General features: G+C 65.1%; 105 protein-coding genes, 2 tRNA genes and 1 pseudogene (1 of these 108 running past the window's edge). 42 read left to right on the plus strand and 66 right to left on the minus strand.

Annotation, left to right across the window (positions count from 1 at the left end; translation table 11 throughout):
* Positions 1-87: 87 nt before the first annotated feature.
* Complete coding sequence (locus tag AC6CH3_RS08025; protein ID WP_498131935.1) at positions 88-1,119, minus strand: FAD-dependent monooxygenase; 1,032 nt, start codon at positions 1,117-1,119, stop codon at positions 88-90.
* A gap of 70 nt (positions 1,120-1,189) precedes the next feature.
* On the minus strand, positions 1,190-2,152 hold the full coding sequence (locus AC6CH3_RS08030; RefSeq protein ID WP_498131936.1) for an SMP-30/gluconolactonase/LRE family protein: 963 nt from the start codon (positions 2,150-2,152) through the stop codon (positions 1,190-1,192).
* A 204-nt stretch (positions 2,153-2,356) separates the two neighbouring features.
* On the opposite strand from AC6CH3_RS08030, the gene AC6CH3_RS08035 reads away from it, so the two are divergent.
* From AC6CH3_RS08035 to AC6CH3_RS08060, 6 genes are all read left to right on the plus strand, one after another.
* Positions 2,357-3,235, plus strand: a complete 879-nt coding sequence (locus tag AC6CH3_RS08035; protein ID WP_498131937.1) for an amino acid-binding protein — start codon at positions 2,357-2,359, stop codon at positions 3,233-3,235.
* A 251-nt stretch (positions 3,236-3,486) separates the two neighbouring features.
* Positions 3,487-4,851 carry an MFS transporter gene (locus AC6CH3_RS08040; protein ID WP_498131938.1) on the plus strand — a complete coding sequence of 455 codons (1,365 nt, stop codon included), beginning with the start codon at positions 3,487-3,489 and terminating at the stop codon, positions 4,849-4,851.
* An 81-nt stretch (positions 4,852-4,932) separates the two neighbouring features.
* Complete coding sequence (locus AC6CH3_RS08045; RefSeq protein WP_498131939.1) at positions 4,933-5,616, plus strand: GntR family transcriptional regulator; 684 nt, start codon at positions 4,933-4,935, stop codon at positions 5,614-5,616.
* A complete protein-coding gene (locus tag AC6CH3_RS08050) occupies positions 5,613-6,440 on the plus strand; it encodes an aspartate/glutamate racemase family protein (protein WP_498131940.1) in 828 nt (275 codons plus the stop codon). The genes AC6CH3_RS08045 and AC6CH3_RS08050 overlap by 4 nt, the downstream gene beginning before the upstream one ends.
* A gap of 48 nt (positions 6,441-6,488) precedes the next feature.
* Positions 6,489-7,922 (plus strand): amidohydrolase family protein, encoded by a 1,434-nt coding sequence (locus AC6CH3_RS08055; RefSeq protein ID WP_498131941.1) that lies wholly within the window; start codon positions 6,489-6,491, stop codon positions 7,920-7,922.
* 8 nt (positions 7,923-7,930) lie between these two features.
* Positions 7,931-8,659, plus strand: a complete 729-nt coding sequence (locus tag AC6CH3_RS08060; protein WP_498131942.1) for a maleate cis-trans isomerase family protein — start codon at positions 7,931-7,933, stop codon at positions 8,657-8,659.
* 94 nt (positions 8,660-8,753) lie between these two features.
* Here AC6CH3_RS08060 and AC6CH3_RS08065 read toward each other — a convergent pair whose 3' ends face one another.
* The 4 genes from AC6CH3_RS08065 to AC6CH3_RS08080 form a co-directional block, all read right to left on the minus strand.
* Positions 8,754-9,674, minus strand: a complete 921-nt coding sequence (locus AC6CH3_RS08065) for a diacylglycerol/lipid kinase family protein (RefSeq protein WP_498131943.1) — start codon at positions 9,672-9,674, stop codon at positions 8,754-8,756.
* A gap of 159 nt (positions 9,675-9,833) precedes the next feature.
* Positions 9,834-11,207: an NAD(P)(+) transhydrogenase (Re/Si-specific) subunit beta gene (locus AC6CH3_RS08070; RefSeq protein WP_498131944.1), complete on the minus strand. Its 1,374-nt coding sequence runs from the start codon at positions 11,205-11,207 to the stop codon at positions 9,834-9,836.
* Complete coding sequence (locus AC6CH3_RS08075; protein ID WP_498131945.1) at positions 11,204-11,551, minus strand: NAD(P) transhydrogenase subunit alpha part 2; 348 nt, start codon at positions 11,549-11,551, stop codon at positions 11,204-11,206. Before AC6CH3_RS08075 ends, AC6CH3_RS08070 begins: the two co-directional genes overlap by 4 nt.
* Complete coding sequence (locus AC6CH3_RS08080) at positions 11,551-12,735, minus strand: Re/Si-specific NAD(P)(+) transhydrogenase subunit alpha (protein ID WP_498131946.1); 1,185 nt, start codon at positions 12,733-12,735, stop codon at positions 11,551-11,553. Before AC6CH3_RS08080 ends, AC6CH3_RS08075 begins: the two co-directional genes overlap by 1 nt.
* 280 nt (positions 12,736-13,015) lie before the next feature.
* On the opposite strand from AC6CH3_RS08080, the gene AC6CH3_RS08085 reads away from it, so the two are divergent.
* The gene (locus AC6CH3_RS08085; RefSeq protein ID WP_498131947.1) at positions 13,016-15,082 is read left to right on the plus strand and encodes an acyltransferase family protein; all 2,067 of its coding nucleotides are present in this window, start codon (positions 13,016-13,018) and stop codon (positions 15,080-15,082) included.
* Between the two features lie 48 nt (positions 15,083-15,130).
* Here AC6CH3_RS08085 and AC6CH3_RS08090 read toward each other — a convergent pair whose 3' ends face one another.
* The 12 genes from AC6CH3_RS08090 to AC6CH3_RS08145 form a co-directional block, all read right to left on the minus strand.
* Positions 15,131-15,970, minus strand: a complete 840-nt coding sequence (locus tag AC6CH3_RS08090) for an IclR family transcriptional regulator domain-containing protein (RefSeq protein ID WP_498131948.1) — start codon at positions 15,968-15,970, stop codon at positions 15,131-15,133.
* Positions 15,971-16,106: 136 nt separating this feature from the next.
* Positions 16,107-16,790 (minus strand): 3-oxoacid CoA-transferase subunit B, encoded by a 684-nt coding sequence (locus tag AC6CH3_RS08095; RefSeq protein WP_498131949.1) that lies wholly within the window; start codon positions 16,788-16,790, stop codon positions 16,107-16,109.
* Between the two features lies 1 nt (position 16,791).
* Positions 16,792-17,451 carry a 3-oxoacid CoA-transferase subunit A gene (locus AC6CH3_RS08100; protein WP_498131950.1) on the minus strand — a complete coding sequence of 220 codons (660 nt, stop codon included), beginning with the start codon at positions 17,449-17,451 and terminating at the stop codon, positions 16,792-16,794.
* Between the two features lie 3 nt (positions 17,452-17,454).
* Positions 17,455-18,684, minus strand: a complete 1,230-nt coding sequence (locus AC6CH3_RS08105; RefSeq protein ID WP_498131951.1) for a thiolase family protein — start codon at positions 18,682-18,684, stop codon at positions 17,455-17,457.
* Positions 18,681-19,151, minus strand: a complete 471-nt coding sequence (gene pcaC, locus AC6CH3_RS08110; RefSeq protein ID WP_498131952.1) for a 4-carboxymuconolactone decarboxylase — start codon at positions 19,149-19,151, stop codon at positions 18,681-18,683. Before pcaC ends, AC6CH3_RS08105 begins: the two co-directional genes overlap by 4 nt.
* Complete coding sequence (locus tag AC6CH3_RS08115; RefSeq protein WP_498131953.1) at positions 19,148-19,966, minus strand: alpha/beta fold hydrolase; 819 nt, start codon at positions 19,964-19,966, stop codon at positions 19,148-19,150. The genes pcaC and AC6CH3_RS08115 overlap by 4 nt, the downstream gene beginning before the upstream one ends.
* Positions 19,959-21,458 carry a lyase family protein gene (locus AC6CH3_RS08120; RefSeq protein ID WP_498131954.1) on the minus strand — a complete coding sequence of 500 codons (1,500 nt, stop codon included), beginning with the start codon at positions 21,456-21,458 and terminating at the stop codon, positions 19,959-19,961. The genes AC6CH3_RS08115 and AC6CH3_RS08120 overlap by 8 nt, the downstream gene beginning before the upstream one ends.
* Positions 21,455-22,036: a protocatechuate 3,4-dioxygenase subunit alpha gene (gene pcaG / locus AC6CH3_RS08125; protein ID WP_498131955.1), complete on the minus strand. Its 582-nt coding sequence runs from the start codon at positions 22,034-22,036 to the stop codon at positions 21,455-21,457. The genes AC6CH3_RS08120 and pcaG overlap by 4 nt, the downstream gene beginning before the upstream one ends.
* Complete coding sequence (pcaH, locus tag AC6CH3_RS08130) at positions 22,029-22,931, minus strand: protocatechuate 3,4-dioxygenase subunit beta (protein WP_498131956.1); 903 nt, start codon at positions 22,929-22,931, stop codon at positions 22,029-22,031. The genes pcaG and pcaH overlap by 8 nt, the downstream gene beginning before the upstream one ends.
* A gap of 12 nt (positions 22,932-22,943) precedes the next feature.
* On the minus strand, positions 22,944-24,926 hold the full coding sequence (locus AC6CH3_RS08135) for a bifunctional sugar phosphate isomerase/epimerase/4-hydroxyphenylpyruvate dioxygenase family protein (protein WP_498131957.1): 1,983 nt from the start codon (positions 24,924-24,926) through the stop codon (positions 22,944-22,946).
* The gene (locus AC6CH3_RS08140) at positions 24,926-25,807 is read right to left on the minus strand and encodes a shikimate dehydrogenase (protein WP_498131958.1); all 882 of its coding nucleotides are present in this window, start codon (positions 25,805-25,807) and stop codon (positions 24,926-24,928) included. Before AC6CH3_RS08140 ends, AC6CH3_RS08135 begins: the two co-directional genes overlap by 1 nt.
* Positions 25,808-25,943: 136 nt before the next feature.
* Positions 25,944-26,807 (minus strand): IclR family transcriptional regulator, encoded by an 864-nt coding sequence (locus AC6CH3_RS08145; protein WP_498131959.1) that lies wholly within the window; start codon positions 26,805-26,807, stop codon positions 25,944-25,946.
* 224 nt (positions 26,808-27,031) lie between these two features.
* Here AC6CH3_RS08145 and AC6CH3_RS08150 point away from each other — a divergent pair, with 224 nt between their 5' ends.
* A complete protein-coding gene (locus AC6CH3_RS08150) occupies positions 27,032-28,351 on the plus strand; it encodes an MFS transporter (RefSeq protein WP_498131960.1) in 1,320 nt (439 codons plus the stop codon).
* A gap of 107 nt (positions 28,352-28,458) precedes the next feature.
* On the opposite strand, the gene AC6CH3_RS08155 is transcribed toward AC6CH3_RS08150, so the two are convergent.
* Together AC6CH3_RS08155 and AC6CH3_RS08160 are read right to left on the minus strand one after the other, a co-directional pair.
* Positions 28,459-29,535: an ATP-dependent DNA ligase gene (locus AC6CH3_RS08155; RefSeq protein ID WP_498131961.1), complete on the minus strand. Its 1,077-nt coding sequence runs from the start codon at positions 29,533-29,535 to the stop codon at positions 28,459-28,461.
* 100 nt (positions 29,536-29,635) lie between these two features.
* Entirely contained in the window at positions 29,636-30,151 is a 516-nt protein-coding gene (locus AC6CH3_RS08160; protein WP_498131962.1) for an OsmC family protein, read from the minus strand.
* Positions 30,152-30,299: 148 nt separating this feature from the next.
* Between AC6CH3_RS08160 and AC6CH3_RS08165 the strand changes: the two genes are divergently transcribed.
* A complete protein-coding gene (locus AC6CH3_RS08165; RefSeq protein WP_498131963.1) occupies positions 30,300-31,271 on the plus strand; it encodes a TIGR03885 family FMN-dependent LLM class oxidoreductase in 972 nt (323 codons plus the stop codon).
* Positions 31,268-32,962: an alpha-amylase family protein gene (locus AC6CH3_RS08170; RefSeq protein ID WP_498131964.1), complete on the plus strand. Its 1,695-nt coding sequence runs from the start codon at positions 31,268-31,270 to the stop codon at positions 32,960-32,962. The genes AC6CH3_RS08165 and AC6CH3_RS08170 overlap by 4 nt, the downstream gene beginning before the upstream one ends.
* A 20-nt stretch (positions 32,963-32,982) precedes the next feature.
* Here AC6CH3_RS08170 and AC6CH3_RS08175 read toward each other — a convergent pair whose 3' ends face one another.
* Positions 32,983-34,737, minus strand: a complete 1,755-nt coding sequence (locus AC6CH3_RS08175; RefSeq protein ID WP_498131965.1) for a glycoside hydrolase family 13 protein — start codon at positions 34,735-34,737, stop codon at positions 32,983-32,985.
* Positions 34,738-34,873: 136 nt separating this feature from the next.
* The gene (locus AC6CH3_RS08180; RefSeq protein ID WP_498131966.1) at positions 34,874-36,190 is read right to left on the minus strand and encodes a YjiH family protein; all 1,317 of its coding nucleotides are present in this window, start codon (positions 36,188-36,190) and stop codon (positions 34,874-34,876) included.
* A 146-nt stretch (positions 36,191-36,336) separates the two neighbouring features.
* Between AC6CH3_RS08180 and AC6CH3_RS08185 the strand changes: the two genes are divergently transcribed.
* Both AC6CH3_RS08185 and AC6CH3_RS08190 read left to right on the plus strand, forming a co-directional pair.
* Positions 36,337-37,215 carry an IclR family transcriptional regulator gene (locus tag AC6CH3_RS08185; protein ID WP_498131967.1) on the plus strand — a complete coding sequence of 293 codons (879 nt, stop codon included), beginning with the start codon at positions 36,337-36,339 and terminating at the stop codon, positions 37,213-37,215.
* Between the two features lie 105 nt (positions 37,216-37,320).
* Positions 37,321-37,557 carry a hypothetical protein gene (locus AC6CH3_RS08190; RefSeq protein ID WP_498131968.1) on the plus strand — a complete coding sequence of 79 codons (237 nt, stop codon included), beginning with the start codon at positions 37,321-37,323 and terminating at the stop codon, positions 37,555-37,557.
* A gap of 5 nt (positions 37,558-37,562) precedes the next feature.
* Here AC6CH3_RS08190 and AC6CH3_RS08195 read toward each other — a convergent pair whose 3' ends face one another.
* The 3 genes from AC6CH3_RS08195 to AC6CH3_RS08205 form a co-directional block, all read right to left on the minus strand.
* Positions 37,563-37,850 carry a MoaD/ThiS family protein gene (locus tag AC6CH3_RS08195; protein WP_309994074.1) on the minus strand — a complete coding sequence of 96 codons (288 nt, stop codon included), beginning with the start codon at positions 37,848-37,850 and terminating at the stop codon, positions 37,563-37,565.
* Positions 37,851-37,859: 9 nt separating this feature from the next.
* Positions 37,860-38,984 carry a WD40/YVTN/BNR-like repeat-containing protein gene (locus AC6CH3_RS08200; protein WP_498131969.1) on the minus strand — a complete coding sequence of 375 codons (1,125 nt, stop codon included), beginning with the start codon at positions 38,982-38,984 and terminating at the stop codon, positions 37,860-37,862.
* Between the two features lie 75 nt (positions 38,985-39,059).
* Positions 39,060-39,353: a hypothetical protein gene (locus tag AC6CH3_RS08205; RefSeq protein WP_498131970.1), complete on the minus strand. Its 294-nt coding sequence runs from the start codon at positions 39,351-39,353 to the stop codon at positions 39,060-39,062.
* Between the two features lie 242 nt (positions 39,354-39,595).
* Here AC6CH3_RS08205 and AC6CH3_RS08210 point away from each other — a divergent pair, with 242 nt between their 5' ends.
* Entirely contained in the window at positions 39,596-40,495 is a 900-nt protein-coding gene (locus tag AC6CH3_RS08210; RefSeq protein ID WP_498131971.1) for a helix-turn-helix transcriptional regulator, read from the plus strand.
* A gap of 136 nt (positions 40,496-40,631) precedes the next feature.
* Here the strand turns inward: AC6CH3_RS08210 and AC6CH3_RS08215 are convergent, their stop codons facing one another.
* Positions 40,632-40,832, minus strand: a complete 201-nt coding sequence (locus tag AC6CH3_RS08215; RefSeq protein WP_498131972.1) for a hypothetical protein — start codon at positions 40,830-40,832, stop codon at positions 40,632-40,634.
* Between the two features lie 165 nt (positions 40,833-40,997).
* Here AC6CH3_RS08215 and AC6CH3_RS08220 point away from each other — a divergent pair, with 165 nt between their 5' ends.
* From AC6CH3_RS08220 to AC6CH3_RS08235, 4 genes are all read left to right on the plus strand, one after another.
* Positions 40,998-41,507: a universal stress protein gene (locus AC6CH3_RS08220; RefSeq protein WP_498131973.1), complete on the plus strand. Its 510-nt coding sequence runs from the start codon at positions 40,998-41,000 to the stop codon at positions 41,505-41,507.
* A gap of 273 nt (positions 41,508-41,780) precedes the next feature.
* Entirely contained in the window at positions 41,781-42,140 is a 360-nt protein-coding gene (locus AC6CH3_RS08225) for a metal-sensitive transcriptional regulator (RefSeq protein WP_498131974.1), read from the plus strand.
* Between the two features lie 60 nt (positions 42,141-42,200).
* A complete protein-coding gene (locus AC6CH3_RS08230; protein ID WP_494033730.1) occupies positions 42,201-42,431 on the plus strand; it encodes a cation transporter in 231 nt (76 codons plus the stop codon).
* Positions 42,432-42,503: 72 nt separating this feature from the next.
* A complete protein-coding gene (locus tag AC6CH3_RS08235; protein ID WP_498131975.1) occupies positions 42,504-44,837 on the plus strand; it encodes a heavy metal translocating P-type ATPase in 2,334 nt (777 codons plus the stop codon).
* 29 nt (positions 44,838-44,866) lie between these two features.
* On the opposite strand, the gene AC6CH3_RS08240 is transcribed toward AC6CH3_RS08235, so the two are convergent.
* On the minus strand, positions 44,867-45,139 hold the full coding sequence (locus tag AC6CH3_RS08240) for a DUF2277 domain-containing protein (RefSeq protein ID WP_400576819.1): 273 nt from the start codon (positions 45,137-45,139) through the stop codon (positions 44,867-44,869).
* Between the two features lie 196 nt (positions 45,140-45,335).
* On the opposite strand from AC6CH3_RS08240, the gene AC6CH3_RS08245 reads away from it, so the two are divergent.
* Positions 45,336-45,599, plus strand: a complete 264-nt coding sequence (locus AC6CH3_RS08245; protein WP_498131976.1) for a hypothetical protein — start codon at positions 45,336-45,338, stop codon at positions 45,597-45,599.
* An 87-nt stretch (positions 45,600-45,686) separates the two neighbouring features.
* On the opposite strand, the gene AC6CH3_RS08250 is transcribed toward AC6CH3_RS08245, so the two are convergent.
* Positions 45,687-46,724 carry an EamA family transporter gene (locus AC6CH3_RS08250; protein ID WP_498132102.1) on the minus strand — a complete coding sequence of 346 codons (1,038 nt, stop codon included), beginning with the start codon at positions 46,722-46,724 and terminating at the stop codon, positions 45,687-45,689.
* A 97-nt stretch (positions 46,725-46,821) separates the two neighbouring features.
* Here AC6CH3_RS08250 and AC6CH3_RS08255 point away from each other — a divergent pair, with 97 nt between their 5' ends.
* On the plus strand, positions 46,822-47,367 hold the full coding sequence (locus AC6CH3_RS08255; RefSeq protein WP_498131977.1) for a CGNR zinc finger domain-containing protein: 546 nt from the start codon (positions 46,822-46,824) through the stop codon (positions 47,365-47,367).
* A gap of 66 nt (positions 47,368-47,433) precedes the next feature.
* Here AC6CH3_RS08255 and AC6CH3_RS08260 read toward each other — a convergent pair whose 3' ends face one another.
* From AC6CH3_RS08260 to AC6CH3_RS08270, 3 genes are all read right to left on the minus strand, one after another.
* Positions 47,434-47,805, minus strand: coding sequence for a hypothetical protein (locus AC6CH3_RS08260; protein WP_498131978.1), 372 nt, complete (start codon positions 47,803-47,805; stop codon positions 47,434-47,436).
* Between the two features lie 85 nt (positions 47,806-47,890).
* Positions 47,891-48,487: a hypothetical protein gene (locus AC6CH3_RS08265; RefSeq protein ID WP_498131979.1), complete on the minus strand. Its 597-nt coding sequence runs from the start codon at positions 48,485-48,487 to the stop codon at positions 47,891-47,893.
* 68 nt (positions 48,488-48,555) lie between these two features.
* Positions 48,556-49,908: an MATE family efflux transporter gene (locus AC6CH3_RS08270; RefSeq protein WP_498131980.1), complete on the minus strand. Its 1,353-nt coding sequence runs from the start codon at positions 49,906-49,908 to the stop codon at positions 48,556-48,558.
* Positions 49,909-50,116: 208 nt separating this feature from the next.
* On the opposite strand from AC6CH3_RS08270, the gene AC6CH3_RS08275 reads away from it, so the two are divergent.
* Positions 50,117-50,551: a DoxX family protein gene (locus tag AC6CH3_RS08275; protein WP_498131981.1), complete on the plus strand. Its 435-nt coding sequence runs from the start codon at positions 50,117-50,119 to the stop codon at positions 50,549-50,551.
* Positions 50,552-50,665: 114 nt separating this feature from the next.
* Positions 50,666-51,649, plus strand: a complete 984-nt coding sequence (locus AC6CH3_RS08280; RefSeq protein ID WP_498131982.1) for an acyl-CoA thioesterase — start codon at positions 50,666-50,668, stop codon at positions 51,647-51,649.
* Between the two features lie 11 nt (positions 51,650-51,660).
* Here AC6CH3_RS08280 and dnaB read toward each other — a convergent pair whose 3' ends face one another.
* Positions 51,661-53,040: a replicative DNA helicase gene (gene dnaB / locus AC6CH3_RS08285; protein ID WP_400576841.1), complete on the minus strand. Its 1,380-nt coding sequence runs from the start codon at positions 53,038-53,040 to the stop codon at positions 51,661-51,663.
* 696 nt (positions 53,041-53,736) lie between these two features.
* Between dnaB and AC6CH3_RS08290 the strand changes: the two genes are divergently transcribed.
* Both AC6CH3_RS08290 and AC6CH3_RS08295 read left to right on the plus strand, forming a co-directional pair.
* Positions 53,737-54,174 carry a hypothetical protein gene (locus AC6CH3_RS08290; protein WP_498131983.1) on the plus strand — a complete coding sequence of 146 codons (438 nt, stop codon included), beginning with the start codon at positions 53,737-53,739 and terminating at the stop codon, positions 54,172-54,174.
* Positions 54,175-54,178: 4 nt separating this feature from the next.
* Positions 54,179-54,745, plus strand: a complete 567-nt coding sequence (locus AC6CH3_RS08295; protein WP_498131984.1) for a hypothetical protein — start codon at positions 54,179-54,181, stop codon at positions 54,743-54,745.
* A 48-nt stretch (positions 54,746-54,793) separates the two neighbouring features.
* On the opposite strand, the gene AC6CH3_RS08300 is transcribed toward AC6CH3_RS08295, so the two are convergent.
* The 3 genes from AC6CH3_RS08300 to AC6CH3_RS08310 form a co-directional block, all read right to left on the minus strand.
* Positions 54,794-55,126, minus strand: a complete 333-nt coding sequence (locus AC6CH3_RS08300; RefSeq protein ID WP_498131985.1) for a TFIIB-type zinc ribbon-containing protein — start codon at positions 55,124-55,126, stop codon at positions 54,794-54,796.
* A 58-nt stretch (positions 55,127-55,184) separates the two neighbouring features.
* Entirely contained in the window at positions 55,185-55,811 is a 627-nt protein-coding gene (locus AC6CH3_RS08305) for an FMN reductase (RefSeq protein WP_498132103.1), read from the minus strand.
* A gap of 87 nt (positions 55,812-55,898) precedes the next feature.
* Entirely contained in the window at positions 55,899-56,762 is an 864-nt protein-coding gene (locus AC6CH3_RS08310; RefSeq protein ID WP_498131986.1) for a PhzF family phenazine biosynthesis protein, read from the minus strand.
* A 25-nt stretch (positions 56,763-56,787) separates the two neighbouring features.
* On the opposite strand from AC6CH3_RS08310, the gene AC6CH3_RS08315 reads away from it, so the two are divergent.
* Positions 56,788-57,045 carry a DUF1801 domain-containing protein gene (locus AC6CH3_RS08315; protein ID WP_498131987.1) on the plus strand — a complete coding sequence of 86 codons (258 nt, stop codon included), beginning with the start codon at positions 56,788-56,790 and terminating at the stop codon, positions 57,043-57,045.
* A gap of 145 nt (positions 57,046-57,190) precedes the next feature.
* On the opposite strand, the gene rplI is transcribed toward AC6CH3_RS08315, so the two are convergent.
* From rplI to AC6CH3_RS08340, 5 genes are all read right to left on the minus strand, one after another.
* Positions 57,191-57,643: a 50S ribosomal protein L9 gene (rplI, locus tag AC6CH3_RS08320; RefSeq protein WP_400576855.1), complete on the minus strand. Its 453-nt coding sequence runs from the start codon at positions 57,641-57,643 to the stop codon at positions 57,191-57,193.
* A 17-nt stretch (positions 57,644-57,660) separates the two neighbouring features.
* Positions 57,661-57,900, minus strand: a complete 240-nt coding sequence (gene rpsR, locus AC6CH3_RS08325; protein ID WP_003800144.1) for a 30S ribosomal protein S18 — start codon at positions 57,898-57,900, stop codon at positions 57,661-57,663.
* A 127-nt stretch (positions 57,901-58,027) separates the two neighbouring features.
* Entirely contained in the window at positions 58,028-58,615 is a 588-nt protein-coding gene (locus tag AC6CH3_RS08330; RefSeq protein WP_494033716.1) for a single-stranded DNA-binding protein, read from the minus strand.
* 55 nt (positions 58,616-58,670) lie between these two features.
* Positions 58,671-58,976 carry a 30S ribosomal protein S6 gene (gene rpsF, locus AC6CH3_RS08335; RefSeq protein ID WP_050683795.1) on the minus strand — a complete coding sequence of 102 codons (306 nt, stop codon included), beginning with the start codon at positions 58,974-58,976 and terminating at the stop codon, positions 58,671-58,673.
* A 273-nt stretch (positions 58,977-59,249) separates the two neighbouring features.
* A complete protein-coding gene (locus tag AC6CH3_RS08340; RefSeq protein WP_498131988.1) occupies positions 59,250-61,826 on the minus strand; it encodes a hypothetical protein in 2,577 nt (858 codons plus the stop codon).
* Positions 61,827-61,945: 119 nt separating this feature from the next.
* Here AC6CH3_RS08340 and AC6CH3_RS08345 point away from each other — a divergent pair, with 119 nt between their 5' ends.
* A complete protein-coding gene (locus AC6CH3_RS08345; RefSeq protein WP_498131989.1) occupies positions 61,946-62,281 on the plus strand; it encodes a YnfA family protein in 336 nt (111 codons plus the stop codon).
* A gap of 113 nt (positions 62,282-62,394) precedes the next feature.
* Here the strand turns inward: AC6CH3_RS08345 and AC6CH3_RS08350 are convergent.
* From AC6CH3_RS08350 to AC6CH3_RS08425, 16 genes and pseudogenes are all read right to left on the minus strand, one after another.
* Positions 62,395-62,574 (minus strand): annotated as a pseudogene (locus AC6CH3_RS08350) (amino acid transporter); the annotation flags it as partial.
* A gap of 41 nt (positions 62,575-62,615) precedes the next feature.
* Positions 62,616-63,944, minus strand: coding sequence for a M18 family aminopeptidase (locus tag AC6CH3_RS08355; RefSeq protein WP_498131990.1), 1,329 nt, complete (start codon positions 63,942-63,944; stop codon positions 62,616-62,618).
* A 21-nt stretch (positions 63,945-63,965) separates the two neighbouring features.
* Positions 63,966-64,877, minus strand: a complete 912-nt coding sequence (locus AC6CH3_RS08360) for an intradiol ring-cleavage dioxygenase (protein ID WP_498131991.1) — start codon at positions 64,875-64,877, stop codon at positions 63,966-63,968.
* A 91-nt stretch (positions 64,878-64,968) separates the two neighbouring features.
* Entirely contained in the window at positions 64,969-65,673 is a 705-nt protein-coding gene (locus AC6CH3_RS08365) for a response regulator (protein ID WP_498131992.1), read from the minus strand.
* Positions 65,670-66,992 carry a sensor histidine kinase gene (locus AC6CH3_RS08370; protein ID WP_498131993.1) on the minus strand — a complete coding sequence of 441 codons (1,323 nt, stop codon included), beginning with the start codon at positions 66,990-66,992 and terminating at the stop codon, positions 65,670-65,672. Before AC6CH3_RS08370 ends, AC6CH3_RS08365 begins: the two co-directional genes overlap by 4 nt.
* Before the next feature lie 21 nt (positions 66,993-67,013).
* Entirely contained in the window at positions 67,014-67,889 is an 876-nt protein-coding gene (locus tag AC6CH3_RS08375) for an ABC-2 transporter permease (RefSeq protein WP_498131994.1), read from the minus strand.
* A 4-nt stretch (positions 67,890-67,893) separates the two neighbouring features.
* Positions 67,894-68,838 (minus strand): ABC transporter ATP-binding protein, encoded by a 945-nt coding sequence (locus AC6CH3_RS08380; protein WP_498131995.1) that lies wholly within the window; start codon positions 68,836-68,838, stop codon positions 67,894-67,896.
* 140 nt (positions 68,839-68,978) lie between these two features.
* Positions 68,979-70,481 (minus strand): bifunctional phosphatase PAP2/diacylglycerol kinase family protein, encoded by a 1,503-nt coding sequence (locus AC6CH3_RS08385; protein WP_498131996.1) that lies wholly within the window; start codon positions 70,479-70,481, stop codon positions 68,979-68,981.
* 54 nt (positions 70,482-70,535) lie between these two features.
* Positions 70,536-71,735, minus strand: a complete 1,200-nt coding sequence (locus tag AC6CH3_RS08390) for an MFS transporter (RefSeq protein ID WP_498131997.1) — start codon at positions 71,733-71,735, stop codon at positions 70,536-70,538.
* A gap of 49 nt (positions 71,736-71,784) precedes the next feature.
* Positions 71,785-73,467, minus strand: a complete 1,683-nt coding sequence (locus tag AC6CH3_RS08395; RefSeq protein WP_498132104.1) for an ABC-F family ATP-binding cassette domain-containing protein — start codon at positions 73,465-73,467, stop codon at positions 71,785-71,787.
* 71 nt (positions 73,468-73,538) lie between these two features.
* On the minus strand, positions 73,539-75,542 hold the full coding sequence (locus AC6CH3_RS08400; RefSeq protein WP_498131998.1) for a penicillin-binding transpeptidase domain-containing protein: 2,004 nt from the start codon (positions 75,540-75,542) through the stop codon (positions 73,539-73,541).
* A 45-nt stretch (positions 75,543-75,587) separates the two neighbouring features.
* Positions 75,588-77,027, minus strand: a complete 1,440-nt coding sequence (locus tag AC6CH3_RS08405; RefSeq protein ID WP_498131999.1) for a phytoene desaturase family protein — start codon at positions 77,025-77,027, stop codon at positions 75,588-75,590.
* Complete coding sequence (locus AC6CH3_RS08410; RefSeq protein WP_498132000.1) at positions 77,020-78,489, minus strand: glycosyltransferase family 87 protein; 1,470 nt, start codon at positions 78,487-78,489, stop codon at positions 77,020-77,022. The genes AC6CH3_RS08405 and AC6CH3_RS08410 overlap by 8 nt, the downstream gene beginning before the upstream one ends.
* 144 nt (positions 78,490-78,633) lie before the next feature.
* The gene (locus AC6CH3_RS08415) at positions 78,634-78,774 is read right to left on the minus strand and encodes a hypothetical protein (protein WP_494033700.1); all 141 of its coding nucleotides are present in this window, start codon (positions 78,772-78,774) and stop codon (positions 78,634-78,636) included.
* Positions 78,775-79,357: 583 nt separating this feature from the next.
* Positions 79,358-79,939: a histidine phosphatase family protein gene (locus AC6CH3_RS08420; protein ID WP_498132001.1), complete on the minus strand. Its 582-nt coding sequence runs from the start codon at positions 79,937-79,939 to the stop codon at positions 79,358-79,360.
* Positions 79,940-81,460, minus strand: a complete 1,521-nt coding sequence (locus tag AC6CH3_RS08425; RefSeq protein ID WP_498132002.1) for a CCA tRNA nucleotidyltransferase — start codon at positions 81,458-81,460, stop codon at positions 79,940-79,942.
* Between the two features lie 195 nt (positions 81,461-81,655).
* Between AC6CH3_RS08425 and AC6CH3_RS08430 the strand changes: the two genes are divergently transcribed.
* The 5 genes from AC6CH3_RS08430 (at position 81,656) to trxA (ending at position 87,821) form a co-directional block, all read left to right on the plus strand.
* The gene (locus AC6CH3_RS08430; protein ID WP_400577695.1) at positions 81,656-82,156 is read left to right on the plus strand and encodes an NUDIX hydrolase; all 501 of its coding nucleotides are present in this window, start codon (positions 81,656-81,658) and stop codon (positions 82,154-82,156) included.
* An 84-nt stretch (positions 82,157-82,240) separates the two neighbouring features.
* Entirely contained in the window at positions 82,241-84,379 is a 2,139-nt protein-coding gene (murJ, locus tag AC6CH3_RS08435) for a murein biosynthesis integral membrane protein MurJ (RefSeq protein WP_498132003.1), read from the plus strand.
* Positions 84,380-84,552: 173 nt separating this feature from the next.
* Positions 84,553-86,250, plus strand: coding sequence for an ABC transporter substrate-binding protein (locus AC6CH3_RS08440; RefSeq protein ID WP_498132004.1), 1,698 nt, complete (start codon positions 84,553-84,555; stop codon positions 86,248-86,250).
* Between the two features lie 251 nt (positions 86,251-86,501).
* A complete protein-coding gene (gene trxB / locus AC6CH3_RS08445; protein ID WP_498132005.1) occupies positions 86,502-87,458 on the plus strand; it encodes a thioredoxin-disulfide reductase in 957 nt (318 codons plus the stop codon).
* A gap of 36 nt (positions 87,459-87,494) precedes the next feature.
* The gene (trxA, locus tag AC6CH3_RS08450; protein WP_400478385.1) at positions 87,495-87,821 is read left to right on the plus strand and encodes a thioredoxin; all 327 of its coding nucleotides are present in this window, start codon (positions 87,495-87,497) and stop codon (positions 87,819-87,821) included.
* A 6,750-nt stretch (positions 87,822-94,571) separates the two neighbouring features.
* On the opposite strand, the gene AC6CH3_RS08455 is transcribed toward trxA, so the two are convergent.
* From AC6CH3_RS08455 to rpmH, 8 genes are all read right to left on the minus strand, one after another.
* Positions 94,572-95,870 (minus strand): ParB/RepB/Spo0J family partition protein, encoded by a 1,299-nt coding sequence (locus AC6CH3_RS08455; RefSeq protein WP_498132006.1) that lies wholly within the window; start codon positions 95,868-95,870, stop codon positions 94,572-94,574.
* A gap of 67 nt (positions 95,871-95,937) precedes the next feature.
* Complete coding sequence (locus AC6CH3_RS08460) at positions 95,938-96,993, minus strand: ParA family protein (RefSeq protein WP_498132007.1); 1,056 nt, start codon at positions 96,991-96,993, stop codon at positions 95,938-95,940.
* A gap of 87 nt (positions 96,994-97,080) precedes the next feature.
* Positions 97,081-97,731 carry a 16S rRNA (guanine(527)-N(7))-methyltransferase RsmG gene (gene rsmG / locus AC6CH3_RS08465; RefSeq protein WP_498132008.1) on the minus strand — a complete coding sequence of 217 codons (651 nt, stop codon included), beginning with the start codon at positions 97,729-97,731 and terminating at the stop codon, positions 97,081-97,083.
* A 19-nt stretch (positions 97,732-97,750) separates the two neighbouring features.
* Positions 97,751-98,314, minus strand: coding sequence for a Jag family protein (locus AC6CH3_RS08470; protein WP_498132009.1), 564 nt, complete (start codon positions 98,312-98,314; stop codon positions 97,751-97,753).
* On the minus strand, positions 98,314-99,288 hold the full coding sequence (yidC, locus tag AC6CH3_RS08475; protein ID WP_498132010.1) for a membrane protein insertase YidC: 975 nt from the start codon (positions 99,286-99,288) through the stop codon (positions 98,314-98,316). The genes AC6CH3_RS08470 and yidC overlap by 1 nt, the downstream gene beginning before the upstream one ends.
* Positions 99,289-99,304: 16 nt before the next feature.
* A complete protein-coding gene (yidD, locus tag AC6CH3_RS08480) occupies positions 99,305-99,700 on the minus strand; it encodes a membrane protein insertion efficiency factor YidD (RefSeq protein WP_498132011.1) in 396 nt (131 codons plus the stop codon).
* The gene (gene rnpA, locus AC6CH3_RS08485; protein ID WP_498132012.1) at positions 99,693-100,118 is read right to left on the minus strand and encodes a ribonuclease P protein component; all 426 of its coding nucleotides are present in this window, start codon (positions 100,116-100,118) and stop codon (positions 99,693-99,695) included. Before rnpA ends, yidD begins: the two co-directional genes overlap by 8 nt.
* 40 nt (positions 100,119-100,158) lie before the next feature.
* A complete protein-coding gene (gene rpmH, locus AC6CH3_RS08490; RefSeq protein WP_011776797.1) occupies positions 100,159-100,296 on the minus strand; it encodes a 50S ribosomal protein L34 in 138 nt (45 codons plus the stop codon).
* 453 nt (positions 100,297-100,749) lie between these two features.
* Between rpmH and dnaA the strand changes: the two genes are divergently transcribed.
* The 12 genes from dnaA to AC6CH3_RS08550 all read left to right on the plus strand — a co-directional run bounded on the left by dnaA (position 100,750) and on the right by AC6CH3_RS08550 (position 113,984).
* The gene (gene dnaA, locus AC6CH3_RS08495) at positions 100,750-102,171 is read left to right on the plus strand and encodes a chromosomal replication initiator protein DnaA (protein ID WP_400576921.1); all 1,422 of its coding nucleotides are present in this window, start codon (positions 100,750-100,752) and stop codon (positions 102,169-102,171) included.
* A gap of 525 nt (positions 102,172-102,696) precedes the next feature.
* On the plus strand, positions 102,697-103,821 hold the full coding sequence (dnaN, locus tag AC6CH3_RS08500) for a DNA polymerase III subunit beta (RefSeq protein WP_498132013.1): 1,125 nt from the start codon (positions 102,697-102,699) through the stop codon (positions 103,819-103,821).
* Between the two features lie 46 nt (positions 103,822-103,867).
* Positions 103,868-104,752 carry a phosphogluconate dehydrogenase (NAD(+)-dependent, decarboxylating) gene (gene gnd, locus AC6CH3_RS08505; RefSeq protein WP_498132014.1) on the plus strand — a complete coding sequence of 295 codons (885 nt, stop codon included), beginning with the start codon at positions 103,868-103,870 and terminating at the stop codon, positions 104,750-104,752.
* Between the two features lie 57 nt (positions 104,753-104,809).
* Complete coding sequence (gene recF / locus AC6CH3_RS08510) at positions 104,810-106,018, plus strand: DNA replication/repair protein RecF (RefSeq protein ID WP_498132015.1); 1,209 nt, start codon at positions 104,810-104,812, stop codon at positions 106,016-106,018.
* On the plus strand, positions 106,015-106,569 hold the full coding sequence (locus AC6CH3_RS08515) for a DciA family protein (protein WP_498132016.1): 555 nt from the start codon (positions 106,015-106,017) through the stop codon (positions 106,567-106,569). Before recF ends, AC6CH3_RS08515 begins: the two co-directional genes overlap by 4 nt.
* Before the next feature lie 406 nt (positions 106,570-106,975).
* Positions 106,976-109,072, plus strand: coding sequence for a DNA topoisomerase (ATP-hydrolyzing) subunit B (gyrB, locus tag AC6CH3_RS08520; protein ID WP_498132017.1), 2,097 nt, complete (start codon positions 106,976-106,978; stop codon positions 109,070-109,072).
* 58 nt (positions 109,073-109,130) lie between these two features.
* Complete coding sequence (gene gyrA / locus AC6CH3_RS08525; RefSeq protein ID WP_498132018.1) at positions 109,131-111,812, plus strand: DNA gyrase subunit A; 2,682 nt, start codon at positions 109,131-109,133, stop codon at positions 111,810-111,812.
* Positions 111,809-112,453, plus strand: a complete 645-nt coding sequence (locus tag AC6CH3_RS08530) for a DUF3566 domain-containing protein (protein ID WP_498132019.1) — start codon at positions 111,809-111,811, stop codon at positions 112,451-112,453. The genes gyrA and AC6CH3_RS08530 overlap by 4 nt, the downstream gene beginning before the upstream one ends.
* Positions 112,454-112,553: 100 nt before the next feature.
* Positions 112,554-112,627: transfer RNA gene (locus AC6CH3_RS08535), tRNA-Ile, on the plus strand.
* 58 nt (positions 112,628-112,685) lie between these two features.
* Positions 112,686-112,802 carry a DLW-39 family protein gene (locus AC6CH3_RS08540; RefSeq protein ID WP_498132020.1) on the plus strand — a complete coding sequence of 39 codons (117 nt, stop codon included), beginning with the start codon at positions 112,686-112,688 and terminating at the stop codon, positions 112,800-112,802.
* 71 nt (positions 112,803-112,873) lie between these two features.
* Positions 112,874-112,949: transfer RNA gene (locus AC6CH3_RS08545), tRNA-Ala, on the plus strand.
* Between the two features lie 111 nt (positions 112,950-113,060).
* A complete protein-coding gene (locus tag AC6CH3_RS08550; RefSeq protein WP_498132021.1) occupies positions 113,061-113,984 on the plus strand; it encodes a DMT family transporter in 924 nt (307 codons plus the stop codon).
* Positions 113,985-114,017: 33 nt separating this feature from the next.
* Here the strand turns inward: AC6CH3_RS08550 and AC6CH3_RS08555 are convergent, their stop codons facing one another.
* Both AC6CH3_RS08555 and AC6CH3_RS08560 read right to left on the minus strand, forming a co-directional pair.
* Positions 114,018-114,893, minus strand: a complete 876-nt coding sequence (locus tag AC6CH3_RS08555) for a glycosyltransferase family 2 protein (protein ID WP_498132022.1) — start codon at positions 114,891-114,893, stop codon at positions 114,018-114,020.
* 159 nt (positions 114,894-115,052) lie between these two features.
* Positions 115,053-115,343 carry the 3' portion of a hypothetical protein gene (locus tag AC6CH3_RS08560; RefSeq protein ID WP_498132023.1) on the minus strand. The gene runs 648 nt beyond the window's last position, so only the last 291 of its 939 coding nucleotides appear in the window; the start codon falls outside the window, past its right edge — the gene reads right to left on this strand; the stop codon is at positions 115,053-115,055.

Below are 115,343 nucleotides of genomic sequence, written 5' to 3' on the forward strand. Positions count from 1 at the left end.
ACCGCCGTCGTCCGCCTCCCCGCTGACCGCCTGTCCCGCTGGGGCGGGCCCGCCTGCTTTTCGTGCCGGTTTGCTGTGCCGGCGCGCCTACCGGGCCGCGAGCCGGAGCAGCCGGTCGCGCAGCGGCTGTGCCCGTTCGGCGAGAGCCAGACGCGTCATCGCGGAGGAGGCCACCCGCAGCAGCCGGGTCCGGAGCAGCCTCTGTCTGTTGTATTCCCTAAGGGCCTCGCCCACCGGCCTGGTGTTGAGGAGTTCGGCCAGCGTCACGGCGTCGACGAGGGCTTCGCACGCCCCGCGGCCCAGGTTGGGCGTCATCCCGTGCGCCGCGTCGCCAACGAGGACAGCGCCAGGCCGCGTGAAGCTGCCGAGGTCCGGAGCTGTCCAGATCCGCTGCGCGAGCGTTGATTCCGGCGTGGCCTGCTCCAGCACGTTCCTGACGGCCGGAGCGCCGTCGGCGAACCGTTCCCGTGCACGCGCCAGCGCTTCAGCCGCCCCGACACCTGCCGGTCCGAGTTCCGAGCGGAAGGAGGCATACCAGTACGTCCTGCCGCTGGAGGCCGGGGTGATGCCAAAGAGCTGCCCGCGCCCCCAATACTCACCGCCGGCCTTCGCCTCAACGGGCACGGGAAGAACACCGCGCAGCGCCACGTAGGGCGTCGGTCTGGCGTTGGCCCCTGGACCCCAGAATGCGCGGCGGACCACGCTGTGGACACCGTCGGCGCCGACCAGCAGGCCGGCGGCCAGCGGTCCAGTGGCGGGGATATCTTCCACCTTGCCCTCCGCCCGGCGCACGTTCCTGGGTACGGCGGCGTCCAGGAGCCTGATCAGGTCTGCCCGGGACACACCCAACACCCCGCGGACTTCCGGTGATATCCACGCGTCACCGGCGGCATCCCGCAGGGCCATCCCGCCAAAGGTGGCGCCAACTGCCCTGATCTCCGGAAGGATCCCCAGAACGGCCAAGGCGCCCTGCGCCTCCGGCCACATGGCGAGGGAAGTTTCCACCGTCGGCAGGCCGGGCCGCTGCTCGTGGATGGTCACGTCGAAGCGGTCCGGGTCGAGCCCTGCCGCGAGTGCAAGGCCGGCAATGCCTCCGCCGATGATGGTTATGGCTTCCATGGACCGATGTTAAGCCCGACGGCGGCTGGCGGCTCTTCGGATCCGGCCCCGTCTGAGCGGTCCGCGCACGCTAGGAACGGGCCTTGACCACGACCACCTCGAACGTCTTCGCGTTCGGGACCATGAACTTCGCGTTCACTGCGGCGAGCTTATTCCCAAACAGGGCGGCCGTCGTCGGAATGTTGAAGTTCCTGTTCTTGATAACCTCCCTGACGCTTCCTGAGAGCGCCCGGAAATCCACGGAGACGCGGCTGATCTGGTTGGAGAAGTTCTGGACGGCCCAGATGGTCCTGCCCTTCACCACGATGCCGTCGACATTCGGGAGGGTCAGGCCCTTGATCTGGGCGCTCGCTCCGGTCCTGGGGTTGACGGTGTACAGGGCCTTGTTGCCGGAGTGGGCCACCACCAAGGTGCGATCATTCCGCGCGCTGGCGATGCCGTTCAGGTTGAACTGATCGGCTGTATCAGCGGCAGGCCCCGTCAGTTTCAGCGTCCGGACCGTGCCGAGTTTGCCTTCGTCGCCAACGGGCACGAAGTAAAGCTCGGCCTGCCGCGAGTTGGTGAACCACGCGCCGCGGTCGGTGAGCGCGACGTCATTGATGAAGGCCGCCTTCCACGTCAGCTGGATCGTCTTGACGGTCCTCCGGTGGTCCGTGTCATACACATAGGCCTTGCCGGAGGGGCCCCCGGCCACGAAGAGGAGGTCATTCTCGTTGTCCGCCTTCATTCCCGCGGCAACCCTGCCGTCAGGCACATCGATGAACTTCTTGGCAGTTCCCTTGCGGATGTCACCCCGGAAAATGTCTCCCGTGGCGAGGTCACCGGCATAGAAAGTGCTGCCTTCGCCGGCGGCAATGCCTTCCGCCCCCTTGGCGCCGGGAAGGACAATGACCGGGAGCCTGTCCCTGGAGTTGTCCCCGGTGGCCGATGCGGCCGGTGCGAGCGGAGCCGGGACGAGAAGAGCCGCGAGGGCGGCCAGACCGGCGGCTGCACGACGGCGTGCGGAACCTGAATTTTTTGTACTGAGGCGCATGATGCTCTCCGGAATTGGGTGATATTCCGTGCGAGCTGGCCGTTGTACGGAAGCTCCGCACGTTGGTCCCTTCAGTCTAGATTCGGCCGATATGCCTGACCAGATGTGCCGGGAAACCGCAATCCAGCGGCACAAAACCATTCGTTCCCCCGTTCGGAACGCCGGGGCAATGCATCCGTAACACCGGCACGGCAGGATGCAACCATGAAGCCCAAAGCACCGGCCCCTGCCACGGCTGACCTGAGCTGCGAAGTCTGCGGGCAGATGCCCGAGCCTCCAAAGTCCCGCCTCACGGCGGCCAACGTTGCCGTGATGCTTCCCATCGAACTGCTGGTGCACGCCCTGGTGGTGCAGACGCACCTGCCCTATGTGGCGAAGGTGCTGGTCCTGACGCTCACGGCCACCGTCCTGGTGATCTGGGTGGCGGAGCCGTCCGCGGCACGCATCCTGCGCCGCTGGCTGCACGCTCCGGCGCTGCGGCATCGGCGTCGGCTGGGCACCGCCCCCGCCCTGTGGCGGGCACGGACCATCCTGCGGGACCAGCCCGGTTCCCTGAAGAAGATCACACGGTCACTGGAGCTGCTCGACACCAACATCCTGAGCATCCACGTCCACCCGGTGCGCGGCGGAGTGATGGATGAGTTCGTGCTGTCAGCCCCCGGTGAACTCAGCGAGCGCCAGCTGCTTGACGCACTGGCGGACGGCGGCGGCAGGCAGTCGCAGGTGTGGCCGACCACCGCCTTGGCGATGGCCGACGGCCAGACCAAGGCGCTGAGCCTGGCTGCCCGTATCGCGGCAACGCCCGATGAACTTCCGCTGGCCGTGGCGGAGCTACTGTCCGCCCGGATACTTGATCCGGGGTCGGAAACCGCCCGGATTCCCGGGGAAACGAACGACGCCGGCACGCTCCTTAAAATCCCCACTGCCTGGCACGGCCCCATCACCTTCTACCGCCCCGGGGAACCGTTCACGCCCGCAGAATCCGCCCGGGCGCACAGGCTCGCGGAGCTCGCCGAGATCCTGGCCCACGTGCCCTCATCCACGACTGAACCGGATGCGGATCCGGTACCGGCGGGGTCGTAGCCCCAAACGGCAGTCACAATCGGTGATTAGCGGCCATCCGGCTCAACTTCGCCAAAACCCTTGACAGTGGGCCAGGTCACTTCTAACTTAGATTTTGGGATCCCAAAACGGGATCCCAAAAATCAGCGCAAGGCGCTTCCGGAATGCCACTACAGGCCCGCTTAAAGTTTTCCGCCGCTCAACCCGCGGCCGCTTATCCGAATCATCAAGACCGTTTCCCTGTCCGTAAACTTCCCTGTAAAGGAGAAGCCGTGTCTATCCCCAATACCGAAACAGCGACTACAGAGGCTCAAGGCACCACAGAAGCCTCCGCTGGCCACGAACCCGGCAAGGACGGCGTGCAACGGCGCACCACCGTCCGCTGGAAGCTCTTCCTGCTCCTACTGGTGCTTGTCGCCGTGAACTACATCGACCGCGGGTCCATTTCCGTGGCGCTTCCCATCATCCAGAAGGAATTCAACCTTGCACCGGAGCTGGTCGGCCTGCTCCTGTCCGCCTTCTTCTGGACATACGCCCTGATGCAGATTCCCGTGGGCTGGCTGATCGACAAGTTCGGCCCGCGCAAGGTCATGACCGCATCGTGTGTCGGCTGGGGCGCGGCAACGGCCGCCTCCGGCTTGGCCGGCGGATTCCTGAGCATGTTCATCGCCCGGATGGGCATCGGCGTCACCGAGGCCGGCGTCATGCCGGCTGGCGGAAAGCTCAATGCCATCTGGATGCACAAGTCCGAACGCGGCCGCGGTGCCACCATCCTGGATGCCGGCGCTCCGCTGGGCGCAGGTCTCGGCGGCATCATCATCGCAGGCCTGATTGCCTCCACCGGCAGCTGGCGCATGGCCTTCATCATCGCCGGTGCCGCCACGGTCCTCATGGGATTGGCCGTGTGGTGGTACGTCAGGGACAACCCCCGCGAGCACCGCGGCGTCAACGATGCCGAGGCCAGCTACATCGAAGCCTCCCATGCAGCAGAGGATGCGGAGGCTGAGCTGGACGGCAGCAAGGGCAAGCGCGCCCTGCTTCCCTACCTGAAGTTCCGGTCCTTCTGGGCCATGTGCTTTGGCTGGCTCGGCTTCAACGGCGTCTTTTACGGCCTCCTGACGTGGGGTCCGCTCTATCTGGCGCAGGCCAAGGGCTTTGACCTGAAGACCATTGGCTGGTCCACGTTCGTGATCTTTGGCGCCGGCTTCGTCGGCGAAATCCTGGGCGGCAGCATCGCGGACAAGTGGCGGGCAGCCGGCGCCTCGGCCAATCGCGTCATGCGTACGCTGCTGGGCATTTCCAGTGCGGTGGTCATCGGCGGCCTGGTCGGAGTCACCGTGGTGCCCGACCCCACCACCGCCGTCGTCCTGCTCTCCCTGGTCATGTTCTTCCTCCGCTGGGTTGGCCTCTTCTGGAGCATTCCCTCCATCCTGGGCGGCAGGACCAACGCCGGAGTATTGGGCGGTGCGATGAACTTCAGCGGCAACATCTCCGGCTTTGTCACACCCATCGCCGTGGGCCTGATCGTCGGTGCCACCGGCTCATACACCTGGGCGCTGCTGTACTTCGTGGGATCCGCCATCGTGATGGGAGTGTCCGTGCTGACCCTCAACTACAACAAGCGGCTTCCTGTCTAAGCTGGCAATCCAAAGCCGGCCACGCAGCGCCTCCTCCCGCCGCCGGGAGTGCAAGCCATACAAGAATCCGAATGGAGCACCATGCTTACCGCAGAAGAGACCCAGGACAAGGAACGCCCCCTCCGCGAGGCTGTCCGGGACACCCTCCGCACCCGGATTTTTGAAGGGCATTACGCTCCCGGCACGCGGCTGGTGGAACGCGACCTCGCCGCGGAATTCAACGTGTCACGGCTCCCTGTCAGGGAAGCCCTGCGCATGCTCCGCCAGGAAGGCCTCATCAGCGACCGGGGAGCCCGCGGCGCGGAAGTCAGCACCCTCAGCCCCAAGGACGTCGAGGACCTGTTCGATGTCCGGCAGTCCCTGGAGGTGCTGGCCTGCCGGCTGGCCGCCGTCCGCGCCACACCTGAGGAGCTGTCCCACCTCAAGGGCATGCTCGACGAGGCGGACCTTTGCCTCGCAAAGGGTGCCGTGATGGAAGCCCACCGGGCCAACAGTGAATTCCACGATGCCATCACCGGCATTGCCGACAACAACTTCCTCAAATCCGCACTGGAACCCCTCCAGGGACGCATGCACTGGCTCTTCCGCCACGTCAGCGACCTGCCGGAGCTGATCCAGGAACACCGCGACCTCTACGATGCGATCGCCAGCGGCGACCCGGACCGGGCGGCCGCACAGTCGGCGTCGCACATCGGCAAGTACCGCGAGCAGTTCCCCGAGGACTTCCAGAAAACCGAACCTAAGCTGCATCGGAAGAAGAAATGAAACTGCTCGTCATCAACCCCAACATCAGCGACGACGTCACCGCCCTCATCGAGTCCGAGGCCCTGCGCTCCGCAGCCCCGGGCACGGAACTGGTGGTCCGCACGGCCGGCCACGGCGTGGAGTACATCGAAACCCGTTTCGAGTCCCTCATCGCGGCAGGCGCCGTCGCGGAGATCATTGCCGAGTACGGCACCGATGTCGACGGCGCTCCTGTCGACTGCCCTTCCATCGACGCAGTCGTGGTTGCCGCCTTCGGCGATCCCGGCATGCCCGCCCTGAAGGAACTCACTGACGTGCCGGTCATCGGTATCACGGAGGCGGCGCTCTGCGCGGCCGCCCTGCAGGGGCACCGCTTCTCCATCATCGCCATCTCGGACCGGATCCGGCCGTGGTACCTGGATTGCGTGGAGCGGTTCGGCCTTGCCGGCCGGCTGGCCTCCATCCGCTCCATCAATGAGTCCCTGAACGGAATCGGTTCCGTGCAGCAGGACTTCAAGGAAACCCTGCTGGCACTCAGCCGGCAGGCCGTCGCAGAGGACGGGGCCGACGTCGTCATCCTGGCGGGTGCGCCCCTCGCCGGACTTGCCCGCGACCTTCGGGGGCAGATTCCTGTTCCGGTGGTGGACGGCATTTCGGCCGGCATCCGCATGGCGGAGGCCGTGGTGGGGCTCCAGTCCGGGCCGCACCGCGCCGGCGCCTTCGCCCCTCCACCGGTCAAGGCCCGCAAGGGACTTTCCGAAAACCTCGACGCCGCCCTGGCGGCAGCCCAGACAGCAGCGCATGCCGCAGCCCCGGCTCCTGCCAGCACGACCTCTGCCACCTAGGGCCCAGCCCGCCCGTCCAACCCGCTTCCCCCGATAAGGAGGACAATGATGTCCCACACCCCAGAACTCGTGGTCGCCAACGGCACCGTGGTCAACAGCTTCGGCCGCCAGAACGCCCACGTCGTCGTCCATGACGGCAAAATCGTCCGGCTGGTCGCCGCCTCTGACCCGGCTCCCGAGGCCATGCGCACCATAGACGCCGGCGGCCGGCTCGTGATCCCCGGCGGCGTGGACGGCCACTGCCACGTGGCCCAGGTGACCGGACGGTTCCGCACCCTGGACGACTACAAGACCACCTCCACCGCAGCGCTGTGGGGCGGCACCACCACCATCATCGACTTCGGCATCCCCCGCGACGCCCGGGAAACCCCGCTGGCGGCAGTGCTGAACAAGAAAGAACTCGCCCGGGAGTCGCGCTGCGACGTCGCACTCCATGGTTCGGTGGTCAGCTGGGATGAGACCGTGCCGTGGCAGCTCGAACAGCTCGCGGCCGAGGGCGTGCGGTCGGTCAAGATGTACACCACCAACCGCGGCAGCACCATGGCGGACGGGGACACCATCCTCAAGGTCATGCGCGAGATGGTGCGGCTGGACGGCCTCACGTACATCCACGCCGAACACGACCCCATCATCGCGGACTGCACCGCACAGCACGCCGACGACGGCCGGATCGGCATCGAGCACCTGCACCGGACCCGCCCGGAGCTGGCCGAGGAAACCTCGGTCAGGGAAACCCTGGCCATGGCCGAATACACCCGGGCTCCCGTGTACTTTGTCCACCAGTCAACCCCCGGAGCCGTGGACCTCGTCACCGCTGCCCGCAGCAGCGGCCAGGAAGCGTACTCCGAGACGTGCCCCCACTACCTCACCCTCGATGATTCCGTCTACGGTTCGGCCTTCCCCGAATGGTATGCCTGCTGCCCGCCGATGCGGAGCACCGAAACCGTTGCCGCCCTCAAGGAGCGCCTTGCCGACGGCGCCATCCACGCCGTCTCCTCGGACCATTCCTGCTACGACCTCTCGCAGAAGCGCGAGCGCACCGATGACGTCCGGGCCATGCCGCACGGCCTGCCCGGCGTGGAAACACGGATGCCCGTCACGTTCACGGCCATGATGGGATCCCCCCGCAACACGGTGGAGGACTTCGTTGAGGTCTTCTCCGCCGGGCCCGCCCGGATCAACGCGGTTCCCGGCAAGGGGACCATCGCCGAGGGCTTCGACGCCGACCTCGTGATCTTCGATCCCGCCGAGGAACGCACGGTCGACGGCGGGAGCCTCCACATGGGCACGGACTTCTCCCCGTTCGACGGCGTCCGGCTCACCGGCTGGCCTGGCGTCGTGGTTTTCTCCGGGCGCGTGGTGGTGGACGCCGGCAGCTTCCACGATCCCGGCCCGGTGGGCCGCTTCGTGGCCCGCAACGGCTTCCGCGAACACGCGGCAGCACCGGCTGCCACGCCGGCGACAGTCCCCGCAACGTTTTAGGAGCACCCATGCCTTCCGCAACACGCAAAACACGCATCGGCATGATCGTGCCGTCCTCCAACACCTGCCTTGAACCGCAGAGCTACCGCATCCTGGGCGACCGGGACGACGTCACCATCCACTTCACCCGGATCCCCGTGACCCGGATAGCCCTGGACGACTCCTCCGATAAGCAGTTCGATCCGGCCGTCATGCGTGATGCGGCCGGGCTCCTCGCGACGGCGGACGTGGACGTCATTGCCTGGAACGGCACCTCGGGGTCCTGGCTCGGAGCGGACCACGACCGTGAGCTGGTACGGGAGATCTCCGAGGCCACCGGTATCCCGGCCACGACGTCCACGCTTGCCTATCTGGAGGCGTTCCGGTCGTTCGGCACGGAGCGGATCGGGCTGTTCACGCCATACACGGAGGATGTGAACCTTGCCGTCATCACCTCCTATGAGCGGGACGGCATCAAAACGGTGGGCCACCGCTGCCTGGGCCTGAGCGACAACGAGTCCTTCGCACGGGTCACCGACGAGGAGATGCGGCCCGGTTCACTGGAACTGGCGGCAGCGGCGCCGGACGCCCTCGTTTACCTGTGCACCAACCTGTACGGTGCCAACATCGCGGCCGAAATCGAAGCCGAAACCGGTGTTCCCGTACTGGATTCCGTGGCTGTGACCCTGTGGCACTGCCTCAAACTTGCCGGGTCCCCCTTGCTCGCACCAAGGTGGGGCAGGCTGCTCGCGGACTGACACCAGCCGCGACATACAGCAGCGCCGACAAGACAGACGGCGGCGGGACGCCCACTGGGAGCGACCCGCCGCCGTCGACACTTAAACCCGTGCGCTACATGCGGATCCTGAGCGCACCCGGCTCCAGCCGGATGGCCATGTGCTTTCCGGCGCCAACGTGGTCGCCGTCGAGCTGGAACTCCTGCTCATGCTCCAGGGTGACCTCCGCGCTCTTGCCCTGGAAGTACTCCGCTGATTGCCTCTTGTTCTTCCTGCGGCCGAAAATGCCGGTGATGACGCCCAGCCAGCCGAACCTGCCGCGCGGGGCCAGGACCAGCAGGTCAAGGAGGCCGTCATCGATCTTCGCCTCCGGGAAAATCTCTATTCCTCCCATGAGCCGGCCGCAGTTACCGATCATCACACTGCGGATCCGGCGCTTGACCGGGTGCTTGCCCTCCATGCGAACGGTGGCCCGGACGGGCTTGCCAGGCAGCTTGCGGATACCCGCTTCGACGTATGCGAGCCAGCCCATGCGGTCCTTGAGGACATCCACCGTGTCCGCCATGATGGCGGCGTCGTAGCCCACTCCGGCCATCACCAGGAACACGCTCTCGCCCTCGGAGTGGTCGAAGCTGCACCTGACCACGTCCACGGTGCGTTCCGTGCCATTCAGCACGTCATACGCTGCAGAGACGGGGTCGCTGACGTCCACGCCGAGGTTGCGGGCCAGCAGGTTGCCGGTTCCGAGCGGCACCAGCCCCAGAGGAGTGTCAGTTCCTGCGAGCACCTCGGCCACGCAGCGCACGGTGCCGTCGCCGCCGGCGGCGATAACGACGTCGACCCCGGCCTCCACCGCCTGGCGCGCCTGGCCAACGCCGGGATCCTCAACGGTGGTTTCCAGCCACAGCGGCTCAGCCCAGCCCTGCGTGTCGCACAGCCGGATCAGCGCGGCGCGGAGGTCTGCGCCAGCGGCGACCTTGGCGGGATTGATGACCACGGCGGCCCGTTGCGGCGGGGAGGCGTTGTTCGCTGGCATGATGTCCTTCGACAGATGAGGGCGGCAAAGCCGCGGAACTCAAATGGTAGCCGGGTTCCCTGAATTTACGCAGTATGCTTCGTAAATCCTGCCGCCATGAGCACCACGTGTTCTTGGCCGGACGGGTGGCGGACGGGTGCTCTCAGTGAGGGCGCCTTTCTACAGCGCCTTGACGGCACCCAGCACCTTCGTCAGCGACTCTTTGGCGTCGCCGAACAGCAGGGTGGTCTGCGGCTCGTACATGAGATCGTTTTCGATCCCCGCGAAGCCCGGGCGCAGCGAGCGCTTCAGGAAGACCACCTGCCTGGCATCGGCCACCTCGAGAATCGGCATGCCGTAGATCGGCGAACCCGCGGACGTTTTGGCGGCGGGATTGACGACGTCGTTCGCGCCCACCACGAGCGCGACGTCGGCGGTCCGGAACTCGGAGTTGATCTCGCCCATCTCCTTGAGCGACTCGTAGGGAACGTTGGCCTCGGCAAGCAGCACATTCATGTGCCCCGGCATGCGCCCCGCTACCGGGTGGATGGCGAAGTCCACCCTGATGCCGCGGGCCTCGAGGGCCTGGGCAAGCTCGGCGGCGGTGTGCTGCCCCTGCGCCACCGCGAGGCCGTACCCGGGCACGATGATCACCCGCTGCGCATAGCCCAGGAGCACCGCCACGTCCTCCGCGCTGGAGGAACGCACGGGGCGGTCGCTGACCGCCGTCGATCCCGCCGTCGAACCTCCCCGGAACGCCCCGAACAGGATGCCCGCGACGCTGCGGCCCATGGCCGCCGCCATGGCCCGGGTGAGGATGGTACCCGAGGCGCCCACCAGCGTGCCGGCCACCACCAGGAGCACGTTGTCCAGCACCAGGCCCGAGGCCGCGACGGCCAGGCCGGTGAAGGCGTTCAGCAGCGAGATGACGATCGGCACGTCTGCACCGCCCACTGGCAGGACCAGCAGCACTCCGGCCACCAGTCCGAGCAGCAGGAGCAGCAGCGCGAGCACCAGGGAACCGCCGAGAATGACGGCGACGGCGGTTCCCACCGCGGCGAGCAGCACCGCACCCATCACGGCCGGCAGACCGGGGAAAACCACGGGACGGGTGGTCATCAGCTCCTGCAGCTTGGCGAAGGTGATGGCGGAGCCGGCGAAGGAAACCGCCCCGACCAGCAGCGTGAAGACGACGGCAAGGCGCGTCCAGCCGTCGTCGGCGTGGGGCAATTCGAGCAGCGCCACCAACGCGGCCGCACCGCCGCCCACACCGTTGAAGAGCGCCACCAGCTGCGGCATCTGGGTCATCTGGACGCGGCGGGCGACCGGAGCTGCCACGCCGGATCCCACGGCGATGGCGCCCACGATCCACGGGATATTGTCCAGCCGGACGGAAAGGAAGACCGTCACGACGGCGACCAGCGCACCAAAGGCACCGATGAGGTTGCCGCGGCGTGCCGTGCGCGGCGAATTCAGGCCTTTAAGGGCGAGGATGAAAAACACGGCCGCCACGAGGTAGAGCAGCGACGTCAGCGTGGGGTCAAGGAGTGTCATTTAACGCTCTCCTTGCCCTCGCGGGACTGGTCTTCGCGGGATGTTCCTGGCTGTTTTCCCGACTTGCCCGAGCGCCCCCGGAACATTTCCAGCATCCGGTCCGTCACTACGAAACCGCCCACGAGGTTCGCGGTGGCGAGAACGACCGCGAGGAGTGCGACGGCGAGCACCCACGGGTGTGCTGCCTGGCCCGCAACAATGATGGCGCCCACCAGGATGATGCCGTGGATGGCGTTGGCGCCGGACATCAGCGGGGTGTGCAGGGTGCTGGAGACTTTGGAAACCACTTCGAAGCCCACGAAGACCGCCAGCACGGTGATCGTCAGCAGGCTGATGCCGTCCATCAGACCACCCCCTCGTTCTCGGACGCCTTCTCGTTTTCCGCCGCGAGGGCCGCGAGCGCCTCCGCCGTGGGCGGATGCCGCACCACGCCGTCGTGCGTCAGGCACGCGCCGGCAATCACGTCGTCGTCGAAATCCGGCGCCACTGTGCCGCCCCGGGTCATCAGGGCCAGCAGGTTGGCCACATTCTTTGCGTACAGCCGGGAGGCGTCAGTGGGCATGGCGGACGGCGCGTCCTTCAGGCCGACGACGGTGACGGCGCCCCGGCCGTCGGCGGTCGGGAACTGGACGTCCCGTCCCGGCAGGGACCCCTCCACGTTGCCGCCGGACTCCGCGGCGAGGTCGACGACGACCGACCCTGGGCGCATTGCCTCCACCATGTCCCGGGTCACCAGGAGGGGTGCGCGCCGTCCGGGGACGGCCGCCGTCGTGATCAGCACATCCGCTTCGGCGACGTGCGGGGCCAGCAGCCGGCGCTGCAGGACACCGCGGTCGGCGCTGAGCTCGCGTGCGTAACCGCCCGACGCCTCCGCCGTCTCGAGGTCCAGTTTGATGAACGTGCCGCCCATCGAAGTGACTTCTTCCGCGGAGGAGGGACGGATGTCGTTGGCCGAAACACGCGCGCCGAGCCTCTTCGCAGTGCCGATGGCCTGCAGCCCGGCCACGCCGACGCCGAGCACCAGCACCCGCGCAGGCGGGACGGTTCCGGCGGCAGTCATATAGAGGGGAAAGAAGCGGGGCAGCCGGATGGCCGCCTCCAGCACACAGCGGTAGCCGGCCACAAGCGCCTGCGAGGACAAGGCGTCCATGGACTGGGCGCGGGAGATCCGCGGGACGAGCTCCAGGGCGAACGAAGTGACGCCTCCGTCGGCGAGTTCCCTCACGGTGGCGAGTTCGGACGACGGCGACGCCAGTCCCACAGTGACTGCCCCCCGGCGCAAAGCTGCCGCCGTCGGAAGCTCAAGCGGACGGACATGGGCGTACACATCGAGTTCCCCGAGGTCCAGATCCTGAACCACAAGGGCGCCGGCCTGCAGGTAGTCGTCGTCACCGTGCCCCGCGAAGACCCCCGCCCGGGACTCGACCAGCACCTCCAGCCCCAATCCGGCCAGCTGTTTCACGGTCTCCGGCGTCGCGGCGACCCGCCGTTCGCCTTCCCTGCGCTCCCGCGCGATGCCCAGCTTCACCCGCCACTTCCTTCCAACGGGTGCAGCGGCGCTTCCGCTCCCTGGGTCCCCGCCCGGGGCAGAATTCACGGAGCGGCGCTGCTGCACGTAGTTGGCTAGAGTCTATGGCCCCGGGAGGCCGGGCGGTACATCATTCACATTTCAGGCTAATCACAGACGCCACGGGCGATATGCCGTTCAAACGACGGGAATGAAAGTACCGTTGGTTTGGCAGCGTGAATGACCGCTCGGTACCCTAGAGGTTGCCCCGGGGGAAGGGCAGCATCCCTGAGAGGTAAACGTGACCACCACATCTGTCCGCGCTGAACCGCGGGAACCACACAGTATCGTCCCGGCCCGCCAGAAGACCTCCTTCCGACCGGAAATTCAGGGTCTGAGGTCCCTGGCAGTGTTGATGGTGGTGGCCTACCACGTGTGGCTCGGCCGGGTTTCCGGCGGTGTCGATGTCTTCCTGATGATTTCCGCGTTCCTGATGACCTTGCAGTTCACGAACAAGTTTGACCGGAAGCGGCCGGCTGATCTGCTCCGGCACTGGCTCCATCTGTTCCGTCGCCTTCTTCCGGCATCAGCGCTGGTCATCTCCGCCACTCTGCTGGCAACGTTCCTGTTCGTTCCGAAGACCCGGTGGCTGGGCATCATCGAGCAGGGCTGGTCCTCTCTCCTGTATTTCCAGAACTGGCTGCTGAAGGCACAGGCGGTGGACTACTACGCGGAGGACCATAGCCTGGCCAGCCCGTTCCAGCACTTCTGGTCACTGTCCATTCAGGGCCAGATCTTCATTTTGTGGCCCCTGATCTTTGTCATTGCCGCAGTCATCGCCCGGGCGGCCACCCTGAACTACCGGGGACTGCTGCTCTACATATTTGCGGCCGTGTTCGCCGTGTCGTTGGGCTTTTCGATCTACTACACGAGCTCGAACCAGGCCGAGGCCTACTTCGACACTGGAGCCCGGCTTTGGGAATTCGCGCTCGGCTCCATCGTGGCGCTGGTGCTGCCGGGCCTGGATCTTTCCCGGCGGGCCCGGGTTCTGCTGGGTTGGATCGGTGTCCTGGCCATGCTTAGCTGCGGCTTGCTTCTACAGGTGCAGACGGCGTTTCCAGGCTTTGTCGCGCTGTGGCCCACGCTGGCAGCGGCTGCCGTTATCGTCGCCGGCCAGACCGGAAGCCGCTTCGGGGCAGACCGGCTCCTGAGCTCGCGGCTGCTGGTGGGGCTGGGCGAGAACTCGTTTGCCTTGTACCTGTGGCACTGGCCGGTGTTGGTGATCTATTTGATCTGGTCAGGCAAGGATCAAGCCGGATGGTTGTCCGGCAGCGCGGTCGTGGCCGTGTCCCTAATTCTCGCCCTGCTGACCACCCGTCTCGTGGAGAAGCCGTGGCGTGCGTGGAGGTGGCCGGAGGTCAGGCGGCGGCGCGCGGTCATCGCGGTCGTGGCGGCCGCCGCTGTAGCCGTGGTCCCGCTCAGCGGCTGGACGTATGTGCTGGACGAGGAAAACCGCGCGGTTCTTCGCGAGGCCCAACGGAATAATCCGGGATCCAAGGCGCTCCTCCCGGGCCATGTCGACAAAGCCGACAAGGACGCAGCAATCCTCCCGACTGCCGACCGGTTACCAAAGGACTGGGCCGCCCTGGACAAGCCATGTGAAGGTGATCTGGCCCCCGGCCCCGGACTCCTCGAGAAGGCCTGCGCCCAGACTTCCGGACCGGAGAAACCGGCTAAAAGAATTCTGATTGTCGGTAATTCACATGCCGAACAGTGGATGGCGCCACTGGAGCCCATTGCCAAGAAACATAACTGGATGCTCATCTCCATCCTTAAGGGTGGCTGCGTGTATGCTCCTCCCGGTGTGGGCCTGGAACCCTACTGCGACGCGTTTAACAGTGAAGTGGAACAGTACATAAAGCAGCACAAGCCCGACGCCATTTTCACGGTGGCGACCGCGGCAAGCACCGCCTCACCTGCGGAGCGGCTGAACCCGGGCTTTGAACAAGTGGCCCGCAGCCTCACGGCCGAGGGCATCGACGTGGTGGGAATCCGCGACAATCCCCGATTCGCGCTCAACATGGCCGAATGTGCTGTCTCCAAGGGCCCCGAGGATCCGGCGTGCAACCCGCCCAGGAAGTCCGTCCTGCCGGAGACGCCTGCTTTCAGCCCGCTGGCGGGGACGATCAGTGGGCTGTCCCTGCTCGACATGTCCGACAGCCTCTGCACCGCGACCACCTGCCCGGCACAGATTGGCAACATGTACGTGTACCTGGACGGACACCACTTGAGCGCAACCTACGCGGAGACAATGGCGGACGTTCTTGAGCAGCGGCTGCTGGAGGCCACGGGCTGGTCGGCACGGTAGCGCCAAAAGGGTCCGCGCGTTCCGCTGCCCACAAATGGGGGCGGGCTGCTACCGGCCGGCGGAGAAGTCGGCCGAGATTTTTTCAGCCGTCGCCACTATTTCCTTGCCGACCGAATCCAGGTACGCCTCGGGGTCCGGCTTGGCTGCCACGGACTGGGCCTGCAGCGAAACATTGACGGCAGCCACCACCTTCGTGCCGTGATAGACGGGCGCGGCGACGGACATGAGCCCCAGTTCGAGCTCCTGGTCCAGCAGACACCAGCCCTGGGCCCGGACCGTATCGAGGACGGCCAGAAGTTCCTTCACGGTGCCGATCCCCCGGGGCGTGAGCGGCTTGATCTCCGCCGCGGCCAGGTATTGCTTGAGCTGCTCCGGCGGGAGGCCTGCGAGAAGCACCCTGCCCATCGAGGTGGCGTAGGCGGGGAACCTCGTGCCCACCGTGATGCCGATGGTCATGATCCGGCGGGTCGTGACCCGTGCGATGTAGGCGATGTCGGTCCCGTCCAATACGGCCGCCGACGTGGACTCACCGAGCTTCAGGGAAAGCTCCTCGAGGTGCGGCTGCGCCAACTGCGGAAGGGACAGGCCCGACAGGTAGGCGTAGCCGAGCTGCAGCACCTGGGCCGTCAGCGCGAAGGTCTTCCCGTCGGTGCGGACGTAGCCGAGCTCCACGAGAGTGTGCAGGAAACGGCGTGCAGTCGCCCGGGTCAGATCGGTGCGGGCGGCCACCTCGGTCAGGGTCATTTCGGAGTGGTCGCTGTCGAATGCCCGGATCACGGCAAGCCCACGTGCCAGCGACTGCACGTACTGGTCACTCGCGGCCGGTGCCGCCCCGGCCTTCGGCGTGCGGTTTGCCCCCGGCGCGGTCCCTGCTGCTGCGTCGCTCATGGTTACCAATCCTATTGGCGCGAACGAACACTTAAGCCGCACCCCCCATGCGCGAACTGGCAGGTGATGCCCGCAAAACGCGGATTTGAAGGCATCTGCTGCCAGTTCGCGCGGGAGGGGGAGACGGGTGGTGTGGTTAGCGGTCGACGGCGGGGGCTGGGGTGAGGGGGACGGGCACGAGGGCCTGCAGCTCTTCGAGCGTGCAGCCGAAGGTTTCGCGGACCAGCACGCCGTCGGGGCCCGTCAGGAAGACGGCTTTGTCCGTGTAGACGCGCGTCACGCAGCCCACGCCGGTGAGCGGGTAGGTGCATGCTTCGACGATCTTGGAGGCACCGTCGCGGGTGAGCAGGGTCATCATCACGAAGACGTCCTTGGCCCCGGTGGCCAGGTCCATTGCCCCGCCCACGGCGGGGATGGCGTCCGGGGCGCCGGTGTGCCAGTTGGCGAGGTCGCCGGTGGCGGAGACCTGGAAGGCGCCCAGCACGCAGATGTCCAGGTGCCCGCCGCGCATGATGGCGAACGAGTCGGCGTGGTGGAAGTAGGACGCGCCCGGCAGCTCGGTGACGGGGATCTTGCCGGCGTTGATGAGGTCGCCGTCGATCTGGTCCCCTTCAGCGACCGGGCCCATGCCCAGCATGCCGTTCTCGGTGTGGAGCGTGATGTTCTGCTCGGGCTCGAGGTAGTTCGACACCAGGGTGGGCTGGCCGATGCCGAGGTTCACGAAGGAGCCAGGGGCGATGTCGCGGGCCACCAGCCGGGCGAGGTCGTCCCGGCCCAGCGGAGTGTCGGACGTCTGGATGGACGTTTCTACAAGGCTCATGTCAGGCCACCTTCACAATGCTGTTGACGTAAATCCCCGGGGTCACGACGTTCTCCGGGTCCAAGAAACCCGTGGGCACGATTTCGGACACCTGGGCGATGGTGTGCTTGGCCGCGGCGGCCATGATGGGGCCGAAGTTCCGGGCGGTCTTGCGGTACACCAGGTTCCCCACGCCGTCGGCCTTGAGCGCCTTGATCAGCGCGACATCGGCATGGATGGGGGTCTCGAAGACCTGGCCGCGGCCGTCGATGATCCGGGTTTCCTTGCCCTGGGCGAGCATGGTGCCGTAACCGGTGGGGGTGAAGAACCCGCCGATGCCTGCCCCGGCAGCACGGATGCGTTCGGCCAGGTTGCCCTGCGGCACGAGTTCCAGCTCGATCTGCCCGGCCTTGTACTTGGCGTCAAAGTGCCAGGAATCGGACTGCCGCGGGAAGGAACAGATCATCTTGCGGACCCGGCCCTCTTTGATGAGCAGGGCCAGGCCCTGGTCGCCCTGGCCGGCGTTGTTGTTCACCACGGTCAGGTCGGTGGCGCCGCTGTCCAGCAGCGCGTCGATCAGTTCGAACGGCTGCCCGGCGTTGCCGAACCCGCCGATCATCACGGTGGAGCCGTCCTTGACGGCCGCGACGGCCTCGTTGACCGTATCTACGAAGTTCAGCATGGCTTAGCCCTTTCCTGTGCTGTTTCCGGAGGAAGCGGTCACGTTTTCGAGCACCACGGCCAGGCCCTGCCCGACGCCGATGCAGATCCCCGCGACGCCCCAGCGTTCACCGGAGGCCTGCAGGCTGCGGGCCAGCGTGCCCAGGATCCTGGTCCCGGACGCGCCCAGCGGGTGGCCCATGGCGATCGCGCCGCCGTGCCGGTTCACGATCGAGGAGTCGATGCCCCAGGCATTGATGCACGCCAGGGACTGGGCGGCAAACGCTTCGTTAAGTTCGACGGCGCCCACCTGGTCCCAGCCGATGCCCGCCTTCGCGAGGGCCTTGTTCGCAGCCTCCACCGGGGCGTAGCCGAAGTACTGGGGGTCGTTGGCGTGCGCGCCGCGGCCGGCGATCCGGGCCAGCGGCTCCAGGCCCAGGATCGAAGAAGCGTTCTCGGATCCGATCCAGGCCGCGGACGCGCCGTCGGACAGCGGGGACGCGTTGCCTGCGGTGACGGTGCCGCCCTCAGGCCCGCCGTTCTCGGTCCGGAACACGGTCTTCAGCCCGGCGAGCTTTTCGGCCGAGGAACCGGCGCGGATGCCTTCGTCACGCACGAGGTCCGTGCCAGGAACCGGTGCCACGAGGTTGTCATAGAACCCCTCATCCCACGCCGCCGCAGACAGGTTGTGCGAGGCCGCGGCGAACTCATCCTGCTGCGCCCGGGTCACGCCGTACTTCTCGCGCAGCCGTTCGGTGGCCTCACCCAGGGAGATGGTCCACTCCTTGGGCATCGCCTTGTTCACCAGGCGCCAGCCCAGCGTGGTGGAGGCCAGGGTCATGTCCCCGGCCGGGTAGGGCTTCTCCGTCTTGGGCAGCACCCATGGGGCACGGGACATCGACTCGGCCCCGCCCACCAGCATCAGCTCGGCGTCGCCGGCGTTGATCTGCCGGGACGCGATGATCGCCGCGTCCAGGGACGAGCCGCAGAGCCGGTTGACGGTGGTGCCCGGGATCGACACCGGCAGCCCTGCCAGCAACGTTCCCATCCGGGCGATGTTCCGGTTCTCCTCGCCCGCACCGTTGGCGTTCCCGAACACCACCTCATCGATCCGCTCCGGATCCAAACCGGGAGCACGCCTCACCGATTCCTTAATCACATGCGCGGCGAGATCATCGGGGCGGACTCCAGCGAGGCCGGAGCCGAACTTTCCAAAAGGAGTGCGCACGGCGTCGTACACAAAAGCCTGGTTCATGAATTGCTGTCCATTTCGGTGTTGTCCATTTCAGCGCGATCCAATTGCTGGAAGATCTGCTGCGCTGTCTTGAAGGCGGTGTTGGCGGAAGGAACTCCGCAGTAGATGGCGGTTTGCAGCAGGATTTCCTTGATTTCGTCCCTGCTCAAACCGTTCGTGATGGCGGCGCGGATGTGCATGGCCAGTTCTTCCCAGTGCCCGTGCGCCACCATGGCGGTGATGGTGACGGCGGAGCGCATCTGGCGCGGCAGGCCCGGACGGGTCCAGATGCCGCCCCACGCGATGCGGGTGATCATGTCCTGGAAGTCCTCGGTGAAGGAATCCATGGCGGCGTTGGCGCGGTCCACGTGCGTGTCGCCGAGCACTTCGCGCCGGACCACCATGCCGCCGTCGTAAATCTCCCGGCTGGTGGCATCCGGCTGCACAACACCGTGGCGGGCTGCGCCGGCTGCCGGGCTGCCGCTCATTTCGTTGCTCCGCGGGATTCGGTCCAGGACATGAGGCTCCGCATCAGCTCCGCCACATGGCCAGGCGCCTCAGCCGGAGCCAAGTGCGCCACGCCTTCCAGCGTGGCCGCGGAAGCGGTGCCCCCGCCGGCAGTGATTCCGGCCGCCACTTCTTCAGCGAACGACGGCGGTGCCACACCATCCAGGGCGCCAGCCACCACCTGCGTCGGAACAGTGATGCTGCCCAGCTGGTCCCGGACATCAAAGCCGGCGAGGGCCTCGCAGCAGAAGGCGTAGCTGAAGCGGTCGGCGTCGCGCAGGGCGTGCAGCAGCCTGCTGCTGAGTTCCGGTTCGCGGTCCATGAACCCGGGCGCGAACCAGCGCTCGGCAGAGCCCTGGATCATCACCGGAGTGCCCTGGCTGCGGACGGTCTCGGCGCGTTCCAGCCAGCCCTCGGGGGTGCCGAGCTTGGCGCCGGAGCACTGCACGGAGAGGCTCTTCAGCCGGTCCGCGTGCTTGATGCCCAGCTGCAGGCCGGTGGCCCCGCCCAGGGACACGCCGGCGTAGTGGAACTTCTCGCCGGGGGCAATCGAGTCGACAAGCTCGACGACGGCGTCCGCCAGGTCCGCGACGCTGAACGTCTCAGCGGCGGCTGGAGAGACGCCGTGCCCGGGAAGGTCCCAGGCTGCGACGTCGTACTCGTTGCCAAGGAGTGAACCGGTCTGGGCCCACAGCATCGAGGATGTGCCGAGCGACGGTCCGACAATCAGGAGCGGTTTGTCCCCCAGCGTTCGCTGGGGGGAAAGCAGCACTGCCTTCACTGCTGGTTTAGCCACGGGAATCTCCGTTTCCGTCTGTTTCGGTTGAAGTAGGCGCAAAGTCCGGGTAGGCGGCCAGGATCCGCCGCGAAATCTCCGCCGCCTGGCCGAGGTAGCTGGCAGGGTTGAGTAGTTCCTCCAACCGGGCGTCGGAGAGCCGGTCCGCCGGGACGGCCTCGCGGAGGAGCCGCCGGTAGGTGTCCGCCTGTTCCGCCGCAGGGGCCTGCAGGGTCCGGTCGACGACGGCCTGCAGCTGCTGCTTTCCGTCCACCCCGGATCCGTCCACGCCGGATCCTTCAGCGCCGGTTCCGCCAGCGGGAAGAAGCGGTGCCACCGCGGCGGACACGCCCTCACTCAGGAGCAGGGGCCCGGACAGGTCCAGGTTGCGGCGCATGCCCTCCGGGAAGACCTGCAGCCCTTCGGCCAGTTCGCGGACGTGGCCGGCGGCACCCAGGGCCAGGGCGAGCAGCTGGCGCAGAGCAGGCCATTCGCTGTGCCAGGCACCGTCGGGGCGTTCGTCGTTGAAGATGGCCGCGGCAAGGTGCAGCTGGGCGGCCAGGGCGGGGGCCTGGAGAGCGGCACTGCGGACCAGCACGGACAGCACCGGGTTCTGTTTCTGCGGCATGGCGGAGGAAACTCCGCGGCCAGGAGCCCGGGGCTCGGCCACTTCGGCCACCTCGGGTCGGCTCAGGAACAGCACGTCCGCGGCCATCTTGCCGGACGCGTCCACCACGGCAGCCAGCGCGTCCCCCAGCGAGGTGACGGCGAGCCGGTTGGTGTGCCACGGCGCCGGTGCGGCAGCGAGTCCCAGCTGGCCGGCAAGATCGTCCGACAAGCGGAACGGGTCCGTGGCCGAGCCGGAGGCCAGCACGGTGCCCGCGGCCAGCGTTCCGGCCGCGCCGCCGGTCTGCACCGGCAGGTTCAGTGCCTCGAGCCTGCGGGCCGCGGCGGCCAGCCCGGAGAACCACTGGGCTGCCTTGAGCCCGAACGTGAACGGCAGCGAATGCTGCGTCAGGCTCCTGCCCACGCACAGCGTCTCCGCATGCTGCTCTGCCAGGCGGGCGAGCGCCGCCGTCGTGCCTTTCACGTCCGCGAGCAGCGCCCCAACGGTGTTGCGGGCCACCAGCATGAGGGCCGTATCCAGCACGTCCTGGCTGGTGAGCGAGGTGTGGACGGCGCGCAGCGCACCAACACCCTCCGTGTCCACGGCCTTGACCTGGGCGCGGAGGTCCGCCAGCAACGGAATGACCGGGTTGCCGCCGCCCTGCGCCCGCCGGGCAATATCGGCAGGATCGTACCGGGAGGCGTCGGCCGCGTGGGCCACGACGGCGGCGGAGCCGGCGGGAGCGAGATCGTGCTTTTCCAGCACCGCGGCCCAGCCGGCCTCGACGGCCAGGATAGCCGCCAGGACGGCGCGGTCGCCTGTCAGCGCCGCCACGAGAGGCGACGCCGAGACGGGACTGAGCAGCCCGACGTCGCCATAGCCGGCGGCTGGCTGGAAGGTGGTCATTGTGCGGTGCCCCCGATTCCGGTTCCCTCGAAGTCGAGGAAGACGGTTTCGCCATCGCCCTGGAGGCGGATGTCGAAGGTGAGGCCGCCATCTGCGTCGCGGCGGGCAATCAGGGTCTTGCGGCGTTCGGGGTCCAGCGAGGACAGCAGCGGGTCAGCGGCCAGCGCTTCCTCGTTCTCCGGCAGGTAAATCCGTGTGAAGAGGCGGTTCATGAGGCCGCGGGCAAAGACGGCGACGGAGATAAACGCAGCCGCCCCTGGTGCCGTAGAGCCCGGATTCACGGTGGTGAAGGTGTACATCCCGGTGTTGCCGACGGCGCTGCGTCCCCAGCCGGTGAACGTGTAGCCGTCGCGGACCAGGGAGCCGGTCTTGCTGACGATGTTGCCCTCGGAGTCCGGCTGCCAGATTTCCAGGATGGCGTCCGGGATGGGGTGCCCGGCGCCGTCGTACACGGTGCCCTGCAGGCGGATGGAGCCCGGGGAGCCCGGCGCCAGCAGTTCGCGGTCCTTCTCGTAGGGCAGCGCATAGCCGTAGAACGGGCCCACGGTCTGTGCGGGAGTTGCGGTGAGTTTACTCATGGTCGTCGCCTTCCGCGCCCAGTGCCTCGTTTTCGGTCCAGGTCCGCTTGGAGCCCGTCAGGACGATGTCCCAGTTGTAGCCGAGCGCCCATTCGGGCTGGGTCAGGTCGTGGTCGTAAGTGGCCACGAGGCGGTCGCGGGCATCCTGGTCCACGATCGACTGGTAAATCGGGTCCAGCGGGAAGAGCTGGTCGCCCGGGAAGTACATCTGCGTGACGATCCGCTGGGTGAACTCCGTGCCGAACAGCGAGAAGTGGATATGCGCGGGCCGCCAGGCGTTGAGGTGGTTTTTCCACGGGTAGGCGCCGGGCTTGATCGTGGTGAAGCGGTAGGAGCCGTCCGGGCCGGTGATGCAGCGGCCCACCCCGGTGAAGTTGGGGTCCAGCGGTGCAGGGTGCTGGTCGCGCTTGTGGATGTAGCGGCCGGAAGAGTTGGCCTGCCAAATTTCCACCAGCTGGCCAGCCACGGGACGGCCGTCGCCGTCCAGCACACGGCCCGCGACGATGATGCGTTCGCCCTGCGGCTCGCCGTTGTGCTGAATGGTCAGGTCCGACTCCAGGGCGTGCACGTCCTGGTGGCCGAACGCCGGGGAATGCAGCTCGATGGTCTCCGGGTCCGCATGGTGCAGGCTCTTTGTGGGGTGGCGCAGGATGCTGCTGCGGTAGGGCGCAAAGTCCAGCCGCGGCTGGGTTTCCTTCGGCGCACCGTTTTTCAGGGCCTCGGCGTAGGCCTCTCCGAGCGCCTTGATCTCGGCGCTGAGGTCCTGCTGGGTTTCGACGCGGGGCGCCGGAGCCGGAGCAGGGACGGCCGGCTTGTGCAGATCGGTCACTGCGTCGGCGGGTTCCTCGGTGAGCACGTCAGCGTTGTACGTCTCAAGATTCACGTCTTCAGGCACAGCAGCCTCCTTTCAATGGGTGGCGGAACGGGTTGAACCGGTCAGTTGGTGCAGGTGGTCGTACTGGACGGCATGGCGCACCGGGGCGTTAGGTGCCCCATATCCGTCATAGCTGCCGCGGCGTTCGACCATTTCGAAGAACACGCTGCCCACCGTGGCGGTGTAGAAGTGCAGGAACTCACCGTCCCCATCACGGTCGTAAAGCAGGTTCAGGTCCCGGAGTGTGTCCAGGAATCCGGGATCGAGGTCGAAGCGGGCGTCCAGGTCCTCGTAGTAATTCGGCGGGATCTGCAGGAAGTCCAGGCCGCTCTCGCGGGCGGCACGGGCCGTGGCCACCAGGTCATCCACGGCGAACGCGATGTGCTCCTGGTAGGTCTTGTGCCGGGTCCCGTCCTGCTGGATGAGCGGGGCAAGGTTCAGCACGAGCCGCACCGCCCGGTCCGAGGTCTGCATGACCTGTGAGCGGACCAGCCCGCTGGGGCTCGCCACTTCCGCGTATGGCTGCGGTTCCAGGGCGAGGGCGCTGGTGTAGAAGAGGACGGCCTCGTCGAAGTGCTGCCAGGGCTGGGCCAGGTTGATGTGGTCGATCACAGCGCCCGGCCCTCCGGATGCGGCCTCCATTGCTTCCCCGAATTCACTGAGCTTCCCAAATGCACACGGCTTCCCGAATTCACTGGTCCAGGCGGCGGTGCCATTCGGGCTGCCCTGACACAGGAAGATCTCCGTGGAATCCGGCGCGACGAAGCCCTGGAACACCTCCTCGTTGGCCTGGCTCTTGCGCGGCACCACCGGAGCCTTGAGCTGCTGGGCGCGGGCCGACGCAATCACGGGCGAATCGACGTCGAACCCCACCGCTGCAATGGCCGGCGCAGCGGAGCCCGCCGGGGCCTGTTCGTTGATGATCACCCGGGCCTGGCCCATGGTCCACAACTGCACGTCCTTGGTGCGGTGCCGGCCCTTGAACTCGAAGCCAAGCTGGCCCAGCACGGTTTCCAGGGCTTCGGTGTCCGCTGCCTTGACCTCGGCGAAGTTGAAGCCTGCCGGTTCGGCCACCTGCGGAAGCGTTGCCAGTTCCATGGGATAACGACGGCGGGCAGGGGCCGAAGGACCACCAGCAACAGTGCCCGCGGCGCCGTTGGCGGCGTGGGCACCGTGCGGCGCCGAGGCAGTATTCGCCTCGAGCCATTTGGCGCTCTGTTCCTCCAGCCAGATCAGCGAGCGCATGGCGTCCACGGCGGTGCGTTCGACGTCGGACTGGCGGAAGACGTCGTTGAAAACCTCAAGGGAGACCGGCCCGGAGTATCCGGCTCGGACCACGTGGCCCATGAACTTGGCGAGCGCAAACTGGCCCTCGCCCGGGAACACGCGGTAGTGGCGGCTCCAGGACAGCACGTCCATGGAGAGCTTGGGGGCGTCCGCCACCTGGACGAAGAAGATTTTGTCCGGGTTGATGTCCTCGATGGCGGCTGTGTCCCAGTCACGGGACAGGATGTGGAAGGAGTCCAGGCAGGTGCCGAGGTTGGGGTGGTCCACCATGTCCACGAGGCGGTGCGCGTGCTCGTAGTCGTTGACGTACTTGCCCCAGGCGAGTGCCTCGTACGCCACCCTGACGCCGTGCTCGCCCGCCAGGTCCGCGAGCGCGGCGAGCTGTTCGGCGCGGAGCCCGTCGTCGTCGATGGTTGCGGTGGCGACGTTGGAACAGACCAGCACGGTGTCCATGCCCAGCCGGGACATCAGCCTGAACTTGGCGCCGGCGCGGCGCAGGTTGGCGGCCAGCAGGTCCCCGGGAACGCTGTCAAAGTCGCGGAACGGCTGGTACAGGTCGAGGGTGAGGCCCAGGTCGGCGGCCATCGCGCGGACGTCCTCCGGGTTCAACGGGGATGTCACGAGATCCTGCTCGAAGATTTCAATGCCATCGAAACCCGCAATGGCGCAGGCCTGCATCTTTTCCTTGAGGGTGCCGGACAGGCAGACGGTGGCGATGCCGGTGCGCATCAGACAGCCACCTCTTCCGCGGCAATGAGCTCCAGGAAATGGGCCCGCATGCGTTCGGCGTCGGCTTCGAGGCCCGTGAAGATCCGGAACGCGTCGGCGGCCTGGCCCACCGCCATGCGTCCTCCATCGAGCACGTCGCAGCCTTTGCCGCGGGCCTCGCGGACCAGTTCAGTTTCGATGGGCCGGTAGACGATGTCTGCCACCCAGTGGCGCGGTTCCACGAGTGCAACGTCCAGCGGGGTGCCGGGGTGGGCGGCCATGCCCACGGGCGTGCAGTGCACCAGGCCGTCGGCCCGGGGCATGAGCTGCGGCAGCGCCGCCGTCGTATGCCCCGCGATGGCCCGGTCCGGGAAGAATGCGGACAGTTCGGCGGCCCGTTCGGCGCTCCGCGCCCGGTCCATGTCCACGAGGTCCAGCGTCTGGACGCCGGCAGTGAGAAGGGCGTAGGCGACGGCGGAGCCGGCACCACCGGCTCCCAGCTGGACCACGCGGTCCAGTTTGGCGTGCGGAAGGCCGGTGGCGAGGGCGGCGGCAAAGCCGGAGAAGTCGGTGTTGTGGCCGATGAAGCGTCCGTCCTGGATGACCACGGTGTTTACGGCGCCCAGCTTTTCCGCGTCGGGGGTGATCTCGTCCAGGTGCTTCAAAACCAGCTGCTTGCACGGATGCGTGATGTTCAGGCCGTTGAAGCCCATGCGGGAGGCGCTCTGCAGCAGGTCGCCGATGGATGTGGCGGGCAGGTCCAGCTCCAGGAGATCAATGGGGCGGTACAGGTAGCGCAGCCCCTGGACGTCGCCTTCGCGTTCATGCATGTGGGGTGAGAGGGACGGCACCACGCCATCACCGACCAGTCCCACGAGGTAGGACTCAGTTCGATTGCTCATGCGTGCGGCTCCTTTGACAACGGCACACGGCCTGCATGGACGCGGGACGCGCCGGCCGACCGGGTGATAGGGATTACGGTACAGCAAAAGTTCATATGATGCACTCTTGTTCTAGATACGAACATCGGGCGGGACATCAGCGCTGGGGCAACCTGGCGGCCAGCTCCGCCGCGGCGTCCTGCAGCAGCGGAACGAGCGCCACCAGCGCCTCCAGGCTGAGGCGGAACACCGGAACAGCAGTGGCCAGCGAGGCGAAGGCAACACCCTGGGAATTGAAGACCGGCACGGCCACGGCGCGCATGCCGAGCTCGTTTTCCTCGTCCATGACCGCGTATCCCTGGCGCCGGACCTTGTCGATTTCGGCCCGGAATTCGGCACGGCCGGTGATCGAGGCAGCCGTCAGCGGCTCCAGCGGAAGCTCCTCCAGAAGCCGCTCCCGCTCGGAGTCCTCGGCGAAGGCGACCAGCGCCTTGCCCACGGAGGTGGTGTGGAGGGCGCCGAGATGGCCGGGGTCGCTGGTGACGCGGAAGGTCTGCGGGCCGTCCACCTTGTTCACGGTGAGGTGGTGGAAGCCGTCCCGGACGGACAGGATCGTGGCCTCCCGCGTCTCCTCCGTCACGCGGCGCAGGATAGGCAGCGCGGTCCCGGCAAACCCGTGGTGGTTGGAGACCCGCTGGCCGAGCTGGAAAATCCGCAAGCCGAGGTGGTAGCGCCGGCCGTCCGGCTCATAGTCAACGAAGCCGTCGCGGGTCAGCGATCCCAGGAGCCGGTAGGTGGTGCTGAAGGGAAGTTCCGCCCGGCGGGAAAGCTCGGAGGCGCTGGCGCCCCGCGGCTCGTCGCCCAGCAGGACCAGCAGCCCCAGGGCCTTGCCCACCATGTCGGTCCGGGAATCGTCCTTCGTGGATTTTGCCGCCTTTCCCTGCAGGTCCGGCCCTTCAGCCGATGCTTCTTGCGGGGACTGGATTCCGGAGTCGTTGCCTGTGGCTTCTTTCACACTCATACCTCGATGTTGCCACAATGTGAGAGCGATTTCTAGATCGTGAATAACTTTCTTGACAGGTGACTGCGCTCACAGCCATAGTTGCTGTATCGCACAAGTAGCTTCCACCATGTGGCTACCAGTCCGGGTCTTTAAGGACCTCCAGCCACCCTTCGCCAACCATGGACGGCGGCTGCGACCTTCCCGATACATCTGCGACAATGTCGTCACACTGAAGGAACTCCATGAGCCAGATACTCCCGTCCACCACGCCGGAAGCTGTTGCCCCGGCCGGGACCCCAAAGAAAGCTGCCCTTGCCAGCTTCCTCGGCAGCGCAGTCGAGTACTACGACTTCTTCATCTTCGGCTCCGCAGCCGCCCTGATCTTCCCCACGGTCTTCTTCCCGAATGCTGACGCCAATGCCGCGATCATGTCCTTCGCCACCTTCGGCTTCGCTTACGTGGCACGCCCGGTCGGCGCCGTCGTGCTGGGCCACTTCGGTGACCGCGTGGGCCGGCAGAAGGTCCTGATGTTCACACTGCTGCTCATGGGTGCCTCCACCTTCCTGATCGGCTGCCTTCCTGACTTCAACACTGTCGGCTGGTGGGCCCCGGCCCTGCTGGTGCTTGCCCGCCTCTGCCAGGGACTGTCCGCTGCCGGCGAGCAGGCCGGAGCTTCCTCAATGACGCTCGAGCACGCTCCGGACAACCGCCGTTCCTTCTTTACCTCCTGGACCCTCACCGGCACCCAGGGAGGGCAGATCCTCGCCGCCCTCGTCTTCATCCCGGTCCTCGCACTGCCCGACGAGATCAAGTACGGCATCGGCTGGCGCATTCCGTTCTGGCTTAGCGCTGTAGTGGTCGTCGTTGCCTTCTTCATCCGGCGCACCCTGCACGAGCCCCCGGCCTTCGAGGAAGCGCAGAAGTCGGCCCAGATCGCCAAGCTTCCCGTTGCCGACCTGCTGAAGACCCACTGGCGCGACGTCCTTCGCGTCATCTGCTGCGCCTTCATCGCTGCCGTCTCCACCGTGTTCGGCACGCTGGCCATCAGCTACGCCAAGACCGTCGCCGGCGTGGACGGCACCACCACCCTGTGGCTTGTTGTCGGCGCCAACCTCGTGGCCCTGGGCACGCAGCCGCTGTTCGGCAGGCTCGCCGACAAGATCGGCCGCAAGCCCGTCTTCATCTACGGTGCACTCTCCAGCGCCGTCCTCACCCCGGTCTTCCTGATCAGCCTCGAGTCGGGCAGCGTCCCGCTGATGTTCCTGGCGGCCATCGGCTTCTTCTCCTGCGGCTACGCGGCCTCGAACGCTGTCTGGCCGTCCTTCTACGCCGAGATGTTCAGCACCAAGGTCCGGTTCTCCGGCCTGGCCATCGGTACCCAGCTGGGCTTCCTGATGGCAGGCTTCGCACCGGCGATCGTGGCGGCCATGGGCGGCATCAGGCCCGGAGGCTGGGTCCAGATCAGCATCTTCACCGCAGTGATCTGCGCGGTTGCGGCCATCTCCGCCATGACAGCCAAGGAAACCTTCAGGGTTCCCACTCAGCAGCTCGGCCTCAAGTAACCCGACCGGCGCAGGTGCGTCCCGCCGTCGTGACCCCGTTTGCCTGCCACAAGCCCCACGACACGGCGAGTCCCCCGCCTAATCGGCCGGCTTAGCTTCAAAGAAGGTCACGACGGCGGCCCTGCCAGCACCTCTGCCAGATCGAACTTCACCGGCTCCTCCAGCTGCTCATACGTGCACGACTCCGGTTCGCGGTCCGGGCGCCAGCGGACAAACTGCGCCGTGTGCCGGAACCGCTCGCCCTCCATGTGGTCGTACTTCACTTCCAGCACCCGTTCCGGGCGCAGTGGAGTGAAGGACAGGTCCTTTCCCGCGCTCCAGCGGCTGCCCTCGGCGTTACGCGGCGTGCGGGTCCCTTCCTCCTGCTTGGCCCAAGCCCACGGGTGGTGGTCGAAGTCCGTGACCAGCGGCTGCAGCTCCTCGAAAAGCTCCTTCCGCCGCTGCATGGGCAAGGCGCCCACCACCCCTACGCTGGCCAGTTCGCCGTCGGGCCTGTACAGGCCCAGCAGCAGGGATCCGATGGCAGCCGGGCCGCTCTTGTGCAGCCGGTACCCGGCCAGGACGCAGTCTGCCGTGCGTTCATGCTTGACCTTGAACATGACCCGCTTGTCCGGCTGGTACACGCCGTTGAGGGGTTTGGCGATGATCCCGTCGAGGCCTGCGCCTTCAAACTGGTGGAACCATGTTCCGGCCAGCTCCCGGTCCTGCGTGGCGGCGGTCAGGTGCACCGGCGCGCTGGCGGCGGTGAAGACCTCCTCCAAGGCTGCGCGGCGCTCCACGAAGGGCCTGCCGCTGAAGTCCTCATCGCCCAGTGCCAGCAGATCAAAGGCCACGAACCTGGCGGGCGTCTGCTGGGACAACAGTTTCACGCGGCTCGCGGCCGGATGGATCCGCTGCTGCAGGGCATCGAAGTCGAGCCGGTCCCCGGAAGCGCCCACCAGCACGATCTCGCCATCGAGCACGCATTTTGGCGGCAGGTTCGCCTTCAGAGCCTCCACGAGCTCGGGGAAGTAGCGCGTCATGGGCTTTTCGTTGCGGCTGCCGATCTCCAGGTCGTCGCCGTCGCGGAAGATGATGGACCGGAACCCGTCCCACTTTGGCTCGTAGCTCATGGCCCCGTCCGGGATGGCGGCCACCGATTTGGCGAGCATCGGAGAAACGGGAGGCATGACCGGCAGCTGCATAGGGCCCATTCTTACCCCGGGGCCGCTCCCGCGCCACCCCCTCCGTGGCAACCGGCCGGTTGCCTATGGGGCAGCGAGCGGTGGCAAGGCCTACGCCGGATCAGCCGATGTCCACCCGGAGTTCCACGGGGACGGCACGCCTCACGGCATCGTCAACGGGGCAATGGGCCACGCCCCAGCTGATGATCGCGCGCAGTGTCTCCACGTCAACGCCGGCGGCAGCTGCCCGAACGGCAACCCCGGCGCTGATCGGCCCCGCGGGGATGTCTGCTGCAATCCCCAGGATGCCCCGATCGTCAGACTCGCTGTCCACCGTGACCTCCAGCCGGTCCAGGGTGATCCCCGATTCTGCTGCCCGCATCGCAATGAGCGTGGCCACGCAGGACGCGTAGGCCGCGCGTAAAAGCCAGCCCGGGGACGGAGCGGTCCCGCCGCCGCCCACGCCCGCGACCATGTCCGTCACGGTGGAGGCGCCGTCGACGCCGGTTATCTTTATCCGCAGGCCGTCTTCAACCACAGCCGTGGCAGCACTGTCCCGGTACCGCGCCTCTTCGGGGTTGGCGGTGAGATATTCGCGCGCAGCCCCTATGGCGGTGGCTATTTTGTCCTGTCCCATGGGTAGCGCCTCCGTTTGCTCCTCGCGCCGCCGTTCAGCGGACGGCCGTGTAATCGCATGTGCCCCTGCCGGATAGGTTAGAGCTGAATGGGGAGCGCGGCCAGAGGTGGCCCTCGACACTGGCAGCGGCCCCCGGTAGACATTAACGATGGCAGCCATCGGTTTTCACGCATCGCATGAACAGATCAGCCCGGGACAGCTCCTGAAGGATGTCCAGCACGCAGAGGAGGCCGGCTTCGACGCCGCCATGTGCTCGGACCACATCGAACCCTGGTCCGCGCGGCAGGGGCATTCCGGATTCGCCTGGTCCTGGCTGGGGGCGGCGCTGGCAACTACGAGGTTGCGGTTCGGAGTGGTCAACGCACCGGGCCAGCGCTACCACCCCGCCATCATCGCCCACGCCTCAGCCACCCTGGCCTCGATGTTCCCGGAGCGGTTCTGGGTGGCTCTGGGCAGCGGGGAGAACATGAACGAGCACATCACCGGGGACCCGTGGCCGCTGAAGGAGACCCGCCAGCAGCGCCTGGAAGAGTGTGTCAGCGTCATCCGTCGCCTGCACGCCGGCGAGGAGGTCACCCACCATGGGCTGGTCACGGTGGAGCAGGCGCGGATCTGGGATGTTCCGGAGCCCCCGCCGCAGCTCATCGCCCCGGCCGTCAGCGTGGAGACGGCCCGACGCTCCGCGGCATGGGCGGACGGGCTGGTCACCGTGAATCAGCCCCATGACAAGCTCCGCGAGATGCTCAGCGCGTACCTGGACCACGGCGGCCGGGGCAAAGCGATCCTGCAGGTCCACCTGTCCTGGGCCCCCACGGAGGAGGATGCCGTGGCCATTGCCGGCGACCAGTGGCGGTCCAATGTTTTCGCCCCGCCCATCCCCTGGGATTTGCCCACCGCCGCCCACTTCGACGGGGTCAGCGCAGAGGTGGGCGAGGAACAGCTCCGCAAATCGGTGAACATCTCCGCCAGCCTGGACCAGCACGCCGAGTGGCTCGGAGAATACGCGGACCTCGGCTTCGACGAGCTGTATCTCCACTTCGTGGGCCAGCAGCAGGCTCCGTTCATCGAGGCGTTCGCCGGCAAGGTGTTGCCACAGCTGAGGGAGGTGCGCGCCGCATGAAAATCGCAGCGACCTCGGACCTGTGGTGGAAGGACGCCGTCATTTACTGCCTCGACGTCGAGACCTTTTTCGACGACGACGGCGACGGCACCGGCGATTTCGCCGGACTCACCCAGCGTGTGGACTACCTCGCGGCGCTGGGGGTGAGCTGCATCTGGCTCATGCCGTTCTACCCGTCGCCCGACCGGGACGACGGCTACGACGTCACCGATTTCTTCAGCGTGGACAGCCGGCTGGGCACCATGGGCGATCTGGTGGAGTTCATCCGCACGGCAAAGGACCGCGGCATCCGGGTGATCGCGGACTTCGTGGTCAACCACACCTCGAACCAGCATCCGTGGTTCCTGGAAGCCCGGAAGTCCGTGGACAACCCGTACCGCGACTTCTATGTCTGGCGCAAGGACACCCCGCCGGATACCTCATCGGAAGTGGTGTTCCCGGGGGAACAGACGTCCATCTGGACCCAGGATGACGCCACCGGCGAGTGGTACCTGCACATGTTCAACGACCACCAGCCGGACCTTAACGTCACCAACCCCAAGGTCCGGAACGAGATCGCCAAGGCCATGGGCCTGTGGCTGGAGCTGGGCCTGGAGGGTTTCCGGCTCGACGCCGTGCCGTTCTTCCTGGAAACCCGCGGGCAGCCCAAAGATGAGGCCGCCAACATTGATCCGCACGATTACCTGTCCGCCCTGCGCAGTTTCCTCGGCCGGCGCAACGGCAGCGCGGTGCTGCTGGGCGAGGTGAACCTGCCGTACAAGGAGCAGCTGGAGTACTTCGGCGGGGCCGAGGGCAACGAGCTGAACATGCAGTTCGACTTCATGTCCATGCAGCACCTTTACCTTTCGCTGGCACGGAAGGATGCCCGGCCGCTGGCGGAGACGCTGAAGGCCCGGCCGCCGCTGAATCCGGACAACCAGTGGGCGATGTTTGTCCGCAACCATGACGAGCTGACCCTGGACAAGCTCAGTGACGGCGAGCGGGAGGAGGTCTTTGCCGCGTTCGGCCCGGAGAAGAACATGCAGGTATATGGTCGGGGCCTCCGGCGCAGGCTGCCGCCGATGCTGGGCGGCGACGCCGGCCGGATCCGGATGGTCTACTCGCTGATGTTCTCGCTGCCGGGCACGCCCGTGCTGTACTACGGCGAAGAAATCGGGATGGGTGAGGACCTGCGGCAGAAAAGCCGGGCTGCCGTCCGGACGCCCATGCAATGGACCAGCGAGAAGAACGGCGGGTTCTCGGATGCCAAGGCCTCCGACCTGATGGCTCCTGTGGTGCGGGGGGACTTCGGTCCGGACAACGTCAACGCGGCGGCTGCCAAGCGCGACCCCGAGTCACTGTGGAACTTCATGGCCACCCTCATCCAGCGCTACCGCGAATGCCCCGAACTGGGCTGGGGAGAGTTCGCCGTCATCGACCAGCCCGAGCCGGCAGTCTTCGCGCACACCTGCAGCTCGGCCGGGACCACCCTGGTGCTGCTGCACAACTTCAGCGAGGACACCGTAAAGGTCAGCGGGAACGTGGTGCCCAAGGATGGCCCGCCCAGGGCCTTCAAGAGCGCGTTCCTGATGGACCTGCTCGACGGCGGCAACGAAGACCTGGAGCCCGACGGCGGGTTCACCGTTGAACTGGGTCGCTACGGCTACCGCTGGTTCCGCGTGCACAGGCCGGGCGACAGGCCGGCTCCCTGACCGGCGTTACCGGCCCGGCATCACGCGCTCCGGCGGAAGACCTTCACTTCCCAAGGCCGCAGCCCGAGTCCGGGTGCGGGCGGATAGTTCCCCAGCACGAGCTCCGCGCCCTCCCAGGCGGCGAGGTCCACACGGGCGATGTCCACGTGCTGGTCGCTGCCCGAAAAGTTGCCCAGGACCAGCAGTTCGGCGTCCGGGAGTGAGCGCCGGAATGCGTAGACGTGCTCGTCATCGGGCAGGAGCATGGTGAAGTCACCGTAGGCCACCACGGGGTCCGTGTGGCGCAGCGCGATCACCTGGCGGTAGAAGCTGAAGACCGACGCGGGGTCGTCCACCTGCGCCGCGGCGTTGATGGTGTTGGCGTTGGGATTGACCGCGATCCACGGCGCGCCCGTGGTGAAGCCGCCGTGACGGCTCGCATCCCACTGCACGGGCGTCCGGGCGTTGTCCCGGTTCAGCGGAGCCAGTGCCGCGAGAACCTCCGCGTCGGTGTGGCCGAGGTGCGTGGTCGCCTCCCGGTGGTGGTTCAGGACCTCGATGTCGCGGTAGTCGCTGATGGCGCCGAATGCCATGTTCGTCATGCCCAGCTCTTCGCCCTGGTAGACGTACGGGGTGCCGCGGTGCAGGTGGAGGACGGCCGCCAGCATCTTGGCGGACTGATCGCGGTATTCTCCGTCGTCCCCAAAACGGGATACCGCCCTGGCCTGGTCGTGGTTGCCCCAGTAGAGGCTGTTCCAGCCACGCTCCCCCAGGGCTTCCTGCCATCGGCCCAGGGACTGCTTCAGGTCGGTGAGCCGGAGTTTCTTGGGGCGCCATTTGTTGCCGCCCTCCTGGTCCAGGGCCACGTGCTCGAACTGGAACACCATGTCCACTTCCCGGCGCCCCTGGTCGGTGAACAGCACGGCGTCATCCACCGTCACCCCCGGCATCTCACCCACGGTGAGCAGTTCCTTGTCGCGCCCGGCAAACACTTCCCGGTGCATCTCCTGCAGGAATTCATGGATGCGGGGACCGCAGATGTAGTGGGGCCCGCCGTCGCCGTAGAGCCTGCCCTCGGCGATGGGGCCGTCCGGCAGGGACTGGTCCTTGGAGATGAAGTTGATGACGTCCATCCGGAAGCCGTCCACGCCGCGGTCCAGCCACCAGTTCATCATGTCGTACACCGCTGCCCGCACGTCCGGGTTTTCCCAGTTGAGGTCCGGCTGCTTCCTCGAAAAAAGGTGGAGGTAGTACTCGCCGGTCGCGGCGTCATACTCCCAGGCAGGGCCGGAGAACGCTGACCCCCAGTTGTTGGGCTCTGCCCCTGCGGTGCCGGGCACTGCCGTTGGCTCAACGCCTTCCCGCGGCGGCCGCCACCAGTACCAGTCCCTTTTGGGGTTGTCCTTACTCGAGCGCGATTCCACGAACCAGGGGTGCTCGTCGGAGGTGTGGTTGACCACAAGATCCATGACCAGCTTCATGCCGCGGGCGTGCAGGCCCTCGAGCAGTTCATCCAGGGTGTCCAGGCCGCCGAAGACGGGGTCGATCTCGCGGTAGTCGCTGATGTCATAGCCGTTGTCATCCTGCGGGGAGCGGTACACCGGGGAAAGCCAGACGACGTCGACGCCGAGTTTCTGCAGGTAGTCCAGCTTGCCGATGATTCCTTTCAGATCCCCCACGCCGTCGCCGTCGGAGTCGGCGAAGCTGCGCGGATAGATCTGGTACACCACCGCGCTCTTGAACCATTCCCTGCCGGCCCGGTAGGCCGTTTCTGTCTCGGTCTCCTCGATGGTCATGGCTGGTTCCTCCCGGTCGCGTGACGGACTGCTGCCCACTGAAGAGTCTTGTTCGGGAAGATTGCCGGGTCAATCCCTGCCCATGGCAACGCCGGCACCCGCCCGAAGAGGCGGGTGCCGGCGCCGTTGAAGTGGGCTAGAAGAGCAGGAATGCGATGGGCGTCACCAGGATCAGCGTCAGCACCACGCGCTGGAACCAGATGATGACCAGCTTCCACACGGGAATGGGAATGTCAGTGGCCATGATGCACGGCACCAAGGCGGAAAAGAAGATGATCCCCGAGACAGAAACCACACCGATCACGAACTTCACCACTGGGGCTGCTTCCGCAGCCAGCAGGGCCGGCAGGAACATCTCGGCGATGCCCACCGCGCTGGCCTTTGCCACGAGCATTGGTTCCGGCAGTTGAAGCGCCCAGGTGATCGGGTAGAAAACGTACCCGAGCCAGTCAAAGACTGGAGTATACGTGGCGAGCACAAGTCCCAGCAGCCCGATCGAGAGAATGGAGGGCAGGATTGCCATGGCCATCAGCAGCCCGTCGCGGACGTTTGTCCAGATATTGACGCCGAGCGAAGGCGCCGACTCAACAGTTTCCCGTGCTTCGCGCCAAGCCACGTCCAGGCGCTTTCCCGTGACTTGTTCCTCCGGCTGCGGCGTCGCATCAGGGTGATACTCGTCGGGGATGCTGTTAAGAGGCCAGATCCGGACTGTAATGGCTGTGACCAGGAAGGTCACCAGGAACGTCATCCAGAAATAGGTAGTCCACTGACCCATCAGGTCCAGGGTCTTTGCCACGATGACCATGAATGTGGCGGATACCGTGGAGAAGCCGGTGGCGATGATGGCCGACTCCCTGGCCGTGTACTTGCCTTCTTTGTAGATCCGGTTGGTGATCAGAAGACCGAGGGAGTAGCTGCCGACGAAGGAGGCCACGGCGTCGATCGCCGAGCGGCCGGGAGTCCTCCAGATGGGACGCATGACCCGTTGCACCATAACGCCGATAAATTCCAGGAGGCCATAGTTGACCAGCAGGGCGAGGAAGACGGCGCCGATGGGGACAAGGAGTCCGACCGGGATGACGAGCTTGTCGAACAGGAACGGGCCCATGTCAGGTTTGAAGAGCCAGGCGGGGCCGATCTTGAAGACCATCATGACGCCGACCACCATGCCCGTCACCTTGAACAGGGAGAACACAGCGTCCACCACCGATCTCTTCCAGGTTCCGGTAATGAAGGGATAAACCGCCCCTGCCACGATGACCGCCAGGGCGTAGTAGGGCAGCACCGGACCCATGCTCGTTTGGATGAAGGTGACAATGTGGTCCAGCATGATGGTGTTCTTGCCGCCGATAGTAAGCGGAACGAAAAACATGAACGCCCCGATCCCGCTGTACACGAACAGTTTCCACATATGCCGCGACACTGTTCGCGGGGCCTCGGAAGTGATGGACATCGTCGTCTCCTGACATCTACGCCGCTATCCGTGGGACGCAGCCGTTTTCTGTATAGATCTATCGGACCTTTAAGCCGAAGCAGCGACAATGAAATATCGGCGAAAGCAGTCCCACATATGAGATTCGAGTCACTGGGAGGGTTGGCATGGAAAACGATGCGGACACTTCCCTGCGCGCCTTGCGCGTCCTAAGCTATCTGGCCACACAGGCAAACCCGGTGTCCGCAGCCCGGATAGCAGAGTCGATCGGCTCTCCCCGGTCCTCAACGTTCCGGCTGCTGCGCGGTATGCAATCTCTGGGTTACGTCGCCCATATTCCCGAACTCAAGTCCTACGCGTTGGGAATCGCAGCGCTTGAGATCGGCCAGGCATTCAGTATTCAAGCACCGCTGGCGAGGTTTGGAAGGCCAGTGCTGGAGCGTTTGGTCCTCAGACTGGGGGAAACTGCGCATTTGGCGGTACTGCACGGCCACGAAACCCTCTATATCCATGAGCAGACTGCCCCATTGCGGACACCACTGGTTACGGCCAAGGACGTCCGTCTTCCAGCGCATCTAACAGCCTCGGGGCGGGTGATCTTGGCAGGCCTCGGGAACGACCAGCTGCGGGCGCTGTTCCCGCCCAATTTTGCGTTCATTCAAAGGACGGGCAAGGGACCCGTCACCTATGCCGAGTTTCTGCAGCTTCTGGATGCCGTGAGGAGGCAGGGCTTCGCACGCGAGTTCGGGGAGGTGACCGAAGGCTTCGCCTCCGTTGCCAAGCCTGTACGGGACAGGAGCGGACGAATCGTCGCCTCCGTCGCCGTCACGCACGCATACACTACCGGGGCAATAGCCACTGTGTCAGGCGCCCCACAGGTCCCGGCGCAGGATACCATCCTGGCGGCCTTGGAGCGGGCCACTCGGGAATTGAGCCGCCGGCTCGGGTGGGATGCTTCCGGACAACAGCCTCGGGGTGCCACTCCCGAACAACAACGCCAACACGGGAAAGAGCACACAGACCGGCGAAACCGGCCCGGCGCCTGAAACTAACCGGGCCCTAACGGGCAGGAAACGAAGGCGCAACAATATCCCGCCAGACTGGTGGTGCCGGCAATAGCAGGCACCAGCTCCAGCTCGGGAGGCCATGACATGTTGAAGGAAGCCAAACCCCACTCAAGGCGCGTCCGCGCCCTGGACCAGCTCCACCGCGGGGATGAGATCGAAGCCCGTCTCTCGGTGGGCCCCAATTACGATGACGTCATCATCCGCCGCGGCAGCGTAGAGGAGACAGCGCCCGGGATCGGCGTCGTCTGGATCATGGACCATCACACGGGCATGCGCAAGGCAATCAATGCCGATGAGTGCAGCGTTTGGCGCGTCGCCTGAGCCAGCTACCCCCCGGCCACCGACTGGATGATCAGCACTTCCTGGCCGGCAGCAACTTCCGTGTCCAGGCCCTGAAGACGCCGGACCTCGTCACCGTTCACGTAAATATTCACGTAGCGGCGGAGGGCCCCGGTTTCGTCCCTCAGGCGCCTGGCAAGCACCGGGTAGTCCCCGGTCACGGCATCCAGCAACCAGCCCACAGTCACCGTCCCGTCGGCGGGCGCAGTCAGCAAGGACTGCCCGCCGGCGAGCGGCTGGAGGACGCTGGGAAGCACCACGCTGATCTCAGCCACACGCGGACCTCATGCGGGGGCCGCCACCGTGGCATCCGACACGACAGCAGCGCGGACGCACAGGACGTCAGGCAGGTGCGATGCCACCTCCGTGAAGGTTTCGCCCTCGTCGTCGCTGGCGTACACGGCACCCCCGCGCGTACCGAAGTACACGCCCACCGGCTCGGCAGCATCCACCGCTGCGGCGTCACGGAGCACGGCGTTGAATTCGGACTGCGGCAGGCCTGCGTCCAGCCGCTTCCAGGTTCCGCCGGCGTCATCCGTGCGGTGCACGGCGAGCTTGCCCCCGGGCGGGATCCGCTCGCCGTCGGCCTTTAGCGGAACCACCCACGCTGTACCGGCCCTCCGCGGATGGGTCAGCATCACAAACCCGAAATCGGCGGGCAGGCCTTCGGCGATGGATTGCCAGCTTTCGGCGTTGTCGTCGCTGCGGTAGACGCCGTGGTGGTTCTGAGCATAAAGGCGGCCCTCGACGGCGGCATCCGCGGCGATCTTGTGCACGCACTGGCCGAATTCCGGGTTGGGGTCCGGCATGAAGTAGGCCGAAATGCCCCTGTTCCGGGGCTCCCAGGACGTGCCGCCGTCCAGCGACCGGTAAACGCCGCCGGTGCTCATGGCCACATGGACGTTGTCGCCGGCGGGGTTGACGACGATCGAGTGCGCGGCGGCACCGCCGTAGCCTGCGCCCCATTCACTGCGGTGCGGGTGGTCCCACAGTCCGCGGTTGAGTTCAAAGTGTTCGCCGCCGTCGGTGGACTTCCAGACGGAGATCGGCTCGGCACCGGCCCACACCACGCCGGGCCGCGACTCGGCATCCGGGTGGATCTGCCAAATGCGTTCCACGGCGGCGTCGGTGCCTTCGGGAAACTTGATGGCGCCCTGTTCCGGCTCGGTCCAGGTGGCGCCGAGATCATCGGAATGGGCAACGGTTGGCCCCCAGTGTTCGGACCGCACGCCCACCATGATCCGGGTTCGGCCGTCCCGCGTGTCGATTCCGATGCTCGGTATCTCACTCATCAGAAAGTGCGGGCCGGAGAAGGACCATTCCCTCCGGTCCTGGCTGGTCGCCAGCCAGAGTCCCTTTTTGGTCCCGATCGCTAACACATACGTCTCTGGGGTAGCCATGAAGCCCATCGAACCACTCCGGCCGGGCGGCCGCAATGGTTTTGCCGGCAACAGTGGACAGGACGGCTCAGTGGACAGGACGGCTCAGCCCTTTGAGGCCCGGCTCCTGGAACGGAAGCGCGTCCGGGCCTCGGCACGCAGCGCACCGCGCCGCCGCTTACGCCACCAGCGGCGGAGCAGATCGACGGCGGCCAGCAGCCCGGCCATCGGTGACAGCACAGCGACGGCGTACACGAACAGCAGCCAGGTCAGTGTCGCCAGGGGCGGCTGGCTCCTGCTCAACAGCGACAGGCCACCGAATAAACCCGCGGTCCAAAACAGCACCACAAACGCCAGCACGGCTGCCGCGGGAAAGTACTCATTCCGCACGACTCTCATCAGGCTCCTCATGCCCGTGCCCCACCCTTTCCCCACAAACGGCTTCTTCGTTCCAGTATGCGGCGCGCCGGCCGGACTTCATGCCGCGCCACGGTCGGATGTGGCCGAAGAGACTGGCCGGCGGTGGTCAGCTCAGGATAGGGCACATCAGGCGTAAAGACCGGCGAGGAGTCCGATGATCCTTGTAATCGGGGTTCTGGCAGTACCTCCCTCCTGCCTGCTGCTGCGGGTAGCGTTGAGGAGTGGACAACAGGATGGAAGTGCGGGAGTTCCTCGCCTCGCGACGGGCCAAGATCACCCCGGAGATGGCCGGCCTTACGTTCGTGCACGGCCGACGCCGGGTTCCCGGCCTGCGCCGTGAAGAGGTTGCGATGCTTGCCGGGGTGAGCGTGGACTACTACACGAAGCTTGAGCGGGGGAATCTGGCCGGCACCTCCGAAAGTGTTCTGGACGCCATCGCCAGGGCGCTGAGGCTGGACGACTCCGAACGCGAGCACCTCTACAACCTTGCCCGTGCAGCCGGACCTTCCGCCAGGACCCGGCAACACCCCCTGCAGAGCGGAAAGGTCCGTCCCACCCTGCAGTTCATGCTCGACTCCATCACGACGTCGCCGGCCATCATCGGCAACCACTACCTGGACATCGTGGCGGCCAACCAGCTCGGCTACGCCCTGTACTCGGCGATGTACCGCGGATCCGCAAGGCCCGCCAACCACGCCCGGTTCGTCTTCCTCGACCCCCTGGCCCGGGACTTTTACCCCGACTGGGAGCTGGCAGCCAACACCACCGTGGCATTGTTGCGCACGCAGAGCGGACGCAACCCCTTCGACAAGCGCCTGGCCGACCTGGTTGGGGAACTGTCCATGCGCAGCGAAGACTTCCGCAAGCGCTGGGCAGCCCACAATGTCCGGAGCCATCACGCCGGGACGAAAGTTTTCCGCCACCCGGTGGTAGGAGATCTCCAACTCGCTTACGAGTCCATGGAGCTCGCCATGGACCCTGGCTTGAGTCTGATCATCTACCCCGCTGTACCCGGATCCCCCTCGGATGAACGACTCCGCCTGCTTGCCAGCTGGGCCGCAACCGAACGGATCCAGGACCATGCCGGCGCAATGCGGCCACACGACGTGCACCGCCCCTGAACCCTGGCACTTTACCCGGGGCCTGGCACTTTAACCGGGCATCCCGTTCTTATGGGTGACGCCGCTCATTGCGGCGCGGAACCTCTCAGCCAGCAGCCCGAGCCGTTCCACCGGCTCGTTGCTGAAGAGGCGAAGGTCAGTCCACGAATTCCGACTGGGTCTCGATGAAATCCCACTCGGCTTCGGTCAGGACGCTCTGCGGAGAGTCCGGATGCGGGCCCCCGGCTTCTGCGATTCCCTGCATGACAAAGAGCGGAAGCTCCTCGGCACGCAGGTGTTCCCGGAGCCACTCCTTGCTCTTCAGGTCCAGATCAAGCCACCACATGTAAATTTGCATGTCCGCCGCCTCTCTACGACTCCACGCTATGCGTGCGGCACTCCGGATTCAAGGGAGCCGCGGCATTCGGCCCACCCGCCTGCCGGAGTCCCTACAGTGCCTCTTAGGGGACAAACGCCCAGTTCAAAGGCTGGTCATTACCCACAGCGGGGAACACAATTGAGTATGCCTCCAGAGCGATTCAGTGGCCCGGCTCCCCTGCTCGTCGGCGTAGTTCCCGGCCAGCATCCCGAAGTACTTCAGACGGCCGTCGCCCTCGCCCAACGGCTGACAGCCCCGCTGCTCTTTGCCTACGTGGATGAGGCCAGCTACCTCGTGGAGTGGGATCCTGCGCGGTCCACGCACCGCCTTTCCCTTCATCCGGACAAGAACGACGACGAGATCAGGTCGGTGACCGAAGACCTCAAGTCAGTCATTGCCTCCGCCGTCCGGCCCGGGACACCCACGGAGTGGACCCTCCGCACGCTTGCCGGCGATCCCGCCAGGGCGCTCGGCAGGCTCGCGGCGGAGGTGGACACCCCCATAATTGTCGTGGGAACCCCGGAACGCGGATTCGGGCACCGCATTACGGAGCTCCTCAACGGCTCGGTCGCCGCCTGGCTCACCCACCATCAAAACCGTCCGGTCCTGGTGGTGCCGTTCCGGAAGCCCGCCCACCAGGACGAGCCGGAGTGACACTTTTCCCGAGGGAAAACCCGGCAATTCCGCGGTCCTGTAAGTAAAGTGAAAGTAGTTATTCGAGGTGGTGGCACACACCGCCAGGCCCAAGTAAGCTGGTTACCGCAGGTTGATCCGAAAGCCTGCCAAAGACCGCTCCGGAGTGCGTATCCCCCAATAACGCACTCCGGAGCTTTTTTGTGCCCGGATGCGGCCGGCAGCCCGCCCTCCAATGGAGATGCGGGGCGGAGCCTCGTTGACTGATACCCCCTAGGGGTATACCTTGGAGATATGAACACTCCCGAAGGACCGTCATCGGCAGTGACCGAAGACCCGGTCGGCGAAGAATCACCGCCCCAGCACGGCTACACCGCAGACAAGGACGCCTACTTGCGCAGGCTCCGCCGCATCGAAGGACAAGTGCGGGGAATCGCGCGCATGGTGGAGGAGGACAAGTACTGCATCGACATCCTGACCCAGGTCGCCGCCGTCACCAAGGCGCTGCATGCGGTCAGCCTTGGCCTCGTCGAGGAGCACATCGGACACTGCGTCATCGGTGCAGCCTCCGAGCCCGACCCCGGCCTGCGGGCCGAGGCCATCGACCTCAAAGTGAAAGAAGCCGCGGACGCCATCGGACGCCTGCTGCGGTAACGGCAAAACCAACCACCCATGCAGCCGGCCTGCCCGCCGGCCAATCACAAGGAGCCACGAATGAGCACCATCTCCACCACCGTCCATGTTTCCGGAATGACCTGCGGACACTGCGTGTCGGCCGTCAGTGAAGAGCTTGAATCGCTCGACGGCGTTGAGGAGATCGATATCGATCTCAACGCCGGCGGCCTCTCCAAGGTCACCATCACCTCAACGCAGGAACTCTCGCCGTCCGAAATCGGTGAAGCCGTGGCCGAGGCCGGCTACCTCGTTGTCGCCAACGAGGCCTAAACCCACTTCCCGCAAACGGCGCCCAAGCGGCGCACAAAGACACACAAGCGACCCACACCGCCAGGAGCCGAAATGAGCACAGATCAACTGCCCCACCGCCCAGACAACAGGGTGGTCGAACTCGACATCGAGGGCATGACCTGCGCATCCTGCGTCAACCGGGTGGAAAAGAAGCTCGGCAAGCTCGAGGGCGTCCGGGCCACGGTCAACCTCCCGCTGGAATCGGCCCATGTGACGGTTCCGGCCGGCATCACGGACCAACAGATCACGGACCAGGTGGCGTCGGCAGGCTATAAGGCCAGGATCAAACCGGTCCAGCACCCTTCGGGCGGCGACGCCGGAGGCATCCGGCCTGCCGCTCAGGCAGACGCCGCAGGGGACCACGAAGACCACCTGGCGCACGGCGGCACCGCCCAGTCACTCAGGCCCCGCCTGATCGCCGCGGCCATGCTGACGGTTCCCGTCTTCCTGATCTCGATGATTCCGGCGTTCCAGTTCCCGAACTGGGGATGGGTTGCCGCCGCTTTGGCCCTCCCGGTGGTCAGCTGGGCCGCGTGGCCCTTCCACCGCGCGGCGGCCGTCAACGCCCGGCACCTGGCATCCACAATGGACACGCTGGTGTCCCTCGGCGTTATCGCCGCCTACGCCTTCTCGGCAGGGCAGCTGCTCGCTGATCCGAGGCTGACCGAGCATCCCGGCATGGAAGGGATGACCGGTTCAGGCGGCCTGTACTTCGAGGTCGCCGCCGTGGTCACCACCTTCCTGCTGCTGGGCCGCTTCCTCGAGGCGAACGCCAAGGCGAAGGCAGGCGATGCCCTCAAGGCGCTGCTCAATCTCGGGGCCAAGGACGCCACCGTACTTGTCAACGAAGCCGAAGTGAAGATCCCTGCTGACCGGCTCGCGGTCGGCGACGTCATCGTGGTCCGCCCCGGCGAGAAAATCGCCACGGACGGCGTCGTCGTGGACGGTTCATCCGCCGTCGACGCCTCCCTGGTGACCGGCGAAGCTGTTCCCGTCGAAGTAGGCCCGGGCAGCCCCGTCACGGGTGCCACCATCAACACCTCCGGGCGGCTGCTGGTCCGCGCCACGCGCGTCGGCGCCGAAACGACGCTGGCCCAGATGGGCCGCATGGTGGCCCAGGCACAGACCGGCAAGGCCCCGATCGCGCGCCTCGCGGACCGCATCAGTGCGGTCTTCGTCCCCATCGTCCTCGCCATCGCTGTCCTCACCTTTACGGCCTGGCTGCTGCTTGCGGGTCCGGACATCACGGATCCGGAGTTGCGCGCCGCGTTCACCGCGGCGGTCGCGGTGCTGGTAATTGCCTGCCCCTGCGCGCTGGGCCTGGCCACTCCGGTGGGCCTCCTGACCGGCACAGGCCGGGGCGCCCAGCTCGGCATCCTGATCCGCGGCCCGCAGGTGCTGGAGGACACCCGCACCGCGGACACCATCCTCCTGGACAAAACCGGCACCGTAACGAGCGGTCACCTGGCCGTCGATTCCACGGTTGCCTTCGAACCGTTCAGCGATGCCGACGTCCTGAGGTTCGCCGGTGCGGTGGAAGCCGCCTCCGAGCACCCGATCGCGCACGCCATTGCCGCAGCCGCACGCGCTGCCGTCCCTGCGGCAGTGGCAGCCGACGGCGGCCGCCTCCCCGCCGTCGTCAGCTTCCGTTCCGCTCCCGGTGGCGGAGTGGCGGGAACCGTGGAAGGGCGGCCAGTGGTTGCCGGGCGGACCGGTTGGCTCCACGAGAACGGCGTGTCCCCGGCTCCGGCCCTGCTCGACGCGCTGGCGGCCGCCGAGGCCTCAGGGGCCACTGCCATCTGGGTGGCCGTCGACGGCGAGCCCGCGGGCATCATCTCCCTGCGGGACACGATTAAGCCGGGATCCGAAGCCGCGATCAGCCGGCTCAGGCGGCTGGGCCTGCGGCCCATCCTGCTGACCGGCGACAACGCCGCCGTGGCCGCCCACGTGGCTGCCGCCGTCGGAATCCCCGCGGAGGATGTCTTTGCTGGTGTGCTGCCCGAAGGCAAGGTGGACGCGGTCCGGCGGCTGCAGGCCGGCGGTGCCACCGTGGCCATGGCCGGCGACGGCGTGAACGACGCCCCTGCCCTAGCGCAGGCGGACCTTGGCATCGCCATGGGCTCCGGCACGGACGTGGCCATTGAGGCTGCGGACCTCACCGTCATGGGCAACGACCTCGGCCAGGTGGCAACCGCCATCGAACTGTCCCGCCGCACCCTGGCCACCATCAAGACCAACCTCTTCTGGGCGTTCTTCTACAACGCCGTGGGCATCCCGGTGGCCGCGCTTGGGCTGCTCAACCCGATGATCGCGGGCGTGGCCATGGCAGCCAGTTCCGTGCTGGTGGTGGCGAACTCCCTGCGGCTGCGCGGCTTCGGCAGGTAGATTACCGGGCGTCGGTTCCCGGCCGCCGTTCAGGCGGCGCCGAAGCGGACGGCTGCCCTCGCCTTTGCCTTCGCGGCTTCCTCGGCCCGGTCCTTCGCCGGGGCATGCGTCACGAGGGATTCCAGCAGGTGCTGGGTCGCGTGCGCTATCTCATGCACTGCACGGTCGAACGCCTCCTCGTTGGCCTTGGAGGGCTTGGTGCTGCCGCTGACCTTTCGCACGTACTGGAGCGCGGCGGCATACACCTCCTCGGACGTGGCGTGCGGTTCGTAGTTGTGGAGGGTTCGGATGTTCCGGCACATACCCCCATGCTAGGCTCTGGATCGCCCGCGATCGACCCTCCGGACCGTTTCGGCAGGGGCTCCGCCGCCATGGGGAGCGGTGCCCATCGCGCCATTTTGTGTTCGAGGGTAGCTTTGAGGCAATGGATCTTCCGGACGAGCCGGAGGCCGCTGGGGATGCCGACTGGATCGGGTCCGTTGATTAAGGAGAAAACAAATGGCTTTTTGGGGTGCAGACACAACCCAGCTGAAAGACCTGGGCACCAAGCTTCAGGCTGGAGCAGCTGAGATCGAAAAGCAGAAGAACATGCTGGCCAGGGCCCTCCAGAGCACCGACTGGAAGGGGCCGGACGCCGACAAGTTCCGCAGCGACTGGGAGAGCCAGCACGCGAACGGCCTCACCAGGGTTGCGCAGGCACTGGAAGAAGCCGGGAAGCATGCTTCCCGCAACGCCTCCCAGCAGGAGGAAGCTTCCCGCTAGGGGATTCACCGGGAGGGCCGGACGCTATGGCGTCCGGCCCTCCCGGCGTTTAAGGAGTCGGTGCAGACGAGTGCCGCGGCGCAAAGCCTAGGGAACGGGTTCGACGTCGTTTGGGTGGTCAAGCGGTGCGCGCACCTGGGTCCCCGGTTCCGTCCCCCGCTTGGAGCCTCTCAGCTCGTCCAGCCTGACCAGCACAACGCCGCCCACGATAAGGGCGCCGCCTGCCAGCTGGATGACCGCCGGCAGCTCCCCCAGCAACAGCCAGGCCCAGATCACGGCAAACAGCACCTCAGTCAGCGAAACGAAGGAGGCCACCTTCGAACCCAGAGCGCGGGCGGCCATGATTCCGGAAACGTAGGCCAGGACGGTGGCAAGGACCACGAGTCCGGCAAGGGCAACCCACCAGGGCGTGGTCCATGGCCCAAGTTTCGTGTCCGCGGTGCTGAAGGCCATGGGAAGGAGGCCGGTGGCCGCCGTCAGCCATATCACCACTGCGCCCACCATGAGTCCGCCCGAGGCTAGGACGATCGGCGGAAGCGTGTCGTTTTCCTTGGCCGTGATGAAGAAATAGATGGCCAGGCAGACGGCCGCCGCCACGCCCCACAGCACACCTGCGAAGTCCACCTTCACAGCGCCCGTCAGGTCCAGGACCAGCACCAGGCCGCCCAGCGACAACAGAGACCCGGCGACCGTAAGCGGCCGCGGCCGCTTCCTGCTGGCCAGCCAGAGCCACAGCACGATCAGGACGGGGGCCAGGTACTCCAGCAGCAGCGCAACGCCCACTGACAGCAGGGAAACAGCGTTGAAATAGAACAGCTGGCAGGCGGCCACACCGATCAGGCCGAACAGCACGATGGTCACCCAGTTCGACCGCAGCTGGTGCCAGCGTCCGCGAAGGGCGGGAACGGCCGGGACCGCCAGGATGAGCGCGGCGCCCGTCAACCGGAGCGCCACAGCTGCGCCGGGGGTCCAGCCCGTTTCGAGGAGAGCCTTGGCAAAGGAGCCCGAAAGCCCGAACACGGCAGAGGAAATGACGGCAATCCCAAGCCCGGACGCAAGGAAACTCCGCGCAGAAGCGGTTTTTGGGGCAGCCGCAGCCGAAACCTGCCCGGGCCGGGGCGAAATGCTGGCGCGGTTGCTGGCTGCAGACACGGCATTCTCCTGTCAGGAGTAAAGTGGGATATTGGTCATGACACTACGCTTGGCCAAGTAAGGAGTCAAGATGGTCTTTACCCCTGACACTGAGGTCGCTTTGCGCGCCGTGGTGAACCTGATCAACAGCGCGGCGAACGGGGAGGAAAAACTGGCCACCGCGGCGGACCTCGACCGGTTCCTCGAGGCGGAGGGCTTCAGTGGGTCACGGACCAGGGACGCGGCCGAATTGGCCAGCGTCCACGCCCTCAGGGCGGAGCTCGCGGGGCTTTGGACCGCCGATGAGGACACGGCCGTGGAAGGGGTCAACCGGCTCCTGCGCGAAGCCCATGCCCTCCCGCAGCTCCTCAAGCACGACGGGTGGGACTGGCATCTTCACGCCACTACCCACGACGCTCCGCTGGCAGACCGCATGGGAACGGAAGCCGCGATGGCACTCGTGGACGTTATCCGCAGCAAGGAAATGGACAGAATGCTGGTCTGCGCAGCGGACGACTGTGAGGCCGTGGTGCTGGATCTCAGCCGCAACCGGTCAAAGCGGTACTGCGACACTGGAAACTGCGCCAACCGTGCGCACGTGGCGGCGTATCGGGCCCGCCGCGCCGCAGGCGAGTAGCCGCAGGCGAGTAGGCCGCAGGTGAGCAGGCAGGCGCTGAGCAGGCAGGCGGTGAGCAGGCAGGCGCTAGGACTTGCCGCCGTCGGACGTTGATCCGTCGGTGGAACCGGAAGCAGCCGGAGGCGTCTGGGTTCCGCCGCCGCTGTATCCGTGCGGGGGCCGCTTGGCTGAGCTGAGGTTCACGCCGGATCCCTTGCCCAGGTGTTCGGCGTTGTCCTTGTAGCTCATGGACAGCATGGCCGCGATGACCAGCGTGACGATGAAGGCAATGCCGGCGCCGGTGAACGCGAGGTCGAAGCGCGGGACGCGGGAGCTGCCGCCGGAGGCGAAGATCAGCACGGCGAAGAACGCCACCACGGCCCAGAAGGCGGAGAACATCAGCGGTCCCTTAACCGAGGTCCGCAGATTGCGCGGTTCTCCTGGTTTCTGGTTTGCCACGGCGTGTCCTCTCATGCGGGCGGCGACGGTCAGGCCAGCCCGTTGTGATGTGTGTTTGTTCTACAAGGAGTAGAACCCTTGCCTTCTAGTTTACGGCCTTCGCAGGGCCCGTCCGCGCATCGTGCCTGAGCGAAAGGCCAGCAAGGATCCAGAGCACGCCGGAGATTATGGCGCCACCGCCGGCGACCCCCAACAGGGCGTGCGGGCCGAGCGGAACGAAGAACGGCAGGGCCACCGCCGTCCCCAGCCCAATGACGCCCGAGGCGAGCCAGTCCCGGGCCAGGACATGCCGGCCACGGAAGCGCCAGCCCACGTACAGTTCAACTGCGGCGAGCAGGCCGATTCCCAGCGCCGCGATAACGGCGAACAGCAGGTTCCCCTGCAGGACCATCAACGTCACGCCCGCACCGATGAGGATTGATGCCGCGGCCGACATGGCCCTGCCGGGCGACCCGTCGCGGCGGAGGCCGTTCATGGGAATGCCCCGGAAAAGCGCTGCGCCGGTGGCCAGCAGGTACAGCCCTCCGGCAAATCCCATGCCCGCCACCGACGGCGCCGCCCAGAAAATGGTCACAGCGCCGAACACCAGGGCGGCCGCCGCGCGGAGCAGCACGGGCTTCCACAGCTCCGCTTGATGGGCAGCGGCAGGGGCCGGCTCGGCAGGGTTCACGGGGAAAGTCACCGCTCCAGTTTAGTGCCGCCGCCTGCGTCGTCGAATCCGGCGCTTCCCTCAATCCGGGACAACCGGCCTCAGGAGCCGAGCACCATCCAGCGGTCCGTCCGCGCCCTCAGCCCCAGGGTCACGGCCCGGGCCAGCATGTAGCCCAGCGAAAAGGCAACCCATACCCACACGAGTGCCGCCGCCCCGGTTGTCCCGGCGAGCGGGACCGCAATGAGCAGCGGCAGGTACACCGCCAGGTTCACGAGGCCGGTAAGCGCCAGGTACTTCGCGTCACCTGCTCCGATCAGGACGCCGTCAAGGACGAACACGTATCCGGCGATCGGCTGCCCGGCGGCCAGCGCCCAAAGCGCGAGCGTCAGCACGGACTGCACACCGGCGTCGGAAGTGAACAGCGCGCCCGTGAAGGGCGCCGCAACCGCGAGCAGCGCTCCCGTCACCACGCCAAAACCCGTGCCCCAGCGGATCATGGTGCGGGTCAGCAGCCGCGCCTTCTCCGGATTGGAGGCGCCCAACTCCTTGCCGATGAGGGCCTGGGCAGCGATCGCCAGGGCATCAAGCGCAAAGGCAAAGAAGGTGAACATGGTCATGGCCAGCTGGTGCGCGGCGAGGTTTACCGCCCCCTGGCCGGTGACCACCAGCACCGTGGCCAGGATGCCGATCCGCAGGCTGAGCGTCCGGAGCATCAGCCAGGAGCCCACCCTGCTCAGCGCCCGGATCCCGTGCCAGTCGGGCAGGAGGGAAACGCCGTGTCGCCGGGCGTTGCGCTGCACCATCACCAGGTAGACGGCTGCCATGGCCCATTGGGCGATGCTCGTGCCTACGGCCGATCCGGTCACGGACCAGCCCAGCCCGTAGACCAGCACTACGTTCAGCACGATGTTCACGGCGAAGCCCGCGGTGGCCACCACCAGCGGGGTGCGCGTATCCTGCAGACCCCGCAGCACGCCTGTTCCGGCGAAGATCAGGAGCATGGCCACCAACCCGGGCATGGACCAGCGCAGGTAATCCACAGCGAAGGAGCGGACGTCGCCGCCGGCCCCCATCAGCCCCACCAGGGGCTCCGCCGCAAACCAACCCGCCGCGGCCAGCACGATCCCGAGCAGCAGGGCGAGCCAGACGCCGTCGCGCCCGGCGGCGAGGGCCTTGGCGAACTGGCCGTCGCCCACGGCCCGCGCCACTGCGGGTGTGGTGGAGTAGGCGAGGAACACCATCAGGCCAACCGCCGTATGCAGCACCGCGGATGCCAGTCCGACGCCGGCCAGCTGCGCCACGCCCAGGTGGCCAACGATGGCGGAGTCGGCCAGCAGGAAGAGCGGCTCAGCGATCAATGCGCCGAAAGCAGGAACGGCGAGGCGCAGGATGTCGCGGGCATGGCTCGCGGGCTTCACAGCCGGCACGGCGGCGGCAGGGGAATCAGGCACGGTTTTAGCCTAGCCGCCGGCCCGACGGGCAGTCCTTCGCGGGGGCACTCGGACACTTACGGACCGGCGCCCATACGTGGGAGCGTGCGAATCGTCACAATTAGTTGACTCTTCAACCAATGGTGCGGGACAGTGGAATGGAAGCATCAGGCGGCGACCCGCCGTCCGACCATAAGACCAATTGCAACCGACCCGAACGGTAACCACCATGAACCAGTCCACCCTGACCACCGCCGCACTGACCGTCCTGCGCGTTATTGCAGGTTTCCTGTTCGCTGCACACGGCTGGCAGAAGTTCAACGAATTCACCATCGCGGGCACGCAGGCAGCCTTCACGAAGATGGGTGTTCCCGCAGCCGAGGCGGTGGCTCCCATCGTGGCCACCCTTGAGCTCGTCGGCGGCATTGCGTTGATCCTTGGCGTGCTGGCCCGCGTCTTTTCTGCCCTCCTGGCGCTGAACATGCTCGGCGCCTTCTTCCTGGTGCACGCCCCGGCCGGCGTCTTCGCCACGAATGGCGGCTACGAACTGGTCCTCCTGCTGGCCGCCGCCGGCCTCGCTGTTGCCCTGACCGGAGCGGGCCGTCTCTCCGTGGACCGCGCCCTCTTCGGCCGGCCGGGCTCCAAGCTGGGCGTCCTCGCCTAGCCTTTCCACCGGGCAGTCTTCTCCGGTACACACGGACGACGGCGGCTGTGCACCTTTGGTGCGCAGCCGCCGTTTTCGTTGGGCCAGTTCGCCACTTGGCCATAAACTCACAGCATGAGCGAACGCCCCGCCAATTCCGTCACCCTCCGCTTCCTGGCCGCTCCCACCGACATCGGCCACAGCGGCTCCGTGGATGCCGGCACCGTCCTGGAGTGGGTGGACAAGGCAGCGTACGCAGCCGCCGTCGGGTGGGCCAAGTCCTATTGCGTCACTGCCTATGTGGGGAACATCCACTTCGCGGACCCGGTCAACAGCGGGGACATGGTGGAAGTTACCGCCACCATCGTTTACACAGGCCGCTCCTCCATGCACATCCGCACCGTGGTGTCCTCCGGAGATCCCAAGGGCGGGGCCGCCACGATGCGGAGCCAGTGCATGGTGATCTTTGTGGCCGTGGGTGAGGGCGGCAGGCCTGTCCCGGTGCAGCAGTTTGAGCCCTCCACCTCCGAGGAACTGGAACAGCGAGACCACGCCCTGGCCCGCATCCGGATCCGCGAACGGATTGTGGAAGCCATGAACGCCCAGGAATATACCGACGCCGGCACCGCCGAGCGCGTGGTGCTCCGTTTCATGGCAGCGCCCACGGATGTCAACTGGGGCGGAAAGGTCCACGGCGGCATCGTCATGAAGTGGATCGACGAGGCGGCGTACGTCTGCGCTTCGCGCTACTGCGGCAAGGACACCGTGGCGGTCTTTTCCGGCGGCGTCCGGTTCTACCGCCCGCTTCTGATCGGACACGTGGTTGAGGTGGAGGCACGGCTCGTCTACACCGGCGCCAAAAGCATGCATGTGGCGGTACATGTCCGCTCCGGTGACCCTAAAGGCGGTGAGCTGAGCCTGACCACGTACTGCCTCACGGTGATGGTGGCCCGGGACGCCGAGGGCACGTCGGTTCCGGTTCCCCAGTGGGTGCCGGTTTCCGACGAGGACAAGCGCCTCCACGCCCATGCCCGGCACCTCCTGGAAATCCGTGCAGCCGCGCCGGGGAACCGGCTCCCCAACCACCTGCTGCAGGCGGGGCGGCAAGCGGCCGGTTAGAGGCGCACCGGTTAGAAGCCGCCGCCTCCGGCGTCCGCGGCCATGTTGGCGAAGCGCGAGTAGTGGCCCTGGAAGGCGACCACGATGTCCTTGGTGGGGCCGTTACGGTGCTTGGCGACAAGGATGTCCGCTTCGCCGGCACGCGGCGACTCCTTGTCGTAGACATCCTCGCGGTGCAGCAGGATGACCATGTCGGCATCCTGCTCGATTGATCCGGATTCCCGGAGGTCCGAGACCATGGGCCGCTTGTCCTGGCGCTGCTCGGACCCACGGTTCAGCTGGGAGAGGGCAATGACCGGAACCTGCAGTTCCTTGGCCAGCAGCTTGAGGGCACGGGAGAACTCAGACACTTCCTGCTGGCGCGACTCCACCTTCTTGCCGGAACTCATAAGCTGCAGGTAGTCAAGGATCACGAGTTTCAGGTCGTGCTGCTGCTTCAGGCGGCGGCACTTGGCGCGGATTTCCATCAGGGACATATTGGGGCTGTCGTCGATGAACAGCGGGGCATCATTCATGCGGCCCATGGTGGTGGCGATCTTGGACCACTGCTCATCCTTGATGGTGCCCTTGCGGAGGTCCTGAAGGCCGATGGTGGCCTCGGCCGACAAGAGCCTCATGGCGATCTCGTTCCGGCCCATTTCCAGCGAGAACATAACAGTCGCGAGATTGTTCTTGATGGCTGCGGAACGGGCGAAGTCGAGGGCGAAGGTGGACTTGCCCACGGCGGGGCGTGCCGCAATGACGATCATCTGGCCGGGGTGAAGACCGTGCGTCAGTTCGTCCAGCTCGTAGAAGCCGGTTGGAACGCCCACCATGCCTTCACCGCGGTGGCCGGAGGCCTCAATCTCGTCCACGGTGGACTCCATGACGTCCTTCAGGACCACGTAGTCTTCCGCGGTCCGGCGTTCGGCCACCGCATAGACTTCCGCCTGGGCCTGGTTCACGAGGTCTTCGACTTCGCCATCCTGGCCGTAACCAAGCTGCACGATCTTGGTTCCGGCGTTGACCAGCCGCCTGAGGACGGCGCGCTCGGCCACGATTTCGGCGTAGTAGCCGGCGTTGGCCGCTGTAGGGACTGTCTGGATGAGCTCGTGCAGGTAGGCGGGACCGCCAATCCTGTTGATCTCGCCGCGTTTGGTCAGTTCGTCCGAAACGGTCACCGCGTCTGCGGGTTCACCACGGCCGTAGAGGTCAATCACCGCCTCGTAGATGGTCTCGTGGGCGGGACGGTAGAAGTCCTGGCCCCGGAGGATCTCCACGACGTCAGCAATGGCGTCCTTGGAGAGCATCATGCCGCCCAGGACGGACTGCTCGGCCGGAATATCCTGCGGAGGCTTGCGGCTGCCCTCGGTGCGGGTGCCCTCGATTGAGTCCAGGTGCGTAACTGACAAAACTGCCGTCCTCCATAGTGTCCGCAGTCCCTCAAGAGGCCTGCGGCAAGTCTGCCTGTGCCGTTTGGATGCGCCCCGCCGTGGAAGCTGCTGCGCCGGCTAAGGCAACTTCTATCAGCCGGCCCCGACAATTTCCGCGGAGGCCGCGAGTCCAAGGCGACGCCTCATCCACAGGTTTTCCACAGGGCATAGCCCATCAGTGGAGGCCGTGAAAAGGAGCCCCCAGATCCGGTTGGCTGTTGCGGCCCGCATGTCCTGAATCGGTGTCTCCGCTACGTTAGCGCCCGCCGGGCAACGCACAAAGCGGCGGGTTTTGCACGTCTGTGGATAACCTGTGCACAATGCCTCCCTGCTTGTGCACAGTCTGTGGGCGAAGCTGTGGATATCAAATTTCTTTTATCCAAATATGGCCTTTGACCTGCGGAAACGCTCCTCGCACCCTGTGGACTCAAAATTCTTTTTGTGAACCTTCATCCACAGGCTCAACCCTTGTGCTGGGGATACCGGCCGGTAGATTCACGGTTTTCGGCGTCTAATATGCCCGCGATGTGATCAATCTCGCTGACCCGGGGCGGCGGATGCCGCGCTGCTCCCGCTCCTCCGCGCGACAAGCGCCGAGCGCGGCCCGCATTGGGCAGCAGCATACGCATACCTGCATATGCTGTGGATAACGCGTAACTGGCCTAAGCTCTAGATATGGGCGACGCATTGATAGTCATACTGCCTGTCCTCGTTGTCGGTTCGATCCTGTGGGCCCTGACCACCGCGCTCCGGCCGCGCGATTCCGGAATGTCGGAGGCGGAACGCTATCAGTTGGACCTGGCCATGCGGTCACAGGCCCACTATGCCGCCCAAGTCCAGGCTGCCACCGCGGCGCGTGCCCGGGTGGATGCGGCCACACGTCCCAGCCAGAACGAACAGCAACACACGCAGCAGCAGGATCACGCCCGGGAGGCGGTCCTGGCCCAGGCTTACCACGGGGCAGCTTTGCCCGGCGGCCAGCTGAACCCCCAGCTGGCTCTCCAGCTGCAGTCAATGGTGCGTAACGGGCAGAAAGTCCAGGCAATCAGGCTCCTGCGCCAGGCAACCCGTTCGGACCTCTTAACCGCCAAGCAATATGTAGATCGGCTTTAGAACCATGGAATCGCTTGTGATCCCCCTCCTGATCCTCGTGGCCGTCACCGTCGCAATGATCCTGGCCGCTCGCGCATGGAACCGCCGGCAGAAGCCTGCCGACGGTCCCGCCCAGGCGCCGCCGGAGTCCGCTGAGCTGGCCAGGATGGCTGCTGCCAGGCTTTCCGAGGACGAGCACCGCAGGCTCTATGCCCTGATTGCCCAGGGCCAGGCGATGGCCGCGATCAAGCTCTACTACGAGGTTTCCGGACTCGGGCTGCGGGCCTCCCGGGATGCCGTTGCCGCGCTGGCCGCCCACCCGCAGCCCTACCGTGCCGAGCCGGCGGCGGCCACTGAACCGGACCCCGATGACGAACCTCCCCAGCGGTTCCCGTACCGGTACCGGGCGATCGCCAGCAAGGGCGACGTCACCCGCGAAGTCAGCAGCAACATGCTCAATGACGAGATTTACGGCCGCATCCGCACCTTGGCCAAGAGTGGCAACACCGAGGCTGCCGCCACCGCACTCACGAAGCATTCGGACATCACCATGAAGCAGGCACGTGAATTCATCGCCCTGCTGGACGACTAGCCCCTACTGGAGGCCTGGCTCTGCTGCCTGACTGCCCGAAGAGCGCCGTCAGAAGTCGAAGAGCTCGCCCAGCCAGCCCTCTTTCTTCTTCGGCCGGCGCCGGTCGTGGTCGCGGTCGTAGCCCTTGCCGTAGCTGCGGTCGTCGTACCGCGGCTTGTCGTAGCGCGGCTGCTCCCGCCGCAGGTCCGGGTTCGGATACAGGGGAGGCGGGACCATGCCCGGAGCCGGCGGGGGAGATGCCGCCGCGGCACCGGCGAAGGAGTCCGCGCGGTCAATGATCTTGTCCAGCTCGCCGCGGTCAAGCCATACGCCGCGGCACTGGGGACAGTAGTCAATCTCCACACCGCTGCGTTCGCTCATGATCAGGTCAACAGAATCCACAGGACATTTCATGTCCCCCACAACGAGCGGGTGCCGGGAATAGTTCGCCGGGCGTGCCCTAGCGTCCGGTGCTGATCCCGGCCAGCAGCTGTTCAAACGGCAGGGACTCCAGCGGCGCCTGCTTCCTGCCCGGCTGTACGCCCTCGAGAAGGCGGTAAAACTCATCCGCCGCGCGCCCGATGCGGGCCGAAAGGGGATTTCCGCCGTCGTCCGTGTTTCCCCAGTCCTGGGGGCCGGCGAAGACGGCCGTCGCGGCAACGCGGGCGCGCAGGTAGCTGAAGAGCGGGCGCATCGCGTAGTCGAGCACCATCTGGTGCCGGTCGGTTCCGCCGGTGGCGCCCAGGAGCACGGCCTTTCCATCGAGCGACTTGGGATCGAGCACGTCGATGAATGACTTGAAGAGCCCGCTGTACGAGGCGCTGAAGACGGGCGTCACGGCGATGATGCCGTCCGAGGCCTGCACTCCTGCGATGACCTCGGCGAGGCGGGGTCCCGCGTAGCCCGTGACGAAGTTGTTGGCCACGTCCACGGCCAGGTCACGGAGTTCCACCACATCGACCGTGACCTCGTAGCCGGCCGCCGAAAGCCTCCGGCTCGCCTCGTCTGCCAACTGGTCGGCCAGCAGCCTGCTCGACGACGGCACTCCCAGGCCGGCGGACAGAACGGTAATGCGGCGGGTCTCCACAGTGGTCTCCTCAGGGTCGGACCGTCTCACGGTACATGCGTTTGCATCTAGTGTGTCCAACCGGGCGGGTCCGGTGTTTATTCCGGCTTAGAGATCGACGGCTCCCCGGATGCAGGTCACGGCATTCCCGCCCACCCAGATGTCGTCCCCGTCGGATTCAATGTGGATGAGCCCCTTCCGTCCCAGCACGGTGCCCTGGGAGGCAACATACGAGGCCGGTGCGCGCCCCGTGCCGATCAGCCACTGCGCCGCGCCGGCATTGAAGCTTCCCGTCACGGGATCCTCGGGGGCGGCATCCCCGGGTATGAAGGTGCGGACCTCGAAGGTGGCGGCGGCTCCCTCGGCATACGGGGCTATGACGCCCACGATGAGCCCCTCCATGGCCGCGTAGTCGGGCCTGATTGCCAATACCTGTTCTGCGGACTCCAGCAGCACACCGATCCACTCGGGCCCGTTGACGAGCCAGGCGGCATCCAGCAGCGCCTCCCGCGGCAACCCGAGACCCGCCGCAATCCGCTGCAAGTCCTGCTCAGCTACGGGTCCTGACCGAGTCAGGGGCGGAGCGGCGAAAGCCAGCCTGTCGCCGTCGTCGTACCTGACGCGCACCAGGCCCGCTCCGCATTCCTGGATCAGCACCCCGCTCTGCTGAGGCACGCCGCCGGAGTCCAGCCAAGCGTGGGCGGAGCCAAGCGTGGGGTGGCCGGCGAACGGGAATTCCTCGCTGCCGGTAAAGATGCGTACCCGGTAATCGGCTTCCGGCACGGTGGGCTTCAGCAGGAACGTGGTTTCCGAGAGGTTGGTCCAGTTCGCGAACCGCTGCATGTGTTCAGCGGTGAGCTCCTCGGCGTCCATCACCACGGCGAGGGGATTTCCCCGGTATGGCTCGCGGGTGAAGACGTCCACCTGGGCAAAAGGACGACGGCGGACGGCTGTTCCGGTTTCTGGGATCACCGGAGCAGGCTACCAGCCAGCCCCCATGGCGATGGACGTACACTGCGTCCATGGCAGAAAACAAGACACAGGTGACGGCTTCTCGCCGCGCAAGGCCAACCTGTCCCTCTATGGCCTGAGCGCCGCGCCGGAGGCCGCTGAACTGCTCACCCGGCTGGGCAAGCACACGGTCGGCGCTGGCTGCGTCTACGTCAACAAGCTCGCGGACGTCGATGAAGATGCCCTGGCTGCGCTGATCCGCGCGGGTTACCGGTACTACACCCCCCTGGTCCACCACGCCTGAGCCTGTCGGCGGCGTAGTCGTCGCTGGCGCGAACATCGTCGGTTTAACGCGAAAGCCCCCGCTGCCGGAATTCCCGAAGGAATCCGACAGCGGGGGCCGTCAGCAGTTCAGGGCTGAGCAGCAATCAGGCGCGAGGCCGGAAAGACTACTTGCCTGCGACTACGTCGAGTTCGATCACAGCGGCAACGTCGTCGTGCAGACGGACGTTGGCCTGGTAGGAACCAACCGACTTGATGTGCGTCGGCAGTTCAACCTTGCGCTTGTCGATGCGGCCAAGGCCAGCGGCCTCAACAGCGTCGGCGACGTCGGCCTGCTTGACCGTGCCGAACAGACGGCCGCTTTCGCCGGCCTTGACGACCAGCTTGACCGGCTTGGCGGACAGAGCGGAGGCCTGCTTCTGAGCATCTTCCAGGGAAGCGTGCTCGCGGGCGACGCGGGCAGCCTTGATGGACTCAACCTGCTTCTCGCCACCCTTGGTCCAAGTCAGGGCGAAGCCGCGGGGCAGCAGGAAGTTACGTGCGTAACCGTCCTTGACCTCGATGACGTCGCCTGCAGCACCGAGACCGGTGACTTCGTGGGTCAGAATGAGCTTTGCCATGTTAGTTAATCCCTTCCTTAGCCGCGGCCAGCGCCGGAGTAAGGCAGCAGAGCAACTTCGCGGGCGTTCTTGATTGCCTGGGCGATCTTGCGCTGTTCCTGCACCGTGACGCCAGTGACGCGACGGGCGCGGATCTTTCCGCGGTCGGAGATGAACTTGCGCAGCAATGCTACGTCCTTGTAGTCGATGACGGTGATGTCAGCGGCCTTCAAGGGGTTGGACTTTGGTTTGGGCTTACGGAGTTCAGCCTTAGCCATCGTGGAGCTCCTTTTCTATGGAGCCCGTGGATATTGATCCACGGGATGGTGGTGGTCCGACGGCGGCAGTCACCTCGGTGCCTAAGGCACCCGGGCGGTCCCGGCGTCGGGCCTTTAATGTGTTGTTTTAGAAGGGAGGTTCGGAATCCGGGCCGTTGCCCCAGCCGCCGCCCGCGTTGCTGACCCCGGGCGTTGCCCAAGGGTCTTCCTGCGCTGCGGGCTGGTTGCCGCCCCATGTTCCGCCGGTGTTGCCGCCCTGGTTTCCACCCTGGCCGCCACCGAACCCACCGCCGCTGTTGCCGCCGCCGAAGCCGCCCTGCGCGCCGTTTCCGGCACCCCCACCGCCGGAACGCTGGGTGCGGTTGACCTTGGCATTGGCGTAGCGCAGGCTCGGGCCGATTTCATCGACTTCGAGCTCGATAACGGTGCGCTTTTCGCCTTCTTTTGTTTCGTAGGAACGGCTCTTCAGCCGGCCGGAAACGATGACGCGCATGCCCTTTGTCAGGGATTCGGCAACGTTCTCGGCTGCTTCCCGCCACACCGACGCGCGGAGGAACAGGGTTTCCCCGTCCTTCCACTCATTGGACTGGCGGTCGAACGTGCGGGGCGTGGAAGCGATGGTGAAGTTCGCTACTGCCGAACCTGACGGGGTGAACCTCAGCTCGGGGTCATTGGTGAGATTACCGATGACCGTAATAGTCGTTTCGCCTGCCATCTACTGCCTCCTTGTTCGTTCCTGCGGGGTAAAGAATAAAAGCCGGGAGCTGAAATTACTCAGCAACGACCTTCTGCTCTTCGGGGCGGGTGATCTTGGTGCGCATGATGGTCTCGTTGAGACTCAGCTGGCGGTCAAGTTCCTTGGCGGTGTCCGGCTTGGCGGTGAAGTTCACCACGGCGTAGATACCTTCGGACTTCTTCTTGATGTCGTAAGCCAGGCGACGGCGGCCCCAGATGTCAACCTTTTCGATGGTTCCACCATCGTTGGTGATGACATTCAGGAACTTCTGAAGCGACGGCTCTACGGTACGCTCTTCGACCTCGGGGTCGATGATTACCATCAATTCGTAAGGACGCATATGTGAACCCACCTCCTTTGGGCTAAGCGGTTACGGCATTTCCGTAACAGGAGGTTCATTTGCGGTGCTGTGCATGCCCTTCTCCAAATTCGAGGCAGGACGCAGCACAGACTTCACTATCTTAGTGCATCGGGGAGGAATTCCGCGATTCGTGCGCTGACTCGAGGCTAGCGCGGCAGTGACCCGGGCGGGAGCAGCGGAGACTGCTATGTGGAAAACCGGACCGCCTGGAAATCCAGCGCACTTGCGGTCTCCGCTGCCGGGTTTGGGAGGTCAGAACGCCGAAAGCCTTACCCGCACCGTGTCCGCCGCTACCGAGACGCTGCCACGGAGGTAGAAATCCACCTGGTCCGTCTCCTTCTCCCACTCGGGGCGGGTTCTGCTGAAGGACGCATTCCGCTCGTACGTCACCGACGCTTCCCCAGGCGTGGCGCCGCTGAGCCGCCACGTGCCGTCGAAGGACCGTTGCATCGTGTAGTCCGGTTCGGAGGTGATGGACCACTTCACGTTCCGGACGTCACCGAAGGCAAACCCCGAAAACGGGCAGCCCTGGGGATCCATCTCCGTGGATTTGGCGCAGGCGGCCAGGGCGGCGTCAACCTGGCGGGATGTTTCGGCCTGGAGGTGCTCCGAAGCCGTCACAGTGAGTTTCGCGTCCTCTGGAGCCTGGGGCGCAGACCCGACGGCCACCAGCACTTCCTGTTTGGCGGCCGCAAGGTACTTTTCATCTTCGGGAAGGCCGACGGAGTACGAGCCCGGGAAAGCCGGAACGCTGAAGTACGTGGAGAACGCATTCTCGTTCTCCTGCCCTGTCGGCACGGTGACACCGTTGATTGAGAGGGAGTTCACGGCGGCATCGGCGGTGACGGCGACGCGCTGCAGCGGAGTGCTGCCGAACGTCCAGTTGTCATCGAGGAGTTCCGGCTGGTTTTTGCGCAGGCTGAACGCCTGCTCGTGCTTCCGCCCGCCTTGCCTGAGCTCGACGTGCACCACCGCTGCCTCGCCGGACACCTTGCTTGACAGCACCTCGAAGCCCTCCACCCGGTTTCCGGCCGCCCGGAAGACCTCGTTGGTCAGCAGGACCCTCTCCTCATTGGGAATGTCGGGATCCAGAATGCCGAGGGCTTTCTCGGCATCTCCGTCCACCAAGGCCTGAACGTATTCACGCACCAGCTGGTCCGGGCCGGCCTTGACCGCGTTGACCGCCACCACAGAACCGACAGCCAACACAACGACAGCTCCGACAGCCGACAGCGCCACCAGCGCGCGCTTCTTTCCCTTGGCCGAAAGCTCCCGGGCCATGCCGGACTCCGGGGCGGGACCGGATTCCGGGGCGGGACCGTAGCCGTAACTGCTTCCGGGCGCGGTGCCAGCGGCCGCTTCCGGGCTGTCCGGGCCCGGCCCCGAGGGCGCCGCCGGTGCCTCTGCGGACCGGGGCGGAAACACGCGGGCAAGCCGCTGCAGCCGGGCCGGCACGAAAGGCAGCAGGTAAGGGGCGAGGAAGCGGGCCACCACTTCCACCAGCAGCCCCCATGCCAGGAAGACCGCGGGCGACCACCAGGCCGGGGCCAGAAGAAACTGCCCCGAAGCGAGTCCCGGGACGTCGAAGCCCGCTTGCGCGGTGAGCAGCGGCATCAGCAGCAGTCCCAGGGCAAGGAACGCCGCGGGCACAGGAATCCACGACAGAATATCGGTGGTCGTCGCACGCCCCCGGCGAAGCAGAACAGCAATGCCTGTAACAACCGTGCAGGCCAAGGCCAGCGCCAGGGCGGCCCAGGCGCCGGCTGCTGCATCAGTGCCGGCCACATCCGCTCCGAACCCGTACACCAGGTGATCATCGCTCCGGCTCTCCCGTCCGCCCAGGATCTGTGACGTCTCCGTGAGTACACGCAGGCCTCCGAGATGCCCGGCCACGAGGCCGTAACCCACCGCGTTGCCGATCCACAGGGGGCCGGACAGAAGGGCGCTCCAGCCCCCGGACACCGCGGCTGTGATCCATGCAGCGGGAGCGGCGACGGCAGCAAAGCAGGAAGCATGGAACGCAACCGCGGCGAGGGGCAGGTTTAGTGCGCCAAGAACGCGTGCCGGACGAGCGGGCGGGGTGCGGCGGGCAACGACGCCGCTTCGGGCCACCGCGGACATTCCCGCGCCGACAACGAAGGCCACGACAACCGACCAGGGATTGCCGGCGGACAGTGGCTCGACAGTGACAGCTTCGGTGGCGGGATACCGGATAGAGGCTGCTGCCGCCACACCATTGACCAGCAGGGAATAGGCCACACCGGTAACAACAGACTGGAGCAGGAGCTGAGGCCTGCCAGCCGAAGGGAGTCTCTGCTCGGCGACGCGGCTGCCGAAGTAGACACACAACGCGCTGGCCAGCAGCAACGTCACGGGAACCACATAGGCCATCCCGTCCCCGCGGATCGTTCCCAAGAAGGGCACAGCACCCTGGACCACGGTATCGACGGCGCCCAAATGCGCCATGGCAACGAGTTGTGCCGTGAGCTGGCCCAGCTGTGACCAGGCATCCGGCGCTTCCTCCGCGGGCAAGGCTCCGTCAAGCGCCGGGACCAGGGTGCCCTGGCTCGCGGCAATGCCGGCAAGCGTGAGCACCAGCAAGGCAAGGCTGAAGATCAACACCGCCAGGTAGGACGCTACGGAGACAGCGGCACCCGCCCAGAGCCGGCCAATATCCAGGGCGCCGGAACCCCGGGGCGGCTCGGGAGCCGTTCCGCGCTGAAGGTACTCCGCCGCCGTTCCGGGCTGAAGAGCTTCCGGAGGTGTTCCGGGCGGGTTCGGCGGCAGTTGCGGCGCGGCGTGCGCGGAAACAGGTGGTTGATGCGACATTTTCCCCAATTTTCTGTCGGACTCCGAGTGTCGCTGTGAATCTAGAGGGAAAACCGCCGTGGTGCCAGTCATATGACGGGCAGATGTGGATAAGTTCCACAGAACGAAATACTGGAGCCATGACGATTTTGAAGTCGGTTCTGCTTTTCGCCCTTGCCGCTGCCGCTGAAATCGGCGGTGCCTGGCTTATCTGGCAGGCGGTGCGGGAAGACAGGGCGTGGTGGTGGGCCGGGCTCGGCGTCATTGCCCTGGGAATCTACGGCTTTATGGCCGCCTTTCAGCCCGATGCCAATTTCGGGCGCGTCCTGGCTGCCTACGGCGGGGTGTTCATCGTGGGTTCGCTGCTCTGGGGCATCATCCTGGACGGCTTCAGGCCGGACCACTGGGACCTCATCGGCGCAGCCGTGTGCCTGGCCGGGGTTGCGCTGATCATGTTCGCGCCCCGACAGGGCTGACCCTGCAGCGGCGGTGCGCCGGAGAAAGCAGGAAGCACAAAACCGCCCGCCGGGCGGGCCGTTGCGGCCCGCCTGGCGGACGGTTCATTTCAGGTTCAGCCGATTCAGGCGGAAACTACGGCCAGGGCGGTGGACAGCAGGAGCGACTCCCGCGTGGATTCGAGGATCACCATGCCGATGATGAGTGCGACGATGCTGCCGATCGCCAGCCAGGTCAGGTAGGGGAAGAGCCACATCTTCAGTGCGAGGTCCTTGGCGCCGGCACCCATCCTCTTGCGGAGGATTAGCTGTGCACTTTTGTAACAGAGCGGAAATCTTTGCCAGAAAGGCAGAACTACGCCGCTGCCCCGAAGAAACGCTCTGCCACCTTAGCAAGGGCAAACGGATCCTCCACGCCGCACAATTCCCTGGCCGAGTGCATGGACAGGAGGGGCACGCCCACGTCCACGGTCCTGATGCCCAGCCGCGTGGCCGTCAGCGGTCCGATTGTGGACCCACATGGCATCACGTTGTTGGACACGAACTCCTGGTATGGGACGCCGGCCTCGCCGCAGAGCCGCGCCCAGAGGGCAGCACCCGCAGCGTCCGTGGCGTACCGCTGGTTCGCGTTGATCTTCAGCAGGGGCCCCCCGTTCAGGACGGGGCGGTTGACGGGATCGTGGCGTTCCGGGTAGTTCGGGTGGACCGCGTGGCCGGCGTCGGCGGAAACGCAGAACGACGCCGCAAACGCCTGCCGCCGATCGCTCGCCGAGGCTCCGAGGCCGTCGGAAATGCGGGTAAGGATGTCCTTGAGGACTGGTCCGGAGGCACCCGAGCGTGACGCCGAGCCGATTTCCTCGTGGTCGAAGGCGGCCAGCACCGCGATCGGGGCGGCTCCGCCGCCGCCTTCATGAGCGCCGCTTGAGCTGGCCGAAGAGTGCGCGGCAAGGGCCGCGAGTCCGGCATGCGTTGCCGAAAGGTTGTCCAGGCGGCCGGAGGCAAAAAACTCACTCTTCGCCCCGAAAACCGCAGGTGGCTGGGTGTCTGCGATGACGACGTCGTATCCGCCGATCTGCGCAGGGTCAACAGGGCCGGTGGCCGTGACGCGTTCGGCCAGCAGCCCCAGCAGGTCCTCGCCGGCGGGGTCGCCGAGTCCGAAGACCGGGTTCATGTGCTGCTGCTTGTCCAGAGTGAGGCCCTCGTTCACCGCCCGGTCCAGGTGGATGGCCAGCTGCGGAAAGCGCAGGAGCGGGCCCGTGGCAGTGAGGTGCTGGGTCCCGTCCAGCAGAACGAGGCGCCCGGCGAGCTGCAGTTCACGGTCCAGCCATGAGTTCAGCAGGGGTCCGCCATAGATTTCCACGCCCGCCTGCAGCCAGCCGAACTTTCCGGTGGTCGGTTTGGGCTTGAGCTTGAACGACGGCGAGTCCGTGTGCGTGCCCAGGATGTTGAATCCCGTGGTGGGGCCTGCGCCTTCCGGGGTGACCCACGCGATCAGGGCCCCGTCTCGGATCACGTAGAACCTGCCTGACACCTCGTCCCAGGATTCCCGCTCGGCCAACGCGGAAAAGCCTGCCTCATCCAGCCTTCGCGCCGCTTCGTGGACTGCGTGGAAGCTCGACGGCGAGGCGCTGACGTAGTCGCCGAGGTCCCGGATGTGGTCTGCGGCTGAGGAGTGGAGAGGCATGGCTCCGAGTCTAGCGCTGCCCTAGATGGTGACGTTGAGCCCGGCGGTGTACCCGGCCGATGCCGACCCCGACATGGTGGCCAGCTGGTAGATGCCGCCGTCATCACCGAAGACGTTGTCCGACTGCAACGTGGTGTTGGGAAAGTTCCGGGCGCTGGTTTCATATCCCGCGGACGCGTAGACGTCCTTGCAGGCCGCGTCTGTCATGGCAATCTGCGAGACGGCCAGGACCTGCCCGGCCGCCGTGGCGTTGTTCATGGATTCGAAGACTTCGAAGTGGATATGCGGCCAGCGGCCGTTGTAGGCCCCCGGATAAATGGTCTTGAACGTGACCTGCCCGTTGGCGTCCGCCTCCTGCACCCCGCGGAGGTAGTTCTCGTTTTCCAGCCCGGAATCGTACAGGGAGTACCTGCCCTCGCGGTCGCAGTGCCAGGCGTAGACGGCTGCGCCGGCGAGGGGCATACAGCCGTTGGCGTTGTCGAGCAGGGTCAGCGTGACTGCCAGCGGCACGCCGTCGGCCTTGGTGCTGGACGTGCCGAAGCTGGACGTCATGTCCTGCCGCACCGCACCGGACGCTTCCAGGACGTTTGGCCCGTTGGACCCGTCGCCGGGGAACGGTCCGGCAGTTTCCTGGGGAATCTCCACACCGCACTCGGCGATAGCGCGGGTCACGGTGGGAGAAGCCGCGGGCGCCGTCGTCGTTGCCGTGGACCCCGGGGCGGCAGGCGTTGTTCCGGCAGGCGACGAAGCGCCGGAGCTGGATCCGCCGGGCGTGCACGCCGCCAAGGCGGCGGCAGCTGTCCCGGCGCCGAAGAACATGCCCAGGGAGCGACGGGTCATGAGCGTGGAAAGGTCGAACTCGAGACCGCGGTCATGGTTGGGATGTGGTTCGTGCGGGGGCTGCTGCCCGGCCGGAGTGCGTGATGTGTTCATGGATCCATGAAACGCCAGTCGGCTATGGCCGGGATAGGGCAATCCTGTGGAGGAGCTGTGGGCGCAGCGCAATCACGGCCAAACAGCCGGCTCAGTAGTCCGGATTGCTGGGCGTCACGAGCCCCGTTTCGTACGCGTAGACCACTGCCTGGACTCGGTCCCGCAAGTGCAGCTTCGTGAGGATCCGCCGGACGTGGGTCTTGACCGTGGCCTCGGAGAGGAAGTATCTGTGCGCGATCTCAGCGTTGGACAGTCCCTCCGCCATGGCCTCCAGCATTTCCGTTTCCCGCGGAGTGAGGTCCTGCAGCAGCGGATCCCGGCGGGCAGGCGCACCGGCGGCGGACGGGGCAGCTGAACCGCCGCCGCGGACGTACATCTCCAGGAGGCGCTGCGTGACGCGCGGCGCCACGACGGCGTCGCCGCTGGCCACCACCCGCACGGCCTGGACAAGCTCGGACGGGGCCACGTCCTTGAGCAGGAACGCCGATGCTCCGGCCTGCAGCCCGGCGAAGGCGTACTCGTCGATGTCGAAGGTGGTGAGAATGATGATCCTGGCCCGCGAACCGGAGCCCGTGATGGCGCGGGTGGCCTCGATCCCGTCAAGGACCGGCATCCGCACATCCATGAGCACGACGTCCGGCTCGAGTTCGCTGACCTGCCTGACGGCGTCGGCCCCGTCGGAGGCCTCGCCCACGACGTGGAAACCGGATTCTCCCTCCAGAATGAGCCGGAAGCCCATCCGCAGCAGTGGTTGGTCATCCGCCAGCAGGACCCGGACCTGTCCGGTATCACTCATTCTTCCCCCTTGGTGCCGTTCAGCGTCAGGACGGCCCGCACCCGCCAGCCGCCGTTCGCGGTCCGCCCCGCCTCCACCGTACCGCCGTAAATCCCCGCCCGTTCCTTCATCCCGGTCAGGCCCTGCCCGCTGCCCAATGTGCTGCCCGGACTGCCTGTGCCCACGGCTCCGGCGCTGCCGGCGGCGGTTCCCGCTGTGCCGCGGCCGTCGTCAACCACTTCGATGCTGACCGTGGAACCCTCCCGCAGCACCATGACGTCCACGCGGCTCAGCGCCCGGCCATAGCGCAGCACGTTGGTCAGCGACTCCTGCACTATCCGGTAGACCGTCAGCTGGAAGGCGGCGTCCGGGGGCAGGGCAGGCCCGGTATGGGAATAGTGCACGGGAAGTCCGGCCGTACGGAAGCCGTCGAGGAGCGTGGCGAGGCTGTCGGAGGCCAGCGGCTGGCGCGGCGCCTTCCCGGCCGGGCCGTCGTCGCGCAGGACGCCCAGGACCCGCCGCATGTCGGCCAGGGCGGTCCGCCCGGTCCTGGATAATTCGGCAAGAACGTCCGCGGCGCGGTCAGGATTTTTCCCGACCACGACGGCGGCGCCGTCCGAAAGACTGACCATGACGGTCAGCGAATGGGCCACGATGTCGTGCATTTCCCGTGCGATGCGGTTCCGCTCATTGACCGAACCCAGGCTGGCTGCCTGGGCTGCCCACGCGGCGACTTCCTGTTCGTGCTCCCGGCGCTGGCGGACCGAGATCCCGATGCCGGTGGCGACGATGTTGGAAAGCGCGATGCTCGTTCCCGCGGCAATGCTCGAAATCACCTGAAACTCTTCGGGTGACGCTGCATGCGCCGGCAGTTGCCGCTCCAGCGGACCCTCAGTCGCGAAGAAGTACAGCAGCGCCAGCGGGGCGGTCGCAAGGGCAAGGGTGATCAGCGCAAAGCGCCGGGTGTGCACCACGGCCACGGCATAGAGCGAAAACCAGAGTCCCGCCGAAACGTTGGAGCCCCACGGATGCAGCAAAGTGACGGCCACTTCCACCAGTGCGATAAACGCGACGAGGGCAACCGGATGGCTCCGCCGGAAAAACAGGGACAGTGCGACGGCAACGAGCAGGCCTGCCGCCAGCCATCCGCCGTCGCGCACTGCATCAACCATTGTCGGTGTCACCAGCAGCAGGTAGCTGGCGGTGACCACCGCATCCATGAGCCGCGGATGCCGGTGCAGGTAGCGGCGGAGACGGCCGCGGCGCCGGGCGGAAATCTCGGCGAAGGACGCGCCGGCCAGGCCGGCCGGCGCGTCCCTCACGGGAACAGCTTCAGTCATGGATGGAGGGCGGGTGCGGGCCTACACATCACGCTTTTTCAGCAGGACCATGGCGATGACCAGCGGCACCACAACCCAGGCGCCCAGCACCAGGGCCGCCTGCCAGGCTTCGAGCGTGTCCGGGACGTGCTCCAAGGCGGTCAGCGGATTGATGGTGTTGCCCGGCAGGTACTTGCGGGCTTCCTCGAAGAACTCGCCGGGAATCAGCTGGAAGGCGATGGGGGCCACGAAGAACAGTCCCACCAGGCTCATAATGCCGCCGGCCGAGTTGCGGACCAGGGTCCCCATTGCCATGCCGATGGCTGCCACTGCCGCCACGTACGCACTGTTGACGAGCAGCAGCTTGACGGACTGCGAGCTGCCGAGGTCCAGTGCGAGCCCATAGTTGTCCAAGATCGGAACAGATGCCAGGCCGGCAATATACGTCGACACGGCCGTCAGGAGGAAAGCGCTGACCATCACGACGACGAGTTTCGCGACGAACGCCGGAATCCGCTTGGGGACGGCGGCGAAAGTGGAGCGTGCCATTCCAGTCGTGAACTCCGAGCTCATCAGCAGCACACCCAGTGAGCCGAGGATCAGCTGGGCGAACGCGATGCCGGACGTCGGCACGGTGACCGCCAGGTCCCCGCCCTGGGCCGCAATGGCCTCCGCAGCCTGGGGATCGGATGCCGCCGCATCAGCGAACTGGCCGGTTCCCCACGCGGAGAGCGCGCCGAATCCCACCATGACCACGGCGGTTGAGGCGAGCAGGATCAGGGTGGACAGGAGGGTGCGGAACTTGATGAATTCAGAGTTCAGGACCCGGACGAAGCTGGGGCCGGGTCCGGGACGGGCGGCGTTGTTGACGGGACCGGCACTGCCGGATCCGGGCTGGGCGAAGGTTGATGTGCTCATGGCTCTAGTTGCCTCCGGGCTGGGCGGGAACCGGAGCCCCCGTGGTGATCAGCGAGTGGTATTCGACCTCATCCTTGGTCAGTTCCATATAGGCCTCTTCCAGGCTGGCCTGCAGGGGAGTGAGTTCGTAGATCATGACGCGGTTGTCGAGCGCCGCGCGTGCGATCCTGCGGGAGTCCAGGCCTTTGACCTCGAGGAGCTCGTGGTCCTGCACTTCAATGGAAACCCCGTTTCCGGCGAGGACGTTCATGAGCTGCTCCGGCTGATCCGTACGGACGCGGGTCCTGCGCTGCCCGTTGCCGGTGATGATGTCCTTAATGGGTGCGTCGGCGATGATCTTGCCGCGTCCGATCACGATCAGGTGATCCGCGGTCAGGGCCATCTCGCTCATGAGGTGGCTGGACAGGAACACCGTGCGGCCCTCGGAGGCCAGGAACCTGACGAGGTTCCGGACCCACACGACGCCTTCGGGGTCGAGGCCGTTGACGGGTTCGTCCAGGATGATGGTCTGCGGGTCGCCGAGCAGCGCGGCGGCGATGCCGAGGCGCTGCCCCATGCCGAGGGAGAAGCCCTTGACCTTCTTCTTGGCGACGTCGCCCAGGCCCGTCATCTCGATGACTTCGCGGACGCGTTTCTTGGGGATGCTGTGGGTGGCGGCCATCGCCAGCAGGTGGTTGTAGGCCGACCGTCCCGTATGGACGGCCTTGGCATCCAGCAGGGCGCCGATCTCACGCAGCGGAGCCGCGTGCCGGGCGAAGGGCTCACCGTTTACGGTGACCGTTCCCGCCGTCGGGCTGTCCAGCCCCATGATCATGCGCATGGTGGTCGATTTGCCGGCCCCGTTGGGGCCCAGGAATCCGGTGACCCGTCCGGCCTGGACGGTGAAGTTGACGCTGTCGACGGCGGTTTTGTTGCCGTAGACCTTTGTCAGGCCTTGTGCCTCAATCATGGAAGCGGTCCTTTGCGTGCTGCGGAGTGCCGGTTGGGTGTGCACGTTCCACGCTACCGACGCCCCCGGCCGATTTCGCCGGTCTCAGGGATGATTCAGGGTCGATTCAGGGTCGGCAGTGTCATCCCGATGGATGAGCCTCAGCCCTCATCCAGTGGTGAGTAGTACGTCAAAGCGCCCCGTTTGAGGGTGAACTCGGCCACCCTGACGCCAGGCACGGTTTCGCCGTCTACCGCGAGCACCATGGGTGCGGAGCCGGCCTCAATCCGCACACGCGTGGCCTCCCTCAGATGCGTGATCCTGGACGTCGCCACGGTGCCTGTCAGCACGGACCACAGCATGCGGACGCGGGCGAACGACTCATCCGCCGTGATCATCCTGACGTCCAGCACGCCGTCATCCAGCACCGGGCGGAGGAGCGGGGCGTGGTCCCTTGGATAATGGCGGCCCCGGCCGAGGTACATGATCCACACTTTGTGCCGAACCCCGTCAACCATGATCGTGAGGGGCTTTTCGACGGCAAACGTCCGGAACATCGCCACCACCCCGGCCAGCGGCTTTCCCAGTGCCGGCTGGAGCTGTTCGCGCCGGCGGACCAGGTTCGGGTAGAGGCCGATGCTCGCGGTGTTGAGCATGATGAGGTCGGTCTTTTCGGGGTCCTCCGCCAGCCCCCGTTCGACCGAGACGATGCCAACGTCCGCCCGGGCTGCCTGGCCCTCACTGGCGGCTGCCACCGCTTCCCTGAGTGAAGGCGTGCCGGCGTCGCGGGCAAAGTGGTTCAGCGTTCCCCCGGCGAGCACCAGGAGGGGAAGGTTGAGCTGGATAGCGGCGGCCGCAGCAGTGCCGACGGTGCCGTCCCCTCCCCAAACGCCGAGTGCGCGGATGCCGGGGCTGGCGGCCGCGAGCCCCATCTGTTCTGCCACATCATGGTCAGGTTCGATAATAGTTATATGCGCCCGAGGGAATACTTCCTGGAGCGCAGCTGCGGTCTCCTCAGTGAACGAGCCGCCGAGTGTGTTGACGGCGATGCTGAGGCCTTCGCCTTGCGGCAGCTTCGCCACTTCGACCCGGCTCCTCGTCGTGGGCGGAAACGGCGGGCGGACGGGCCACCAGGTCCTGGTCACGAGGGCGGCGCAGGCGCCAATCGCCGAGCCGAAAAGGACATCGGACGGCCAGTGCGCTCCTGTATGCACCCGGGAGTATGCAACGCCTGCGGCGACGGGCGCCACCGCCGCCCCCAGTGCCGGCTGGACGAACCCCGTGCCAAGCGCGAAGGCAACTGCCGATGCCGAATGCCCCGAGGGCATCGAGGAACTCGTGGGCTGCGGATGCACGAAGCGGAACACCGGCAGGTGCTCCGGCAGGGGCCGCGTGCGTGGCAGCAGTGTTTTGAAGCCCAGGTTGGTGATGGCGGATGCCACGCCCTGGGCAAGAAGGCCGTGTACGGCAGCCCGGCGGGTGCGTCCGGGAACAAGGGCGGCCAGGGCGGCGACGCCGAACCATAGCTTGCCCTTGTTGGCGGAAGCGGAGAGCCTGCGGAAGAAAGTGTCATGGTGGCCGCCCGGGAATTCCGAGACCAACCGCAGCAGGGCACGGTCCATGCCGGCCACCCAGCCCGGGCCCCTTCGCAGCATTCTTCGCATTTCCCCACCCTACCGCCGGCCCCCATGGAGGGAACGGGCACCGCTCCGGCGGACTTACTTCCGGGAAGAAAGCGGCTTGGCGACGCCCGCAAGCAGCAGTGCCACCAGGATCGGGGCGCCAATCGCCAGGAGCGCGAGATGGATTCCGGTGAGGTCGCCCAGATAGCCGAGTAGCGGCGGGCCGGCAAGGAAGGCCACGTAACCGATGGTGGACACAACGGACACCCGTGCTGCCGCGTGATTCGGATCGTCCGCTGCCGCGGACATGCCCATGGGGAACGCCAGGGCGGCTCCGACTCCCCACAGTGCCGCCCCCACAGCGGCCAGCCAGACGTTGCCGGCGAAGACGAACAACCCAAGTCCGGCCGCGGCCGCCGCCATGCTGGACCGCAGTACCGCCACGCGTCCATACCTGTCAATGACGCTGCCTCCGACGAACCGCATGCCCGTCATGGCCAGGACAAACAGGGCAAACAACAGCGCGCCGGTGGATTCCGATGTGCCGAGGCCGTCAACGGCGGCCTTCGCGATCCAGTCGTTGCCCGCACCCTCGGTCAGGGTCGCACCGAGCACCACCACGCCGATGAGCAGGGTCCGTGAGTCACGCCAGGCGGAGGGACCACGGTCCGGCTTGGCCTCCTCGGCGGGGGATTGCTGTGCCGCCGCCTCATGGGGAATAAAATAGCGCGGCGTAATGAACGTCAGGACGGCAACGACGGCGGCGATGACCAGCAGATGCTGCGGCAGTCCGACTCCCAGCCCGGAAAGACCGGCGCCGATGAGTGCCCCCACGAAGGCGCCGCCGCTGAAGGCCGCATGGAACTTGGGCATGATCGTCCGCCTGAGGCGATGTTCGACGTCGGCGCCTTCAACATTTTGCGAAACATCCCACAGCCCGATTCCGATGCCAAAAAAGAACAGTCCCACAGCAGTGCCCGGAACCGACTCCGCCAGCAGTGACACAGCGATTGCCACGCCGGCCAACGCGGCCAGAAAACCGCCTGCCCGCACGCTGTTCGAGGTGCCGATCCGCCCAATGACGTGCCCTGCGGTGGGCAGCGCAATCAGTGAACCCACCGCCGTGCACAGCAGGAGCGTCCCCATCTGGCCGGACGAAATGTGGAGCGTCTCCGTGACCGCCGGAATACGGGCCGCCCAGCTGGCGAAAATCAGGCCGTTCGCACCAAAAATGATGAACGTGGCTATGGCTGCGGCGGATACCTGGCGGTCGGCGATCTGCTGGGTGGTAGTCATTCGATAACTCTAGCGACGCCCGCCGCCCCCGGCAGGCTCACCCCATGGCCTACCGGGCGCGCTCTACCCGCTTTTCGTCCCACACGGGCTCCGGGGATTCATAGACCCGGCCGTCCGAGCCGAACACCAGGAAGCGGTCGAAGGTCCTGGCGAACCAGCGGTCGTGCGTCACGGCCAGGACTGTGCCCTCGAAGTGGTCGATGGCCCGCTCGAGCGCTTCGGCAGAATGCAGGTCCAGGTTGTCCGTGGGCTCGTCGAGCAGGAGGAGCGTGGCGCCGGAGAGCTGCAGCAGCAGGATCTGGAACCGAGCCTGCTGGCCGCCCGAGAGCGACTCATATTTCTGCTCGGACTGGCCGGCCAGCCCGTAACCGTCCAAGGCTCCGGCGGCTGCCTCGCGGGCGAGCCCGGAGCGGTGTTCGTCGCCGCGGTGCAGGATTTCCAGCAGCGTCTTGCCCAGCAGATCGGGGCGGACATGGGTCTGCGCGAAGAATCCCGGACGGATGCGGGCCCCGAGTTTCACGGTCCCCTCGTGGGGCACTTCGGCGATCTCGACATCGGACACCGGCAGGTGCTCCCGCTCCGGATCGGTGCCCCCTGTGGCGAGCAGGCGCAGGAAGTGCGACTTGCCGGAGCCGTTTGAGCCCAGCACACCCACCCGGTCCCCAAACCAGATTTCGGTGGAGAACGGCTTCATGAGGCCGGTCAGCTCGAGCTTTTCCGCCACCACGGCGCGCTTGGCGGTGCGCCCGCCCTTGAGCCGCATCCGCACGTTCTGTTCGATGGGCAAGGCCTCGGGCGGCCCGACCTCCAGGAACTTCGCGAGGCGCGTCTGCGCGGCGTGGTAGCGGTTGGCCATGTCCGAGCGGAACGCCGCCTTGTTCTTGTACATGTTGACGAGTTCCTTGAGCTTCACGTGCTCCTCGTCCCAGCGTTTACGCAGCTCCTCAAAGCGGGCGTTGCGGTCGGCCCTCGCCTCGACGTAGGAGCCGAAGCCGCCGCCGTGCACCCACACTCCGGCGCCGTTGATGCCCGGCTCGAGGGTAACGATGCGGCCCGCGGCGTTGTTCAGCAGCTCACGGTCGTGGCTGATGAAGAACACGGTCTTCTTGGATTCGTTGAGCTTGGCCTCCAGCCAGCGTTTGCCCGGGACGTCGAGGTAGTTGTCCGGTTCGTCGAGGAGCAGCAGCTCGTCGGGCCCGGCGAAGAGCGCCTCGAGCACCAGCCGTTTCTGCTCGCCGCCGGAAAGGCTCGACGCCGGGCGGTGCTGCGCCCGGTCGAACGGGAGTCCCAGCGCGGCCATGCAGACTTCGTCCCACACGGTCTCGACGTCATAGCCGCCGGCGTCTCCCCAGTCCACGATCGCCTGCGCGTACTGCATCTGGGTGGGCTCGTCGTCATGCTCCAGCATGGCGAGTTCCGCGTCGTCCACCGCACGCGCAGCGGCAGCCAGCGCTGCCGGGGCTGCCGAGACCAGGAGGTCCTTGACCGTGGAGTCGTCCCGGACCTGGCCGACGAACTGGCGCATGATGCCCATGTTCCCGGACCGTCCGATGACGCCTTCGTCCGGGGTGAGGTCGCCGGCGATGATGCGGAACAGGGTGGTCTTGCCGGTGCCGTTGGGTCCGATCAGCGCGGTCTTGGTGCCGTCAGGGACTTTGAAGGTCACCCCGTTCAGCAGCTGCGTGCCGTCGGAGAGGAAGTAGTCGATGCCGGAAACGTCAATATGGGCCACTGATCCATCTTCCCACGGCAGCATCCAACCCTCCCTCTCGTCCCGCCTGCGGAAACAGCGGGAGGGTTCGCTCAGCCCGCCGCGGTGAGGAACTTCTTCAGAAGCGGCCCGGACGTCGTGGCGCCGAGGCCGCCCTCCTCCACGAAAACGGCCACGGCCAGGTCGCCGTGCGTCGCGATGATCCATGCGTGGGTCTTCGGCGGGTTTTCGGTGCCGAATTCTGCCGTGCCGGTTTTCGCACCCACGGGCTCGCCGGGAACGTCAGCGAGGAATCCTGCGTGCCCTGACTCCACCACGGCGCGCATCATGTCAGCCAGGGACGCGGCTTCGGCGTTCGTCAGCGGTTTTTCCGCTGCCGGGGCGGGCGCCTCCGCGGTGACGGTCGACGACGGCGCCGCCCCATCTGCGGGCGGCGCGCTGGCCGCCTCGGTCGCCGATGGGGAGGCCCCCGGGGCCGCATCAGGGTTGAGGACCAGCACCGGCGAGACGGGCGCGCCCTTTGCCACCGATCCTGCCATGATTGCGGCCGCCAGCGGCGACATCAGCACCCTGCCCTGGCCGATCATGGCTGCGGCGTGCTCAGTTCCTTCTGCTTCGCCGGGAACGGATCCAAGGAACGCGTCGGCCCCCAGTTTCGGCGCCTCAACGGCCACGCCAAGGGAGGTGGCCGCCGACTCCAGCTGGGCCTGGGTCACCTTGTCCCGTGCGGCAATGAACGCTGTGTTGCACGAGTGTGCAAAGGCGTCGCGCAGGGTCACCGATCCCAGCGATTCCTTGGGGTAGCCCTCGGCGTTCTTGAACGTCCGCCCGTCCACCGTGAGCGTGGGTGTGCATTCCACCTTCGAATCGGGGGTGAGCCCGTTACGCAGCATGGCCAGCGAATCCACCACCTTGAAGGTGGAGCCGGGTGCGTACTGCCCCAGCATGGCGGTGTTGTAGCCGTTGCTTCCCTCACCCGACGCCGCGGCCAGAACAGCCCCCGTGGAGGGACGGAGCGCCACGATGGCGGAGGCAGGCTTGACGTCGGCGAGGGTGTCCTCGGCAATCTGTTGCAGCTTGGGATCAAGGGTGGTCTTGAGCGGTGTTCCGGCCGTGGCCTGGATCTCGAAGACCGTCCGGCGCGGGTCGGTGGGGGCGTCCCGGATCTCCGCTGCGGTGAGGTCGGCGCGCTGGACCCGGATGACAATGCCGTCCGTGCCGCGGAGCTGGGCATCGTACTGCTGCTGCAGGCCGCCGGTACCGATGACGTCACCGGCGGTCAGGGCGCCGTCGGACTTTTCGATCTGTTCCGCACTGGCCTCGCCCACCGTCCCAAGAACGGCCCGTGCGAAGGTGCGCGTGGGGGCAAGGGGCAGTTTGTCGGCGATGGCCCGGCCGCCGGGAATGGCAGCGATCTCTGCATCGGTCACGGCGCGGCCGGCGGTATCGCGGAGCGTGATGGCGGGAACGAAGGCCTCCGGCCCCGAATCCTCGACCTGCTGGGCATAGGCGGCGGGGTCGACGCCCACGAGTTTGGCCAGTTTCGTGGCCGAATCTGCTGGGTCAGCGTTGCCAAGCTTCGGTTTGTCGATGCCGACCTTCACCACGGGCCGGTACGTGACGAGCTGGACATCCTGGGCGCCCAGAATGTCTGCCCGCTGCGGGGACTGCGTGGCTTTGCTGAGGATCTCCCCTTCCGCGAGGTCCGGCACCAGCATTCCCGGGGACCAGACGGTCAGCCACTTATCGCCCGACTTCCGCAACTCAGCATTGACCGTGTACTTCCACTCGCTGGTCTCAATTTTCCAGCTGTAGTTCAGCGGGACGCTGGCTGTGTCCCCGTCGAGCTGGAGCTCGCCCGTCTCAACGGTCGGTTTCACCGGTTCGAGGGCCTTGAAGACCTGGTTCAGGTGGTCATTGGCGACGGCGGAGTCCCGGCCGTCGAACGCCACCGGACGCACATCCAGCCCTGCGACCGCGGATGCCAGCTGCGTGGCCGCAGCTTCGGCACCGCCGCGGCCGTCGTCGCAGGCGACCAAAGCCGTGCCAAGTATCAGACCTATAAGAGCAAGCGAAAGATTTTTGTAGTTCCCCATCGCGCCATTATCCCCCGCGGGAAATGCCCTTTCGCACTCCTTGGGTCAGATGCCGAGCGCCGGGACATCGAGGCCGAATATGTCTTTTAGGGCATATTTAGCCGCATGGAACCCGGGCATGCCGGTGACGCCGGGGCCCGGCGGAGTCGACGAAGAGCACAGGTATACGCCACGGGCAGGCGTCCGCCACGGCACCGGGGACACAACGGGGCGCTGGAGCAGGCCGCGCACGTCCAGCAGGCCCGCGCTGAAGTCGCCGCCGATGTAGTTTTCGTTGTACGCCGCGAGCTGGGCGGCGGTGGTCACTTTGTATTTGAGCACCACGTCCCTGAAGCCCGGCGCGAAGCGTTCCAGCTGGTCGATGACGGACTGGGCCATATCCACGGTGGAACCCGGCGGCACGTGGCAATAGCTCCAGAGGATGTGCCTGCCCTCCGGCGCGCGGCTGGAATCGACGGGGGAGGGCTGAGACACCAGCACATAGGGCCGCTCGGGGTGCCGGCCCTCCGAAACCTCATGTTCGGCCTGCGCTATCTCGGCCCGCGTGCCTCCAACGTGGACCGTGCCGGCGTCGGCGAGTCCGGGGGCTGCCCAGGGCACCGGGCCGGACAGGATGAAATCCACCTTGCAGGCGGCACTCCCGAAACGGTAGGACTCCAGTGACCGGCGGTAGGACGTGGGCAGCCTGCTCCCTGCAATCCGGGAAAGCGCCGGCGGTGCCACATCCAGCAGGACAGCCTTGGCGGGCTCGAGGTCGGCCAGGGACGTCACCGCAAATCCGGCCTGGATTGTTCCCCCGTGCGCCTCAACATCCTTCACCATTGCCGCTGCGATCGACGACGACCCGCCCACAGGAATGGGCCAGCCGTCCCCGTGCGCGAGGGCATTCAGGAGGAGTCCTGCTCCTGCCGCCGCAAGGGAGGGAAGGCGCCCCACAGCGTGGGCAGCCACCCCGCTGATGAGGGCCGGGGCCCGATCCCCCCGGAACCTGAGGTTCCAGAGCGGCGAGCCCTGTTCAAGGGTCCGGATGCCCAAGAGGGCAGCGGACAACGGGTCAGCCGGCATCCGCAGCAGTTGGTCCGATGAGGTCTGAACAATGCCGTCCAGGTGCCGGACCAGCGGTGCCATGAGCCTGCGGTAGGCATCGCCGTCTCGGCCCAGTTCGTCTGCGGTACGGTCAAGGGAGCGGTAGGCAAGGGCCGACCGTGCACCGTCCAGCGGTGACCCGAACTGGATTTTGGGCAGGGCCAGGCTGATGCGCCGGCGCAGTTCGAACGCCTTGAAGAACGGGGAGCCCAGCGCCATCGGGTGCACGGCGGAACACACGTCGTGCCAGTGGTTCTCCTCGATGAGCTGCAACGTCCGGGTGCCGCCGCCGATCTCTGCTGCCGCCTCGTAAACATGCACTTTCAGTCCCGCGCGGGCCATGATCACGGCCGCGGCGAGGCCGTTGGGTCCGGATCCGACGACGGCGACGTCAGGCACGGCGGGCGGCCGTCCGCCACGGGAGTACTGACGCCGACGGGCGCAGCAGATCCAGCCGGAGTCGGTCCGGCGCACCATCGAACGGTCCCCCATGGGGATCGTCGAGGAAGTGGCGGCGGATGGGGTCGTATGTCGGGTCCCAAATGTCAAGGGCCACGCGCAGCATGAGATATGCCGTTGCGAGCATATGTGCGCCCACCGCCAGAACGTAGTACGGCATGTCGATGTTGTGCTGTGAAACGCCGCCGCTGGTCACTTGGCCAAGATACATCCAGACGGCGGCCCAGTGCAGCCCTTCGAGGCCCTGCCAAATCAGGAAGTCCCGCCACCGCGGCCGTGCCAGGGCGAGCAGGGGGACCAGCCAGATGACGAACTGCGGGGAGTAAACCTTGTTGGTCAGGATGAAGGCCGCGACGATGAGGAAGGTCAGTTGTGCGAGCCTCGGACGCGTCGGTGCCGTCAGTGCCAGCACGGCGATGAGGACGCAGGCCAGCAGAAAGACATTGAGGGCGAGAGTGTTGATGGCTTCCGGAGTGAGGAGTGTCCACCGCACCCGCTCCGCCACGAGGTTGTAGGCGAACCACGGCGAGCTGAATCCTGCCGGCCGGTCCTGCGTGAACTCGAAAAAGTACTTCCAGCCGGTCAAATCCCTCAGCGCAAAGGGGAGGTTGACGGCCAGCCATGTGCTGGCGGCTGCCACCACGGGGACTACGAAAGCCCTGATTTTTCCGGTGCGCAGGGCCAGCAGGAAGATCGCCCCGAAAATCAGGACGGGGTAGAGCTTCGTGGCAGCTCCCAGCCCTATCAGGATGCCCGCCAGCACAAGCCGCTCCCGCGAAAAGAAGTACATGCCAAGGGCCAGCAGGGCCACTGCCCACATGTCCCAGTTGATGACTCCGGCCAGGACGATGCCCGGGGCGAGCGCCACCATCGCGGCGTCCCACGGGCGGCGCCGGGTCATCCGGGCCGTTGCCAGCACGGTGACGATCCAGACGGCGGTTATCAGCGTGGCATTGACGTCGAAGTAGGCCAGTACCCGTGCCTCAGTGGCGCCTGTCCCCGGGACTAACCAGGCCGTGGCGCCGGCAATGAGACCCATCAGAACCGGATACTCGAAAAGGGTGCCCTCGGTAAAGAACGGGAACGCTCCATCGCCCAGGCCACGGCTGCGGAAAAGCTCCGGAAAGTCGGAGTAGCAGGTGGAGTAGAACTGGGACGGCGTCGCCCAGCCATTGACGCGGCAGTAGCCCTTGATGGCGATCCCGGCCAGAGCCGCGAGCACGGTGAGGATGATCAGGACCCGTTCCACCGTGAAGAAGCCCGGGGCAACGATCCCCGGCGCCGAATGTCTTCCCAGGGGACCGCCGACGAGCTCCGTGAAGTTACTCAGCAGGCGGTCGCTCCGGCTCGGCACCACCAGGCGCGCACGCTGACGAGGGGGCGGCGGCTGAGTCTCCTGCATGGCTCCGAGCTTACCGGGGCACCGCGCCGCGGCGGGAGCCCGCGCACAGCCGCGCGGGCTCCCTGGGCAATGCTGTGGCCGGTGCGGCGCATCAGGCCTCCTTGCAAAAAGCAAACGTGTCAAATGCAAACACGCTGATCCGGCTCAGCGCAGGCTGCTCATTTGCTGGTGCATCCGGGCATATACGTCTTCCCGGTTCTGGTCCAGCAGCTGGCTATTGAACTGTTGCTGCCGGTCCCTCGCGGGAATTCGGCTCAGGAGAAGGGCTTGGAGTTTGCGAAGCATGGGGTTCACCTCCTTTCGGCTGGGTCGCAGCAGGACAAAGCGCAGGAAATTTGTGGCATGACAAATAAGGCCATTTGGGTTCGCCGGAAATGGCACAAATGGACAAAGGAATGCCCGGCAGGAATAGGAAATACGGCAAAAGCCCAAATGGTCCCGAAAACGGAAGCGCTGCGGAACCCCACCAAGAAGCAGGTTCTGAATTATGGGGAGCTGCGAAACCGCCAGGACTCCGCCAGATCAGGCCGCTGGCTCAGGAAATCCGCCAAGAAGGCAGGATTATCGTCCTGATAAACCCTACGCCGCTAGGAACACGCGAACAGCGGGTCAGCCGGCGAGTCTGCGATGACGGCGCAGGCCAGCAACGGAGGCGGGAAACGCGGTGATGGTCATCTTCCATCCGCTAGTCAAAGTAATCATTTTCCCAACCTCCTTTTCTGCTCTGCCGTGTTCCGGCTGACTGGCCGGCCAACGTGCGCCGATGACCCCGGCAGATCGCTCTGGGGTCAGAAACAAAAGTACACCAGGAATGATGCGGTTGACTACCTAATTTCAGACAATTTCCAAAATTAGCAACAAAGTATTGTTAGAGGCCCCAGCGGACAATGGCCGGTGTCCTTTTATCCCAGCCCAGAGTGCAGACTTTCGCGGTTCCCAGAATGAAGTGCCGGCCCTCTTCCGGGGCGAGCTCCAGCCATCGGGCCGTGAGGATGCGCGAGAAGTGCCCATGCGCCACGATCAGTACGTTATCCAGACCCGATTCCAGGACCCGGCCCACGATCTTGTCCGCTCGGGCCGCCACGTCCTGCAGCGTCTCGCCGTTGGGAACGCCGTGGGTCCAGATCAGGTAATCCGGGTTGTCCTTGCGGATCAGGTCCGAGCTGATGCCCTCGTAGTCGCCGTAGTCCCATTCGACAGCCAGCGGTTCGTGAACGGCGTCAGGGAACCCGGCGAGTTCGGCGGTCCTGCGGGCGCGGCGCAGCGGCGAGGTCAGCACGAGGTCGAAATCCACACTGTCCAGCACTTTGCGGGCTTCCACCGCCTGCTGTTCGCCTTCCACTGTCAGCGGCAGGTCGGTCAACCCGGTGTACTGGCCGCTCTTGGACCACTCAGTTTCACCGTGCCGCAGGATCCAGAGCTGGGGGCGGGCGATGTAGGCGGAATTCACTTAAGACTCCTCAGTTGGGGAAGTTTCGACGGCGGCGGGAGGCGTTGCGGGACCGGACGCCAGGGGCTGCGGTGCTTCAGGCGCAGACTCGGGCTGCCGCGCCCACCACGCACGCAGCGCCGATTCCGCGACCGACGGCTCCATAGGGCCGTTTTCCATCCGTTCCTCCAGCAGGAATTTGTAGGCCCTTCCCACGACGGGTCCGGGCTTGAGATCCAGGAGGGCCATGATCTGGGCACCGTTGAGGTCCGGCCGCACGGCATCCAAGGACTCCTGCTCACGCAGCGCCGCAATCCGGTCCTCGAGGTCGTCGTAGGCGAAGGCCAGCCGCTCGGCCTTGCGCTGGTTGCGCGTGGTGACGTCCGAGCGGGTCAGGCGGTGCAGGCGCTCCAGCAAGGGCCCGGCATCGGTGATGTACCGCCGGACAGCGGAATCGGTCCACCCGGCGTCGCCGTATCCGTAGAAGCGCATGTGCAGCTCCACCAGGCGCGCAACCGCCTTGATGGTGTCGTTGTCGAAACGGAGGGTCCTCATCCGCTTCGCCGTGAGTTTCGCGCCCACCATGTCATGGTGGCGGAAGCTGACCGCGCCGCCCGGTTCGAAACGCCGCGTAGCCGGCTTCCCGACGTCGTGCATCAGTGCTGCGAACCGCAGCACAAAATCGGGGCCGGGCACGGGGCCGTCTTCGTCGGTCTCCAGGGTGGCCGCCTGTTCCAGCACCTGGAGCGAGTGCTGGTACACGTCCTTGTGGCGGTGGTGCTCGTCGGACTCGAGGCGCAGCGCGGACACCTCGGGCAACACGAACTCGGCCAGGCCGGTGTCCACCAGCAGATCCACGCCCACCCGTGGGTTCCGGCCGCAGATGAGTTTCACGAGTTCATCGCGGACTCGCTCGGAGGAGATGATGCCGATCCGGTCGGCCATCTGTGTCATGGCGAGCCGAACGTCATCATGGACGGACACGCCCAGCTGGGAGGCGAAACGGGCGGCGCGCATCATGCGCAGCGGATCGTCCGAAAAGGAAGCCTCGGGGGCGCCGGGAGTGGCCAGCACGGCGGCGTGGAGGTCGCGGATTCCGCCGAAGGGGTCCACCAGCTCCAGGGAGGGCAGCCGCAGCGCCATGGCGTTGATGGTGAAGTCGCGCCGCAGCAGGTCATCGGTCAGCGAGCTTCCGAAAGCCACCACGGGCTTGCGGGACTCCGGATCGTAGGCCTCCGCGCGGTACGTGGTGATTTCGATCTGGAAACCGGCTTTGCGCATGCCGATCGTTCCGAAAGCGCGCCCGATCTCCCAGAAGTTGTCAGCCCACTTCTTAATCAGCGCCACGGTCTGGTCAGGCGTGGCATCGGTGGTGAAATCAAGGTCGGGAGAGGTGCGGCCCAGGAAGAGGTCGCGGACAGGGCCGCCAACGAGCGAGAGCTCATGGCCCGCGTCCACGAAGCGCTGGCCGAGCTCCAGGACCACCGGGTCCACCTGGAAATCGACGGTGTGGAGATCAGTCTTTTGATGTGCGTGCGCCATAGTTACTTAAGCTTGTCAGAAAACCCTGCCCAACCACACCAATCACAGTGATCGCGGGTGCTTGGGGGCAAACCGCGTCATATGCAGGACACCTGGAAGCCATGTTCCAGTCATCATCACGGGACAAGAGTCGTTAGAGTGGACTGCATGGCCCATCCAGTACCGAGCGCCCCCGGCAGGAGGACAAACCCACCGTTGCCGTCGGCAATCGGTGCACACGTCGCGCCTGCACCGCACTCGGCTCCGGCCTCCCTCCCGACCGTCGAGGAGATCTCCGCCGGCGGCGTCGTTGTGGACACGTCCGACGACGAATTGAGGGTTGCGATCATCGCCCGCCTTAATAGGGGCGGACGCCTGGAATGGTGCCTGCCGAAAGGCCATCCGGAGGGGCGGGAAAACAACGAGCAGGCCGCTGTGCGCGAGATCGCGGAAGAGACCGGCATTGACGGCAAAATCCTGGCTCCGCTGGGAAGCATCGATTACTGGTTCACCGTGAGCGGCCATCGCGTCCACAAGACCGTTCACCACTACCTGCTGCGCGCAACCGGCGGCGAGCTCACCATCGAAAACGATCCTGACAAGGAAGCGGTGGACGTTGCCTGGATCCCCATCCACGAACTCGCCCGCAAACTCTCCTTTCCCAACGAGCGCCGCATTGCGGATCTTGCCCGCGAGGTCCTGCCCGAACACCTCTAGGGGCCCCAGCGGCGGGCCCAGCGGCCCGGACAGGGTCGCCGCGGGTTACGGCAATATGCCTGCCCGGGTGAGACGATGAAGACGATGTCAGCAGCCAATCCACCATCCGAGCAGCCCGCCCAGCCCGGCGAACCGCCCTCCGGCGTCACGCCTGCCGGCGAGGCCGCCTCCAGCGCCGCCCAGCCCGGCGAAGCCCGGTCCAGCGCCATCATGGCGGCCGGGACCCTGGTCTCGCGCATCCTGGGCTTCGGCAAGACCTGGATGCTCGGCGCCGCCCTGGGACTGGGTTCCACGGTCAATGACACGTTCATCAACGCCAACAACCTGCCGAACCTGATCTTCCTGCTCGTGGCAGGCGGTGTCTTCAACGCCGTGCTCGTGCCGCAGATCATCAAGGCAAGCAAGGCGCCGGACAGGGGAGCGGACTACATCAGCCGGCTCCTGACGCTGGCGGTGCTGGTGCTCCTGTCCCTGACGCTGCTGGTGACGCTGCTGGCTCCCTTCGTCATCGAACTGACCACCCAGGGGTATTCACCGCCGCAGCGGGCTTTGGCCGTTACCTTCGCCTTCTGGTGCCTGCCGCAGATCTTCTTCTATGGGCTCTATGCCCTCCTGACCCAGGTCCTCAACGCCAATGGAGCCTTCGGCCCGGCCATGTGGGCACCCATCCTGAACAATGTCGTGGCCATTGCCGGCCTGGGCATGTTCATCTGGATTTTCGGCGCCAACGTGGCCAATCCTCATACGCTCGACAACTGGGGCAACACCCAGACCTTCTTCGTGGCCGGTTTCTCCACAATCGGCGTCATCGCCCAGACGGCCATCCTGCTGATCCCCGTTTTCCGGCTGAAGCTGGGCCTGCGGCCGCGTTTTGGCTGGCGCGGGGTGGGGCTTGGCCACGCTGCAAAGCTGAGCGTCTGGACGCTGCTGACCGCCGCCGTCGGTCAGCTCGCTTTCCTCTACGTGATGCGCATCGCCACCATTCCGGGTGCGGAGCGGCTCCGCCTCCAGAAAGCCGGCGACTTTGACTCCGCCGCGCTGCTTCCCGGCAACGCCGTGCTGGAGGTGGCCAGCCAGCTCTACCTGCTGCCGCACTCGATCATCGCGCTCTCACTCGCCACCGTGCTGTTCAACCGCATGACGCGCGCCTCGCAGGAGGGAAACCGCGACGAACTCCGCAATGCACTGTCGCAGGGGCTGCGCACGATGGCGGTCGCGACCGTGTTCGGTGCCCTCGCCCTCTTCGCTTTGGCCGGGCCCCTGGGCATGTTCTTCTCCGGCGGGCTCCGGACTGACGGAATCATGCTGGCCCAGACCCTCACCATCCTGGCGCTCAGCACACCATTCATGAGCGCGAACTTCATGATGTCCCGGGTCTTCTACGCCAATGAGGACGCCCGGACACCGTTCTACATTCAGTTGGTCCTGGCCCTGGTGAACGTCGTGGCGGCGTTCTTCATCCAGTTCCTCCCGTTCGACCAGATCATCTTCGCCATCGCCATTCTCTATACGGCCGGCAACATTCTCTCGGTGATCGTCAGCGCGTTCTTCCTGCGCCGGCTCCTGGGACATCTGGACGGACCGCGGATCGCCAACTCGTATATACGCATGGGTTACGCCGCGCTCGGTTCCGCCATTGCCGGCGTCGGCGCCCTCTGGCTGCTGGGCAACTACAGCCCGGTGGGCTTCGCCTGGGCCAACCGCCTGACCGCACTGGTGACCATCATCGTCGTCGGGCCCGTCATGCTGGCCGCCTACCTGCTGCTCCTGAAGCTGTTCCGCGTTACCGAACTGCGCGACCTGCTCCGTCCGCTGCTCGGACGGCTGGGCCGCGGCGCCGGGCCTGCGGCACCGGCAGCCGGTGGTTCTGCGGGCACCGTCGCGGATGGGACGCGGAGAGCCGCCGCCGGGCCCGGGTCGGGTTCCCATTCTGCGCAGCGGCCGACGGCGGAACGCGCCACAGTCTCGCTGGACACCGGATTGATTCCGCGGATCTCGGGCGAATTCGATTCCGCTTCCTTCCGTGCCGGACCGGCTCCCATGCCGGAACGAGAGGATGCCGGACGTTCCGGCGAGCCGGCATACCTGCCGGAGGAGGAGACGCCCAGCACCGCCCGCGGCAGCCTACTGCGCGAGGAGATCCCGCTGCCGGGCCGAAGGACGTTCCAAGGCAAGCCCGGTCAGAACCCGTACTTCAGGACCAGGCGCAAGAAGAAAAAATAATACACCGGGTCCGGCTTATCCAGCCCGTCTCACCCGGCCGTTGCACAGCATCGGCTAGGATCGAAAAAGAACAAGGGTAGTTGCGGGTCAGGTATCAGCCGGCTTGCCGGAGGTCTTTCCGCGGTGACGGCACACCAGGCCCGCGCAATTCCCGGACAGCCTAGGAGGAACACGTGTCCCACCCGATCGATGTCGGATCAGTACTTGGCGGCCGCTACAAGGTCACGGCCACAGTACTGACCTCGCATGACCAGGATCTGGTGCTGGATGGTACGGACCAGGTGCTCAACAGGCCGGTCAGCATCCTGGTGGCCGGCCCCCACAACGCTGACCAAGTGGCTCAGAGCGCCCGTGAAGTGGCCACCGGGGAACGCCCCGGCAGCGTACAGATCCTTGACCTCGGCGTCAGCGATGCCACCACCTACCTCATCACCAACCACACGTCCGCGGCTGACCTGCTGGACCTCGTAGTCGCGTCCAACCCTCCGTACGTTGAACCGTTCTTCACTGACACGCTGGGCAGTGAGATTTTCGGACAGGCCCGGTCCCATGAACCGGAACTCTACGACGACGAGGAAGAGGTAGACGCCGGCTACATCGATTACGGCGCAGCCCACCAGGGTGACTCCTATCCGGCTCACAGTGGCGGCCGCAGCTCCGGCCAGCAGTCGCCGGAGCAGCATGCCGGTGCCAGCGCACCGGCTGCTCCGGTCCGCAGGGCCCCCATCGTGCCTCCGCTTCCGCCGAGCCGCCCTGGCGTTCCGGCTTCAGGAGCCGCCGCAGGTCCCGGCGAGTCCTCAGGTGCCTCCGCCGGTGCTGGGGCAGGGGCAGCTGCAGCAGCGTCCGCTGCGGCAGCATCACAGGGCAGGCCGCGGACTGAGGTTCCGGAAAACACGGCACCCCAGCCCGTCCAGCGCGAAAACGTCGAGCAGGCCCTGCTCCAGCGTGAACGCAACAGCTCCGCGAACTCCACTGAAGGCGCGCATGAGCGTAACGCAGGGGCCCACGGCGGGGAGGATCATCCGAAGGTATCGCTGTGGTCGCAGAACGACTATGACTACGCACCCGATGATCGCTATGCCGATGACCAATACACCGACGACGATGTGGACGGCCACCACTCGGACCGGCAGGCCAGCAGCTTCCCTGCGGCCGCCGGAACCGGCCTCGCTTCGGCCGGCGGCAGCTACGACGATGACGATGACGATGAAGCCCGGCAGGAGCCGCGCTCCATGCGGTGGTTGGTGGGCGGTTTGCTGGCCGCAGTGCTGGTTGTCGGACTGATCTTTGCCGTCACCAACCTTGGCAGCCTCATCAAGCCTGCGCCTCAGTCCCAGGAAACGCCGGGATCCGTGGCGACTGCGCCTGAGCAGGCCGGCACCGGAAGCCCGTCGCCCAGCCCGAGCACCGCACCCGCGGCCGGACCGCCGGCAGTAGAGGGTGTCACTCGGTTGGGAGTCTTTGACTTTGCCTCCAACTACGACAACGACCTCACCAAGACCTTCGACGGCAACGCCGCCAGCTACTGGTCAGACATGGAGTTTGCGACCGACAACTGGGGTGGCCTGGCTCCTGATGGTGTATCACTCGCGGTCAAGCTGAAGGACCCGTCAAAGATCTCCTCCATCACGTTGAACCAGCTGGGTGCCTCGGGCGGTAACATCAGCGTCTTCACGAATGACCGGCCCTCCCTGGATGGTGCCAAGCAGGTGGGCACCAACAGCTTCACCTCGCCTGACCTGACCATGCCGCTCGCTGAGCCAGTCACTGCGGAGTACGTCATCGTATCCATCAAGAACCTGCCCCGGCTGGCGGCGCCGAAGACCCGCTACGGTTTCGGTCTCCGGCTGGCGGAAATCAGAGTCCAGTAGCGGAACTTATCCGTTTCCGGTGACCTTGCCGGCTGTACGTTTTCAGCTTGGTGCCATGACATGTAACGGGCATGCTCTGACGGAGCCCGAAACGGTACCCTTGGGGGACGTCTTATGATGGCGTGGTTGTGCAGGCTCCATGCGCCTCAGCGGGCCTCCACTACGTCTGGAATATTCGGCACCGCCAATCAGTTGTGCCATGTGGCCGGCCGAAAGCTGGTTCATCGATTAAGGAAGAGGTTCACCGTTCAGTGAGCAACGCAGAAAACACCGCGTCAGAAGTACGTGATGTCATCATCGTCGGCTCCGGTCCGGCAGGATACACGGCGGCTGTCTATACGGCACGTGCCAACCTTAAGCCGCTGCTTCTGGCCGGTTCCGTCACTGCCGGCGGCGAACTGATGAACACCACGGACGTCGAGAACTACCCTGGCTTTCCTGACGGCATCATGGGTCCGGACCTGATGGAGAACTTCGAAAAGCAGGCCGCCCGTTTCGGAACGGAAATCCAGTTTGAAGACGTCACGGCGTTGGACCTCGACGGCGATGTAAAGACCGTCACCATCGCCACGGGGGAGACCTTCCGCGCACGGGCCATCATTCTCTCCACCGGCTCCGCTTACCGTGAGCTTGGGCTTGCCAACGAAAAGCGTCTCTCCGGCCACGGCGTCAGCTGGTGTGCAACCTGCGATGGTTTCTTTTTCAAGGACCAGGACATCGCCGTCATTGGCGGCGGCGACTCTGCGATGGAAGAGGCACTGTTCCTCACCAAGTTCGCCAAGTCCGTGACGGTTGTCCACCGCCGCGACACACTGAAGGCTTCCAAAATCATGGGTGACCGCGCCCAGGCTCACGAGAAGATTAACTTCATCTGGAACACGGCCGTGGAGGACGTGCTCGGCGATGACAAGGTGACAGGCCTGAAGCTGAAAAATCTCTTGGACGGTGCCGAGTCGGAACTGGCAGTCACGGGCGTCTTTGTGGCCATCGGAAACGATCCCCGCACCGAGCTGATCAAGGACACGCTGGAGATGACGGACGCTGGAACTATCGCTGTGGAGGGCCGCAGCTCCCGGACGAGCATCCCGGGAGTCTTCGCAGCAGGCGATGTCGTCGACCCCACCTACCGCCAGGCCATCACGGCGTCGGGCTCGGGCTGTGTCGCCGCGATCGACGTCGAACACTACCTTGCAGACCTTCACGCCTGAACGGCGCTGAAAACACTTCGAAAGAGAGACGGGATTATGAGCAACGCAAAAGATGTGACCGATGCAAGCTTCAGCACGGACGTGCTGGCAGCCGACAAGCCGGTAATCGTGGACTTCTGGGCCGAATGGTGCGGTCCCTGCCGCAAGCTCGGCCCCATCCTGGACGAGATCTCTGTGGAATACAGCGAAAAAGTCGAAGTGGTCAAGGTGAATGTGGACGACAACCCGTCCATCGCCGCGGAGTACGGTATCACCTCGATTCCTGCCGTGTACCTGTTCCAGGGCGGCGAAGTGAAGAGCACAGTCATCGGTGCTAAGCCGAAGCAGTTCTTCGAGAAGGAATTTGCGGACGTCCTGTCCTAACCAAGAGGACAAGCCAGCCCCTATTAGCGGCGGGCGGTGGCCACCACTCCGGGAGAGTGGTGGCCACTTTTTTATGGACGCGGTCTTCTGGGACGAACGCACGGGAGCATCCGGTCACCGCGGGTTTGGTAACTGCGGGGATGGTCGCAGCGCTTTATTTCCCGCGGAGAACACCGGACGTGTCACAGCGAATCACTACATCAGGCAAATGTCCGGCGAAATGAACCGTAAGTTGTTTCGAAATCCCGCCTTCTTTTCTGAGATGGACGGAGACAGAATTCGAGCCTGCATTCCTGCGCGCAGCTGGGATGTTGTGCTGCGACGTCATCATGGACTGCATCCACCGGCCGACCTGTCCGATGATCCTTAAGCTGTCCAAGGGAGTAGCGTGCTCGACCCGGGAACAGCGTGCTGGGCCTCGACGACCGACATCGACGTTTCACGTGAAACAGCGCGGGTATTCGTCGCGCGACATCACCGCACTGAACGATGCGGCCCCCCGCCGCTGACCATCCCGGTGACCGCGTTGGCGGCCCTAGGCAAAGGTGTCCAAGTTGGAGGCCGGCCACTTGGATCGTCTCGCGGCGCTTGCCCTGTTCAGGAACCTATATCGCTGGACAGATTCATGTCGGCCGATCAACAACAACTTCAAGGAGTTCCTCAGAGTGATGTTGCGTTCCTGGAGCGTCGACAATGAGGGGAGTAGCAATGGGATGCATTAGCCCCCAGGCAGCTCATCGCACTTGTCCAGCATTGCGCGAAGACTGACACTCGTCGCGTGTATCGTCGCCCGTCATTCAAATTCCCGGCCGGGGCCTCCCTGCGGAGCAGCTCCCGCCGCGGGGATGCGGCGGTGCGGCGGTACGGCGGTACGGCGGTACGGCACTGCGGCCGGTTTCACGTGAAACGCTACGTGGCGTGCAATCACACCAACAAAGCCCGTCGACAACGCTAGGTGTCATGGACCGCCGAGAGCACAGGAAGGTGGTGCTTCACCTCATCGTCGACGCGTTCTACATCCGCTCGGGGCGACGTTTCACGTGAAACGAAAACCTACATCGGCAGGCGGACATGACTCGTAACCCGGGGGAGCACCTTGGGCCGGAACCTGCTTTGCGACTAGACAGCAATTTTCGGGTGAACAACATCAACACAATTACGTACAGCAGCCCTAACACGGACCTGAGGCCTCGGGCCGGAACGTTCTTTCCCGTACCACTGTAAGGCCGCAAACGACCCCCGGCACATGTGCAGCGACCCCGCGCCTCCTCGCATGCAACGGCTCGTAAAGTCCGCTGTATGAGCAAATCTCAGCATCACTTCAGACGGACAGCTGACCGGATCCGCCCCTCCTCAACCGGAGAAGTGAACTGTCCGAGAGCGAATCGTCCAAAGACTCTCCAACATGACTGCAGTTCAACTGGGATACCCCTCCCCAGCAGGCCTGAGAAACCAATTGAAGCACTAACCTGGTCACGGAATGGAGAAGGCGCTACGACAACAAGGAGTTGCCACGCCATCGAAGTGTCCTTCGCATCACGGGGATAGCCGGCTGGATGACATGACTAACAACCCAATCTTGCCGATTCCGGACCGCCTTCCCCCGCGCATGGAGATTAGAGCTGGACTATGGACCTGGTGCGACAGGCCAGGCGGTGCAAGCACACCTCCCAGGGTAGATAGGCTCAGACAAGTGGAATGCCACGATGCTCACGGAATCAAATATCGCAGCTGTCACCACAAGTACACGCCAACCCAAATGAGAGATGCGCTGGGCGGGCGCCGCGCAGGACCGACCGAAATCGAATGGGTTGCAGAGCAGTCGAATGGGTCGCAGGCCAAGCGAGTCTCCGATCGATGGCGACTAGCTTGCCCCGACCGCGCCGGCAATCGCTATGAGTGAGGTATCTAGCCTCCATTGCCTGTAACCAAACTAATGCGTGTCTCCGTCTGGACTACATGCCTTTTCGCTGGCTGATGCTTCAGGCTCTTCCTTGCCTCACTGCCCAACCTTTTCCACGACAGGTGCGGGCATGGTTTCACGTGAAACAGGCAGACGGTTGTTCCACGGCGAGTCATCACAGCGTCGGGACCGTACCCGTCAATGTCGCAAATCAAGTTCCATCCCTGACCATAGACAACGCTCGGATCTACTGTGGTCATTCAAGTAGCCACTCAAGCCGCGTATGCACACGAGATGCGGTCCGCACAGAATTTCCACGGCGGGTTTCTAGCCTGGCAAACGCCGCGTCAGGGTGAGCTGCTGCCCTTCACAGGCCCGGTGTACAGCAGGGCCCCAGGTAGACGGCTGTACAATTCCGGAATTGACTCCGGTCCGGACCGTAGCTCCAACGCAGCTCCGTGGAGTCCCGCGTGCCCGTCAGATTATGTGCGTGCATAAGAAGAAGGTCGCGAACTCCGGCATGGCAAGGGCTAGCCTCGGCTCTGCACCCTATCCAACAGACACCGGGAGTGACCCAAGTACACATCCGAACTGACATATGCAGAGGCCAGCCTCCAGCGGCGGACATCCACGGCCTACGCATGCCCCATCCCTCAACCGGTCCCCGGTCGGCTACGAATGGGACAGAGGATGATCCTGTTTCACGTGAAACAGTGAACCGCCGTCAGCAACTCCGCCAGCCAACGAGGAATCGTCATCCAGTTCTTGTGAGCATTTCGTCGCCCAACGCCGCCGTCCAGGGACAGTGAATGGGCCCGAGGCCAGCTGGCGCCAAACCACGTTCCGGAGAAGTGGGCAACGACCCTGTGCCGTCGCTTTCCCTCACAAAGGCATACCCAGGCCATCGGATCGGGCGGGTCAGCGCTCCGCGGACTCGCCCGAACACCGTCACAGCCCAGTGATGGCTTCCGGGCAGAGCCAGTGCCAGGAATACTTCGAGTCTTGCCAACAGTCCATGTCAACCACCGAGCACCGCAATGGCGCAAGTACGTGCCGGCGCTGCGAGAGTGGGGCCACGTCACATCACGGATTCTGCGATCCCTCAACACATCCCGAGGCCGCAGGGCCGTGGAGCCCCTTCAAGATTGTGTGCAGGACAAACGATCCGCAGGGTCCAGGCCTGCGGACGGGGACGATAGGCCTGCGCACGGGGACGACCGCAGACCGGGTCTAGCCATTCTAGACACCACCATCGACTAGCTGCCCAGTGCATCGACGCCAGTGCAGGCGCCGCAGATACAACTACCGTTGTCGCTTCATGTGCCGAAAGCCAGCATTCACTAGAGTTCGTACCTCGGGCTATGGGTCCAGCTGCACGAACACGTAGCATGGTGGCCCAATCGCGGACGCAGAAGGCTACCTCAGCTTGGTTGCATGAGAAGGATCAAGAGCCTCTGCGTCAGGACATCAGGCTCTGAAGGCGGGTGCGCCAAACACAGGGAGGGGTTCGTCATCGACGAGATATCACCCTCCGGGGATCAGGCTGCCTCCTTGGTAGTGACATTATTCACATCGTTATCCACAGCCAAATCCACAGGCTTTTTCACAGCCGCCTCTGGTGCAACTCGTCGCGAGGCTGTTTAGGTGCTGCGGGTACAAGCCGATTCAGCCTGCGTCTGTACAGCAGCCGGTCGTTGGCCGTATCCGCTGCGTCTAGGGGGCCCCGCGCTTTGATGAGCTCCAGATCACTGCAAGAAACCGATTCTGCTCCAGTATTGGGCTTTGGCGCGGATTTTTGGGGGCGCAATGATGAGGAGTGCTTCCCGTGACGCGTTTCACGTGAAACATTTAGCGCCAGGTGCCCGTGCGCTCCTGGCCTGCAGCCGCGTCGCTGTACCGAATGCCTCGTCCAATACATGGGCTGTCCTCAGCCAACCTCCCTTTATCCCCACATTTATCCACAGGCGTTTCCACAGCAATATCCACACCCTTATCCACACCCGTCACGAGACCAGCACTGATCCGTCATGGCAGTCGATCACAGGTTATGCGCAAGCTCTCGAGGCGCTTCCAGGAATTGAACGTCGGGGATCTCGATACAACACGTGATTCCAGCGAGCCACCTCCCGCCGGCAAGAGCCACCGACGTGCCACGTCGTTCCCCGTCCCGTCGCTCGCATGCTGTAGCCCTTCCCACCATGCGGAGAGTGTCCGTGGTCCTGTCGTCTTCTTTGCCCAACCGTGCACATCACCGATGCTTACTGAGGCTGCGCCGCTTGTATGCACGTGCGCAAGCGAAGACCGGGGAACAGGAAGGGTATCAGTGCATGAGCTGCTTAAGGAGAACACCGATGAATACGCATGGTGCAGGGGCATCGTCGGGTTGCTGGTCGCCAATGCTCCGCGGCGCGGCCATGCGGGAATCCTATGCTCTCTCGTGGGGGAGGAAGCGGGGTCGAAGGACGATGCGGATTTGCCCCTTGATGCCCCATGGTGATTCTGCAAATCCCTATCACCCTTCGGAAAGCGAGCCCCGCTATCGCGCCCAATGCGTCATCCCCGCGTCTGCGGCTACACTGGCCGGTTGCGGCCTTACGCTCCGTTGGCCGCCTGGCCATCGCTCCTAAACAGCACATCCGCGTGGCAGGGAAACTGATGATGGGCCTCCCGCCCGCACGACCGATCCGTGAAATTGTTTCATGTGAAACGCTCGCTCCTTGTTTCACGTGAAACAAGGGCCTGCCGTCGTCGGGAGTAAGCTCATATGCCTGCTATGCGACAACGACAAAGGACTGCCCATGGAGCATAGCGGCAAACGCTGCCAGCCACGCAGTGCCTCCATCCCCGAGGATCGACCAGGACACCCATCGTGCGCTACAGAAACCAAGAAGGAAGTAGCCCATGCCACCTGTAGCACCTGCGCCGTCTACGCTGTCCACGCAACGTAGTCCACGGCAAGAGGAGGTCCTTCAGCGGCCATGACCTGCTCCTTCAGCGCGTTGGTCGCCGGTAACTAGATCCACCCCTACTCTCTGGGCACAGGCCAGGAATCCACAGTTGGCAACAGGAGTTTTGAAGAGGAATGAGACCTCGCCATGCCGTCTGCAGCGAAGGAAACGTGCCCGGCCTGTTTACTGCTTGGCTTAGCTGGTCGCCTAGGCATATCCAAACAGAAGTTGGTCTGTATCCCACAATGCTGACCATCGAACTCGAGGGATGGTTGGCGCCAACGCGCGGAGCACGAGGGGACTACAGCAACGCGTGGAAAGCAGCAATAGTTGACGGTATCGAGACTAGCTACATCGTCACCAGTTGAAGAGAGGTCAGACAGAGCCGGCGCACATTCGGATGGCCTTCCTCTCCCAGGCGGCCCGCAGTTTTCGCGGGAATAGTGATCGCTGCATGCCTCCCCAACATTCGCCTGCCCAGTGACGGGAAGGACACGCCACCGACAAGACGATGGATTCGGCTCCATAAAGCTGTAGACCTCGGTGAATACGTCCCGGGACCGGTTCGCACGCCCTTTAGAACCGCCGTCGCGAACCAAATACTTCTTTCTGCGCGCACGTACAGATGACGTTTCACGTGAAACGTCAGACTCCTGCGCCGTGATGGATGGGCAGCTGCAAGCCTGTATTGATTCCTGCCCCGCCCATGTGCCTCTGCCTGACCTCCCGCGCGGACGTCCCACTAGCGGACGGCAGGGCTGAACGGGAGGGAAAGTCCGCGGATTAGAGCATCACTGAGCGGCCCGAAGCAATCCGAGGATTAGGGGACACGTGAGGCTCTCCCCAGAGCGTTTCACGTGAAACGGTAGCTGAACTGCGAGGAAGGGGCGAGAAACAGCCAAAGAGAGTCCGCTCACTTTCGACTCACTGCCTAGTCATACCCACGCGCTAGGCCTGAGATCAATAGTTCTCGCACCCATGGGAAGGAAGGAGACGGAATACTCGCCCACGGGACCCAGTCTTGCAGGCAGGCATAAGCCGTAGCTATTGCGGCATCGCGATTTCATGAATCTTTATCCCCATGAGCCGGCGCCGCGCCGCCTCATGCCCGGGGATGGGACTGCGCCGGAATCCGCACAGATCGGGCAGTAGGCCTTCGAGACAACCGCAACCTGCAATCTGCGCGGCAACAAAGTTCTCTGTCACAGTATGGGAAGCCCCAGGAACACCCGGCAAAGCGTCCCTGAAGTAGCCTCCGAGGCTTGGGAATGCGCCGCGTAATCTATACTCTCCACCGTGCGGGGGGAGCGCTTTCCGGGCGACAGGGCAAGCAACGTGCCGCGCAGGGACCAGTCAGAGATCGAGTGGCGGAGTGACGTCAAGCGAAAGTGGGCAGCTCCCGGCATTCAGCGCGGAGTGCACATCAAAAGATTGACGCAGAAAACCAGGGATCAACACCGTCACCGGTTGCAGGCCGTTCTTGCATCGTGGACAGGTTGCGCGCCGAACTACGTCGCCTGCCACAGCGGCGGCGAATCGAGTTTGTGCTTCGGCAGCTGGACAAGATAACCTGCGCGGCAATGGCTACGCGGCATTTGTCCTTCAGAGGCCTACACGGTCCGAGTCCAGCGCAGACTAGCTCCAGCACCCAGCACCCAGCACCTAGCACCCAGCACCCAGCACCCAGCACCCAGCACCCAGCACCTTTAACCCTACGTTCTATGCCGAACAAACACTGTTGGTCGCCCGTCCCAGCCCTCGAACAGGCACGGCGTAGACCGAGAATGATCGTGTAGTGGCACCAAGACAGCGGCCAATGGTCTCAAGGCTGCAATTTTGCCAGAAAAAAGGGGTCCGTTTCACGTGAAACGGACCCCAGGAAAGTAAAGGTTAGGAAATCTAGTTCTCTGACCCAGGTGCCAGGACGTCCATGATGCGATTTAAATCCTCAACGCTCGCGAATTCGATGCTGACGCGTCCCTTCCGTGCCCCGAGCGAAATCTTCACGTTCGTGTCCAGACGGTCCGACAACGAGGAGGCGAGATAGTCGAGACGTTCATGCCGGGCACCAGGACGCGGAATGTTGTTCTTTGGCTGGTTCGATGGCTCGCGGTGCAGCGTGACTGCTTCCTCTGTGGCCCGCACAGACATACCCTCGGCCACAATGCGCTGAGCCAGGCGTTCCATCGCGGCGGCGTCCGGCAGGGCCAGGAGTGCACGGGCATGGCCGGCGGACAGGACGTTGGCAGCTACCCGCCGCTGCACCAGCGGCGGCAGCTTAAGAAGGCGGAGCGTATTAGAAACCTGCGGACGGGAGCGGCCGATTCGGTCAGCCAACTGCTCATGGGTGGTTCCGAAGTCTTCCAGCAGCTGCTGGTAAGCCGCTGCCTCTTCCAGCGGATTCAGCTGGCTACGGTGAAGGTTCTCCAGCAACGCATCCCGGAGGAGGTCGTCGTCCGTGGTGTCGCGCACAATCGCCGGGATGGTGGCTAGCCCGGCGGCCTGGACTGCCCGCCAGCGGCGTTCACCCATCACCAGCTCATACGGTTCTCCACCTTCTTCGGTTGAAGTACGCACAACAATTGGCTGGAGGACGCCTATTGTGCGAACAGAGTGCACGAGCTCGGCCATGTCGTCCTCATCGAAGACAGTGCGCGGCTGTTTTCGGTTTGGATGGATGTCACTCACCGGGATTTCGGCAAAGCGCACGCCAGGTACCTCGACGAGCTCCACATCGTTAGATGTCTCTATAGTGCCGCCGTCGCCCGAGCCCGGCTCCTCCGGCTCTCCGCCGGATTCCTCCCGGGCACCTGCCTTGCTGGTATTCGACCCTGCCTTGTTGCTCCCCGGTCGAGGACCGGCAGCCGTGGCAGACGTTTCAGCATCGACAGAAGCTGCCTTGCTCCGGGCCGCAGCCTTGGCGGGTGCCCTTTCAGCATCTTCCGATTCAGGCGTACTTTTCTCTTCGCTCCCGCTCTTGGCTGCAGCAGCCGCAGCTGCAGCACCTTCAACCGCAACAACCTCAGACTCGGTAACGTCAGAATCAGTAGCGTCGGGGCGTGCAGTTTTGCGGGCTTCGGGAAAGAACAGATCCACTGGGCGTGACGGCGCAGCCCCGTTGCCGGAAGCGCTTGCGGCGGCGGAACTTGGAATGAGTGCGCCAAGACCGCGACCGAGCCCGCGTCGCTTATCGCTCATGGATAAATCCCTCCATTGGAAGAGCCCGGCTATGCCAGGCTCCGGCTGTTGCAGTGTTTTGAAAATTCTAACGCTCAGCGATTTCCGCTGCGGCTTCCAGATAGGAAAGTGCACCGCTGGAGGACGGATCGTACGTCATGACTGTTTGCTGGTAACTCGGTGCTTCGGAGATTCGTACAGAGCGGGGAACAACAGCTCCCAGCACCTGATTGGGGAAATGCTGACGCACCTCAGCTGCCACCTGTGCAGCCAGGTTGGTACGGCCGTCGTACATTGTGAGCAAAATCGTCGAAACGACCAGATCGGCGTTCAGGTGTTTCTGGATCATCTCGATGTTCTTCAGAAGCTGGCTCAGCCCCTCGAGGGCGTAGTACTCGCACTGGATCGGGATCAGGACTTCACCGGCAGCGCAGAACGCGTTCACCGTCAGCAGGCCAAGACTCGGCGGGCAGTCGATGAAGATGTAATCCAGCCGCGGTTCGCCCTTTTTCTCGCGTGCCTTGGCGTAGACGTCGATCGCGCGCCGGAGTCTCTGCTCCCTGGCCACGAGGGACACCAGCTCGATTTCAGCGCCGGCAAGGTGGATGGTGGCGGGGGCGCAAATGAGATTGCTGATGTCTGGGCACGGGGCCACAACATCTTCCAGCGGAAGGTCGTTGATCAGGACGTCGTAGATGCTATCCACGTCCGCGTGGTGTTCAATGCCCAGGGCCGTGGAGGCGTTCCCCTGCGGGTCGATGTCTATGACCATGACGTTCAGTCCGGCCGCCGCCAGTGCGCCCGCGATGTTGACCGTGGTGGTGGTTTTGCCGACGCCGCCCTTTTGGTTTGAAACCGTGAAAATACGCGTCTTCTCCGGCTTCGGGAGCTTGCGGCCCAACAGCCGCTCGCGGCGCCTGTTCTCGTGGGCAAGCTCCCGGGCTATGGGGCTGGAGTCGTCCAGGGTGTCCAGCACGTTCGTCCGCCCGGGCGTTTCACGTGAAACCTTGGCCATATCTACCGTGCCAGCAACCGGATTCGGGTGACTTGAGGCTGCAGCAACGGAGGGCGCAGCAACGGCACGTGCCGACCCCAGAGTCACGAACGGGGGTATCCGCTGTGTGAAGGTTTCGCTACTGGTCACTGGGACACACTCACTCTCGTTCGGCCTTTTGCTGCCGCTCTCTAGCCTAACCGCTCCGCGGTCAGGACCTGCGGCACCGGGCCTGGGCTAGGCGATCTTTTGGGACTTCTTCACGACGATGCGCACCACAGTGGTGGGTTCCTCCAGCAGGTCCTGGCCTACTGTTACGACCGAAGTCTGTACGCCGCCAAGCTTACGGATCACCTTGGCGGCCTTCTCGATTTCCTCTGCGGCACTGCGTCCCTTGATGGCGACGACCTCACCCTCCCCGTCAAGGAGGGGGATGGTCAGCCCTGCCAGGTTGCTGAGTGCAGACACCGCCCGGGCCGTGACGACATCCGCGTTCACCATGCCCACGGCAAGCTCTGCCCGCGTGCGCATGATGGTGACATTGTCCAAGCCGAGGTCGTCAACAACCTCTTGGAGCCAGATCACCCGGCGTTCGAGCGGCTCAATGAGCGTGAGTTCCAGATCCGGACGGGCTATGGCCAGGCAGAGACCCGGCAGCCCGGCGCCGCTTCCGACGTCGGCAACATGGCTGCCCTGCGCAATCTCACTCTCGATGACAGCGCAGTTCAGCACGTGCCGCCCCCACAGGCGCGGTATTTCCCGCGGACCGATGAGTCCGCGCTCGGTTCCCGAAGTTGCCAGGTGCTCGACGTAGCGTTCCGCCAGACTCAAACGGGCGCCGAAGATTTTCTCCGCCGCCTGGCGCTCAGCGGCCGTAATTTCAACCATCAGTCAGTCAGCCCGCGCGTCAGTCGACGGAAACGACGATGTGGCGGCCGGCGCCTTCGCCCTCGGACTCACTTACGAACCCCAGGTCGGCAACGGCGTCGTGAACGATCTTTCGCTCATAGGCACTCATGGGTTCAAGGGATACAGGCTCGCCGGTTTCCTTGGCCGTGGCGACAGCGTCCTCTGCGATCTTCTGCAGGTGGCCGGCACGTTCCTCGCGGTACCCGTTGATGTCCAGAACGAGCCGGGAACGGTTCTCGGTGGCGGACAGCACGGAGAGCCGGGTCAGTTCCTGCAGCGCCTCGAGGACTTCGCCGTCGCGGCCCACCAGGCTCTCCAGTCCAGCGGACTCTTCCTCGGTGACGATGGAGATGTAGGTGCGTCCATTACGGACCTCGATATCGATATCGCCGTCGATATCGGCGATGTCGAGCAGTTCCTCCAGGTAGTCGGCTGCGACGTCGCCTTCTTCTTCCAGGCGGCTTACCGCAGTGCCTTTGTCCGTGGACACGGCCTCAGCGGTGTTGTCCTGGTCTTCGCTGTTTTCAGCGGCAAGTGCTTGTTCTGAGCTTTCAACAGACATTACTTCTTCTTCCTGTTCTTGCGTTGTGGCTGGATGCGCTGGCTCTTGGCTTGCGCTACCGCAGCGGCAGCGGCGGCCTCCGCCTCGACGTCGACCTTCTTGCCTCCCAGGATGGGGAGGTCCGGAAGGCCCTTGGCGGCCCGGCGCTCAGCGAGGGCCTTGGCTGCGGGGGAACCCGGCGTCGGCATCCGGCGGATAACGAAGAACTGCTGACCCATGGTCCACAGGTTGGTCGTCGTCCAGTAGATGAGGACACCGATCGGGAAGTTAATGCCACCCACACCGAACACGATCGGCAGGATGTACAGCATCATTTTCTGCTGGCGCATGAACGGGGAGGCCATGGCCTCTTCAGACATGTTCTTGGCCATGATCTGCTTCTGCGTGATGAACTGCGAAGCCGTCATCGCCAGGATCATGATGATCGAGAGGATCCATACGGCCGTGAGGTTGCCTTCGCCGCCGTGCAGCAGCGATGCCGAGAGCGTGGCACCGAAGATGGTGGACTCATCGAACTGCACCACCTGGTCATGGCTCATCGCACCGATGCCGTTGCCCTGGTCACGCGCCGTACTGATGCCCGACAGCACCGTGAACAGCGCGAAGAAGAACGGCATCTGGATGATCATAGGCAGACAGGCAGAGAACGGGTTGGTGCCGTGCTTCTTGTACATCGCCATCTGTTCCTGCGCCATGGCCTGGCGGGACAGCTGGTCGGTCTTGCCCTTGTACTTGTCCTGCAGCTTCTTCAGGTCCGGCTGCAGCAGCTGCATGCCGCGCTGCGCCTTGATCTGCTTGACGAACACGGGAATCAGGGCGGCGCGGATCACCAGCACCAGCCCGATGATGGACAGCGTCCACGTCCAGCCGCTGGCCTCGGGGAGTCCAATGCTGCTCAGGCCCTCATGGAAGCCCACCATGATGATGGACACAAGCCATTTGAACGGAAACATGATTGTTTCAAAGAAGTCCATACGATATCCCTATTCGTTAGGCCGCAGCGCGGCCTTCTCCATCAGTCCGAGCAGCCAGGTACTTGTCCGGGTTGTTCATCACAACAATTGTGGGGGTCTGGTTTTCAGGCCATTCCCGATGGCCGGCGGGGACGTGGTCCACACCGCCGGCGTTCCAGGGATGGCAGCGCGCCAGGCGCTTCGCCGCGAGCCAGCTTCCTTTCACTGCACCGTGCACGGTGATCGCCTCGAGCGCATATGCCGAGCACGAAGGAAAGAAGCGGCAGACCTGTCCGTACAAGGGTGAAATCACCTTGCGGTAGGCCAAGAGCAGAATAATGAGGATATTGCGGGGCATGTTCCAGACGAACCTGCCGGCAGCCGCTGCTGCGGGCTTTACGGAACGGACGACGGCGGCAGTCAGGTCAAGCACGCTGTGTCCCTTCCTGTGTTGTTCCGTTCGGACCGGTTCCGTTCGAACCTGTTCCAGCCAACCGTTGATCGCGGCCCTGCAGCCGCTTCATGGTGGCTTCCAAGGCAGCGTTGTAGTCCGCCAGCAGTTCGTGCCAGCTGGCGGTCGCCGATGCCGGCAACGCACGCACCACAATAGCGAACCCGGTCCCGTACTCGCGCAGCGAGACAGCACCGGCTTCCCTAAGTCTCCTCTTAACGAGGTTCCTGGCAACAGCGTTCCCGACAGCTTTGGAAACGATGAACCCAATTCTGCTGGGTTCATCGGCCCCAATAGTTGCCGTATATAACACTACGTTCCGGCGTCCATTGCGGACGCCGGAACGTACAGTTTTTGAAAAATCGGTTGAAGTCCTCAGGCGGTTCCTGGCGGCAAGCACCGTTAAAGTCGCGAAGGGAAGTTTACCGACGAGTCAGTATTTAGGCCGACAGCTCGACGCGGCCCTTGCCGCGGCGTGCAGCCAGGATGGCGCGGCCGGCACGGGTGCGCATACGAAGGCGGAAGCCGTGCTTCTTGGCCCGACGGCGGTTATTCGGCTGAAAAGTCCGCTTGCTCACGTTAGTTACTCCAGTGGATCAAAGGTGCGCCCACCCGATCAAAGGGGAAGAACTGGCCGACGCTAAGTTTTGTATATGTCTGCTTCCCCCGGTTTCCGTAACGCTGGGCGTTCGAAGGTCCAAATGGGGTCAGAAAGCAGGCACAAAGGACTCCACAACGTTAGTTCAAACCGCGATGGTGAGTCAAACCAGCACCTATCCCCAGCTGTGGCTAAGTACTGTCTCCAGCCTGTGGATGAAGTGGCTCACAAGCGCCCTTTTCGAACCACAACCGTGTAATTATCCACAAGCTGCTTCCCAGCTATCTTCTGGCCTTTTCATCCCCTAGAGTGTCCCAGTAGCCGATTATCCACGGACTGTGCATAACCCTGTGGATTAAGCCGGGCCAGCACCCTGGTTTCGGGCTTGCGGCTGCATGTAATGCAGGTCAGCAAGCTTTGAGGAACCCGATAGATGACAGTAGACGAAGCCAACCACGCCAATACTGTCGGAAGTTCCTGGCGCCGCGTGGTGAACCTTCTCGAACAGGATGACCGGGTCTCCCCGCGGCAGCGCGGGTTCGTTATCCTCGCCCAGGCCCAGGGCCTCATCGGATCGACGCTCCTTGTGGCCGTACCCAACGAGCTCACCCGCGAAGTGCTCCAGACCCAGGTGAAGGATGCCCTCGACGACGCCCTGCACAACGTCTTCTCGGACGACATCCGGTGCGCGATCGACGTGGACACCGATCTGGTGCCCCTCTACGAAGAGCCCGAACCCGCCGTCGAACTTTCCCTCGCCACTGACCTCTCTGTTGAACTGAAGCCGCAGCCGATGCTGCCGAGCACTTCCCACGAGTTCGGCCGGCTGAACCCCAAGTACGTCTTTGACACGTTCGTCATCGGTTCCTCCAACCGTTTTGCCCATGCGGCCGCAGTGGCCGTGGCCGAAGCGCCTGCCAAGGCCTACAACCCGCTGTTCATCTACGGTGATTCCGGACTCGGCAAGACCCACCTGCTGCACGCGATCGGCCACTATGCCCGCCGGCTCTACAGCGGCATCCGTGTCCGCTACGTGAACTCCGAGGAATTCACGAACGACTTCATCAACTCGATCCGTGACGATGAGGGCGCCAGCTTCAAGACCACGTACCGGAATGTCGATGTTCTGCTGATCGACGACATCCAGTTTCTGGCCGGCAAGGACCGGACGCTCGAGGAGTTCTTCCACACCTTCAACTCCCTGCATAACAACAACAAGCAGGTAGTGATCACCTCCGACCAGCCGCCCAAGCTGCTGGCCGGATTCGAAGACCGCATGAAGTCTCGCTTCGAATGGGGCCTGCTGACGGACATCCAGCCGCCAGAGCTCGAGACCCGCATCGCAATCCTCCGCAAGAAGGCACTCAGCGAAGGCCTCTCCGCTCCGGACGACGCCCTGGAGTACATCGCGTCCAAGATCGCCAGCAACATCCGCGAACTCGAGGGCGCCCTGATTCGGGTCACAGCGTTCGCCAGCCTGAACCGCCAACCCGTGGATGTGGCCCTGGCCGAGATGGTCCTCAAAGACCTCATCACCGATGACAACGCGCAGGAGATCACGTCCAGCCAGATCCTCACGCAGACCGCGGAGTACTTCAAGCTCAGCATGGAAGAGCTGTGCAGCAAGTCCCGCACCCGCACTCTGGTCACCGCGCGGCAGATCGCCATGTACCTCTGCCGGGAGCTGACGGACATGTCGCTGCCCAAGATCGGCCAGGAACTGGGTGGCCGCGACCACACTACGGTCATCCACGCGGATCGGAAGATCCGCGAGCTGATGGCCGAACGCCGTGTGATCTACAACCAGGTCACCGAGCTCACCAACCGGATCAAGCAGCAGCAGCGGGACTCCTGACCCAAGGTTCTTAACCTTATTAACAGGGGCGTGTGGATAACCCTGTGGACAGTTAAGGGGACAACCGCGGTTAATGGGCTTAAAACCCTTAAGGCGTCTGTGGATTGCCGAAACGGCCGAAAATGTTTTCCCCATCCACAGGCTGTTTAAAACCTGCTCAGCCCACAGGCCATGAACAGGGCTTAACCCCGGATTCCTGCCGCCAACGGGAGTTATCCACAGTTTCCACAGCAGTTATTAACACTACTAATCCCAAAAAATCGAAATCCCTCAAACAACAATCTCGCTTCCCTGCCCACCCGAAGCCCCTGGCCGGGGCCAGGAACGGGCCATCCCGCCGGCGGGGATGGGGAATTCCCCGATCTTCGGGCTAAGCTGTCAGCAGCGCTCCCATCCTTGGGTCTTCCTGTGATTCAGCAGGCGCGGACCATGCAGGTTCAGGGGTTTGGGGGCACAGATTTGTGAACTCCCTGCGGGAGTTCCCGTTCAGCAACTGGCAGCAGCAATGAAAGGCGGCACCCTTCCGTGAAGTTTCGAGTCGAACGGGACGTCCTGGCAGAAGCCGTCACATGGACAGCCCGATCGTTGTCTCCGCGGCCGCCAGTACCCGTCCTCTCGGGCCTGCTGCTCAAGGCTGAGGCAGGAACGGTCAGCCTCTCCAGCTTCGACTACGAGACATCGGCCAGGCTCGAAATTCCGGCTGACATCACGGATGAAGGCACCATCCTTGTCTCCGGCCGGCTGCTCGCCGACATCTGCCGCAGCCTTCCGTCCGCCCCGGTCGACATCGAAACGGAAGGCAGCAAGGTGACACTCACCTGCCGCCGAAGCAGTTTCCACCTCGCCACCATGCCCGAGGCCGAGTATCCTCCGCTGCCCGCATTGCCCACCATCAGTGGCACCGTGGCCGGAGACTCCTTCTCCCAAGCCGTGTCCCAGGTGATCATTGCTGCCAGCAAGGACGACACGCTCCCCATCCTCACGGGCGTCAGGATGGAAATCGAGGACGACCTCATCACGCTTCTGGCCACGGACCGTTACCGCCTCGCCATGCGTGAAGTGCCGTGGAAGCCTGTTACGCCGGGCATTTCCACCAGTGCGCTCGTCAAAGCGAAGACCCTTAACGAGGTGGCCAAGACCCTCGGCGGCAGCGGCGACATCAGCCTCGCAATCGCCGACGACGACTCCCGGCTCATCGGGTTTGAAAGCGGTGGACGCACCACAACGTCCCTTCTCGTCGACGGCGACTACCCCAAGATCCGCTCCCTGTTCCCGGACTCGACTCCGATTCATGCCACTGTGCAGACCCAGGAGCTCGTCGAAGCGGTCCGCCGCGTGTCGCTCGTTGCCGAACGGAACACCCCTGTGCGCCTGGCCTTCACGCAGGGCCAGCTCCACCTCGACGCCGGCACAGGCGAAGACGCGCAGGCCTCCGAAGAGCTCGAAGCCCAGCTGTCCGGCGACGACATCACCGTGGCGTTCAATCCGCACTACCTCGTTGAGGGCCTGAGCGTCATCGAAACTAAGTTTGTCCGCTTTTCCTTCACCACCGCGCCGAAACCGGCCATGATCACGGCGCAGGCAAATGCGGACGGCGAAGACCAGGACGACTACCGCTACCTCGTGATGCCTGTCCGCCTCCCCAACTAGATCCGTCTCCGGCCCGCCACCTCCCCAGCGCAGAAAAGAGTTCACCGTGCACATCGGACTGATCGGCCTTGGAAAAATGGGCTTCAACATGCGCGAACGGCTGCGCAAGGGAGGCATCGAAGTCACGGGCCTTGACCGCAATCCGGATGTGACGGATGTTTCCTCGGTGGATGAGCTCATTGCCACACTGCCGGCGCCCCGGCTGGTCTGGGTCATGGTCCCCGCAGGCGAAATCACTGACACGGTGATTACTGAACTTGGCACCAAGCTCCAGCCCGGCGACCTCGTTATCGATGGCGGCAACTCCCGCTTCACGGAGGACCAGAAACACGGCGCTGCCCTGGCCGAGAAGGGGATCCGCTTCGTGGACTGCGGGGTATCCGGCGGAGTCTGGGGTCTCCAGAACGGCTATGGCCTCATGGCCGGCGGATCCACCGAGGACATCGAGCGCGCCCTGCCCGTGTTTGATGCCCTCCGCCCTGAAGGTGACCGGGCGGACAGCTTCGTCCATGTGGGCGGCGTGGGCGCCGGCCACTACGCCAAAATGGTCCACAACGGCATCGAATACGGTCTCATGCAGGCCTATGCGGAAGGCTATGAGCTGCTCGCTGCCAAGGAGATCGTCACCGATCTTCCCGGAACCTTCCGCGCGTGGCAGAAGGGAACGGTCGTCCGCTCCTGGCTGCTTGACCTGATGGTGAAGGCGCTGGACGAGGATCCGGGACTGGCCTCAATCGATGACTACGTCGAGGACTCCGGTGAAGGACGCTGGACCGTGGAGGAAGCCATCGCCAACGCGGTTCCGGCGCCCGCCATCACGGCTGCGCTCTTCGCCCGTTTCTCCTCCCGGGAGGACAACTCGCCGGCCATGAAAATGGTGTCCGCGCTGCGCCACCAGTTCGGCGGGCACTCCACCCGTCCGGCCAAGTAGCATCCGCACCGGGACCTGCGGGTCCCGGACGAGAGTCCCGAGAATCCTGAAGAACGCGTGTACCTAGAACACTTGTCCCTGACCGACTTCCGCAGCTATGCCCAGGTGGACCTCCGCCTGGAACCCGGCGTCACGGTCTTGGTCGGCTCCAATGGGATCGGCAAGACCAACCTGATGGAGGCCGTCGGTTACCTTTCGACACTGAGTTCGCACCGTGTCAGCGCCGATGGTCCGCTCCTTCGCTTCGGTGCGGACCGCGCCCTGATCCGGGCAAAACTGGTCCGCGGCGAACAGTCCACCGTGCTGGAACTGGAGATCAACAGCGGCCGGGCGAACCGCGGGCGCATAAATCGCAGCAACCCCGTCCGTGCACGGGATCTGCTGGGCATCTGCCACACCGTCCTGTTCGCGCCTGAAGACCTTGCCCTCGTCAAGGGAGATCCGTCGAACCGGAGGCGCTTCCTGGACGAGCTGCTCGTCAGCCTGATCCCGCGGCACGCCGCCACGAGAAGTGACTATGACCGCGTCCTGAAACAGCGCAATGCCCTTCTGAAATCGGCCCGGACCGGTAAATTCACGGCAGGCCATGAAGCAACATTGGATGTCTGGGACCAGCACATGGCCCGCGCCGGAGCGGAATTGCTGCACGCACGCCTGGAGCTCGTGGAGCGGCTGCGCCCCCACCTCAGCAGTGCGTACGCGCAGCTGACGGATGGGTCCAAGGCGGCAGGCGCCGCGTACCGGTCAACGCTTCAGACTTTAATGGACGACGACGGCGCGCCCGCCGGTGCGGGCGGCGAACCTCCCCAGGACGGAGAGCAGCCGGAGGACCTGCGGCTGCTTTCCGTGGACGGGCTCACCGAACGCTATGTGCGGGCCTTCGCGGCGTCCCGCCGCAGGGAACTTGAACGCGGCATTTCGCTGGTCGGTCCCCATCGTGACGAACTGGAGCTTGTCCTCGGCCAGGCACCGGCGAAGGGCTATGCCTCGCACGGCGAAACCTGGTCGATGTGCCTTTCCCTGCGCCTGGCCTCCTACTACGTCATGCTCGATGATGCCCGCACCGGCGGTTCGGCACCCATCCTGATTCTCGACGATGTTTTTGCCGAGCTTGATGTGCAGCGGCGGCGTAAACTGGCCGCAATAGTCTCCGGTGCCGAACAGGTCCTGGTGACGGCCGCCGTCGATGCTGATATCCCTGAGGAACTGGCCGGGCGGCGGGTGAAGGTCATCCCGGGAGGAATCGATGATGCGGAATCTCGGTGAATAACACCGGCGGAGGCCTCCAGCCGGGCCGCGACCCGGACGAAATCGATGCCGCACAGGCTGCGCTGAACCGCATGCGCGAAGCCGCGGCCGCCCGCGGCGAAGTGCGGCGCGCGGCGCCGCGGGCGGGCGGCAGCCAAAAGCAGCGAACGTCTGGGCGGAGCACCCGCGGCTTCAGCCAGTTCCACGCCACCGGGCGTGATCCGCTGGGGCTGGGAAAAGTCGTGGGACGGCTTGTTGCCGAGCGCGGCTGGACCTCACCCGTGGCCGTGGGATCCGTCATGGCAGAGTGGGCCACCCTTGTTGGCCCCGAAATTGCGGCCCACTGCACGCCCGAGAGCTTCACTGATACCACTCTGCATGTGCGTTGTGATTCCACGGCCTGGGCCACCCAGCTTCGCCTGCTGAGCATCAGCCTGCTGGAAAAGTTCCGGGTCGAGCTCGGCGATGGCGTGGTCACGAGCATCCAGGTGCTGGGGCCGGCAGCTCCCAGTTGGCGGAAGGGCGGCCGTGCCGTCAACGGCCGCGGTCCCCGCGATACCTACGGGTAGGCACCGGCCGGGGCATTCGGGCACGAGGCTGCCGATGGATCTCTTGAAATATGCTCAAACGGCGTGTAGGCCGTTCAAACCGCCGAGACCCGTATAGGAACCTGAAGACGGTACCTTGGGAGCCTTGCAGGCGGGGCCAATGGCCAGCGAGAGGCACATTGACCGCCGTTCGCGGCTCTGGAATGCGGGAATCGGCCCTGTTTCACGATAGAATCGCTGTAGATAACTGGGCGCCGGTGAAACGTTGACTGAGTCCGTTTTCCGACGCTTTCCAGCGAGCGGAAGACGGTTCCGCGAGTCGACCGAGTAGCCGGCGCTATCAGTGACGTGCCAGTTGGCTGAAGCCGTTCCCTAGGGAGATGGCGTCGGCCGGCCATCATCAAATACAGAGGAGTCGAGAGCGCCCGTGGCTAACGACAATGCAGAGGCAGTGGAAACCATCCTGGAGGATGCCCGGACGCCTGATACACCGGCGGACGCGGTGACCCCTGAAGCGGTGACCCCGCGAGAGTACGGTGCCAGCGACATCACGGTACTTGAGGGCCTGGAAGCCGTGCGGAAACGGCCTGGCATGTATATCGGTTCCACGGGTCTGCGCGGGTTGCACCACCTCGTGTACGAGGTGGTGGACAACTCCGTCGATGAGGCCCTGGCCGGTTACTGCACCCACATTGAAATTGTTCTTCAGGCCGACGGCGGCGTAAGAGTTTCGGACGACGGCCGAGGCATTCCGGTGGACATTCATCCCACCGAGGGCAAGCCCACCGTCGAGGTCGTCATGACCATCCTGCACGCCGGCGGCAAGTTCGGCGGCGGCGGATACGCTGTTTCCGGTGGCCTCCACGGCGTGGGTATCTCTGTTGTCAACGCGCTCTCCAGCAGGGTGGAAACCGAGGTGCGCCGGCAGGGCCACGTCTGGCGCATGTCATTTGCCGATGGAGGCAAGCCCCAGGGCAGCCTGGTTAAGGGCGAGGAAACAGACACCACTGGCACCACCCAGACGTTCTACCCGGACGAGGGCATTTTCGAGTCGGTGGAATTCGAGTTCGAAACTTTGCGCGCACGCTTCCAGCAGATGGCTTTCCTCAACAAGGGCCTGCGCATCACACTCACGGACGAGCGTGCCGCCGCTGTTGCCGGTGACGACGAGGACCTCGACCTCGATGCCGTGGCCACCGAGGGTGAAGTCAATGCGGACCACCGCACGGTGGTCTACCAGTACAACGACGGCCTGCTGGACTATGTCAAGCACCTGAACTCGGGCAAGAAAGTGGATGTGGTCCACGAGGACGTCATCGCCTTCGAGACCGAGGACACGGAACGCCGCATCGCGGTGGAGATGGCCATGCAGTGGACCAGTGCGTACTCCGAAAGCGTCCACACCTATGCCAACACCATCAACACCCATGAGGGCGGTACCCACGAGGAGGGCTTCCGGGCTGCGATGACGTCTCTCATCAACCGCTACGCGCGGGAGAAGAGCATCATCAAGGAAAAGGAAGAGAACCTCACCGGTGATGACATCCGGGAAGGCCTGACCGCCGTCATTTCGGTGAAGCTCGCCGAGCCGCAGTTCGAGGGCCAGACCAAGACCAAGCTGGGAAACTCCGAGGTCAAGGGTTTCGTCCAGCGCGTGGTTACCGACCAGCTGGGAGACTGGCTGGAACGCAACCCCGGCCCTGCACGGGACGTTATCCGGAAGGCCATTTCAGCCGCCCAGGCGCGCATGGCCGCACGCAAGGCACGGGACAATGCCCGCCGCAAGAGCCCGCTTGAGTCCTTCGGCATGCCCGGCAAGCTCTCGGACTGCTCCTCCAAGGACCCGTCGAAGTGCGAGGTCTACATCGTGGAGGGTGACTCCGCCGGCGGTTCGGCCAAGCGCGGGCGGAACCCGGAAACGCAGGCCATCCTGCCTCTCCGGGGCAAGATCCTGAACGTCGAACGGGCCCGGCTGGACAAGGCCCTGGGCAACAACGAGGTCCAGTCCATGATCACGGCCTTTGGCACGGGCATCGGGGAGGACTTCGACCTCGCCAAGCTGCGGTACCACAAGATCGTCCTGATGGCCGATGCCGACGTTGACGGCCAGCACATCACCACGCTCCTCATGACCCTGCTGTTCCGTTACATGCGCCCGTTGATTGAAAACGGCTATGTGTACCTGGCGCAGCCGCCCCTCTACCGGATCAAATGGTCCAACGCGCCGCACGACTACGTCTACAGCGACCGTGAACGCGACGCCAGGCTGGTGGCCGGGCAGGCCGCGGGCCGCCGCATCCCCAAGGACAACGGCATCCAGCGCTACAAGGGTCTGGGCGAGATGGACTACACGGAGCTGTGGGACACCACCATGGACCCGGACAACCGGACGCTGCTCCAGGTCACCATGGAGGACGCGGCCGCCGCAGACCAGATCTTCACCGTGCTGATGGGCGAGGACGTTGAATCCCGCCGAAACTTCATCCAGCAAAACGCCAAGGACGTCCGGTTCCTTGATATCTAGCGCCAATCAGCGCTGATATTCCTGAACCGACATATACCTGAAACGGAAAACATAGACTATGAGTGACGAAACCCCTGAGGTTCCTTCGGACTCGGCGGAGACCCCCGAGGTGGTGCTGGAAGGGGACCTGCTGATCGACCGCGTGGAGCAGGTAGACCTCCAGACCGAGATGCAGCGGTCCTACCTCGACTACGCCATGGCTGTGATCGTGGGCCGTGCACTGCCGGATGTCCGGGATGGGCTGAAGCCCGTGCACCGCCGCGTGCTGTACGCCATGTTCGACGGCGGCTACCGCCCTGACCGCTCCTTCAACAAGTGCGCACGCGTCGTGGGCGAAGTCATGGGCCAGTACCACCCGCACGGTGACACCGCCATTTACGATGCCCTGGTCCGCCTGATCCAGGACTGGACCATGCGCTACCCGCTGGCACTGGGACAGGGCAACTTCGGTTCTCCCGGCAACGACGGTGCGGCTGCACCGCGTTACACCGAAACCAAAATGGCGCCGCTCGCCATGGAAATGGTGCGGGACATCGACGAGGAAACCGTCGACTTCCAGGACAACTACGACGGCAAGAACCAGGAACCCACGATTCTCCCGGCACGGTTCCCGAACCTGCTGGTCAACGGCTCCTCGGGCATCGCCGTCGGCATGGCCACCAACATTCCGCCGCACAACCTCCGCGAGGTGGCCGACGGCGTGCAGTGGTACCTGGCCAACCCCACCGCCAGCCGGGAGCAGCTGCTGGAAGAGCTGCTGCTCCGCATCAAGGGACCTGATTTCCCCACTGGGGCGACGATCCTCGGCCACAAGGGCATCGAAGATGCCTACCGCACGGGCCGCGGCTCCATCACCATGCGTGCCGTGGTCAACGTCGAGGAACTCCAGGGACGCACATGCCTGGTGGTCACCGAACTGCCCTACCAGGCCAACCCGGACAACCTGGCTATCAAGATTGCCGAACTGGTCAAGGACGGCAAGGTCCAGGGAATCGCCGACCTCCGCGACGAGACCTCCGGACGCACGGGCCAGCGCCTGGTTATCGTCCTGAAGCGTGACGCCGTCGCGAAGGTGGTGCTGAACAACCTTTACAAGCACACGCAGCTGCAGGAAAACTTCGGCGCCAACATGCTGGCCATCGTGGACGGCGTGCCGCGGACACTAAGCCTCGACGCCTTCATCCGCCATTGGGTCACACACCAGTTGGATGTCATTGCCCGCCGCACGCGCTACCGGCTGCGCAAGGCCGAAGAGGAAGCGCATATCCTGCGCGCCCTCTTGAAGGCCCTGGACATGCTGGACGAAGTCATTGCGCTGATCCGGGCCTCCAGCACCACCGAGGCCGCACGTGACGGGCTGATGCAACTCCTGGACATCGACGAACTCCAGGCCCGGGCCATCCTGGACATGCAGCTGCGCCGCCTGGCGGCACTGGAACGCCAGAAGATCCAGGACCGCCACGCTGAACTCGAAGCGCTGATCGCCGAGTACAACGCGATCCTTGCTTCGGAAGAGCGCCAGCGCGAAATCATCAGCAACGAGCTTGCCGAAATCGTGGCGAAGCACGGCGATGACCGCCGCACCAAGATCCTCATGGGATACGACACCGACATGTCCATGGAAGACCTCATTCCTGAAGAGGAAATGGTGGTCACCATTACCCGTGGCGGCTACGTCAAACGGACCCGGAGCGACAACTACCGCTCCCAGCAGCGGGGCGGCAAGGGCATCAAGGGTGCCCAGCTGCGCGGCGATGATGTCGTGGAACACTTCTTCGTCACCACGACGCACCACTGGCTGCTCTTCTTCACCAACCTGGGCCGCGTCTACCGCGCCAAGGCGTACGAACTCGCCGAGGGCAGCCGTGATTCGAAGGGACAGCACGTTGCCAACCTGCTGGCGTTCCAGCCTGACGAGCACATCGCCCAGGTCCTGGATCTGAAGGACTACCAGCACTCGCCGTACCTGGTGCTGGCCACCAAACGGGGTCTCGTCAAGAAGACCCGGCTGGAAGACTACGACACCAACCGGTCCGCGGGCGTCATCGCGATCAACCTGCGTGACGGGGATGAACTCGTTTCCGCGCAGCTCGTCTCCGAAACAGACGATCTTATGCTGGTCTCCCGCAAGGGCCAGTCCATCCGCTTCACCGCCACGGATGACGCGCTGCGTCCGATGGGCCGCGCTACCTCCGGCGTGACAGGGATGAAGTTCCGCGAGGACGACGAGCTTCTCGCCGCGAATGTCGTGACCGACGGTTCGTACGTCTTCATCGTCACGGAGGGCGGTTACGCGAAGCGGACCGCCGTCGAGGAGTACCGCCTGCAGGGACGCGGCGGGCTGGGCATCAAGGTGGCCAAGCTTGCCGAGGAACGCGGCGACCTGGTTGGCGCCCTCATTGTCCAGGAAGAGGACGAAGTCCTGGTGGTCATGGAGGGCGGCAAGGTGGTCCGTTCGGCCGTGGCGGGGGTTCCTGCCAAGGGCCGCGACACCATGGGCGTCATCTTCGCGAAACCTGACAAGAACGACCGCATCATTGAGGTGGCGCGGAACAGCGAACGCGGACTCGAGGGAGAGGAATCTCCGGAGGATGACGTAACGTTGGCTGAAGATACCGGATCAGCAAACGGGTCCGCAGAGGCAGAAACAGCAGAGGCAGAGTCGGCAGTGCCCGCAGCATCCCAGGGTGCGGACAACGATGCCGAGCTGAACGAAGACAACACCGGAGGTAACGAGTGAGTAATTCCGACTCATTTCCCAAGCCGAGCAGTAGCGGTAGCGGCGGGATACGGCAGCCGGCAGCCGCTCCACGAGTGAACGCCCCGGTGCGTCCCGCTCAGAGCCCGGGCTCGGCGTCGGGGCTTCCGGGGCAGCGCCCAGCCGCTCCCGCGCAGCGTCCGGGCCAAGGGCCGGCCCAGGGGCAGCGTCCCCAGATGCCTGGCCAGCGGCCCCCCGCTCCCGGCCAGCGTCCGGGCCAAGGTGCCCCCGGACTCGTCAAGCCGGCGCCGAAGGCCAAGGTCCGCCGTGCGCGCCTGCTGGTCAGCAAGGTGGACCCCTGGTCCGTCCTGAAGATGGCCTTCCTGCTCTCCGTGGCCCTCGGGATCGTCACGGTGGTTGCGGCCATCGTGCTCTGGACCGTGCTGGACCTGACAGGCATCTTCGACCAGGTGGACAGCCTTCTCGGCACGCTCGCAGGCTCCGAAGGCGGCGGATTCGAATTGAAGAAGGTTGCTTCCCTCGGCCAGGTGGCGTCCTTTGCCACCATCATTGCCGTGGTCAACGTGGTGCTGTTGACCGCTCTGTCCATGCTCTCAGCCGTCCTGTACAACATCTCCGCCACCCTCGTGGGCGGCATCGGCGTCACCCTGACGGACGACTAGAAATCCCCGTGATTCCGCGGATGTAGGACCACGGAATGCCTCGATTTGAGATCGGGCCGGGATGTGCTGTAGAGTCATGTCTCGGCCCGATGAGGCATCGGGGCGTATAGCTCAGGCGGTTAGAGCGCTTCGCTGATAACGAAGAGGTCCCAGGTTCAAGTCCTGGTACGCCCACGGAACCTGCACAGGTTCAAGTAAAGGATCAGGTAAAACTGACCGGAACGGGGTGCGTGTGAAGAAGTTGCTGGCAATTGCAGCGGCGATCGCAGGCGTCCTGCTCTACAGGAAAGTGCAGGAATCCGAGGCCCGGAAAACAGTCTGGAGCGATTCAACCGACACGGTTGAATAGCCCGGACGCCCGCAGGCAGGCTGGTCAGACAGCCTCCCGAACTAGGGTATGATTGACGGGTTGCTTCTTATGGGGGCATGGCGCAATTGGTAGCGCACCTGCTTTGCAAGCAGGGGGTTCGGGGTTCGAGTCCCCGTGCCTCCACCATAAGGAAAGTCCCGGCCAGAGATGGCCGGGACTTTTGTTTTAAGTCCCTCCCAATCCGGGGGCGTTGGGTGCTCCAGACCAGCCGCAGCAGCAGCACACTACGCTGGAACCGTGACCTTCTTCCTCGCCGCCCTGGGCGTCCTCGGCGTGGCTTCCTCCGGACCGCTCATCGCAGCAACCCTCGGTTCCACTACTGTGACTGCCCTGGCCATTGCCTTCTGGCGCAATGCGATCGGAGCCGCGGTCATGGCAGCCCCCACGCTGGTCAGGGAACCGGCGCAGTTCGGGCGCGTCACCGGACGGGAGTTCCGCTGGTCGCTCGTGGCGGCCTTCGCCCTGGCACTGCATTTCGCCTGCTTCATCACCTCCCTGCAGCTGACCTCCGTCGCCGCCGCTACGGCCCTTGTCTGCCTGCAGTCCGCCTGGATCGCCGTCATACAGCTGTTCCGCGGCGTGAAGCACCGGTGGCAGGTCCTTGCGGGACTGGGCATCGCGTTCGGCGGCGTCGTAACCATCACAGGCTTTGACATGGGAACATCGCCCGAAGCACTGCTGGGCGACCTGCTGGCTGTGGCTGGAGGCCTCCTGGCGGGCATCTACACCCTGGCAGGAGGCAGGGCGCGGCAAAGCATGTCAACAGGAACCTACACAACGCTCTGCTACGGAATGTGCGCGGCATTCGTGGGGGGAATGGCTCTCTTTGCCAACCAGCCCCTCGTGGGGTTCGAGGCGGCCGGGTGGATGGGGATCATAGCCATCACCGTATGCGCGCAGCTGATCGGCCATACCGCCTTCAACCACCTGCTGGCGACCATGAGTCCGCTGCTCGTCTCCATGATCATCCTGCTGGAGATTCCGGGAGCGGCGCTGCTCGCTGCCATCTTCCTGGAGGAAACACTGCCAGCGGGGACATACGGTGGCCTGGCACTGATCCTGGTGGGGCTCGCCGTCGTCGTTGCGGGTCAGCGCGGGGGAAAAGCCGGGCGCGGAAAACCGCCGGCAGAGCGGCCGCTGGCGGAGCTTGGGACAGACTGAGTACAGCCTCCCGCGCGGCCAGCCGGCCCGCTGCTACTGGCCGCCGCGGCGGACGGGCTGGCTGGTGTTGACGGTGTGAATGGCGCGCAGCAGCTTGGCGGGGAAGTAGACGGAGAAGAAGACCACCATGGGCGCTTTGAGGGCCATTTTCTTCACGTTGTGTGCCTTATACGTGCGGTCGAAGCGCGTGACGTAGTAGCGGTAATCGCGGGGTGAGTCTTCGAGCCGCCGGGCGGACATGCCTGAGACCATCTGCGGCCAGTACTGGATCCTCAGATCATGCTCTGCGAGGTGCAGGGACAGGTCAATGTCCTCGTGCATCTCATCCTTCTCATCCCGGCAGGCCTCGTCCCGGATGATCTCCCATGCCCCGCGACGGAGCGCCATGTTGGATCCGAAAAGGAAGTGGTACTGGTGCTTGGCCAGTTTCAGCATCAGCTGGCGCATTTTGTCGTCGGCTTTGAGGCCAAATCGGCGCATCGGCATGTCGTAATAGACCACAGGCCCGGTGGCTGCCTGCGTGGACGGGTCCGCAAAGGCCTTCTGGACCTGTTCCACCCAGTCAGGTTCCACCACCGAATCGGCATCGATGCGGCCGAGGATATCCCCGGTTGCATGGTTAAGGCCGAAGTTGCGCGTGGGGATGAGGCCCTGTTCCATGTCCTGACTCAGCAGGATGATGGGGCTCTCGGGATACTCCTGCTGCATTTGCCGGACAATGTCCGCCGTACGGTCCTTCGACATGTTGTCCACAACGATGATCTCGTGGGCCGGTACCGACTGATAGACAGCGGCGATCAGGCACTGCCGGATGACGCTTTCCTCGTTGTACGCCGGTATGACGATTGATACGCCCGGCAGCTGCGGAGCGTCATGCGAGGCATCCTCAAAGGATCTATCGTCTGACATCACCTCAAACTTAGCACCGATCGATTTTCTTCCCCTGCCCTGTGACCGCGCCCCCGCAAAGACCTGCCCGGAAAAGATGCGCGGCAGCAGAAAGGAGGGGCCCCGCCAGTCAGGCGGGACCCCTCCAGGTGCACGCCCCTTGGGCGTGGACGTTGCTGGTTACCTGTCAGCCGGCTTGCTGGCACCGTTTTCGATATTGGCCGCAATGTTCTTCACGGCGGTCTTTGCGTCAGTGGCGACCGTGCCGGCGTCGGTGTCCGAATCCCCGGCAACGTGCTTGGCCTTATCAGCCGATCCTGCGTCGGTGTCGTCGCCTGCGGCCGCCACTGGCGTGGCCTCCGCTGTGGCGGGCTCATTGACCGCAGCGGCCGGCACGGGAGACGGAGTCTCAGCGGCAGGGGTGGACGGCGCCGGAGTAACGGGTGCCGGCGTCTTCCACGGATCCTCGAC

This window comes from Arthrobacter sp. GQ119, from assembly GCF_059759125.1.

Coding starts and splice junctions, on each gene's coding strand:
- AC6CH3_RS08025 (WP_498131935.1), bottom strand. CDS start 1,119: ATGGAAGCCATAACCATCATCGGCGGAGGCATTGCCGGCCTTGCACTC.
- AC6CH3_RS08030 (WP_498131936.1), bottom strand. CDS start 2,152: ATGCGCCTCAGTACAAAAAATTCAGGTTCCGCACGCCGTCGTGCAGCC.
- AC6CH3_RS08035 (WP_498131937.1), top strand. CDS start 2,357: ATGAAGCCCAAAGCACCGGCCCCTGCCACGGCTGACCTGAGCTGCGAA.
- AC6CH3_RS08045 (WP_498131939.1), top strand. CDS start 4,933: ATGCTTACCGCAGAAGAGACCCAGGACAAGGAACGCCCCCTCCGCGAG.
- AC6CH3_RS08050 (WP_498131940.1), top strand. CDS start 5,613: ATGAAACTGCTCGTCATCAACCCCAACATCAGCGACGACGTCACCGCC.
- AC6CH3_RS08055 (WP_498131941.1), top strand. CDS start 6,489: ATGTCCCACACCCCAGAACTCGTGGTCGCCAACGGCACCGTGGTCAAC.
- AC6CH3_RS08060 (WP_498131942.1), top strand. CDS start 7,931: ATGCCTTCCGCAACACGCAAAACACGCATCGGCATGATCGTGCCGTCC.
- AC6CH3_RS08065 (WP_498131943.1), bottom strand. CDS start 9,674: ATGCCAGCGAACAACGCCTCCCCGCCGCAACGGGCCGCCGTGGTCATC.
- AC6CH3_RS08070 (WP_498131944.1), bottom strand. CDS start 11,207: ATGACACTCCTTGACCCCACGCTGACGTCGCTGCTCTACCTCGTGGCG.
- AC6CH3_RS08075 (WP_498131945.1), bottom strand. CDS start 11,551: ATGGACGGCATCAGCCTGCTGACGATCACCGTGCTGGCGGTCTTCGTG.
- AC6CH3_RS08090 (WP_498131948.1), bottom strand. CDS start 15,970: ATGAGCGACGCAGCAGCAGGGACCGCGCCGGGGGCAAACCGCACGCCG.
- AC6CH3_RS08095 (WP_498131949.1), bottom strand. CDS start 16,790: ATGAGCCTTGTAGAAACGTCCATCCAGACGTCCGACACTCCGCTGGGC.
- AC6CH3_RS08100 (WP_498131950.1), bottom strand. CDS start 17,451: ATGCTGAACTTCGTAGATACGGTCAACGAGGCCGTCGCGGCCGTCAAG.
- AC6CH3_RS08105 (WP_498131951.1), bottom strand. CDS start 18,684: ATGAACCAGGCTTTTGTGTACGACGCCGTGCGCACTCCTTTTGGAAAG.
- pcaC (WP_498131952.1), bottom strand. CDS start 19,151: ATGAGCGGCAGCCCGGCAGCCGGCGCAGCCCGCCACGGTGTTGTGCAG.
- AC6CH3_RS08120 (WP_498131954.1), bottom strand. CDS start 21,458: ATGACCACCTTCCAGCCAGCCGCCGGCTATGGCGACGTCGGGCTGCTC.
- pcaG (WP_498131955.1), bottom strand. CDS start 22,036: ATGAGTAAACTCACCGCAACTCCCGCACAGACCGTGGGCCCGTTCTAC.
- AC6CH3_RS08135 (WP_498131957.1), bottom strand. CDS start 24,926: ATGCGCACCGGCATCGCCACCGTCTGCCTGTCCGGCACCCTCAAGGAA.
- AC6CH3_RS08140 (WP_498131958.1), bottom strand. CDS start 25,807: ATGAGCAATCGAACTGAGTCCTACCTCGTGGGACTGGTCGGTGATGGC.
- AC6CH3_RS08145 (WP_498131959.1), bottom strand. CDS start 26,807: ATGAGTGTGAAAGAAGCCACAGGCAACGACTCCGGAATCCAGTCCCCG.
- AC6CH3_RS08150 (WP_498131960.1), top strand. CDS start 27,032: ATGAGCCAGATACTCCCGTCCACCACGCCGGAAGCTGTTGCCCCGGCC.
- AC6CH3_RS08155 (WP_498131961.1), bottom strand. CDS start 29,535: ATGCAGCTGCCGGTCATGCCTCCCGTTTCTCCGATGCTCGCCAAATCG.
- AC6CH3_RS08160 (WP_498131962.1), bottom strand. CDS start 30,151: ATGGGACAGGACAAAATAGCCACCGCCATAGGGGCTGCGCGCGAATAT.
- AC6CH3_RS08165 (WP_498131963.1), top strand. CDS start 30,300: ATGGCAGCCATCGGTTTTCACGCATCGCATGAACAGATCAGCCCGGGA.
- AC6CH3_RS08170 (WP_498131964.1), top strand. CDS start 31,268: ATGAAAATCGCAGCGACCTCGGACCTGTGGTGGAAGGACGCCGTCATT.
- AC6CH3_RS08175 (WP_498131965.1), bottom strand. CDS start 34,737: ATGACCATCGAGGAGACCGAGACAGAAACGGCCTACCGGGCCGGCAGG.
- AC6CH3_RS08180 (WP_498131966.1), bottom strand. CDS start 36,190: ATGTCCATCACTTCCGAGGCCCCGCGAACAGTGTCGCGGCATATGTGG.
- AC6CH3_RS08185 (WP_498131967.1), top strand. CDS start 36,337: ATGGAAAACGATGCGGACACTTCCCTGCGCGCCTTGCGCGTCCTAAGC.
- AC6CH3_RS08190 (WP_498131968.1), top strand. CDS start 37,321: ATGTTGAAGGAAGCCAAACCCCACTCAAGGCGCGTCCGCGCCCTGGAC.
- AC6CH3_RS08200 (WP_498131969.1), bottom strand. CDS start 38,984: ATGGGCTTCATGGCTACCCCAGAGACGTATGTGTTAGCGATCGGGACC.
- AC6CH3_RS08205 (WP_498131970.1), bottom strand. CDS start 39,353: ATGAGAGTCGTGCGGAATGAGTACTTTCCCGCGGCAGCCGTGCTGGCG.
- AC6CH3_RS08215 (WP_498131972.1), bottom strand. CDS start 40,832: ATGCAAATTTACATGTGGTGGCTTGATCTGGACCTGAAGAGCAAGGAG.
- AC6CH3_RS08220 (WP_498131973.1), top strand. CDS start 40,998: ATGCCTCCAGAGCGATTCAGTGGCCCGGCTCCCCTGCTCGTCGGCGTA.
- AC6CH3_RS08225 (WP_498131974.1), top strand. CDS start 41,781: ATGAACACTCCCGAAGGACCGTCATCGGCAGTGACCGAAGACCCGGTC.
- AC6CH3_RS08230 (WP_494033730.1), top strand. CDS start 42,201: ATGAGCACCATCTCCACCACCGTCCATGTTTCCGGAATGACCTGCGGA.
- AC6CH3_RS08235 (WP_498131975.1), top strand. CDS start 42,504: ATGAGCACAGATCAACTGCCCCACCGCCCAGACAACAGGGTGGTCGAA.
- AC6CH3_RS08240 (WP_400576819.1), bottom strand. CDS start 45,139: ATGTGCCGGAACATCCGAACCCTCCACAACTACGAACCGCACGCCACG.
- AC6CH3_RS08245 (WP_498131976.1), top strand. CDS start 45,336: ATGGCTTTTTGGGGTGCAGACACAACCCAGCTGAAAGACCTGGGCACC.
- AC6CH3_RS08255 (WP_498131977.1), top strand. CDS start 46,822: ATGGTCTTTACCCCTGACACTGAGGTCGCTTTGCGCGCCGTGGTGAAC.
- AC6CH3_RS08275 (WP_498131981.1), top strand. CDS start 50,117: ATGAACCAGTCCACCCTGACCACCGCCGCACTGACCGTCCTGCGCGTT.
- AC6CH3_RS08280 (WP_498131982.1), top strand. CDS start 50,666: ATGAGCGAACGCCCCGCCAATTCCGTCACCCTCCGCTTCCTGGCCGCT.
- AC6CH3_RS08290 (WP_498131983.1), top strand. CDS start 53,737: ATGGGCGACGCATTGATAGTCATACTGCCTGTCCTCGTTGTCGGTTCG.
- AC6CH3_RS08295 (WP_498131984.1), top strand. CDS start 54,179: ATGGAATCGCTTGTGATCCCCCTCCTGATCCTCGTGGCCGTCACCGTC.
- AC6CH3_RS08315 (WP_498131987.1), top strand. CDS start 56,788: ATGGCGATGGACGTACACTGCGTCCATGGCAGAAAACAAGACACAGGT.
- rplI (WP_400576855.1), bottom strand. CDS start 57,643: ATGGCAAAGCTCATTCTGACCCACGAAGTCACCGGTCTCGGTGCTGCA.
- rpsR (WP_003800144.1), bottom strand. CDS start 57,900: ATGGCTAAGGCTGAACTCCGTAAGCCCAAACCAAAGTCCAACCCCTTG.
- AC6CH3_RS08330 (WP_494033716.1), bottom strand. CDS start 58,615: ATGGCAGGCGAAACGACTATTACGGTCATCGGTAATCTCACCAATGAC.
- rpsF (WP_050683795.1), bottom strand. CDS start 58,976: ATGCGTCCTTACGAATTGATGGTAATCATCGACCCCGAGGTCGAAGAG.
- AC6CH3_RS08340 (WP_498131988.1), bottom strand. CDS start 61,826: ATGTCGCATCAACCACCTGTTTCCGCGCACGCCGCGCCGCAACTGCCG.
- AC6CH3_RS08345 (WP_498131989.1), top strand. CDS start 61,946: ATGACGATTTTGAAGTCGGTTCTGCTTTTCGCCCTTGCCGCTGCCGCT.
- AC6CH3_RS08355 (WP_498131990.1), bottom strand. CDS start 63,944: ATGCCTCTCCACTCCTCAGCCGCAGACCACATCCGGGACCTCGGCGAC.
- AC6CH3_RS08360 (WP_498131991.1), bottom strand. CDS start 64,877: ATGAACACATCACGCACTCCGGCCGGGCAGCAGCCCCCGCACGAACCA.
- AC6CH3_RS08365 (WP_498131992.1), bottom strand. CDS start 65,673: ATGAGTGATACCGGACAGGTCCGGGTCCTGCTGGCGGATGACCAACCA.
- AC6CH3_RS08370 (WP_498131993.1), bottom strand. CDS start 66,992: ATGACTGAAGCTGTTCCCGTGAGGGACGCGCCGGCCGGCCTGGCCGGC.
- AC6CH3_RS08375 (WP_498131994.1), bottom strand. CDS start 67,889: ATGAGCACATCAACCTTCGCCCAGCCCGGATCCGGCAGTGCCGGTCCC.
- AC6CH3_RS08380 (WP_498131995.1), bottom strand. CDS start 68,838: ATGATTGAGGCACAAGGCCTGACAAAGGTCTACGGCAACAAAACCGCC.
- AC6CH3_RS08385 (WP_498131996.1), bottom strand. CDS start 70,481: ATGCGAAGAATGCTGCGAAGGGGCCCGGGCTGGGTGGCCGGCATGGAC.
- AC6CH3_RS08390 (WP_498131997.1), bottom strand. CDS start 71,735: ATGACTACCACCCAGCAGATCGCCGACCGCCAGGTATCCGCCGCAGCC.
- AC6CH3_RS08400 (WP_498131998.1), bottom strand. CDS start 75,542: ATGGGGAACTACAAAAATCTTTCGCTTGCTCTTATAGGTCTGATACTT.
- AC6CH3_RS08410 (WP_498132000.1), bottom strand. CDS start 78,489: ATGCAGGAGACTCAGCCGCCGCCCCCTCGTCAGCGTGCGCGCCTGGTG.
- AC6CH3_RS08415 (WP_494033700.1), bottom strand. CDS start 78,774: ATGCTTCGCAAACTCCAAGCCCTTCTCCTGAGCCGAATTCCCGCGAGG.
- AC6CH3_RS08425 (WP_498132002.1), bottom strand. CDS start 81,460: ATGGCGCACGCACATCAAAAGACTGATCTCCACACCGTCGATTTCCAG.
- murJ (WP_498132003.1), top strand. CDS start 82,241: ATGTCAGCAGCCAATCCACCATCCGAGCAGCCCGCCCAGCCCGGCGAA.
- trxA (WP_400478385.1), top strand. CDS start 87,495: ATGAGCAACGCAAAAGATGTGACCGATGCAAGCTTCAGCACGGACGTG.
- AC6CH3_RS08455 (WP_498132006.1), bottom strand. CDS start 95,870: ATGAGCGATAAGCGACGCGGGCTCGGTCGCGGTCTTGGCGCACTCATT.
- rsmG (WP_498132008.1), bottom strand. CDS start 97,731: ATGGTTGAAATTACGGCCGCTGAGCGCCAGGCGGCGGAGAAAATCTTC.
- AC6CH3_RS08470 (WP_498132009.1), bottom strand. CDS start 98,314: ATGTCTGTTGAAAGCTCAGAACAAGCACTTGCCGCTGAAAACAGCGAA.
- yidC (WP_498132010.1), bottom strand. CDS start 99,288: ATGGACTTCTTTGAAACAATCATGTTTCCGTTCAAATGGCTTGTGTCC.
- dnaA (WP_400576921.1), top strand. CDS start 100,750: ATGACAGTAGACGAAGCCAACCACGCCAATACTGTCGGAAGTTCCTGG.
- gyrA (WP_498132018.1), top strand. CDS start 109,131: ATGAGTGACGAAACCCCTGAGGTTCCTTCGGACTCGGCGGAGACCCCC.
- AC6CH3_RS08555 (WP_498132022.1), bottom strand. CDS start 114,893: ATGTCAGACGATAGATCCTTTGAGGATGCCTCGCATGACGCTCCGCAG.